Genomic DNA, 115343 nt, shown 5'->3' on the forward strand with positions numbered 1-115343 from the left:
CCCGGGTTGTACGGGTAGAGGTTGAGCACCGCGTACACGTGCTGACCGCGGGCGACGATGAGTCCGTCCTCGTCGGACTTCGACGGAGCCGTGCAGAACGGGCACTCCTCGGCGCGGTCGTCCTTCGGTTTGTCCTGACCGTCGATGTAGACCATCCGGTGCGGAGTCCACAGGCGCTGGAATCCGTCGGGTTCCCGGGGAACCCGACGGCAGCCTCGGGGTAGGGAATCCCCTCGCCGAGGCTGCCGTCCGAGTTCTCCGCTGCGGTTCGGCCGTCGTCGCCTCCGCTCATACCTGGGCCTTGGTCTCGATCGCGCCGAGGATCCGTCGCACCGCCTCGGCGACGGCGACGCCGTTCTCCTGGTCACCGTTGCGGAAGCGGAAGGACACGGCACCTGCGTCACGGTCCTCTCCACCGGCGATAAGGGTGAAGGGCACCTTCGACTTCGAGGCGTTGCGGATCTTCTTCGGGAACCGATCGTCGCTGTCGTCGATCTCGACGCGGACCCCGGACTTGCGCAGCTGGTCGGCCACCTCGGCGAGGTAGTCGTTGAATTCATCGGCCACGGGGATGCAGGTCACCTGCACGGGCGCCAGCCACACGGGGAAGGCACCGGCGTAGTGCTCGGTGAGCACGCCGAGGAAGCGTTCGATGGAACCGAACTTCGCCGAATGGATCATCACCGGCTGTTTGCGGGAGCCGTCGGCGGCGACGTATTCGAGTCCGAAGCGCTCGGGCTGGTTGAAGTCGAGCTGGACGGTCGACATCTGCCAGGTGCGGCCGATGGCGTCGCGGGCCTGGACGGAGATCTTCGGGCCGTAGAAGGCCGCGCCGCCCGGGTCGGGGACGAGTTCGAGTCCGGTCTCCTGAGCGACCTCTTCGAGCACGCTGGTGGCTTCGGCCCACTGTTCGTCGGAGCCGATGAACTTGTCGGCCTTCTTTCCGTCCTCGTCGCGGGTGGACAGTTCGAGGTAGAAGTCGTCGAGGCCGAAGTCGCGCAGCAGGCTGAGCACGAAGTTCAGCAGGTGGCGGATCTCTTTGCCCGCGTCTTCCTGAGCCACATAGGAGTGCGAATCGTCCTGGGTCAGGGCGCGGACGCGCGCGAGGCCGTGGATGACTCCGGAGGCCTCGTCACGATAGACGGTGCCGAACTCGAACAGCCGCAGCGGCAGGTCGCGGTAGGACCGGCCCCGGGACCGGTAGATGAGGTTGTGCATGGGGCAGTTCATGGCCTTGAGCCGGTACGGGGTGCCCTCCTTGACGATCTCGCCGGACTCGTCTCGGACCTCGTCGACGGACATCGCCGGGAACATGTTCTCCCCGTAGTAGGGCAGGTGTCCGGAGGTATAGTACAGCGTCTCTTTCGAGATGTGCGGGGTCCCGACGTATTCGAAGCCCTCGTCGATGTGACGGGCGCGGACGTAGTCCTCCATCTCCCGCTTGATGACACCGCCCTTGGGGTGGAAGACGGGCAGGCCGGAGCCGAGCTCTTCGGGGAACGAGAACAAGTCCATCTCGGCACCGAGCTTGCGGTGGTCGCGACGTTCGGCTTCGGCGATGCGATCCTGATAGGCCTTGAGGTCGTCTTTCGACGCCCAGGCGGTTCCGTAGACACGCTGCAGACTCGCATTCGCCTGGTCGCCGCGCCAGTAGGCCGCCGAGGATCGAGTGATGGCGAAGCCGTTGCCGATGAGCTTGGTGTTGGGCAGGTGGGGGCCGCGGCAGAGGTCCTGCCAGACGACCTCGCCCTTGCGGTCGACGTTCTCGTAGACGGTGAGTTCACCACCGCCGACCTCCACGGAGGTCTCCTCGTCGCCGCCCTTGCCCTTGTCGTTGATGAGTTCGAGCTTGTACGGCTCGTCGGCCATCCGCTCGCGGGCTTCTTCTTCGGAGACGACGACGCGGTTGAAGGTCTGGCCGGACTTGACGATCTGGGCGGCCTTCTTCTGAATCGCCTTGAGGTCCTCAGGAGTGAAGGGTTCGGCGGCGTCGAAATCGAAGTAGTAGCCGTCGGTGATGTAGGGCCCGATGCCGAGCTTGGTTCCGGGGAAGAGCTCCTGGACGGCCTGAGCGGTGACGTGACCGGTGGAGTGGCGCAGGATGTCGAGTCCGGCGTCGGAGTCGATGGTGATCGGAGCGATCCGATCTCCTGACTGCAGCTCGCGGCTGAGGTCGGCGGGTTCGCCGTTCAGCCACATGGCGACGACTGTGCGGTCGGTGGAGAAGATCTCCGTTCCGGTCAGACCCTCTTTCCAGGGAATGCTTTCGCCCGCGCAGTCGATGCTGTCTGCCACTGATTTCTCCGTTCGTCACGTGTTCATTCGACCAGCCCTTCCGGTGGGCTGGTCACCCTCAGATTCTAGTACCAATTCGCTTGTGACAAATCAGTTGGGTGGCAGTCGAATGACTGCCACCCACACTGAGTCTGCCGAAGCCCGTGCCCGAGGCCTTAGGGCCGAAAGTGCCTTGTCACCTCGGGATACAGGGTGTCACTGCTTGTAGAACTCGAAGTCCGTGCCCTTGCCGAGATCATCGACGAGATCGAGCTTGAGGTGCATTCCATCAATTTCAGCTTTGGGCACACCGAAGGCGAATTCATAGGTCGTCTCTCCGCCGGCGGGAACCGGATCGGTGAAGGCCAGAGAGCCCTTGTAGTTTCCGCCGTCGAAGACGTCGTCGTATTCCGTGCTGCCGCCGTTGTTGGCGGACAGATTCGTGAGAGTCATCTCGACATCGGAGCTCGAGTTGTTCTTCACAGTCATCGTCACAATGGCGACCTCACCGTTGGACGACTGGGCACCGGAAGCCGACGACGACACAGTGCCCGGGCGGACATTGATCTGGGCGGTGACGTCGGTGCCGATCTCGACCTCGCCGGCCTGAGCAGGTGCGGCCTGTCCGCCGTCGGAGCCGCCGGAGCCCTGGCTCGGGTCCTGGCCAGCACCCTGGCTCGGGTCGGCGGGGGCGGATGAGCTGGCAGCTTCGTCGATGGCTTTGCCGAGCATGCCGATGCCGAGGATGGTGAAGATGACGACGGCGATCGAGATGACGACCGACACAATGCCGAGGATGATGCCGGTGATGTTGAGGCCCTTGTTGCTGGCGAGGCCCTTCTTGACCGCGGAGAGTCCGACGAAGCCGAAGATCACCGCTGCGATGCCGAAGAGGGCGCCGCCGCCGAAGACAAAGGCACCGAGGACGCCGACGATGCCGCCGATGAGGGCGAGGATGCCCCAGATGTTCTTCGAGGTGTTGCCGCCCGACCCGGATGGGTACTGGCCGTAGCCGGAGTTCGGGTTGGCCGGAATGAACTGATCCGAGGATCCGTCGGCACCGGCGTAGGCCGGCTGCTGGCCGTACTGGTTGGCGTCGTATCCCTGCGCGTTGGCGTCGTAGGGGTTCTGTCCGTACTGGTTGTCCCCGTACTGATTCTGGTCAGGCTGGCCCTGACCGTACTGGTTCTGATTGTTCGGATCCTGGCCGTACTGGTTCTGGCCATACTGGTTCTGGCCATACTGGATCTGGTCGTTCGACGCACCGTAGTTCGGCTGCGAACCATTGGGCTGGTCGCCCGACGATCCGTACTGCTGACCGGGCTGCTCCGCTCCGTACTGACCGGGCTGCTGACCGGCGTTCTGATCGTTGCCGTAGCTGGGCGCATTCGGCGGCTGGTTGTTCGGGTTCTGCCCGTTGGGGTTGTTGGGCGAACCGTCACCCGAACCGTACGGGTTCTGAGGAGTAGACATAGGTGCTCCGAGTCATCGTCGTTTAGTACAACACCTAGCGTACTAGCAAACCCCTTTGATACCGCATGCTGACCGCGTTTCAGTCCTGGAACACGATGAACTAAACGTACACAATCCAGTTTCGCGGGTTCAGCCCAGCTTAGAGTGAACAGCCCAGTTTCAAACATGGGCTATTCACCCAAAAGTGAGCTGTTGCGAAAGAAGCTCAAGCGTGAATGCACGAAGCCCCGAGTGGATCACTCGGGGCTTCTTCTGTGCGCGATACTGGGATCGAACCAGTGACCTCTTCCGTGTGAAGGAAGCGCGCTACCGCTGCGCCAATCGCGCTGGTCAACCGACATTCCTGCCGGTCATCCGAGGTGGCGACGGGATTCGAACCCGTGTATACGGCTTTGCAGGCCGCTGCCTCGCCTCTCGGCCACGCCACCGCCAAGGCAGTGCCATGACGCCTCCGAGCGGATGACGGGACTCGAACCCGCGACCCTCACCTTGGCAAGGTGATGCTCTACCAACTGAGCCACATCCGCATTTCTCGCTGCCCGGTTTGCCTGGCAACGAGATATAACTCTATACGCAGGTGGCGGCTTACGCAAAATCAGAATCGGGTGATCGTGGTCACACGTATCGATCAAGCTTTCAGGGTCACCATCTTATAGTGGTTGGGTGAATGCAGAGAGCCCGCAGACCCGCCCGAAAGGCTGGTTGTCACGCCACCACCGGCAAGGTCCCCGACCGTGGCGGAAACTGCGTCTGGGGTTCCTCCGCTGGCGGCGCACAGTGTTGGCCAACCCGCACACGGCACGCCTCTATCGCACCGTCGTCGGCGGCCTCGGCACACTCGTCGTGCTCATCGGACTCGCTCTCGTTCCACTGCCCGGCCCCGGTTGGCTCATCGTCATCATCGGCCTGTTCATCATCTCCAGCGAGTTCCACTGGGCTCAGCGGCTTCTGCGCTTCGTTAGGGACAACGTCGAACGCTGGACGCATTGGATCATGGCGCAGCGGCTGTGGGTGCGGTGGACCATCGGGGCTGTGACGGCCGCCTTCGTGGCTGTGATCGTGTGGCTCACCCTGAAACTCACCGGCCTGCCCGATTGGGTCCCGGACCTGCGTCTCTTCGATGTGATCGGCCTGCGCTGAGAGACGACCGACGCCCGTCCCACCTTCATCAGAGGTGCGACGGGCGTCGATGGCCTCTCAGCTCAGGACGACAGAGCGGTCAGTCGCGAGAGGCAGCGCATGTACTTCTTCTTGTACCCGCCGGCCAGCGATTCTTCAGTGAAGACCTTGTCGAGAGCGGCACCGGAGTTGATGATGTGCACATTGCGATCGTAGAGCCGGTCGACGAGCGCCACGAAGCGCAGAGCCACACTCTCATTGTCGATCGTGCGCACGTTCTCCCACACAGCCGCGTCGATTCCGTCGACCATCCGCCCGTAGCGTGAGGGGTGAACGGTGGACAGGTGGCTGAGCAGCGCGGAGAAGTCATCGCGAGCCACAACTCCGTCAAGCTGGCTCGCGGCCGAATCGAGTTCGGATTCCGGCAGCGGGTCCGCTGGAGCGGTGAGCTCACGGGCACGGTAGTCCTTGCCGTCGATGCGATAGACCTCGAACTGATCGGCCAGCGCCTGAATCTCGCGCAGGAAGTCCTGGGCGGCGAAGCGCCCCTCCCCCAGGGACCCTGGCAGAGTGTTCGATGTCGCGATGATCTTCACTCCGGCGTCGGTGAGTTCGCGCATCAGCCGGGACATGAGCACGGTGTCGCCGGGATCGTCGAGTTCGAATTCGTCGACGCAGACGAGCTTCATCTTCGACAGGTCGTCGCGAGCCCGGGCGAAGCCCAGGGCTCCGACGAGGTTCGTATATTCGACGAAGGTGCCGAATGTCGCCGGCTTCTCGTTGGCATGCCAGGCCGAAGCCAGCAGGTGGGTCTTGCCGACACCGTAGCCGCCGTCGAGGTAGACGCCCTTGGCGCCGGATCTGCCCTTTTGGAACAGCTTGCCGAGGAATCCCTTGTCGGTCGAGCGCTGGGTGAATTCCCGCAGCTTGTTCCGTGCTTCTTCCTGCGAGGGCTCCGCGGGGTCGGTGCGGTAGCTGTCGAAGGACACGTCCTCGAACTGAGGCGGCGGCACGAGACCTGCGATGAGCTCTTCGGGGGCAACCTGTGGGGATCGGTCGCTCAGTGCGACCAGAGTCTGCTCGGCATTCACTCGGCCTAGTCTAAGGCAGGCTCGAGCGCGCGGTTCAACTCGAGCCCAGGAGGGTGATGCCCGTCACAGGCAGCGCATCCGCGGCGCTTCCGCCGTCCATCCACCGCCGCCCGGCCTCCGCCGACGTGCTGTTCGCATCACCAGCGGCGACCGACCCGGCAGATCAGTTGTTGAAGTCGAAGCCGAGGCGGCCGAGCTGTTTGGGATCGCGCTGCCAGTCCTTGGCCACCTTGACGTGCAGGTCGAGGTAGACCTTCGTGCCGAGGAGCCGCTCGATGCCCTGCCGGGATTCAGACCCGATGGTCTTGAGCCGACTTCCGCCCTTGCCGATGATGATGGCCTTCTGGCTCGGACGTTCGACGTAGAGGTTGACGTGGACGTTCCACAGCGGATTGTCCTCGCTGCGTCCTTCCCGCGGGTACATCTCCTCGACCTGCACGGCCAGGGAATGGGGCAGTTCGTCACGCACGCCTTCGAGGGCCGCTTCGCGCACGAGCTCGGCGATCATCTTCTCTTCCGGCTCGTCCGTGAGGTCACCGTCGGGATAGAGCGGAGGAGATTTCGGCAGATGCGCCGCGAGCACCGAATCGACGGTGTCGACCTGGAAGTCCTCGACCGCGGAGACGGGGACGACATCGGCGAAGTCGGCGAGCTCGCCGACGGCCAGCAGCGCCTCGGCGATTTTGTCCTTGGGCACCCGGTCGACCTTCGTCACCAGCGCCACGATCGGGGTCCGTCCGTCCAGCAGCGCCAGCTGGGAGGCGATATATCGGTCGCCGGGACCGATCGGCTCATCGGCGGGCAGGCAGAAGCCGATGACGTCGACCTCGCCCAGCGTGGAGGCCACGAGATCGTTGAGTCGGGACCCGAGCAGGGTACGCGGTTTGTGCAGTCCGGGGGTGTCGATGAGGATGAGCTGGTGGTCGTCCTTGTGGACGATTCCGCGGATCGTATGCCGGGTCGTCTGAGGTTTGGCCGAGGTGATCGCGACCTTCTCCCCCACCAGGGCGTTCGTCAGCGTCGACTTTCCCGTATTCGGGCGACCCACGAAGCAGGCGAAGCCGGCCCGATAGTCCTCGGGGTAGTCCGTGCGAAATTCCATCTCAGTCCTCTTCCTTCGTCCCCGAACCTTCGGCTGCGGCGGTCCGCTGTGCGTGTCTGCTGTTCTCGTGGGTGCGGGTGACCCGCACGTGGGTGATTCGGTGGCGTCGGCCCTGGCCCTCCATGGCTTCGATCTCGAGGCCCTCGATCGACGCATGCGAGCCGTCGATGGGCACTCGGTCGATGAGCTTCGAGAGCAGTCCTCCGACGCTGTTGACATCGTCTTCGTCGATGCGCACGTCGAAGTACTCGGCGAAGTCGGAGATCGACATGCGGGTGCTGATGATGAACGATCCGTCTTCGGCGGCGACGAGTTCGTCATCGCCGTTGTCGTATTCGTCTTCGATCTCGCCGACTATCTCTTCGACGATGTCCTCGATGGTCACCAGCCCTGCGGTGCCACCGTATTCGTCGATGAGGATCGACAGATGCGTCGAATCCAGCTGCATCTGCCGCAACAGGTCATCGGCCGGCTTCGTCTCCGGGACGAACAGGACGGAGCGGGCCAGGTTGCCCACGGGACGGTCGGCCTCCTCGGGGTGGAGGTGGAGGCGGCGGGCGACGTCCTTGAGGTAGGCGACTCCGCGGACGTCATCGAGGTCCTCCCCGCAGACGGGGATGCGGGAGAAGCCGGAGCGGAAGAACAGGTTCATCGCCTTCTGCAGGCTCACGTCCGCATCGACGGTGACGAGGTCGGTGCGCGGCACCATGACCTCGTTCGCCGAGGTGTCTGAGAGGTTGAACACCGACTGGATCATCTCGCGTTCGCCGTCTTCGATGATGTCGGATTCGCTCGCCCGCTCGACGAGATCGCGCAGCTGTTCGGAGGTCACGAACGGACCGTCCTTGTACACCTTGTCAGGTGTCAGCAGATTTCCGAGCACGACGAGGATGCGGGTGAGCGGTTTGAGCGCGACGAGGACGATCCGCACGACCCAGCTGAGGTTGAGACTGACGGCCAGCGATCGGCGCTTGCCGATCGTCCGCGGGGAGACTCCGGTGATGATGAAGACCGCCACCGAGGCGGTGATCACCGTGAGGAAGACCATGAGCGGTCCCACGGAGTAGTAGGAATCGTAGGCCAGGGCGATGAACACCGTAGCGAGTGCTTCGAGGAAGTTGCGGACGAAGATGATGACGTTGATGTTCGTCGGCAGGTCCGCGAGGATCCGCTCGACACGCACCGCTGAGCGTTTGCCGTCCTCCTTCGCCTCTTCGACCGCATGGTGGGAGACGTTGAGCAGCGCGGCATCCACGGCGGAGAGTGTGGCTGCGATGATGAGGCACAGTGCCGCCCCGAGGAAGAACATGAACACGATCAGACCTCGGTGGGGGTGGGAATGTCGGTGCGACCGTCGTAGCGGGCCGCGAAGAAGGTCAGCAGCAGGTGCCGCTGGAGGGCGAACATCTCTTCCCGCGCTTCGGGCTCACCGTGGTCGTAGCCGAGCAGGTGGAGGAATCCGTGGACGGTCAGCAGCAGGACCTCGTCCATCGTCGAATGACCTGCCGCCCGAGCCTGAGCCTCGGCGACCTCGGGGCAGATGATGATGTCGCCCATCTGACCTTCGGTCGGCTTCTCCGGCTCGCCCTGGTGGAGCTGATCCATGGGAAAGGACATCACGTCGGTTGGTCCTTCGAGGTCCATCCAGGTGACGTGGAGTTCGGACATGGCCGCTGAGTCGACCATGGTCACGGCCAGCTCCGCACCGGGGTGCATGTGCAGGGCTTCGCCCAAGTACTCGGTCAGGGCCACGACTTCGTCGAGGTCCACATCGGCGTCGGTCTCGTTGAGGATCTCGGTGTTCATTCGGCACTCCCCCACAGGTCGTAGGCTTCGACGATCTTCGTCACCAGCGAATGCCGGACGACGTCCTTGCTGCCCAGTTCGCAGAACTGCAGGTCCTCTATTCCATCAAGGATGTCGCGGACGACCTTGAGTCCGCTGCGGGTCTTGCCCGGCAGGTCGATCTGGGAGATGTCACCGGTGACGACCATGCGTGATCCGAAGCCGAGGCGGGTGAGGAACATCTTCATCTGCTCGGCCGTCGTGTTCTGCGCTTCGTCGAGGATGATGAACGCGTCGTTGAGGGTGCGCCCGCGCATATAGGCCAGGGGCGCGACCTCGATCGTTCCGGTCTCGATGAGCAGCGGGATCGATTCGGGGTCGACCATGTCGTGCAGGGCGTCATAGAGCGGACGCACATACGGGTCGATCTTGTCGTTGAGCGTGCCCGGCAGGTAGCCCAGGGACTCCCCGGCTTCGACGGCCGGACGGGTGAGGATGATCCGTGAGACCTCTTTGTGCTGGAGGGCGTTGACGGCCATGGCCATCGCCAGGTACGTCTTGCCGGTTCCGGCTGGACCGATGCCGAAGGTGATCGTGTGGTTGCGGATGGCCCTGACGTAGTCGTGCTGGCCCATCGTCTTCGGACGGATCGACTTTCCCCTGGTGGAGAGGATGTTCGTGCCCAGCACCGCCGAGGCGGCCGCTCCTTCGGAGGAGAACGTCGTGACTCTCTCGACCGTCTCTTCGTTGATGCGATGGCCGGCCGCGTGGAGTTTCTTGAGTTCCCCGATGACGCTGACGAAGGCTTCGACGCGTTTCGGGTCGCCGGTGACCTGGACCTGGTTGGCTCGGACGTGGATGTCGAGGTCGGCGAAGGTCTTCTCCAGGGCGCGCAGGTTCGATTCTCCGGGACCGAAGAAGGCGACGAGGTCGATGGAGTCGGGGATGACCAGTCGCACGGTGTCACGATCGGCACCGTGGCTGTCCGTCACGGCATCAACGCCGGCGGCACCGTCGCCGGTTGCGCCGGTGTCCGAGTCGGTGGGGTTCATGGAGTTCGGGTTCGGTGGGGTGATGTCCAGAATGTTCCTTTGCAAGTGAGCGCACCGTCACCGGCAGCGCCTGAGTGTGCTTCCATCCTAGTCCGATGCCTCACCAACGGCCCAATGAATTCTGGGCCAGGACGAGACCGGCGGGTCCCGCCGATGACGAGCGCAGGATCGTCGGTCCCAGCAGCACCGGGGTCGCTCCACGGCCGGTCAGGGCGGCGAGTTCGCCGTCGCTGATGCCGCCCTCGGGGCCGACGACGAAGACGATGCGCTCCGGCAGCTGCGCCGAGTCGTTCGCGATCAGGTCGTCCAACGCTTCGGAGAGCCTGCGCTGAGCGGTCTCATGGAGGACGAAGACCGCGTCGGCGTCGTCGAGGGTCTTGGCCAGGGCGGCTCCGCGGACGAGGTCGTGGAGGATGGGAAATCGTGCTCGTCTGGCCTGCAGGGAGGCCGCTCCGAGGAGGTTCTCCCATTTCGCGGCCATCTTCTCCCGCTTCTTGGCCGGCCAGTCGGCGATCGAGCGTTCGGCCGCCCAGGGAATGACGTCGTCGACGCCGATCTCCGTGGCCGTTTCGATGGCCTGCAGGTCCCGGTCGCCCTTGGCCAGGGCTTGGACGAGGACGAGGCGCGGACCCGCGCTGTCCTCGACCGTCACCTCGGTGACGTCGATCGTCAGCTGGTTCGCCGAGGCGGCCGTGACGGTTCCGCGCGCACGTGCGCCTTCTCCGTCGACGATGTCGATGTCCTCGCCGGGACCGATCCGACGCACCCGCACCGCATGCCCGGCCACGTCCTCACCGAGGGTGAGGGCGGACCCGACGACCGCCTCGGCGGCGGTAGCGGAGCGGAAGACGGGAAGACTCACCGACCGGCGAACCGCTCACGCATGCGGGAGAACATTCCGCGGTTCTCGGTCGAGATCTGGGCGCGCGGTGTCTCTTCGCCGCGCAGTTCGGCGAGTTTCTCGAGCAGTTCGCGCTGTTCGTCGTCGAGTTTGTCCGGGGTGAGGACGTCGACGGTGATGAGCAGGTCGCCGCGAGTCTCCGAACGCAGGCGGGACGCGCCCAGTCCGGGGAGTTTCACGATGGTGCCGGACTGGGTGCCGGCGGCGATGGTGAGGTCCTGAGTGCCGTCGAAGGTCTCGAACGGGATGGTGGCGCCCAGGGTCGCTGCGGTCATCGGCACGGAGATGGCGGCCCGGAGGTTGTCGCCGTCGCGCTGGAAGACCTCGTGGCGGGTGACCATGACCTCGACGAACAGGTCACCGGCGGGTCCGCCTCCGGGGCCGACCTCACCCTGACTGGAAAGCTGGATGCGGGTGCCGTCGGAGACACCGGCGGGGATGCGGATCTTCATGGTCCGCTGTTTGCGCACGCGTCCGTCGCCCTGGCAGTTGAGGCAGGGGTTCGGGATGACGGTGCCGAAGCCGTGGCAGGAGTTGCAGGTCTGGTTCGTGACCATCTGACCCAGCAGGGTCCGGGTCATGCGCTGGACGCTGCCGGCTCCGTGGCACAGCGAGCAGGTCTCGATCTTCGTGCCTTCCTGCGTGCCGGCGCCCAAACAGGTGTCGCAGACGACTGCAGTGGTGACGTCGAGGTCGACGGTGCCGCCGAAGGCCGCGGTCTTCAGGTCGATATTGACGCCGACGAGGGCATCCTTGCCGCGCTGGGTGCGCGGGATCGGGCCTCCGGCCTGACCGCCGCCACCGCCGAAGAAGGTCTCGAAGATGTCGCCGAATCCGCCGAATCCGCCGCCGGCCGGGAAGCCCTGGCCATTCTCGCCGCCGCCCATATCGTAGTTGCGGCGCTTCTCCGAGTCGGAGAGCACGTCGTAGGCCAGTGAGATGGCTTTGAATTCGTCTTCGTGACCGGGATTGACGTCCGGGTGGTACTTGCGTGCCAGTTTCCGGTACGACGACTTGATCTCAGCCGCGGAAGCATCTTTGGACACTCCGAGTGTTTCATAGTGATCGGCCACAGAAACTTCTCTCTCCCTGACGTAGTGGTCTTCTCTGTTCGTGGTGGTGGCTGCGCCCTTGCGCGGTGCTCACCGGTTCTGCGCTTCCCGTCTGCGGGTGCCCCTGATCGATGTCAAGGGACCTACCCTCGATCGAGGATCGAGGACACGTATTTGGCGACGGCACGGACTGCCGAGATCGTCGTCGGATAGTCCATTCGGGTCGGGCCGAGCACTGCCAGTCTGGCCGAGGAACCCGCGTCATGACCATATTCGGCGGCGACGACGGAAGTCGAGCTGAATGATTCGTGAGTATTCTCACGCCCGATGCGCACGCTGATCTCCTCGTGGTCTTCGGCCATCGAGGTGAGCAGCTTGAGCAGGACCACCTGTTCTTCGAAGGCTTCGAGGATCGGGGCCATCTTCTCTCCGAATTCGCTTCCGGAGCGGGCGAGGTTCGCGGTGCCGGCCATGATGATGCGCTCTTCACGCGTCGCGGCGACGAGGTCGACGACGGCGGCCCTGACCTGTGTGAGTCCGGAGTCGTCACGAGCGGCCGGGTCACTCGATTCGGTGGCGGGCGCCTCGGCGGCGGGGGCCGATCCGAAGACCTGCGCGAGTGTTCGTCCGGCGAATTCGGCGTTGATCTTGTCGCGTAGTTCGCGGACGGCGTCTTCGTCGAGCGGGCTCGGGGTGATCACGGACTTCTGCTCGACCTGGCCGGCGTCGGTGATGAGGACGACGAGGATCCGGCCGGGAACGAGTCCGACGATCTCGATGTGCTTGATGCGCGCCCGCGACACCGTCGGGTATTGGATGAGCGCGACCTGTCGAGTGAGGCCGGAGAGGACGCGGACGGTGCGGTCGAGCATCTCGTCGAGGTCGACGTCGCCGTCGATGAGCTGGAAGATCGCGCGCCGCTCGGCGGTGGTCAGCGGTTTGAACTCGTCGATCCGGTCGACGAACATCCGGTAGCCGAGGTCGGTGGGGATCCGTCCGGCAGAGGTGTGGGGCTGGGCGATATAGCCCTCTTGTTCGAGCGCGGCCATATCGTTGCGGATCGTGGCGGGAGAGACGCCGAGGGTGTGGCGCTGGACGATCGCCTTCGATCCCACGGGTTCGTTGGTGGCGACGAAGTCCTCGACGATGGCGCGCAGCACCTGTGCACGTCTGCTGTCGTTCATCGCGGATCTCCTCTCTGTCTCGCCGATCCATCGCGGTCCCGTGCCTGCTCTTGGCACTCTGTGAGTCTGAGTGCCAATTCTACGCCTCTCGTTCCCGGAATTCATTTCAGGGGTGGCCTGCGGGTCTGCACGCCTGCGGGACCGTCCTTGATTATGGTGGGTGCCCGTGAATGCTTTTGATCGATATGGTCCCGATGTGCTCTCCGGTTCCTCCCCGTCGTCGCACCGCCCGAAGAAGTCCCGTCAGGTCGAGCTCGGCCTGGGCATGGTTCTCGAGGATGCGATGAGCGGCTATGTCGGCGCTGTCGTCGGCGCGGAGAAGACCACGGCCGGTGTCGTCGTCAAGCTCGAAGATCGCGTCGGCAAGGTACGTGCCTTCCCCCTGGGACCGGGTTTCCTCCTCGAGGGACAGCCCGTCGATGTGCAGCTGCCGAAGAAGAAGGCGCAGCAGCCCGGACGGACGGCCTCGGGGTCTCGCGCCGTGGTCGGCGCGAAGGCTCGGGTGGCTCGTGGGTCGCGCATCTGGGTCGAGGGCAAGCACGACGCCGAACTCGTCGAGAAGATCTGGGGCGATGACCTGCGCATCGAGGGCGTCGTCGTCGAGCCCCTGGGCGGTCTCGATGATGTCGCCGACAAGCTCGAGGCTTTCGGTCCGGATCGGGAACATCGAGTCGGTGTCCTCGCCGACCATCTGGTGAACGGGACGAAGGAATCGAAGATCGCCGAGGCGGTCCGGTCCGATCCGCGGTACCGCGATGTCGTCCACATCATCGGTCACCCGTACGTCGATATCTGGCAGGCGGTGAAGCCCCATGTCGTCGGCATCCGCGAGTGGCCGGTCGTCCCCCGCGGTGAGGATTGGAAGACGGGAATACTGCGTCGCATCGGATGGCCTCACGCCGACCATCGGGACGTTGCCCGCGGGTGGGTGCGCATCCTCGGGAAGGTGAGCACCATTGCTGATGTCGAACCGACGCTGTCGGGGCGCGTCGAGGAGCTCATCGACTTCGTCACCGTCGGGTGAGAGTCGTCGGTGGTGCGGCGCGGTGGAGCGTCATGGTCACGCGGAGCTGTCGGCGTGTGCCGAATCTGTCACAGGAGTGAGGCTTTCCCGACATCCTCGGGACACGTCGCTCCGTTAGGGTGAGTGGCAAGCACTCTTCGAAAGGATCCCCATGTCGTATCACCCCGAGCAGCCGGGCAGCCGCCCGATGCCGCCGAACTACTCTCAGGCCTCCGGTTCGCAGCAGCCCTACGCTCCGCAGGGCCAGCAGTATTCGCAGACGCACAGCGGTCAGCCGGGTTCCGGTGGGCAGTCGGGGTATGGTTCGCAGCGGGCGTACGGCGCTCAGCCGAACTACGGGGGCCAGCCGAACTACGGGGACCAGCCGGGATATGGCGCGCGGCCGGGCTACGATATGCCGCAGATGCACAACCCGGCGATGTTCGACTCCCGCTCCCTGCCTGAGCAGGCCTACGGACCCGGCTCCGAGCAGTTCTGGATGGCCCACGAACCCGACCGCACCACGGCAATGTGGACTCACCTCGGCTCGATCATCTTCGGCTTCATGCCGCTCATCATGTTCCTCGTGAAGAAGGACGAATCGCCGTTCGTCCGCGAACACTCACGTCAGGGTCTCAACGCGATGATCACGAACACGATCGTCACCTTCGGTGCGCTCTTCGTCTTCGGCTTCGTCGGGTTCATCCTGGCACTGGTGACTTTCGGGATCGGCATCATCGTCATGTACGCGGCGCTGATCGTCCCACTCGTCTACTGCGTCTTCTATATCATCGCGGCCGTCGCCGCGAACAAGGGTGAGGGGTATAAGTTCCCGCTCACCATCAATTTCGTGAAGTGACCATTCCCGCTCTCCCGGACTCTCTGGGTCAGCCCGGACCCTCTGGGGCTGCCCGGACTCTCTGGGTTAGTGTGGAGTGATCGCACACTCTGAAGGGACTCTCATGTCGGACAACCCGCAGCAGCCGAACAACGGACATTCACAGCCGATGCCTCCGAACTATTCCCCGCAGTCGGGCTCGCAGCAGCCGTATACCCAGCAGCCACAACACGGTTCGCAGCCGCAGCAGAGCGGTGAGGCCCAGTACGGCTCTCAGCCGCAGAATCCTCAGCAGCAGTATGGTTCCCAGCCGGGCTACGGTTCGCAGCAGGCGGGCGGCGCCCAGCAGCCGTACGGATCTCAGCAGGCGCACAGCGCTCCGCAGGGTCACCCTCAGCCCGGTTACGGATTCCAGGGAGCATCCTCGGCGCAGTCGGCTGCCGCCGGAGTGCCCATGGGGGCCGAACTGCCGGATGCGGCCTACGGCCCGAATTCGCTCGGCTTCTGGAATGCAGATCAGAGTGAACGGACGACCGCGCTGTGGTCACACCTCGCTCACGCCGCCACCTATGTCGTCGGCGTCGGCTGGATCGTCACGCTCATCCTCTTCATCATCAACAAAGACAAGTCACCGTTCCTCCGCCACCATGGCGCACAGTCGCTCAATCTGCTGATCATCGGCGTCATTGCCGCGTTCGGCATCGGGCTGATCGGCGGAATCCTCACGATCGTCGGCATCGGCTTCCTCATCCTCCTGCTCCTGCCGGTTCTCTCGATCTATATGATCGTCATCGAGATCATCGCCGGTATGGCAGCAAACCGCGGTGAGGGATACCGCATTCCGGTGACGCCGAACTGGATCAAGTGATCTGACGCCCATTGAGCGTTGCTCCCCAGCAGATTCGCAGAAGTACTCGCCCCGCCACCCGAACTCGGGTGACGGGGCGAGGCTCATTCACACGTATTCGGTGAGGATGCGCACCATATAGTCGGCCATGAGACGTCCCTGCAGAGTCGGCTGGAACCAGCCGACCGCGGCGCCATCGGCGTCGAGCAGACCCTGCCGGACGAAAGTTCTGACCGCCTTTTCGCTGCCTGGAGCCAGAGAATCCAGACGCAGCTCGCGGTCGATCCTGGCCGCCAGCATGATCCGTTCGATCTCCCGAGTCTGAACGTCGAGGACCTCACGACCGATCGACGGGGACTCCCCCGCCAACAGCCGATCGGCCCAGGCACGGGGGTGCTTGGCATTCCAGAACCGCACGCCTCCGATGTGTGAATGGGCGCCGGGCCCGAAACCCCACCAGTCGGCATTGCGCCAATAGGCCATATTGTGCTCACAGCGAGTCTCGGGACCGGTCGACCAATTGCTCACTTCGTACCAGTGCAGACCGGCAGCGGAGATCGCGGCATCGGCGATCTCGTATTTGTCGGCCAAGTCGTCTTCATCGGGCATCGGCAGTTCGCCGCGACGGACCATCGCGCCCATCTTCGTTCCCGGTTCGACGATGAGGGAATATGCCGAGATGTGATCGACCTCGTTGGACAGGGCCACGTCGAGAGAGCGACGCCAATCGTCGATCGACTCCCCCGGAGTGCCGTAGATGAGGTCGAGGCTGAGCTCGAGACCGGCGTCCTTGACCCAACGGGCCACCTCGGGGATCTTCTCCGGATCGTGGGTGCGGTCCAAGGTCGCGAGCACGTGCGGCACGGCCGACTGCATGCCCATGGAGATGCGGTTGAAACCGGCTCCGGCTAGGGTCGCGATGTAGACGGGGTCCAAGGTGTCGGGGTTGGCTTCGGTGGTGACTTCGACATTCTCCGCCAGGCGGAAGCGGGCGCGGACATCGTCCATCACCCCGGCGAGCACATCCGCTGCGAGCAAGGTCGGGGTGCCTCCGCCGAAGAAGATCGTCGAGACCTCACGGTCGCCGGCCCCCGCCTCGTCGAGGGCGGACACGGACAGATCGAGCTCACGGGCGAGATTGCTGCGGTAGTCCTCGCGAGACGCGCCCGGGCCGAGGTCGTCGGCGGTATAGGTGTTGAAGTCGCAGTAGCCGCAGCGGACCCGGCAGTACGGGACATGGATGTAGAGGCTCAGCCCCCGCTCGGCAGCCCCGATCCCCACCGATGTCGGCAGCGAACCGTCGCGCGGAGGGACCTCACCGGTCGGTTGTGCGGGCACTTACTTCTTGCTGTCCTTCGTCTCCGGCTCGTCGGAGGACAGGGCCGCGATGAACGCCTCCTGCGGAACCTCGACGGTGCCGACCATCTTCATCCGCTTCTTGCCTTCCTTCTGCTTCTCGAGCAGCTTGCGCTTACGGCTGATGTCGCCGCCATAGCACTTCGAAAGCACGTCCTTGCGGATGGCGCGGATCGTCTCGCGGGCGATGATGCGTGAGCCGATGGCCGCCTGGATGGGCACCTCGAACTGCTGACGCGGGATGAGCTTGCGCAGCTTCCCTGCCATCGCCACACCGTAGGAATAGGCGTTGTCGCGGTGGACGATCGCGGAGAATGCGTCGACCTGGTCGCCGTGCAGCAGGATGTCGACCTTGACGAGGTCGGAAGCGTCCTGACCGTCGTCGGAGTAGTCGAGGGAGGCGTAGCCTTTGGTCCGGGACTTCAGCTGGTCGAAGAAATCGAAGACGATCTCCGCCAACGGCAGACGGTAGCGGATCTCCACGCGGTCCGAGGACAGGTAGTCCATGCCCTGGAGTTTGCCCCGGCGATCCTGGCACAGTTCCATGACCGCGCCGATGTAGTCGCTGGGGGTGAGGATGGTCGCCTGCACCATCGGTTCGCGGACTTCCTTGATCTTGCCCGTCGGGTATTCGCTCGGGTTCGTCACCACGGTCTCCGAACCGTCTTCCATGGTCACGTCATAGATCACGGACGGGGCGGTGGAGATGAGGTCGAGATCGAACTCCCGTTCCAAGCGGTCGCGCAGGACTTCGAGATGGAGGAGACCGAGGAATCCGCAGCGGAAGCCGAAGCCCAGAGCCGTCGAGGTCTCGGGTTCGTAGGCGAGAGAGGCGTCGTTGAGTTTGAGTTTGTCCAGCGCATCGCGCAGCACCGGGTAGTCGGACCCGTCGATCGGGAAGAGTCCGGAGAACACCATCGGTTTGGGCTCGCGGTAACCGCCGAGAGCCTCCGTCGCGGGCCCCGCAGCGGCGGTGACGGTGTCGCCGACCTTCGACAGGCGCACATCCTTGACACCGGTGATGAGGTAGCCGACCTCGCCGACGCCCAGGCCCTTCGTCGCCTTGGGCTCGGGCATGGAGGCACCGATCTCCAGCAGCTCATGGGTGGTGCCGGTCGACATCATCTCGATCTTCTCGCGCGGGGACAGAGAGCCGTCGATGACGCGGACATAGGTGACCACACCGCGGTAGGTGTCGTAGACGGAGTCGAAGATCATCGCGCGGGCCGGGGCATCGGCATCGCCGACAGGCGCGGGGATATCGGTGATGATGCGATCGAGGACCTCCTCGACGCCTTCGCCGGTCTTACCGGACACGAGTAGGCAGTCCTCGGGTTCGCAGCCGATGAGGTTGGCGAGCTCTTCCGCATATTTCTCCGGCTGTGCGGCCGGCAGGTCGATCTTGTTGAGCACGGGAATGATCGTCAGATCGTTCTCCATGGCCAGGTACAGGTTGGCAAGCGTCTGGGCTTCGATGCCCTGAGCGGAGTCGACGAGCAAAAGTGCACCTTCACAGGCGGCCAAGGACCGCGAGACCTCGTAGCTGAAGTCGACGTGCCCGGGAGTGTCGATCATGTTGAGCGCGTACGGGGTGTCCTCGTGTTCCCACGGCATGCGCACGGCCTGGGATTTGATGGTGATTCCGCGTTCGCGTTCGATGTCCATCCGGTCGAGGTACTGGGCACGCATATCGCGGTTCTCGACGACGCCGGTCATCTGGAGCATGCGGTCGGCTAGGGTCGACTTGCCGTGGTCGATATGAGCGATGATGCAGAAATTGCGAATCAGCTCGGGTGAGGTGGCAGACGGTGAGATCCGCTTTGCAGCTTCCTTATTCACCTGAGGTGACATGAACGCCCTTTCTTTGACAGACCAGGTCCCCAGACAGACCGGATCCCCCATTGTTTCATGACTTGCTCGCGGACCTGGAATCCACGGGCGTGCACGTCGTGATCGTCCGTGTCTTTCGCGATTCGCGACCCGCCGATCGGCGCCGATCGGAGAGGATGGAGTCATGAGCGAATTCCGGGTCATGAGCTTCAACCTCCGCTATCCCGCGATGGACGGTCATCCGGTGGCCGAGCGGCTGCCCATTGCCGCCGAACTCATCCGGCGTGCACGTCCGCACCTCATCGGCACCCAGGAGGGTGAACTCGACCAGCTCGAGACGCTCATCAGCCTGCTGCCCGAAGAGTACATCTGGCTCGGAGAGGGCCACTCCGGCGGCAACTCCGGCGAGTTCACCGCCGTGATCCTCGATTCGAAGCGCTTCGACGTGGAAGCCGTGGACATCAGCTGGTTGTCCGAACAGCCCGACACCGTGGCCTCGGAATCGTGGGGAGTCTCGCATGCGCGCACCCTGACGACAGTCGATGTCCGTGACCTCGGATCCGACCGGCGTCTGCGAGTGCTCAACACCCACCTCGATCACAAATCCGAGCGCGCCCGTCTAGAGTCCGGTCGGATCATGGCCGAGACCATCGCCGAGGTGGCCCATCCCTGCGTGGTCACCGGTGACTTCAATGTCGCCACCGGCTCCCCGGTCTACGACTTCTTCTGCACCGAGCTCGGCCTCACCGACACCGCCGCCGAGGTCCCCGGTGAGGACATCGGCACCTTCCACCGCTACAAGGGTCCGAAGGCAGGCGAGCCGCGCATCGACTGGATCCTCACAACCCCGGGCCTGCGCACACTGACCACGCGCATCGACACGTTCGAGGTCGACGGGAAGTACCCTTCCGACCATTTCCCCGTCGAGGCGGTCCTCGAATTCTCGTGACCGTGACGGCTCGTGCGGCCGATCATTACGGGTCGTTTGCCCGTCCGCGTCGGCTCGTTCGCCCGACCGGGTCGGCACACAGTTCTCTGCAGCCTGTGCCAGCCTGCTCGTTTAGGCTGGACATATGAATTGGAGATCACTGGTCAATCGGGCCGCGAGAATCGGTGTCCGCGAAGGGCTGCGCTATCTGCGCCAATCGCAGTCGAAGAAGAACTCCGGAGGCGCATCGCAGCCAACGGATGCCAGCCGGCCGAATTCGGCACGGTCCGGCGGTGGAGGTGCCGCCTCGGCGGGTTCTGCCAATCGTTCCGCCTCGGGCGGCCAGGGCGGATCCGGTGCGTATCCCGGCGATTACAGGGGCTCGATCACCGTCAGCTACTCCCCCGACCTCGACGGCGACGCCGATCCGGGCGAAGTCGTCTGGGGGTGGGTCCCCTTCGAGGAGGACTACTCGCAGGGCAAGGATCGACCGTCTCTCGTCGTCGGACGTGACGGCAGATGGGTGCTCGCGCTCATGCTCACCAGCAAGGATCACATCCCCGGCGGCGTCGGCGAGGTCCGAGAGGACCGGCACGCGAAGTGGATGAACATCGGCACCGGGGACTGGGATTCGCAGGGTCGGCCCTCGGAGCTCCGCCTCGATCGCATCATCCGTCTCGATCCCGATTCGATCCGCAGGGAAGGCGCGATCATGCCCCGCGACGTCTTCGACCGGGTGGCCGAGCACATCTCCGGTTGACACTCGGCAGACCGGGCGAGCGGAGCCTTCATCTTCCCTGCGTTGATGGGTGCGCGGGGATTTCCAGCCCGGGACTCGAGCCTGTACCATAGGTGATTGTGTCTTCATCAAGGCGTGTGTCTCGCCGAGGTCGGGTGAAGACGCCGTCGGATTCGATGTCGTCGATGTGTTTCCCCGCGGAGATGATCATGTCGGTTCGATGCGCCCTCACGACCATGTACCACTAACACGAAAGAGTGTTGAAATTGGCTAATATCAAGTCCCAGATCAAGCGGATCAAGACCAACGAGAAGGCTCGTCAGCGCAACAAGGCTGTCCGGTCCGAGGTTCGGTCCTACGTCCGCGTCGTTCGCGAGAACATTGCTGCCGGCAACAAGGAAGAGGCACAGCAGGCTTATGCTGTGGCTGCCCGCAAGCTCGACAAGGCTGTTTCGAAGGGTGTTCTGCACAAGAACAACGCTGCGAACCGCAAGTCGCGCCTGGCTACGCAGATCAACGCTCTCTGAGCACGACTGAGGCTATAGCTTCACGGGGTCCGAACCACACGGTTCGGACCCCGTTCTCTTCCCCTATTACTACCTGACGGCGGCCCAGCAACCTGGCGCGAGGTTGCTGGGCCGCCGTCAGGTAGTAATTAGCGGGTTTTGGCTAGGCGGGCGACTTCTGAGACGAACCATTCGACGGCGTAGACCGGATCGCGTCCCCCGCCCTTGACGGCCGCATCGGCCTCGGCCGCGGCGATGAGCGACTGGCCGAGCGCCACCTCGTTCCACCGCCTCACCTCCCGGCGGGCCCGGTCGACCTGCCACGGAGCCATCTTCAACTCGGAGGCCAGCTCCCCGCTGGTGCCGGAGAATCCCTGCACCTTCGCCATACCGCGCAGCTTCATCGCGACTGCCGCCACCAGCGGGACCGGATCGGACCCCGTCGACAGGGCATGCCTGAGCAGACTGAGCGCGCTCTTCGCGTCGCCTGCGACTGCCGCATCGGCGACCTTGAAGCCTGTGGCCTCGACCCGACCGCCGTAGTACTGGTCGACGACCTCGGCGGTGATCGTGCCCTCGGTGTCTTCGATGAGCTGGTCGACTCCGGCATTGAGTTCGGCGAGATCAGAGCCCAGCGCCGACATGAGCGCGGCCATCCCCGCTTCGTCGATGCGCCGCTTCGCGGTCTTGAACCGGGTCTGGGCGAACTTCGCCCGATCGCTTTCGTTCTTCAGCACCGCCGCGTCGATGCGGGGAAAACCGGCGGAGTCGAGTTTCTTGATGAGCTTCGCTCCCCGGTTGCCGCCGGCGTGCAGCAGCACCACGACGGCGTCATCGTTCGGAGCGTCCAGATAGGCCAAAGCGTCACTAAGGAAGTCCTCCGAGCACTTTTCGACCGCATCGACGACGATCAGCTTCGAGGAGGAGAACAGAGACGGTGAAGCCGCCATCGCCAACTCGCCGGCCTGGTATCCGGCAGCGTCGAATTCGATCTCTTCGGGATCCTGTTTCCGTGCGGCCGACACGATGCGGTCCTTGGCCATGCGCACGAGCACCGATTCGCCACCGGAGATCATGACGACAGGGGCCGGTTTCGCCGAGCTCCACGGGATCAGGGTCTTCTTCACTGCCATGGACCCCAGCCTATCGCGGCGGCCCGACATGACCGGCAAGACGGACCGACACCTGCCATCTCATCCCTTGTCCTCCGGACACCTGTGACCCGTGCTGAAACGACTCTGCGCGTAGAGCGCAACCGAACCGCAGTGATCGGTGCGCAGCACGGGCACGGGACCGAAGGAGCGCAGCGACTTCTCACTCGGATGCCCGTAGCTGTTCTCCCCCACCGAGACGATGCCGAGCCCGGGAGCCGCTGCTGCGAAGAACTCGGGTTCCAGATCGGAGGAACCGTGGTGGGGTGCGACGAGCACATCCACCGGTCGCACCTGTTGGGCGAGCACATACTGCTCCTCGGCTCCGACGTCGCCGGGCAGCAGAGTGCTCAGCCCTTCCTGTTCGACCCGCACCACCAGGGAGTCTTCGTTGCGCAGCTCCTCGTCCTCGGCCGCAGGGACCGAGCGCAGGGGCGGCCACAGCACTTCCAGACTCGCCGTCTCGAAGGTCAGCGTCCGGCCGCGGTGGGTGGGGACCGCCTCGGCGCCGGTGTCATCGATCACGCGCCGGGCCTCGGGCGAGGTCGCGACGTTCGCGGAGACGAACAGCCGGTCGACCTTGCGCCCCCATGTCGTGCCCGCATAGCCGGCGAAGTGGTCGGCGTCGAAGTGGGAGATGAGCAGATCGAATTCCTCGATCCCGGATTCGTCGAGGCAGGTGTCGATGGGTTTCGGCTCGCGCCCTGTGTCGACGACGAGGCCCCGACCATCGCCGAAGTTGATGATGGCCGCCGACCCCTGACCGACATCGCAGACGAGCACCAGCCAGTCCGCTGCAGGCGGCTTCGCCCTCACCGTGACGATGACGGCGGCAGTGAGCAGGCAGCACACGACGAGGACGGGCAGACCCCAGAGGCGACGACGGACGAGCATCCACGTCCCGGCCACGGCGAGGCCGAGCAGACCGAGCGCCAGCAGCGTTCCGACCGGCGGCACCGGCCAGTCCAGCGCCGCTCCCGGCAGCGCGGCGCAGACTCGGGCGACGAGGACGATCCACCAGGCCGGGAAGGACCCGATCCACGCCAGCAGGGCCGAGGCGAAGTCGGCTCCGGGCACACCTGCCATCGCGATGCCGGTGGCCACGAGGCTGAGGAAGCCCGCCACCGTCGCCGGCATGACCGCCGGTGCGGCCGCGGCGTTGGCGGCCACCGACCACAGACCGATGCGCGGGTCGATCGCCACGAGCACCGGGGTGCACGCAAGCTGGGCGACGAATGGCACGATGAGCGCGGTCACGAACACCGTGGGCAGCAGCGGCAGGTGCACGGCGAGACGGCACAGCAGGATCGGGACGACGAACATGATCGCGGCCGTGGAGACCACGGACAGGACGAACCCCACCGAGGTGGCCAACACCGGCACGAAGGCAAGCAGCAGGCTCGCGGTCGAGCACATGACCGCGACCGGGGAGATCCCGCCGCCGCGCAGGAAGACGAGTGCCGCCGCAATCGCCATTCCGGCGGCGCGGATGGCGCTGGGTTCGAAGCCGACGATGAAGACATAGGCGAGGCAGGTGAGAACACCGATGCTCACACGCAGCCGTGGGCCGGCTCGGCAGGCCCCGGCGAGCAGTCCGGCACCGAGGCTGACGATCGTGACGTTGCTGCCCGATACGGCCGAGACGTGGGTGAGGGAGACGACCCGCATATCGTCGGCCATTCGGTCGTCCTGAGGCGAGGTGTCACCGACCACGAGTCCGGGCAGCAGCCGTCCTCCGTCGTTGCCTACGGCGAGAGAATCGACGCGGAGTTCGGTGCGCAGCCTCTCACGCCACTGCCACAGTAGGTTCGGTTCTTCGAGCACCTGCGGATCTGCCTCGGTCGAGCGGATGTCGTCGAGGCGCTGAGTGCGCATCCGCACGGTCGCTCCGTCGGCGGCGGTCTCGGGGCTGAGCACGTGGGTGAATCCGGTGGGGGTGAGCAGGGTCAGTCGCGTCCAGCCGGACGCTCCGGGCTCACTGTGGCCGACGACGAGCCCAGTGGTCTCGGCCTCATCGTCCGGTCCGTGAGCGGCGGCCAGGGCGGTGATCTGGATCGTCAGCAGGCAGGTGAAGACGAGGACACCGACACCGAGGTGGTGGTGCCGTCGCAGGATCACGATACCGAGGAGTCCGAGCACGGGAACACCGAAGAGCACCCACGGCTCCGGTGACAGGAGAGCACTGGCCCAGAGGCCGGCGGCACAGCAGAGGAGACGGACGGAACCCGGCCACAGCGCCGCCCGCTCCCGCACCCAAGCAACCACGGACGCGTACCTATGTCGCAGGGCAATCAGTCTGCGCTCCCACGCCTGCTGCCGAGATCGCCTCGTTCGCAGCCGTGTGTGTACGGCTGCGGGGCCCGGGTCAGCCGACGGTGACAAGGTCTTTGAGGCTTTCGAAGGTCTTCGGCCCGATGCCTTTGACGAGCAGCAGATCCTCGACGCTCGCGAACGGCTGCTGGCTGCGGTGGCTGATGATCGCCTCGGCGGTGACGGGTCCGACCCCGGGCAGCGTCTCCAGGGTGGTGGCATCGGCGGTGTTGAGATCGACCTTTCCCGCCTGGCCGGGTGCCCCACCACTCGCCGCGGCTGATGAATCGACGGTTCCCGGCGAGCCGCCGTCTCCACCCGCGCCCGCTCTCCCACTTCCGGCCGAGCCCGTTCCGTCCTGACCGGTCCCGTTCGCCTCGGCACCATCGACGTCGGCTGCCGGTTCTTCTCCTTCAGCCGGGATGTGGATCTGCTCACCGTCGGCGACCACCCGCGCTAAGTTCACCGCTTCGCTGTCGGCTCCTGCGCTCAGCCCGCCGGCGGCTTCGACAGCGTCTTGGACCCTCGCACCCGCCTTCAGCGTGACCACGGAAGGGTCGTTGACCGCTCCGGTGATATGGACGATCACTTCCCCGTTCGCATTCGCCGACTTCGCCGAGGCGGCTCCCTCCTTTCCCGCGGCTGCTCCCGCCGTTCCCTCGGCCGATCCCGCACCGGTTTCGCCTGTTTCACCTCCCTTGCTGGTCGCGGCAGGCGACTGATCGGCTTCCGCGCCTTGGCTGGGATCGTCACCGTTGCCCACGGGCGAATGCTGTGGAGCGGGGCGGAAGAGGAAGAAGGCGAGGACGAGGATTCCGACCGTGGCGATGCCGAGAGCCGCCAGCACGGGCAGACGCACGCGACGGGGTTCGACGGGTTCTTCGTCACCGGCGGTGTCGGCGGTGTAGACGTCGCCCGGCACCCAACCGCCGCGCTCGGCACTGGCGCCCAGGAGGCCGGCGAAACGATCATCCGGAGACACAGCCATGGTCCGAGATTAGGAAGCGCCGGCACGCAGCGGCCAGGGCAGAATCGTCGCCTGTGGACAGAGCATCTGCGTCCACAGGGCAGAGGTGATCAAGTCACCCGAGCATCCCCAGGCAGGAATGTGTGAGTCAGGGTGTGGTCTGCACGGTCACACCGACCGTGCCGGGGCCGACGTGCGCGGTGATGATCGTCGACAGCGTCCTGAACGACGAGTCGAATCCGAGCTCGCGCAGCCGTGAACTCAGCAGTTCGGCATCCGCTGTGTCCATCTCCCCTTCGGCGTTCTGGACCTCGACGTGCACGATGTCTTCCGGATCGGCCACCTCCGCAGCGGCCTGCGCGGCCAACGCGACGATCTTCTCCAGGGCCTTGGTGCGAGTGCGCACCCGGGCCAGCGGAACGACGACTCCAGCGCTGAGACCGAGCACGGGGACGATCTGCAGGGCCCGGCCGAGCAAGGAGGACGCGGCGCCGATCCGGCCGCCTCGGCGCAGGTGTTCGAGGCTGCCGGGGGCGAACACGGAACGGGTCTCGGCCGCGCACCAGTCGGCGATGGTTCCGGCGATCGATTCGACGTCGAGTCCCTGCCGGATCCCGGCCACGGCCACAGACAGTGCCCCGGCCAGTCCCGCCGAGGTGGTCCTCGAGTCGACGACATCGACGAGGATGTCTTCGGCTTCGGCGGCCTTGACCGCGGAATCGCGGGTGCCGGAGAGCTCCGCGGACATGGTCACGACGATGATGGCTTCCGCGCCGTCCTCGTGCAGCCGTGCATAGGCGTCGGAGAACTGGGCCGGGGTGGCCATGGACGTGGTGACCTCGACTCCGTCGGTCATCTTCGCGCACAGATGCCCGGCATCGACCTCACCGTCGGCGAAGGCGACTCCGCCGATGAGCACGGTCAGCGGCACCACGGCGAAGAGACCGCCAGTGGTCTCGCTGAGCGCTTCGCGTTCGTCCGCGGAGAGCTGCGCCGTGGAGTCGGTGACCAGCCCGATTCTCATGGACGGCCCAGGGCTCGGTAGGTCCAGCCCGCTGCCCGCCACAGTTCGGGAGTGAGCACGTTGCGGCCGTCGACGAGCACTTTCCCACTCACGAGTTCGGCGGTCGCCGCCGGGTCGAGGTCGCGGTATTCGCGCCATTCCGTCAACAGCAGCACTGCTTGCGCCCCGGTGATCGCCTCGGCGGTGTCGGCGACGTAGTCGAGTTCGGGGAACGACTTCTGCGCATTCCCGATCGCCTGCGGATCGGTGACGGTGACCAGCCCGCCCTGGGTGGCGATGAGCCTGGCCACGGCCAGGGCCGGAGAGTCACGAACGTCATCGCTGTCGGGCTTGAACGCGGCGCCGAGGATGGTGATCTTCTTGCCGATGAACGACCCGCCCAGGGCATCGCGGGCGATGTCGACCATCCGCACACGACGGCGCATGTTGATCGAGTCGATCTCCTTGAGGAACGCCACCGCCTGGTCGGCGCCGAGCTCCCCGGCTCTGGCCATGAAGGCGCGGATGTCCTTGGGCAGGCATCCGCCGCCGAATCCGAGCCCGGCGTTGAGGAACTTGCGGCCGATCCGATCATCCATGCCGATCGCGTCGGCGAGCTGGGTGACATCGGCTCCCGATGCTTCGCAGAGTTCGGCCATGGCGTTGATGAATGAGATCTTCGTGGCCAGGAACGAGTTCGCCGCGGTCTTGACCAGCTCGGCGGTCGCGAAGTCAGTGATCATCCGGGGCGTGTCTTCGGCGAGGATCGAGGCGTAGACCTCGTCGAGGGTGGCGGCCGCGGCCTGCCCCGGCTCACCGTCGGCGACTCCGTACACGAGACGGTTCGGGTGGAGGGTGTCCTCGACAGCATGACCCTCGCGCAGGAATTCCGGGTTCCACATCATGGCGGCGCCGGTGTCGGCGATGATACCGGCCAGACGCTCGGCGGTGCCCACGGGAACGGTCGACTTTCCCACAACCACCGACGTCGCAGTCAGGTGCGGGTGCAGGGATTCCACGGCCGCATCGACATAGGTGACATCGGCGGCGAACTCACCGGGCTTCTGCGGAGTGCCTACACATACGAAGTGCACGGTGGCGTCGGCGGCGCGGGAGATCTCGGTGGTGAATTCGAGTTTTCCGCGCTCCTGAGCCTTCACGAGGAGTTCACTCAGTCCCGGTTCGTAGAAGGGCGGACGACCGGAGGTCAGGGCCTCGACCTTCTCCGTGTCGACATCGACTCCCGTGACCTCATGGCCCAGAGACGCCATGGCCGCCGCATGGACCGCGCCCAGATATCCGCAACCGATGACTGAAATCTTCAAACCGAGCTCTCCTGGGTATTGGCATGCGTTTTCGACCACACTATATGCCACCCGGTTGCACGATATGTGGAGGTTGAAACAGTAGGCTTGGAATTGTGAAGCGTTTCCTTGATTTCCTCACCAACTCACCGGCCGCCGTGACGTTTGCGGTGCTCACCGTGCTCGGCATCATCGCCTTCGCCATCCCCGGGCTGCACTCTGCAGCCTGGATCATCGGACTCGTGCTGTGCCTCGGCGTGATCGCCGCGTTGCTGATGTTCCACGGCGAATGGCGACGTGCTCAACAGCAGATCGACGCACTGCGCCAACAGCTCAGCGTCGAGCGCGGGCGGATGGACACTCTCGGACTGACCCCGGTGGAGGACAAGGTCGAGCTGCTTCCCGATGAGCGTCGCGCCCGTCGCATCCTCGAGCTCATCCCGGATTCGTCGGGCCTCGTCCAGTCCCTGCGACTCGACGCGACCTTCGCCACCGTCGCCGTCGACGAACTCGAGCCGCTCAACACCTTCTGTGCCGAGTTCAAGAAGGCCAGCTTCGACAACCCGCGTTCGCACACCGCGTTCATGAACCTCTATCGGGCAGCCGAGGGCCTGTCGATCTGGGTGAAGGAGGAGACCCAGGTCTCTCCCGATGATGCCGGCACCCGTGAGATCCGTCCCGGCGATGCCCGCAAGGACGGCTGGCGCGGTTACACCGAGGCTCAGAGCCGGGGTGAACGCCTCAGCGACGAATTCGTCTCCTCCCGTTGGGAGTTCAACCAGACAGCCCTCGAACTCGGACTCGTCTCAGGCACGCCGCCGTTCAACGACTGAGGCTCAGTGCCGGATCCACCAGGAATCGACCGGAGCCACAGGCGTGCGCCGTTTGTGCTCTGAGCGGCGGTACTTCTCGATGAGCGCCGAGGCGGCCGCAGGCTCGATCTCCTTCCCCTCGAGGAAGTCATCGATCTGGTCGTAGGTCAGACCCAGCGACGATTCGTCCGTCTGCCCGGGTTCGTCATCGAGCAGATCCGCGGTGGGGGCCTTGACGATGAGATGTTCGGGAGCGCCGAGGTGGCGCAGCAGTTCCCGCCCCTGCCGCTTGTTCAGACCTGCCAGGGGGATGACGTCGGCCGCGCCGTCACCGAACTTCGTGAAGAACCCGGTGACCGCCTCGGCGGCGTGATCCGTGCCGACGACGAGTGCCTTCTTCTCCCCTGCCAGCTCGAACTGAGCGATCATCCGCATCCGGGCCTTGACGTTGCCCTTGCCGAAATCGGTGATCGGCTCTCCGGTGGCCTTCTCGTACTCCTCGGCGGCCGCATCCGTGGCGGCTCCGATGTTGATTGCCAGCTCATGATCGGCGGCGATGAACGACAGAGCATCCTGGGCGTCGCCCTCATCGGTCTGCACATGGTGAGGCAGGCGCACGGCCCAGAACTCGGCGTCGGCCCCGCGGCGGCGCAGGTCCTCCACCGCCAGCTGGCAGAGCCTGCCGGCCAGTGTGGAGTCCTGTCCGCCGCTGATGCCGAGCACGAGTCCTCTGACCCCGGTGGTGAGCACATAGTCGACGAGGAACTCGACACGGCGGGCGATCTCCGTCGCCGGGTCGATCTGCGGTCGCACGCCGAGGGCGTGCCGGATCTCGTCTTGAACTCTGTCGTTCGTCATGCTCTCACCAGTCGTAGTCGGGGACGAAGCGCCGCGTTCCGGCGCCCGCACTCATGCAGTCTCCCAGATGCCGTGTTACGGCGAAGTATCGGCCGGGTCTCAGGCGTCGGGGACGATGTTGACGAGCTTGGGGGCTCGCACGATCACCTTGCGCACTCCGGCGCCGCCGAGGGCCTTGACGGCGTTCGGCGATTCGAGCGCCAGCTTCTCGAGCTCTTCTGCGGGGATGTCCGGGGCCACCTCGAGCCGTGCGCGCACCTTGCCCTTGACCTGGACCACGCAGGTCACGGTCTCGGCGACGAGGTGCTTCGGGTCCGCCTCGGGGAAGGCCGCATAGGTGACCGTCGACTCGTGTCCGAGACGTGACCACAGCTCTTCGGCCAGGTGCGGGGCGAAGGGCGCGAGCATGATCGTCAGCGGTTCGAGGACGTCCCGGGTCGCACCGCCCTGTTTGGTGGCATGGTTGGTGAGCACGATGAGCTTGGAGATCGCGGTGTTGAACCGCAGATGGTCCATGTCTTCGCGCACACCGTCGATGACCTGGTGGAGGACCTTGAGCGATTCGGCGTCGGCCTCACCGTCTGCGACCACGGACCCGCCGGTGGTCTCGTCGACGAAGAGTCGCCACACGCGCTGCAGGAACCGCTGTGCGCCGACGACGGCGCGGGTGTCCCAGGGACGGTCCTGCTCCAACGGGCCCATCGACATCTCGTAGACGCGGAAGGTGTCGGCACCGAAGGCGTCGTACATCTCGTCGGGCATGACGGAGTTCTTCAGCGATTTGCCGATCTTTCCGTACTCCCGGTTGACCTGTTCGCCGTCGTACCAGAACGTCAGCTCACCGTTCGATTCGGTCCTCTCCTCCACCTCGGCGGCGGGGACGTAGACGCCGCGGGAATCGGTGTACGCATAGGCCTGGATGTATCCCTGGTTGACCAGGCGGTGGAACGGCTCGGACGAGGAGATGTGCCCGAGGTCGAAGAGGATCTTGTGCCAGAAGCGGGCATAGAGCAGGTGGAGCACAGCGTGCTCCTGCCCGCCGACGTAGAGGTCGGCGCCGCCGCGCGGCTTCGAGGCCCGCGGTCCCAGCCAGTACTTCTCGTTGGCGGGGTCGACGAGACGGTCGTCGTTGTGCGGGTCCGCGTAGCGCAGCTGGTACCACGAGGATCCGGCCCAGTTGGGCATCGTGTTCGTCTCACGCTGGTAGGTCTTCGGACCGTCGCCGAGGTCGAGTTCGATGCTCGTCCATTCCTGGTTCCGGCTCAGCGCCGGTTCGGGACGGCTGTCGGCATCGTCGGGCGCGTAGGTCCGCGGTGCGAAATCGTCGACTTCGGGCAGCTGGACGGGCAGCATCTCGTCGGGCAGAGCGATCGGGGTGCCGTTCTCGTCGTAGACGATCGGGAACGGTTCGCCCCAGTAGCGCTGGCGCGAGAACAGCCAGTCGCGCAGGCGGTACTGGGTGGACTCGGTGGCCAGTCCCTTTCCGGCCAGCCATTCGGTGACCCGGGCCTTCGCCGCGTCGATCTCGAGGCCGTTGATGTCGATCTCGGCATTGGCCGAGTTGATCATCACTCCGGTGCCGGTGAACGGCGCGTCCTCGTCGTGGTCGGCGGGAGGCTGCACGGTGCGGATATAGGGCAGTCCGAAGGCCTTTGCGAAGTCCCAGTCACGAGCGTCTTCGGCCGGCACGGCCATGATCGCTCCGGTGCCGTAGCCCATGAGCACATAGTCGGCGATGAAGATCGGAACCTGTGCCCCGGTGGCCGGGTTGAGCGCATAGGAGCCGGTGAAGATGCCGGTCTTCTCCCGGCTCTGCTGCCGGTCGGCGTCGGTCTTGGCCGCAGCGGCGCGCTGGTAGGCGGCGATCGCCCCGGCGGGGGTGGCCTCTCCCCCGCGCCAGGATTCGGGGGTCGTCTCATCCCAGGACTCAGCGGTCAGGTCGGCGACCTGCGGGTGTTCGGGGCTGAGGACGAGGTAGGTGGCGCCGAACAGGGTGTCCGGGCGGGTGGTGTAGACCTCGATGTCGGAAGCATCGTCACCGGCGATGGGCAGGCGCAGCAGGGCGCCCTTCGACCGCCCGATCCAGTTGACCTGCATCGCATGGATCGCATGTGGCCAGTCCAGTACGTCGAGGTCGTCGATGAGGCGGTCGGCGTAGGCGGTGATGCGCATGTTCCACTGGCGCAGACGGCGGGTGAAGACCGGGTAGTTTCCGCGCTCGGACAGACCCTCGGCGGTGACCTCTTCATTGGCCAGCACGGTGCCCAGCCCGGGGCACCAGTTGACCGGGGATTCGGAGACGTAGGCGAGGCGGTAACCCTGCAGGACGTTCTCGCGCTCCGCCGGGCTCAGCTCCGACCAGGCGCGGCCGTCGGGTGTGGGGCGTGCACCGGAGGCGAACTGCTCGATGAGCGTGTCGATCGGACGAGCCGCGCCCTTGGCTTCACCATCGGGGGTGGTCGCCTCCGTGTCGTACCAGGAGTTGAAGATCTGCAGGAAGATCCACTGCGTCCATCTGACGAATTCGTCGTCTGTCGTGGCGAAGCGGCGGCGCACGTCGTGGGCCAACCCCAGGCGACGCAGCTGCTCGGTCATGTTCGCGATATTGGCATCGGTGGTGATGCGCGGGTGCTGACCGGTCTGCACCGCGTAGAGATCGGCGGGCAGTCCGAAGGCGTCGTAGGACAGGGCGTGCATGACATTGTGTCCGCGCATCCGCTGATAGCGGCCGTAGACGTCGGTGCCGAGGTAGCCCAGCGGGTGGCCGACGTGCAGTCCCACACCGGAGGGGTACGGGAACATGTCCATGATGTACAGGGACTCGCGCTCGCTCAGGTCGGCCGGCGGACCGTAGGGCGACGAAGCATCCTGGGAGTCAAGCTCGCCGAGGTCTCCGGTGGGGTTCGGGGTGTGGAACGTGCCCGATTCCTCCCAAGTGCGCTGCCACGACTTCTCGATCTTTTCGGCCAGCGCCGCGTCATAGCGGAAACCGGTCTCCTCAGGGTTCGTCGTCATTACCTTCCTTCGCTGAACAGACGTGAGCGGGTTCTGACCATCGTACTCTGAACACCCCTTGATTCGACTTGGTTAGACTGCTCACAGGTCAGCGGACGCCGGTTATCTCGGCAAACGTGATCGATTTCACTGAGACCCGGCCGAACTGTAAGATAACCGATCAGTAACTTACGTCCTCGAAGGAGACTCATGAGCTCAACGACCATGCCGCAGTCGTCAACACCCGTCGTCGGTTTCGAGGTCGATACCGCCTCGTCGACCACCGATATCTTCCTCAGCACAGTCGCTGAGAACCCCAGCCGCCCTCTGGTCGCCAAGCCCGACGGAGACGGTTGGAACGAACTGACCGCGGCCGAATTCCTCGCAGAGGTCAAGGCGGCCGCGAAGGGCCTCATCGCCTTGGGCGTGGAAGTCGGTGACCGGATCGCGATCTTCGGCCCCACCTCGTATGAGTGGACGCTCAGCGACTATGCCATCTGGTACGCCGGGGGAATCTCCGTGCCGTTCTACGACACCTCTTCGGAGAGCCAGCTCAGCTGGATGCTCACCGACGCCGATGTCACTCGTGGGCTCGTCGCATCACGCGAGCACGCCGATCGGGTGCGGGCGGCGGCCGAGACCGCCGGACGGGAACAACCGGCCCTGCGGGTCTGGGACGACGGCGCTTTCGCCGATCTCGCCGAAGCCGGCAAGGCCGTCACCGATGAAGAGCTCGAAGCCGCTCGCTCGCAGGTCGGCTCCGATTCCGTGGCGACGATCATCTACACCTCCGGCACCACCGGAAAGCCCAAGGGCTGTGTGCTCACCCACGCGAACTTCGTGCAGACCGCCCAAGCCGCTCGCCACCAGATCCCCAGTGTTCTCGACACGAATATGCGCTGCCTGCTGTTCCTGCCGCAGGCTCACGTCTTCGCCCGGTTCATCGAGGTCCTGGCCATCAGCAACGGTGCTCTGCTCGCTCATCAGTCGGATCTGACGAAGCTCACCGACGCCATGGGCAGCTTCCGCCCCTCGTTCATCCTCGGTGTGCCCCGTGTCTTCGAGAAGGTGTTCAATTCCGCACTGACAACTGCCCAGGCAGGCGGCAAGGAGAAGATCTTCCGCCGCGCCGAGCAGGTCGCCGTCGCCTACTCGAAGGCACTCGACACCGGCAAGGTGCCGACCGCCCTCAAGCTCCAGCATGCCTTGTTCGACAAGCTCGTCTATTCGAAGCTGCGCGCAGTTATGGGCGGCAACGTCACTCACGCGGTCTCCGGCGGCGGCGCACTCGGCTCTCATCTCGGACACTTCTTCCGCGGACTCGGCATCATCGTTCTCGAAGGCTACGGACTCACTGAGACCACGGCACCGATCACCGTCAATATTCCGGAGAAGTCGAAGATCGGAACTGTCGGCGTTCCGTTGCCGGGCGCCTCGGTGGCGATCGCTCCCGACGGTGAGATCCTGGCCAAGGGCGCGCCGGTCTTCCGCGAGTACTGGAACAATCCGGAGGCCACGGCCAAGGAGTTCCATGACGGCTGGTTCGGCACCGGTGACCTCGGCTCCCTCGATGACGACGGCTACCTCACGATCAACGGCCGCAAGAAGGAGATCATCGTGACCTCCAGCGGCAAGAACGTCGCCCCGGCCCCGCTCGAGGATGTGCTGCGTCGCCACCCGATCATCGGCCAGCCGGTGCTCGTCGGCGAGAACCGCAAATTCGTCTCGGCGCTGATCTTCCTCGATTCGGAGATGCTGCCGGGCTGGCTGAAGAACCATGATCTGCCCCAGATGGGTCTGCGCGAAGCCGCCGAGGACGATGCGATCCAGGCCGAAGTGGCCAAGGCCGTCGAACAGATGAACAAGACCGTCTCACGCGCCGAAGGGGTCAAGAAGTTCACAATCCTGCCGATCGAACTCAGCGAGGAGAATGGCTACCTCTCCGCCAAGCAGTCGGTCAAGCGCCACCTCATCAACAAGGACTTCGCCGCCGAGATCGACGCGCTCTACGCCGGCTGACGCACAGCCGCTGTCGACCGAGGCACAATCGCTGTCGACTGAGACACAGTCGCTGAACTCAGCCTGCGGGGTACGGCCCGGGCACGGACTCGAACGGTCCGTCCCGGGCCGTCGTCGTCCCGCCTCGGGGACGGTGACGGACTCCTCCCAATCGGGAGGACACGGCAACGGTGACGTCGTCCCGCCTCGGCGAGGGCTTGCCTCAGCGTCGTAAGCTTGAGCGCAGAAGTCGAACTCATCGATCTCACTGGAGGCAGCGCCATGTCCGAGACCACCGATCCCACTCCCAGCTACGTGACCGAAGGCGCGGAATTCAACCGCGATACGAACTACATCGACGATCGCATCCTCAATGATCCGAACGCTCAGTGGCCCGTCGAACCGGGTCGGTATCGCCTCGTCGCCGCCCGCGCCTGCCCCTGGGCGAACCGGACGATCATCGTCCGTCGCCTCCTCGGCCTCGAGGACGTCATCTCCCTCGGCATGCCCGGCCCCACCCATGATGCGCGATCGTGGACGTTCGACCTCGACCCGGGCGGGGTGGATCCGGTGCTCGGCATCGAACGGCTGCAGCAGGCGTTCTTCGCCCGCTACCCGGACTATCCGCGCGGAATCACCGTGCCGGCCGTCGTCGACGTGCCAACCGGCGTCGTCGTGACCAACGACTTCCCACAGATCACGGAGGACTTCTCCACTCAGTGGACCGACTATCACCGTGAGGGAGCACCGAATCTCTGGCCCGAAGAATCCCGGGAGGAGATGGAGAAGGTGATGCGGCTGATCTACACGGAGATCAACAACGGCGTCTACCGCTGCGGTTTCGCAGGGTCCCAGGACGCCTACGATGCCGCCTTCGATCGGCTGTTCACCGCTTTGGACACGATCGAGGATCGGCTCAGCCGGTCACGGTTCCTCATGGGTGAGACCATCACCGAGGCGGACGTGCGACTGTTCACGACACTCGTGCGCTTCGATCCCGTCTACTTCGGACATTTCAAGTGCAACCGGCAGCCGCTCACGGCGTTCGAGAATCTGTGGAGCTACGCCCGTGACCTGTACCAGACGCCAGGCTTCGGCGACACTGTCGACTTCGTGCAGATCAAACAGCACTACTACATCGTCCACCAGGATGTGAACCCGACGCAGATCGTGCCGAAGGGCCCCGACCTCTCGGGTTGGCTCAGCGATCACGGACGCGACCGGAAGTTCGGCGGATCCCCCTTCGGCGACGGCACCGCTCCCGGACCGGTCAAGCCCGGCGAAGAGGTCACACCCGCGCATACCGCGGCGGCTTGGGTGGGCTGATGCTTGTGTGAACTGCTCGCCCGAGGCCTGCTGGCTCCGGGCGAAGCTGGTCTTCGCGCGAGGCGGACGCACGGGCGAGGCGGTTCGATCTCAGAAGTCGAACTGGCTCATCAGGCGTCGAATTCGCCGGGCGCGATATGGTCGTTCTCCGTCGTATCGAGCCCTGCGGCCCTCTTCCGTCGCTGTTTGCGGACCTTGAGCACGATCCACGCGATGACGAAGACGACGACGGCGACGATGACGACGTTCTGGAAATAGCCTGCGTAGGTCTCGACAACCGACCAGTTCTCGCCCAGGGTGAAGCCTGCGACGATGAGGATCGTATTCCAGATCGCGCTGCCGGACGTGGTCAGCAGCAGGAACTTGAGCAGTCGCATGTCCCGCATTCCGGCGGGGATGGAGATGAGCGACCGGAAGATCGGGATCATCCGCCCGAAGAAGACGGCTTTGTCCCCGTGCTTGTCGAACCAGGCGACGGTCTTGTGCACATCGTCGACATCGACCAAAGGCATCTTCACCGCGATCCGGGCGATGCGTTCGATGCCGATCCACTTACCCAGCGCCCACAGCAGAACCGCACCGACGACCGAACCGATCGTGGCGAAGACGATCGCGGCCACGATGTTCATCTGCCCCTGGCTGGAGGTGAATCCGGCCAGAGGCAGAACGAGCTCACTGGGGATGGGCGGGAAGATGTTGTCGAGGAAGACCATGAACCCGACACCGGCCGGCCCCAGGGTCTCCATGATCGTCACGGTCCAGGCCGAGAACCCGCTGAGGTTGTCCGCAGCGCTGCCGCCGGCAGCGAGGACACGGGCAGGGACGCCGCCGGCGGGCAGGCCGGCGAGGCTGTCGGTGGCAACGGGTGCGAAATCGGCAATCGGAGCGTACGGATCGGTGATCGGCATGATCAAAAGTCTAGATAAGGGCGCGGCCTGCCGCTCACAGTACGCTCACAGCGGCTAGTGTGGAAACGAACACCTCAGACCGGAATACGAACGCACCTTGCGGATACGCATCGAAGGAGCACACACGTGGCACCTGCCAAAGTACTGGCCTCGCGCAACACCGTCGCTGAGGTCGGCCACAATGCCGTCAGTCGACCCGGACCTGCCCACCTCATGCGCGCAGTCCAGCGTTTCGGACAGCGTCTGGGCAATCAGTTCGGTGCCGCGATCACCTACTTCCTCGTTCTCGCGGTCATGCCCATCGCCATGGTCAGCCTCGCGAGCATCGGCTTCGTCCTCGACGTCGCCCGACCCGAGCTCCTTCCCGAGGTCACCAAGCAGATCGAGACGTTCACCGCCGGGAATGAGTCACTGACAGAGCAGCTCGAAAGCTACCTGTTGCAGTGGCAGGCAGTCGGAATCATCGGTATCCTCACCGGCCTCTACACAGGTCAGGGATTCATCGGCAACCTCGGTGCCGCAGTCCGAGCCCAGCTGCACGACGACTTCGACGATGCCGTGCCGGAGAAGTCGTTCGTCGCGAAGATCATCGGCAATGTCGTCACCCTCATCGGACTCATCATCGGCCTGCTCCTGGCCGTGGCGCTCACTGTCGTCGGCACCGGTCTGCGCTCGATGATCGCCGACTTCCTCGGGCTCAGCGGATTCGCCGGCAGTCTGCTGTTCATCGTTCCGGTCATCCTCACCTTCGGCGCCGCCTGGCTGATCTTCTGGTTCCTGTTCACGATGCTGCCGGAGAAGCCGGTCGACAAGCAGGCGAAGAACCGCGGTTCGCTCATCGGCGCGACCGCGTTCCTCATCCTCATCAACTTCTCCACGGTGCTCGTCAATCTCTTCTCCGGGAACAAGGCCGCCGGAGTGTTCGGATCGATCATCGCGATCATGCTCACGCTCAACGTCTTCGCCCGCATCATCCTGTTCATCGCCGCGTGGATCGGCACGGCGAAACCACCGCGGCCGCGCGAAGAGGAGCCGGAATACCGCTTCGTCGAACCGAAGGTGCAGGCACAGAGCCTCGGCGCGCTCATCACCGGCGCGGGAATCGTGGCGCTGACCCTGCTGGGCTTCAAACGCTTCGAGGAACGCCGGTCCGATCGCGAATAGGCGAGACGGTAGACTGTGGGCGCATCCGTTATAACTGACCGAGGGGACACGACCTTTGACTGACGCTACGACTGCTCGCCTGAACGATTGGGCGAAGAAGCAGACCGCCGCCGAAGAACTCATTCCGCTAGTCGGACGCCTGTACCGTGAGAACGACGTTCTGCTGACCCTGTTCGGGCGGTCGCTGCTGAACAAGTCGGTGACCGGCATGATCAAGGCGCACCGCTATGCTCGCCACTTCCTCGGCGAAGAGCTCGACATCCAGATCACCCACCGCATCGTCAAGGCGCTGTCGGGGCTCAACCTGGCACCGGCCCGCATCGATCTGGGACGCCTCATCGAGAAGCTCGATGATCCGAACGCCGATGTCGACGCCTTCCTCGCCGCCGAGCTCGCCGAAGTCGTTCAGTCGCAGTCCGGCAAGGGCGAGGTCCGCGACGTCGTCCTCTACGGCTTCGGTCGCATCGGCCGTCTGCTCGCACGCATCCTCATAGACCGCGCCGGCGGCACCGGCATGCGTCTGCGTGCGATCGTCGTGCGCCGCAATGGGGAGAACGACATCGTCAAGCGCGCCTCCCTGCTGCGCCGCGACTCGGTGCACGGCGCGTTCGACGGCAGCATCGTCGTCGACGAAGAGAACAGCACCATCCAGGCCAACGGCACCCTCATCCAGGTCATCTACTCGAATGACCCCTCGGAGGTCGACTACACCGCCTACGGAATCAACGACGCCATCATCGTCGACAACACCGGAAAGTGGCGCGACGAAGAGGGACTGTCCAAGCACCTCGCATGCCCCGGTGCGTCGAAGGTCCTGCTCACGGCTCCCGGCAAGGGCGATGTCAAGAACATCGTCTTCGGAGTCAATGACGACGCGATCCTCGACACGGACACCATCGTCTCGGCAGCTTCGTGCACGACGAACGCGATCACCCCGGTGCTCAAGGCCATCAACGACAAGTTCGGTGTCCGCAACGGCCACGTCGAGACGGTCCACTCGTTCACCAACGACCAGAACCTCATCGACAACTTCCACAAGGGCTCCCGCCGCGGCCGTGCAGCCGGCCTCAACATGGTCCTCACCGAGACCGGTGCCGCCAAGGCCGTCGCCAAGGCTCTGCCGGAGCTGGCCGGGAAGCTCTCGGGCAATGCGATCCGCGTACCCACCCCGAACGTGTCCATGGCGATCCTCAACCTCAACCTGGACAACGCCACCACCGTCGACGAGCTCAACACGTTCCTCCGCGAAGTGTCGATGCATTCGCCGCTGCGCAACCAAGTCGACTACGTCACCTCTCCCGAGCTCGTGTCCACCGACCTCGTCGGCTCCAAGCGGGCCGGTGTCGTCGACGGTCTGGCCACGATCGTCGATGAGGACCGCGTCGTCGTCTACGTCTGGTACGACAACGAATTCGGCTACTCCTGCCAGGTCGTGCGCTGCGTGGCCAAGATGGCGGACGTCGACGTCCCGGCATTTCCCTGATATCGCCGAGGCGGCCCACCGAAACGCTCGGATGAGCGTTCGGTGACCGGCTGAGACAGGTGCCCGGAGTCTTCCGACTCCGGGCACCTTCGTCATTCACCTCCGTCGCCATCCCGCACCCTTAGCCGCGCCCCCTACACCTCCCGCGGCCGCACCATCTCTCACCGGTACTGCCTCGCCCTACACCTCCTGCCGAAACCTCTCGGGAATGACAGAACCTCCCGTAGGAACGAGAGGTTCTGCCCGCAACGAGGTGTTCTGCCTACTTCGCGGCGTCGGACTCCATGGCCTCATGCAGCCAGATCGGGGTGAATGTGGCGAACCGCTCCGCCAGATCATCGTCGCTGTCGAGGATGACGGCGAGTCGGTCATCGGCATTTGCCAGCTCATTCGCCCAGATGGGACCCAGGCAGGCCAGCAGCAGGCAGGCGATGACGACTGCGCCGGCCAGGATAGGAGTCTCAGCCCACAGCAGCATGCCGAACAGGATCCCGACGATGGCGAAGCCGACCGCGACGGCGAGTCCGGCATTCCGCGTCCGCGGCGCCTTGGCACGAGCCGGTCGCGACGCAGCGATCGAGTCGAGCACGTCCCGGTTGATCCGCGTCCAGGCGATGATCGCGCCCAGCGCGCAGACGATGCCGATCATAATGAGGCTGAACGCCGAGAACAGCAGCACCGCATCGATGTGATCGCCTTGGGCTTGGAGGGCGGCCCCGAGTCCGGCGACGAGCATCGCCAGGGCGAGCACCAGCATGCTCAGCAGTCTGGCACGGCGCACGGCGATGAGTTCGGCGATCACCCTGGCCAGGAAGCCCCGCTGTGCCGCGGGGTCGTCGGCCTGGCTCACCGCACGTACCCGAGCCGCTTGTCCACGGTGTGCGGGAACTGCTCCCCGGCCAGATACTGTTCGAACAGGGCGTGGAACTGCTCGGCCAGTCGCATTCTCCACCCGTCGGTATCACCGCTCATATGTGGGGTGATGATGACATTGTCCAGCGACCACAGAGGATGGCCTGCGGGCAGCGGCTCTTCGTCGAAGACGTCGAGTCCGGCCCCGCCGATCTGTCCCTCGCGCAGCGCGGTGACGAGTGCGTCGGTGTCGACTGTGTCTCCGCGTCCGACATTGATGAACACGGCGGTGTCGTCCATGGCGGCGAACGCCTCGGCGCCGATGAGTCTCTCGGTCTTCTCCGTCAGCGGTGCGATGTCGATGACCCAGTCGAATCCGGCCACGTGTTCGGGCAGGGTGGCGGAGTCGATGACCTCACCGAAGTCGGCGTCGCCGCTGCGGGCGCGCGATCCGGCTCCGGTGACGTCGATGTCTACGGCCTTCAGCAGGCGTGCGATTCCTCGACCGATGGCTCCGGTACCGACGATGAGAGCCTTGGTTCCGGCGATGTCGCGGGTCGACCGGCGGTTCCACCTGCCCTCCGCTTGGTCGTCGAGCGAGCCGATCGAGCTCTTCGCGTGCATGAGGATGTAGCTGAGGACGAATTCGGCGATCGGGCGGTCGAAGATCCCGCGGGCGTTCGTCACGGTCACCGGTGATTCGACGAGCTCATCGAAGAGGAGCGAGTCCACGCCCGCTGCCGCGGCATGGACCCACTCGAGTCTGTCGGCGCTGCCATAGGCGTCCTTGAGTGCGGTGGAGAAGAAATCCCACATCAGCAGCACATCGGTGCCGGGCAGCGCCTGGGCCAGGGTCGACGCCTCGGCGATGCGCAGTTCGATCCCGTCCAGCTCCCCCAGATCAGTGATCAGTGCGGGGATCTCGGTCCCGGGTGAGTTGAGTATGGTCAGTACCGTCATTCCTCGGCTCCTTGGACAGTGGGCTTTCTGCCACACTAACCGATGAAGTCTCTGCCGGGGTGGAAACCGGCGCGGACACGACACCCGCGCGCTCTGCTTCGACATCGAGGCTCTCGCGCTTCGCCGGTTCGTTCTTCAGTGTCTGCGCCAGCGGAGTGTTCGGCAGGAAGCAGAGGAAGACGAAACCGAGGACGGCCAGCGGAGCCACCCACAGGAACAGGGGCACGAGGGCGTCGTTGTAGGAGGTGATGATGAGTGAGTGCATCGGCTCCGGCAGCTTCGACACGATCTCCGGGGTCAGCCCCGTCGAGGAGATCTTGGGCATGTGCCCGTGTGGGGCCGCCTTCGCGATCTCTGTGATTCCGGACTTGATGTTGTCCATGAGCCGCTGGGTGAATACGGATCCGATGAAGGCCATTCCGAGTGTGGCACCGACCTGACGGAAGTAGTTGTTCGACGCGGTCGCGGTGCCGACCATGGACACCGGGAAGGCGTTCTGGACGACGAGGACGAGTGTCTGCATGCTCAGGCCCAGTCCGAGTCCGAGCAGCGCCAGGCAGCCGATGGTCTCCCAGGCCGCGCTCTCGGCCTTCAGCTGGGAGAGCAGAACGAGCGAGGCGGCCATGATGAGGATGCCGGTCAGAGGATACTTCTTGTACTTGCCGGTGCGGGAGACGATGAAACCGACGAGCGTCGAGGACACGAGCATGGTGCCCATCATCGGCACCATCATCAGACCGGCGACGGTGGCATCGATTCCGTGGACCATCTGCAGGTAGGTCGGCATATAGGAGAGCACACCGAACATGCCGATGCCGACGAAGAGGCCGGCGATCGTGCACAGCAGGAAGTCGCGGTTGGTGAACAGGTGCATCGGGATGACCGGTTCGCTGACCTTGAGTTCGACGAAGACGAAGGCGACTGCGGCGATGATTCCGGTGACGATGAGCCCGTTGATCTGCCAGGATCCCCATTCATAGTCGTGTCCGCCCCAGGCGGAGGTGAGCACGATGCAGGAGGTGACGATCGAGATGAGCGCCATGCCGATGACATCGATCTTCGGGCGAGGGCCGGCACCCTTGGTGTGCTTGGGCACTTTGAGGAACACGGCGGCGGCGATGAGGGCGATGATGCCCAACGGGAAGTTGATGGCGAAAGCCCAACGCCAGCCGGGTCCTTCGGTCAGCCAGCCGCCGATCAGCGGTCCGGCCACGGACGACACGGCGAAGGCGGCGCCCATGATGCCCATGTATTTGCCGCGTTCGCGGGCGGGGACGACGGAGGCGATGATCGACTGCGAGAGGATCATCATTCCGCCGCCGCCGATGCCCTGGAGCACTCGACCGAAGATCAGCGTCGACATCTCATTCGCGATGAGGGCGAAGACCGAGCCGAGCAGGAAGCAGCAGATGGCGAACATGAACAGCGGCTTGCGTCCGAACAGGTCGCCGACCTTGCCGTAGACGGGCATCATGATCGTCGAAGCGAGCATGAATGCGGTGGAGACCCACAGCATCTGGTCAACGCCGTCGAGTTCGCCGACGATGGTCGGCAGCGCGGTCGCCAGCACCGTCTGGTTGAGTGAGAACATGAACATCGCGATCATCAGGCCCACGAAGAGCAGAATGATCGCCGAGGTGGCCATCGGCTCTGTCTGTGCGTCGGGTCCCGCCGGGGCGGAGTTCTTCGAGGTGGTTGCCGTCATCGTCTTCTCATCGGGTTCGTGGTTGCTTCTCATCACAGTTTTCGTCATGGCAGTCGGTCCAGGACCTTGCGGAACAGGTTCAGGGAGTCTTCGAAGATCGCTTGGGTGCCGCCTTTGTCCTCGACCGCCTCAGGATCGGCCTTGATCACCTGTCCCGCATGGTTGAGCGGGACCCGGCAGAGTTGGGTGAGCATGCGCGCGCTGCGCCAGGCGGAGTCCTCTGAGGAGAACTCCTGGCCGAGGTGTCGCAGTCGGTCGAGCACGTGACCGGTGACGATCTCTTCGAGTTCTTCTGCCCGGTCGAAGCTCTTGCTCACGAGTTCCGGATACAGCGCGAAGAGGCGGCGTCGCCGCGCCGGAAGTTTCGGATCGACGGAGCCGACGAGCAGCGCTTCGCGGACGAAGAGCGCCGTGTCCTCGGCCAGCGTGTCGAGCCCGGCGGGGCTGTGGACATAGTCGAAGGCGAGGCCCTCATCGACGCCGACCTCGGCTCCGAGGCCGACGATCGCGTCCTCCTTCGTCTCGAAGTAGTTGAAGAAGGTTCGTGTGGACACTCCTGCGTCGGCGGCGATCGTCGCCACGGTGGCGCAGGCCAAGCCGTCTTCGAGCACGCGAGTGATCGCCGCTTCATGGAGGGCGTTGCGAGTCAGGCGCGCCTTTTTCGAGCGCAGGGATTCTTCAGCGGGCATAGGTACATTTTGCACCACATGCAAACTTTCACCAACTGCAAACCTGCAATTGTGCACTATTTCACTGTGCGCAGTCTTTCACATGAGCATCTTCAGCCGTGCCCGGTGCTGCTCGAGGGTCTGCAGCTGACCGAGCAGTGCTGCCTGACCTGCTCCGTCGGCGGTGTCCTGGCGCTGCAGGCGGGAGTGGAGTTCCTTGGCGATGCGTTCGAGGTCGTAGTCGAAGAGGCGAGCGACGATCCCGCGGGCGAACCGATCGATCCCGTCTCCCTCGATGACAGGCAGCGGGGTCACGAGCAGCTGGGCCACATAGGGCTTGAGGTCCTCGGCTGCGGCGTCGAGCACGCGTTCGGCCCATTTCGACTGAGCCGTGCCGGCTGCGCCCAGTCCCCCGGCCTGTTTGATGGCGTCCTGGATCCGCCGGTAGCCGGGGTGCTCGAAGGCCTTCGCGGACAGCGAGTCGAAGAGCTTCGCATTGACCACCTCCGGATGTTGGAGGGCGACCATGAGAGCCCCCTTCTCCGTCTTCAGCCGGGCGGGGCTGATCGGGGCCGAGAGGTTCGAGACGTCAGGGCGTTCATCGTAGACGTATTCGATGCTGCGTTCATCGGAGACCTCCCCCGCCGAGGCGGGACCGGGCCCCCGTGCGCCTCCGGACGGGGCGATTTCCGGCTCGGTTCCGGGACCGGTCCCCCGTCCCGAACCTGACCCGTGCCCGGGTCCGGATGTGGCCGGCGACGAGGGTGCGGGTGCGCTCGGTGCCGGAGGTGGGCCGTCGCGGTAGGACGACTGGCGGGCGGGCGCCTCGGCGGGCTGGCGGTTCTGCTTCGGTTGGCGGGCGGCGGTGCGGACCGCGGCCTCCACCTCGTCGATATCGACGCCGATGCGACCGGCGACGAACCGGTAGTAGTGGGAGAGGCTGTTGCGGTCACGGATGTCGGTGAGCACCTCGGCGGCGGCGCGGACCGCGGAGATCCGTCCTTCGACGGTGTCGAGGTCGAAGCGGGAGATCGCGGTGGTGATGACGAACTCGAAGAGCGGCTTGCGGCCGTCGATGAGTTCGCGCAGGGCCGCGTCGCCCTTCTGCATGCGCAGGTCACAGGGATCGAGGCCATCGGGTTCGACAGCGACGAAGGTCTGGGCGGTGAACAGGTTCTCGAATTCGAAGGCCTTGAGCGCAGCCTTCTGACCGGCGGCGTCGCCATCGAAGGTGAAGATCACCTGTCCGGTCGGGTCGTCGCCGAGGAGACGACGGATGATCTTCACGTGTTCGGCGCCGAAGGCCGTGCCGCAGGTGGCCACGGCCTGGTCGACTCCGGCGAGGTGGGCGGCCATGACGTCGGTGTAGCCCTCGACGACGACGACGCGTTTGGTCTTCGCGATCGACTTCTTCGCCAGGTCGAGTCCGTAGAGAACCTGATTCTTGTGATAGAGAGCGGTCTCGGGAGTGTTGAGGTACTTCGGACCTTTGTCATCGTCATAGAGTCGACGGGCACCGAAGCCGATGGTCCGGGACGTCATGTCCTTGATCGGCCAGATCACCCGACCACGGAATCGGTCGTAGATTCCCCGACCGCCCTCGCTGGCCAAGCCGCCGGCGAGGATCTCCTCATCGGTGAAGCCGGCCTTGCGCAGATGGCTCGTCAGGGCATCCCAGGATTTCGGGGCGAACCCGATGCCGAACTCCCGGCTCGACTCGGCGGGAAAACCGCGGCCGGACAGGAACTCGCGGCCGATCTGCCCGGCCTCGGACTCGAGGGCCTGGGCGAAGAAGCGCCCCGCGACCTCGTGCATCTCCAGCAACCGCTGCCTGCGGCTGGCCTGTTCCCGGTCCGGGCCCTTCCCGTCCTCGTAGCGCAGGTGCATTCCGGCCTTGCCGGCCAGCGTCTCGACGGCTTCGACGAAGCTGAGCTGTTCGACCTTCTGCAGGAAGGTGAACACGTCTCCGGACTCACCGCAGCCGAAGCAGTGGTACATCCCGACCTGCGGACGCACCGTGAACGACGGAGTCTTCTCGTCGTGGAACGGGCACAGTCCCTTCAGCGATCCGATGCCCGCGGTCTTGAGGGTGACGAATTCCCCGATCACCTCGTCGATGCGGGTGCGGCTGCGCAGTTCGTCGATGTCCTCGCGTTTGATGAGTCCGGCCATGGTCTAGAGCCGATCCTCCGCTCCGGCGTTGAGGTGGTGGTACAGGGCCCAGGCGGAATGGTCGGTCAGGGAGGCGATCTGGTCGACGATGACGCGCAGTCGTGCGGAGTCGTCGGCGGCCTCGGCGTGGTCGGCGCGGAACATCGGATCGAGCTTGTCCGGTGACTGCGAGTACCATTCGGCGAGTTCGCTGATGACTGCCGCCTGGATGTCATGCAGCCGCAGTCGATCCTCGGCGACCATCACCGTCAGCGTGGCCATGCCTTTGAGCACGGCGATCTCGACGGTGGTCGTCTCGGGGACGACGAGCGAGGCCGAGTATCGGGCGAGGGGCTCCCAGCCGAATTCCTCACGGGTCGCGGATTCCGCGGCGCCGACGAAGCGCCCGATGAGCTGACTGGTCATGTGTTTGAGGCCAGCCTGAGCACGTCGGGATCCGTCGAAGGCCTCCTTGGGCCAGTAGGCGGCGGCCTGCAGTCGGCCGAGTGCCTTGTCCATCTCCGCATCGGTGGTCTCCGGCAGGTACCACTGACGGGTGATGCCGAAGAGCTCGGCCCGCCGCTCATCGGCGGCGAAGTCGGCAAGGTCCAGATGGCCTGCGACGATGGCGTCCTCGACATCGTGAACGGAATAGGAGATGTCGTCGGCCAAGTCCATGACCTGGGCTTCGATGCATTTCTGGCCGTTGTCGATGCCGTCGCGGTAGAAGTCGAAGACAGCCCGGTCGTCATCGTAGACACCGAATTTGCGCACCCCGGAGTCGCGGCGACCGGCCGTGGCTTCGGCTCGGGGCCATGGGTACTTCGTCAGTGCATCGAGGCTCGCGCGGGAGAGGTTGAGGCCGGCCGGGCGACCGTCATCGGCGATGACCTTCGGTTCGATCCGGGTGACCAGACGCAGGGTCTGGGCATTGCCCTCGAAGCCGCCGACGTCTGCGCACAGGGCATCGAGGATCGTCTCACCATGGTGGCCGAAGGGAGGGTGTCCGAGGTCGTGGGACAGGCAGGCGGTGTCGACGATATCGGGATCGCAGCCGAGGTAGCGGGCGAGTTCGCGGCCGACCTGGGCGACCTCGAGGGAGTGAGTGAGACGGGTGCGGACGAAATCGTCCGTGCCCGGGGACACGACCTGGGTCTTCGCGCCGAGGCGGCGCAGACCCGAGGAGTGGAGAACGCGGGCTCGGTCGCGCTGGAAAGCCGAGCGCCGCGGATTCTTCGCCGGTTCGCTCACCCACCGCTCCTCGTCCCACGGCGAGTAGACCGCCACGGTCCCCGTCCCCACCGAGGTGTGCGGGTGAGTGTCGAAGGGCATTCTCATCCTCCTGAGATGTCGAGTTCGGCCTCCGACAGCAGCGACTTCCCGCTGGGATCGAAGATGCGGGAGTTCAACCACCCCTCGGGCAGGTGCGGCTTCTTCGGTCGGGTGGTGCGGCCGCGCGACCCTTCGGCGGCTTCACCCGGGTAGGGCGCGGTCTTGTCGAGCTGGTCGAGCAGCCCGGCGAGTTCCTCGAGAGAGGAGACCATAGCCAGCTGGCTGCGCAGCTCTCCCCCGACGGGGTAGCCCTTGAAGTACCAGGCGATGTGCTTGCGCAGGTCACGGACGCCGAGGAATTCGTCCTCGAAGTGATCGACGAGGTATTCGCCGTGCTTGTACACGGCACGAGCCACCTCGGCGAGTCCGGGACGGTGGCGTTCGTCGCTGCCGTTCAGCGCGTTCGCGAGGTCGCCGAACAGCCACGGCCGGCCCTGACAGCCGCGCCCGATGACGACGCCGTCGCAGCCGGTCTTGGCCATCATGTCCAGGGCATCCTCGGCGGCGAAGATATCACCGTTGCCGAGCACCGGAACGGTGTCGCCGAGGTGGTCCTTGAGCCGGGCGATCGCGTCCCAGTCCGCGGTCCCCGAGTAGAGATCGGCCGCGGTGCGGCCGTGCAGTGCGACGGCGGCGACGCCGGCGTTGCGCGCGGTCTCGGCGGCGTCGAGGAAGGTCGTGTGGTCGGCGTCGATGCCCTTGCGCATCTTCACGGTCACGGGTACGTCCCGGCGGGCCGCCTCGGTGACGGCCGTGGTGACGATGGATTTGAACAGATCCTGCTTCCACGGCAGCGCGGAGCCGCCTCCCTTGCGGGTGACCTTGGGGACGGGGCAGCCGAAGTTGAGGTCGATGTGATCGGCGCGGTCCTCCTCGACGAGCATCCGCACGGCCTGGCCCATGGTCACCGGATCGACTCCGTAGAGCTGGACGGAGCGCGGAGTCTCATAGGGCTCGTGGTGGATGATGCGCATCGTCTTCGGATTGCGCTCGACCAAGGCCCGGGTGGTGACCATTTCGGTCACGTACAGGCCGGCTCCGTATTCGCGGCACAGGCGGCGGAAGGCGGTGTTCGTGATTCCGGCCATGGGCGCGAGCACGACGGGCGAGGACAGCTCGATGGGCCCGATGCGCAGGGCTGTTTCGGGCTTCGGGGATGCGGTTTCTGGGGCAGGGCTGATGACACTCACGCAACCATTATCCCAGTCAAGTCAAAATCGCACATTCGTCTGCCTCTCCTGCCTGCTTCGCCGCCTCGGCTCGTCCTATTCGTCTCAACTCAGTCAACGGCTTCGGTGCGCAGAAATTCCCGCACGTCCCATTCGGTGTCGACGGAGAGTTCGGCGGCGAGCCGGTCGTCGTGGGTGACGATCACCATGGCACCGCCGAATCCTTCGAGAGCGGTCACCAGCGCCTCGAGCGATGACAGGTCGAGATTGTTGCCCGGTTCGTCGAGGATGAGCAGCTGCGGAGCCGGGTCCTGGAGGAGGCCTGAGGCCAACGCGACGCGGAAGCGCTCCCCTCCGGACAGGGTCTGACAGATCTGGTCGGTGCGTCCGGCCCGCAGTCCCATGGCCGCGAGCACCTCGTGGACGCGGTGCGGGTCGAGCTGCGGGTTGCCCGCGCGCACTGCCTCCATCACCGTGAGCTCCCCCGGCAGTCGGTACTGCTGGTCGAGGTGAGCCGTCGGCGCGGAGACGGTGATGGCGAGGTCGCCGAAGAGTGCGGCGACCGGCGGACCGGTTTCGGCCCCGACGTGTCCCTCGACCGTGTCGCCCGTGCCCCTGCTCTGTCTGTCCTGGCAGTTGGCAGCCGCCAGGATCGCTGCCAGCAGGGTCGACTTTCCCGCCCCGTTCGGTCCGGTCAGTCGGATCCGCTCGGGACCGACGATCGTCTGGGGTCGTTCGGACCTCGCCGAGGCGGCCGTGGAGATCTCGAGGACCCGTTTGCTCGCGTGGACCTGGGTGTCCGGCAGGTCGAGGCGGACGCTCGAGGACCGGCGCAGCGCATCCTTGGCATTGGTGAGTTCGTCCCAGGCAGCCGCTTCGTCGGCGGCTTTGTCGCCGCGGCGTTTGGCCGCGGATTTCTCGGCGAAGTTCGTCAGCCCGTTCATCACGATCTTCGGTCGACGTTTGTTCTCTTTGTCCTTCTTGGCCTTCCGGTCGGCTCGAGCGAGTTTCGTCTCCAGCTCGATCCGCTGACGCTTCTCGACCTGGTGGGACTTCTTCGCATCCGTGACCTTCTGCTGCTTCGCCTCCTCTTCCGCGGCGACCATGGCTTCGTAGTCGTCGAAGTTTCCTCCGTAGACCCGCAGCCGGTCGTCATCTCGGTGATCGAGGTCATATGCGTCAGCAGCGTGCGGTCGTGGGAGATGACCAGGGTCGGTCCGCGTCGGTCGGTGAGCAGCGTCGTCAGCAGCGTCCGTCCGTCCTCGTCGAGGTTGTTGCTCGGTTCGTCGAGGATCAGCCAGGTGTCACCGACCAGTGCCGCTCGGGCCAGTCCGATGCGTGTGGCCTGTCCGCCGGAGAAGCTGCTCAGACTCCGGTCGAGATCGCTGACGCTCAGATGCAGACCGAGTTCGGACAGCGCCGCCAGGGCTCGCTCTTCGATATCCCAATCGTCGCCGATGAGGTCGAAGTCGGCCCCGGTCGCCTCTCCGGCCAGGGCGCGGCCCAGCGCTTGTCGGACGGGGGCGATGTCCAGCGCGGCATCGACCCGCTGCGTCGAATGCGGCAGCAGCTGGTCGATGTAGACGGCGCCATCGGCACCCGTGACGGTTCCTGACGAGGCGCGCAGCCGACCGGCGAGGATGCGGGCGAAGGTGGATTTGCCGATTCCGTTGTCGCCGACGAGTCCGACGAGGTCGGCAGGGATGGTGGCGGTGAGTCGGGAGAAGATCTCGGTATCGTCGCCGAGGCGGTAGTCCAGTTCGGACACAGTGATTGCTGTGGGCATGAGGGTCCTCATTTCGTGTACGCAGAAGCGCCGCGGGCCCGTGGCACCCGCAAGTCACGGTATGAGGATTCACTTCACAGCAGAGACGTCCTTGAACGGAAATGGAACATAACAATGATCGCCGAGGCAGCTCGCCCGGTCAACACCACCCCTTATTGCTACCTGACGGCGGCTGAGCAACCTGGCGCGAGGTTGCTGGGCCGCCGTCAGGTAGCAATAAGGGGTCAGGCAGGTTCAGATGATGATGAGCATGAGTTCGGCGGGCTCGTCGTGAGGGTTGGCCAATTGGTGTGGAACGTCGCCGGGAGCCTGGGCGCAGTCACCGGCGTGCAGGGTCGTGCGGCGGTCGATGGTGACGACCTCGATGCTGCCCTTGAGGACGAAGAAGCTCTCACGCGATCCGCTGCGGTGGGCGGCGAAGGCCGAGGTCTCGCTGCGCGGGTCGAGACGGTAGTGCACGACATCCATGTTCTCGATCGCCGATGGCAGATCCCGCCTCCAGACCCCCTTGCCGAAGGTCGAGGTCGTGGGGATCGCCTCGCTGCGGGTGATGGTGACTTGCGGGGCGGCCAGCAGTTCGCCGACGTCGACGCCGAGGGCGCGGGAGAGGCCCATGGCGTTCGATACCGATGTGTCCTGCTCACCCCGCTCGATCTTCGACAGAGCGGCGCGGGACAGTCCCGCCCTCACCGCGAGCTCGTTGAGGGTGAGGTTGTTGTACTTGCGCCGGGCTCTGATGCGGGCGCCGAAGACACGTGCGCCGAGATCCTCTTCTTTCGCCATTGGAGCATCATATTCTATTCTTGGATCATAGAATCACATCTCACAAAGGAAACTTCACCCCATGGCGGCAGTGCTGGCTCTCACCCCGATCCTCATTGCCATCGTCCTCCTCCTGCTCAAGCAGAGTTCCTGGGTCGCCGCTCTCGCGGGTGCCGTGCTCGCGGCCGGTCTCGTCGCCTTCGTCTTCCCCACTCCTGCCTCGGTGCTGGTGGAGTCGGGGATCGACTACTTTCCGCTCATCCTCGAGGTCGCGCTCATCCTGCTCTTCGGCATGCTGCTCGCCCGGCTGCTCGAGTCGGCAGGGTCGATGTCGCAGATCTCGTCCTGGGTCGAGTCGCTGTCACCGGGTCGCCCGCTCGGCGTCGCGCTCGTCGTGTTCGGCATCGTGCCCTTCGCGGAATCGGTCACCGGCTTCGGCATCGGAGTCACCGTCGGGGTTCCGATCCTGCGTCATCTCGGCTGCACCCTGCGGCAGTCCGCGATCCTCGGCCTCCTCGGTCTCATCGCCGTCCCGTGGGGCGCCCTGGGACCGGGCACCACCGTCGCAGCGGCGCTGGCGGGCCTGGACGTCGACGAACTCGGTCTGGCCACGGCATGGATCAATGCGATACCGGTCATCATCGTCGCGATCGCGGTGGTCGCGATCATGCGACCGTCCGCTGCCTCGGTGCTGGGGATCATCGGTTCCGGCGCACTCATGTGGGCGGGGATGCTCGCTTCCAGCTCTGTCATCGGCATGGCCCCGTCGGGGATCATCGGATCGCTGATCGTCATCCTGCTCGTCGGTGCGCTGTTCATGATCCGCAAGAGAGCCACGGGGCTGACGCGCCGCCTCGGCGTGGCCGTTCTTCCCTACGGGGTGCTCACGGTGGGCCTGCTGTTGGCACGGGCCCTGCACGCCGCGCTCCCGTCGACGGCCACGCAGATCATCGCCTCTCCCCCGTTCTGGCTGGCCGCCGCCTGCCTCATCGCCGCCACAACCGTCGCCGGCAGACGCGATGTCACGGTTGCGGCTGTGCATTCCTGGGTTCCCATCGGCGTCGGCACCGCCGCATTCATGCTCATGGGTTGGATCATGACGACGACGGGGATGAGCGAGGCGATCGGTTCCCTGCTGCCGGCCGGACTCATTCTGCTGACTCCGTGGCTGAATTCCATCGGAGCGGTGCTCACCGGCTCGAACACGGGAGCGAACTCAATGTTCACCGGCACCCTGACTGCGGCCGCCGCATCATCGCATGTCTCGGCTCTGCCGGTCGTCGCGGCCGGAAACGCGGCAGGATCACTGGCCGCTCTCGCCGCTCCCCCGCGGGTGGCGATGGCCGTGCAGATCGCCGATTCGTCGGTGGCCGCCTCGGCGCAGGACATCTCCTGGGTGCAGGGCCGGGCGCTCGCGGTGGCGGGGATCAACGCCCTTGCCCTCGGTCTGTGGACCCAGTTCTTCGCCTGATCGACGCCGGCGAGTTCGGCTCGGGTATGCGGGCGGAGATAGCCGACGCGGGCAGCCTGCGCACGAGGCGCTATCGCGGAACGCCTCAGACGCGGATGATCTCACGCGGGAAGTGGGTGAACGGTTCGCAGCCGGTGTCGGTGATGAGCACCGGTTCCGAGAGCTCGATTCCGTAGCCGTTCATCCACATTCCGCCGATGAGGTGGAAGGTCATTCCCGCCTCGAGGATCTGGTCGTCCTCGGTGCGGATCGAGATCGTCCGCTCGCCCCAGTCGGGAGGGTAGCCGATCCCGATCGAGTAGCCCAGGCGACTGGGTTTCTCCAGTCCCGACAGGGCGAGCACGCGATTCCAGGTGCGGGCGAGTTCCGCGGTGGGCACCTCGGGTGCGGCGACGTCGAGGACCGCGGACAGCGCCTCCGCGACAACGCCTTCGAGACGGACGAGCTCCTGCTTCGGTCGCCCGGTCACCGCGGTGCGGGCCAGCGGAACATGGTAGCGGCGGTGGACTCCGGCGAGTTCGATGCTCACCGATTCGTCGCGTTCGAACTTCCGATCGGTCCAGCTCAGATGCGGGGTGTCCGCGCTTTCTCCGGTGGGCATGAGCGGGACGATCGAGGGATAGTCGCCCCAGACTCCGTCGCCTCCTCGGGTCTGGGCTTCGGAGATCGCGGCCGCCACTTCGTTCTGGCCGACGCCGACGCCGATCGTGCCCAGTGCCGCGTCCATGGCGGCGGTGGTCACCTTTGCGGCCTTGCGCATGAGCGCGATCTCCGCCGGAGACTTGACCGCGCGGATCCAGTTGACGAGTTCGAAGGAGTCGACGAGGCGCCATTCGGGCACGCCGTTGACCAGGGCCCGGAAGGCTCGCGGGGAGAAGAAATGCGAATCCATCTCCACCCCGACCGGAGAAGTCGAGGCACGGGCGACCTCCCACCGCTGGCGCAGGGCGAAGGCGACCCAGTCGAAGGGGTGGATATGCGGACGCTGCACATAGCGTTCGGGATAGCCGACGATGTCCTCGGGTGGCAGCCAGGAGGTGTGCGAGGCACCGCGCGCGTCCATATCGCGCATGAACAGCGTCATCGGTCCCGACGAGGGCACGAAGAGCAGCTGCGGGGTGTAGAAGGACCACGCGTTGTAGCCGGTGAGGTAGTAGATGTTCGCCGGGTCGGTGACGACGAGCGCGGCCAGGCCCTGGTCGAGCATCCTGTTGCGCACCGAGGCGATCCGCCCGAGGTACTCCTCGGCGCTGAACGACAGTTCGTTCGCGCCGATCGTATCGACTTCGCCGGGAACAGGCTGCGGGCGCGCCTTGACCTCTTTGCCGGCCTGCCCCTGCTCGGCTCCGGGACGCATCCCGTACACATCCGGGCGATTGTCGTCGCCGCCGTAGAACAGCTCACCCTCATTCATGATCCCAGTGTGGTGATCTCGCTCACATACTGTCAATCACTGTCGATCCGCGTGTTGTCGACGGTCTGCCGATCCGCGCGCCTGCGGAGATCCGCGGGGTTTCACAACGGCGATTCACAGTGCTTCACAACAGGGATCCGGGCGACCGCTGAGCGGCCGCCCTAGTGATCCGCGAACGACGATTTCGGGCGGTCGGCGAACGACCGATTCGGGTGGTCGGCGAGTTGCAGTTTCAGACGGTCGGCAAACTGCGGTTTCACGTGGACGACGGCGGCGGATCCGGGCGCCGCGGCAACGGTGCTCGGCATGGATACCCGTCGGCCGCCTCGGCGATATTGACGAATCCAGAACCAAACATTTTCAGTTTCGACGGAATTCGCATACTCCACAGCGCAATTCAGCAGATTCGGTGGTAGATTGTTCTGAGACGCACATCACGGAGGTGAAGAATGGACCCGCTTCTGCCGAACGGCAGCGGTTCCCGGCTAGGGAATCTCGACGAGAAATCTAAGGCGATCATCGTCGAGCTGCAGCACGACGGACGGAAATCCTATTCGGCCATCGGCAAGTCCGTCGGCCTGTCCGAGGCCGCCGTGCGCCAGCGAGTGTCGCGGCTCATCGATTCGGGTGTCATGGAGATCGTCGCCGTGACTGACCCGCTGAGTCTGGGATTCGCGCGGCAGGCGATGGTGGGGCTGAAGGTCCGCGGGGACATCTCCGCGGTCGCCGAGAAGCTGCACGACTACGACGAGATCGACTATCTCGTCGTCACCGCCGGTTCGTTCGACCTCCTGGTCGAGATCGTGTGTGAATCGGATCGGCATCTGATCGAGTTCGTCAATGAGGAGCTCCGCTCGATCGATGCCGTCGTGGATACGGAGCTCTTCATGTACCTCTCACTCGAAAAGCAGAAATACAACTGGGGGACGCGATGACAGACAATGTCACCAGGGCCGGCACTCCTTATCAGGATGCCATCCGCAACAACGTGTGGATGCACATGTCACCACACCAAGCACTGTTCAACGGTGGTGAGGCACCGGTCATCGTACGCGGCGAGGGTCACCACATCTTCGACGACAAGGGCAAGAAGTACCTCGACGGTCTCGCCGGTCTGTTCACCGTTCAGGTGGGGCACGGCCGTGAGCAGATCGCGAAGGCGATGTACGACCAGACGCTGAAGCTGCCGTTCATGCCGCTGTGGTCGTACGCCCACCCGCAGGCGATCGAGGTCTCGGAACGTCTGGCCAGCTATGCGCCGGGCGATCTCAACCGGGTCTTCCTGACCTCCGGCGGCGGCGACTCGGTCGAGTCGGCGATGAAGCTGGCGAAGAACTACTTCAAGCTCGTCGGCAAGCCCGGCAAGCACAAGATCATCTCGCGGGCCACCGCCTACCACGGCACCCCGCACGGTGCGCTGTCGGTGACCTCGCTCCCGGGTCTGCGTGAGCAGTTCGCTCCGCTGGTCCCCGGTGCTCACAAGGTGCCGAACACGAACTTCTACCGGGCACCTGAGCACCTCGCCCACGATGAGAAGGCCTTCGGCCGCTGGGCCGCCGACCGCATCGGTGAGGCCATCGAATTCGAAGGTGCCGACTCCGTGGCCGCCGTCTTCCTCGAACCCGTGCAGAACTCCGGTGGCTGCTTCCCGCCTCCTCCCGGATACTTCGAGCGGGTCCGCGAGATCTGCGACGAGTACGATGTGCTGCTGGTCTCGGACGAGACGATCTGCGCCTATGGTCGCATCGGCGACATGTTCGCCTGCAACGACTTCGGCTATGTTCCCGACATCATCACATCGGCCAAGGGCATCACCTCCGGCTACGCACCGCTGGGTGCAATGATCGCCTCCGATCGGCTCTTCGAGCCCTTCGGCCCCGGCGGGGACGAGACCTTCTACCACGGCTACACCTTCGGCGGTCACCCCGTCGCCTGTGCCGCGGCCATGGCGAACTTCGACGTCTTCGAAGAGGAGAAGCTCAACGACCACGTGCACGAGAATGCTGCGGCGTTCAAGTTCACGCTCGAGAAGCTCAAGGACCTGCCGATCGTCGGTGACGTCCGCGGTGAGGGATTCTTCTACGGAATCGAACTCGTCAAGGACAAGGACACCAAGGAATCGTTCACCGAAGAGGAATCCGAGCGGATTCTCAAGAACTTCGTGTCGGCGAAGATGTACGACAGCGGTCTGTACTGCCGCGCCGACGACCGCGGCGACCCGGTCATCCAGCTCTCGCCTCCGCTGACCGTCGGTCAGAACGAGTTCGACGAGATGGAGCAGATCATCCGCGGCGTCCTGCAGGAAGCCTGGACAATGTTCTGACCCCAATTGCTACCTGACGGCGGCCCAGCAACTCGCGCGAGGTTGCTGGGCCGCCGTCAGGTAGTTCCGGGGCGAAGTTCAGCGGTTCTGGTCGCGTTCACGGGCATCGCGACGGGTCATCGGCGGCCGCTCCTCGGCGGGGTCCGCCGCCGTGATCGTGCCTGGGTCCGCAGCCGTGATCGTGCCGGACGCACTCGCGGACCCGGTGGGCCGCCTCGGCGGGCGAACTCCCGATTTCACCACGAGGACACCGACTCCGGTCGTCAGCGGAATCGCGATGACCAGACCGATCGAGCACACGAGGATGCTCACCACCTCGACCGACATGTCCCCGAGCGTGAACGTGTCGAACAGCGGCTGATCGTGCGCGGAGACGATGATGAGCGTCATCAGCGCCGAGCCCACATACGCGAACGTGATCGTATAGACCGTCGAGGCGATATGGTCACGCCCGATGCGCATCGCCCGAGAGAACAGCTGACCGGGCTTCATCTCCGGGGCAGCGGCTGCCAGCTCCCACACCGCCGAAGCCTGTGTGATCGTGACGTCGTTGAGCACTCCGAGCCCGGTGATGAGGATCGCGCACACGATGATTTCGGTCATCCCCAGATCGGTCGTATCGACCAGCAGATACCCGTCCTCCGAATAGGCGATGCCCAGATTCGCCCAGGACGTCATCCACGCGCCGAGGATGCCCGTGATGACGATGCCGAGCACCGTTCCGAACAGCGCCGTCGACGTCCGCGTCGAGATTCCGTGTGCCAGGTAGAGCGCGATGACCATGATCAGGCTCGCCGAGACCATCGCCACCAGCACCGGCGGTTTGCCGTCGAGCATCGCCGGGAGCATGAAGACGAACAGCACGGCACCGGCGAATCCGAGTCCGATGAGTGCGCGCAGTCCCCGCAGACCGGCAACGAGGAGGACGACGATCCCGTAGATGATCGCCAGGGCGAGCATCGGCACGTTGCGGTCGAAATCGATGAACACGTAGTCGGTGCCCATCTCCGCCCGGTCCGGTGACTTCGTGAAGTCGAGGACCTTGATCGTGTCTCCGACATCGACGCCGGCCTTGACCGCGTCGGGGGTGACGTAGAGGCTGCCTTCCTGCCCGTCCGCCTCCACGGTGTACGTCGTGCAGTCGGCGCGGACCATCGGGTCCGTCTCCCCCGAGTCGCAGTCCGAAGCGTCGACGGCGGTGACGGTGACCTTCGTATCGGTGATCCCCTCGGCCGTGTTCGTCGTCGGCCCGCCACCGGGCAGATCCTTGTCGGGTCCCGACGGCCACAGCACGAACAGTCCGACGATCGTGACGACGATGAGCGGGATGAGGCAGGCGAGCATGATCAGGCGAACCTTCGGCGAGGCCTTCGGCTCGTGCTGGGACGTCATATGCATGGCGGTCCTTCAGGGACGGCTGACCGGACAGTAGCGGGCGGTCGACCGGGGCGGAATGGAGGCTGATGCTCACCGAGGCAGCCAGCCATTATCAGAACTACCTGACGGCGGCCCAGCAACCTCGCGCCAGGTTGCTGGGCCGCCGTCAGGTAGTAATTGGGGTCAGGCTCCGGCGAGGTGGTCGGCCAGGTACTTCTCGACCTGATCGATGCTCACGCGCTCCTGGCTCATGTCATCACGCTTGCGGATCGTGACTGCCTGATCATCGAGGGTGTCGAAGTCGACGGTGATGCACAGCGGCGTTCCGATCTCGTCCTGGCGGCGGTAGCGGCGGCCGATGGCGCCGGCATCGTCGAAGTCGATGTTCCAGCGTCGACGCAGCGTCGCGGCGAGATCCTTCGCCGCCGGGGTGAGCTTCTCGTTGCGGCTCAGCGGCAGCACCGCAGCCTTGACCGGAGCCAGGCGCGGATCGAGTTTGAGGACGACGCGCTTGTCGACGCCGCCCTTCGTGTTCGGCGCCTCGTCCTCGCTGTAGGCCTCGACGAGGAAGGCCATCATCGACCGGGTCAGGCCGAAGGAGGGTTCGATGACATACGGGGTGTAGCGGTCTCCGCTGGCCTGGTCGAAGTACTGCAGCTTCGCCCCCGAGACCTCGGTGTGGGTACCGAGGTCGTAATCGGTGCGGTTGGCCACACCCATCAGCTCGCCCCATTCGGATCCCTGGAAGCCGAAGCGGTATTCGATGTCAATGGTGCCGGCCGAGTAGTGCGCACGATCCTCGGCGGGAACGTCGAGGCGGCGGACGTTGTCCTCGGAGATGCCGAGATCGAGGAACCAGGACCAGCAGTCTTCGACCCACTGCTTGTAGTAGTCGTCGGCCTCGTCCGGGTGGACGAAGTACTCGATCTCCATCTGTTCGAACTCGCGGGTGCGGAAGATGAAGTTACCGGGAGTGATCTCGTTGCGGAAGGCCTTGCCGATCTGGCCGATGCCGAACGGCGGCTTCTTCCGGGCAGCGGTGAGCACATTGTTGAAGTTGACGAAGATGCCCTGCGCGGTCTCCGGACGCAGGTAATGGAGTCCGGCTTCGGAGTCGACGGGTCCGAGGAAGGTCTTGACCAGACCGGAGAATTCCTGCGGCTCGGTCCACTGACCGCGGGTACCGCAGTCAGGGCAGACGATATCGGCCATTCCGTTCTCCGGAGCCTTCTTGTTCTTCGCCTCATACGCCTCGACGAGGTGGTCCTCGCGGTGGCGCTTGTGGCAGTTGAGGCACTCGACGAGGGGATCGACGAAGGTAGCGACGTGGCCGGAGGCTTCCCAGACGCGCTTGGGCAGGATGATCGAGGAGTCGAGGCCGACGACGTCTTCGCGACCGCGCACGAACTGCTGCCACCACTGGCCCTTGATGTTGTCCTTGAGCTCCACGCCCAACGGTCCGTAGTCCCATGCCGAGCGGGAACCGCCGTAGATCTCTCCTGCTTGGAAGACGAATCCTCTGCGCTTGGCCAGGGCGATGACGGCATCCAACTTGGACTGTGCCACTAGTTCTCTCCTTGTTTCAGTTCGCCGACGGCCGGCTGCCGTGGCTCGCAGGTACCAGCCTAACTGGTCACGCCGTCGCTTCCTCAACACCGGCGCGATACCGACCCGGCCCACCCCGACGCCCGCCCTCGACGACGGAAGGAGTCCACGGTAGGCGACTGATCTCACACTCGGAATCCCACTCCGGGACCGCCTCGGCGAGGGTGCGGCATGTAGACTTGGGGTACACCCAAACCTTTCTCCGTACCGACGTCTTCACGTCTGTCCAAGCGAGTTCTTGGATCTCTACGGTTTCGGCCCGGATTGCTCACGATGATTGCACAAGCGGCCGCAGGGTAGATCGCCACTACAGTCATCTGCGATCAAGTGTGTGCCGACATGAGAGAGATCACTCATGACCGATGTGTCCGCAAACGACGAAACCACTCCGAGATTCTCCGAACTGGGACTCCACCCGCTCGTGCTCAAGGCCGTAGAGGCGCAGGGCTACGAGATCCCCACCCCCATCCAGGCCGAGACGATCCCGACCCTCCTGTCGGGCCGAGACGTCATCGGTCTCGCCCAGACCGGAACCGGCAAGACCGCGGCTTTCGCCCTGCCGGCCCTGTCCGACCTCGCCGAGGCGGGGCGCGCCGACGACGGTCCGTTCGCTCTCGTACTCACCCCCACCCGCGAACTCGCGATCCAGGTCGCTGAGGCGTTCACCTCCTACGCCACGGAGCTGTCCGACTTCTCCGTGCTCCCGATCTACGGCGGTCAGGCCTATGGCCCGCAGCTGGCCGGTCTGCGCCGTGGTGCGCAGGTCGTCGTCGGCACCCCCGGTCGTGTCATCGATCACCTCAAGAAGGGATCGCTCAAGCTCGGCAGCCTCAAGCACCTCATCCTCGATGAGGCCGACGAGATGCTCAAGATGGGCTTCGCCGAAGACATCGAAGAGATCTTCAGCCAGGTCGGTCCCGACCGTCAGGTCGCACTGTTCTCGGCCACCATGCCGTCCTCGATCCACCGGATCACCGGCAAGTACCTGGACGACCCGAAGGAAGTCCGGATCGCTGCGAAGTCGCAGACCGGTGCGAACATCCGTCAGCGCTACTTCATGGTTCAGCACTCGCACAAGCTCGATGCGCTGACCCGGATCCTCGAGGTCGAGGAGTACGAGGGCATCATCATGTTCGTGCGCACCAAACAGGCCACCGAGGAGCTGGCCGAGAAGCTGCGCGCCCGCGGGTTCAAGACCGCCGCGATCAACGGCGACATCCCGCAGCAGGCACGTGAGCGCACGATCGACATGCTGCGCGAAGGCAAGATCGACATCCTCGTCGCCACTGATGTGGCCGCCCGCGGTCTCGACGTCGAGCGCATCACGCTCGTCGTCAACTACGACATCCCGCACGACACCGAGTCCTACGTCCACCGCATCGGCCGCACCGGTCGTGCCGGACGCTCCGGTGAAGCGATCCTCTTCGTCACTCCGCGCGAGCAGCGCATGCTCGGCTCGATCGAGCGCGCCACGAAGCAGAAGGTCGAACCGCTGACCCTGCCCAGCGTCGAAGAGCTGACGAACACTCGCGTCGAGAAGTTCACGAAGCGCATCGACGATGTGCTCGCGCAGACCGAACTCTCCGAACTCACCGACGTCATCGAGGCGTACTCTCTCTCCCGTGATGTGCCGGCGTCGAACATCGCCGCTGCACTGGCCTCCCTCGTCCTCGAGTCGAACACCCTCAAGGCCGAGCCGATGCCCGAACCGGCACGCCGTCAGGGCCGTGACCGTGACCGCGACGGTGGTCGTGACGGAGGCCGTCCGGGCCGTGGCGGACGTGCCCGTGACGAGAACATGACGACCTACCGTCTGGCTCTCGGCCGCAACGAGCGCCTGCAGCCGGGCGCCGTGGTCGGTGCGATCGCGAACGAAGGTGGAATCACCTCGAAGCAGATCGGCCATATCGACATCCGTTCGAACCACACGCTCGTCGACCTGCCCAAGGACCTCGACCCGTCGGTGCTGCGCAAGCTCTCCCACACCGAGATCCAGGGCCGTCCCATCGACATCCGTCCGGATTCCGGTCGCCCGGGACGCCCGTTCAAGAAGCGCAACTTCGACAAGCAGCCCGGTGACGGCCGCAACTTCCGGAACGATCGCCGAGGCGGCAAGAAGTTCGGCGGACGCGGCGACCGCTCCCGCGACCACTACTGAACCGATCGCGTCATGACCGTGACTCCCCCGGAGTCGCGAGAACGGTGACGCGCGGATCCGGCCGAAACCATGACGAGGGCCCCGCAGCAAGATGCTGCGGGGCCCTCGTCGTCAGCAGAGTGGAACGGGCCGGCCGAGCCTCAGAAGCCCGTGGAAGCTGCGACTCAGTCCTCAGCCTTCGCGTCAGGCAGAGGGCGTGTCCACGGCGCCGCCGAAGCGACGGTCACGGCGGGCGTACTCTTCGATCGCCGCCCACAGGGTGCGTCGGTCGACGTCGGGCCACAGCACATCCTGGAAGACCATCTCGGCGTAGGCGGACTGCCAGAGCAGGAAGTTCGAGGTCCGCTGCTCCCCCGACGATCGCATGAACAGATCGACGTCGGGCACGATGGGTGCGTAGAGGCGGGAGCGGACGGTCTTCTCCGAGACCTTGCCGGGCTTGAGCTTCCCTTCGGCCACCTCGGCGGTGATCTCATTGATCGCGTCGACGATCTCGGACCGTCCGCCGTAGTTGACGCAGAACTGGAGCACCAGGCCCGTGTTGCGCTTCGTCATCTCGGCGGCGGTCTCGAGCTCGTCGATGACCGAACGCCACAGGCGACCGCGCCGCCCGGACCACACGATGCGCACGCCGAGTGCGTTGAGCTCGTCGCGTCGGCGACGGATGACGTCGCGATTGAAGCCCATGAGGAATCGCACCTCTTCGGGTGAGCGCTTCCAGTTCTCGGTCGAGAACGCATACGCCGACAGATAGTCCACGCCGATCTCGATCGCGCCGTGGATGACGTCGAGCAGCGACGCCTCACCGGCCTTATGCCCTTCCGTGCGCGGCAGCCCCCGCTGGTTCGCCCACCGACCGTTGCCGTCCATGACGATCGCGACGTGCCTGGGCACGAACTTCGCGTCGATGCGCGGAGGTGTCACTCCGCTGGGGTGGGCCGGTGGTGCGGGGTAGCTCATGTGCTCTCCAGAACTCTCAGGGATCGGATATTGCGCTCGAGGTGCCACGAGACCCAGTCCGAGACCAGCTTCGACCCGTCGATCTGATCGTGCAGGTCTGAGGCCTCGGCCCGCTCCCAGTCACCGGACAGAAGCGCGGCCAGATGTTCGAGCGCATCGGTGTCGGGCAGCGCCGCCCCCGAGGGACGACAGTTCGTGCACACGGCCCCGCCCAGTGCTGCGGAGAACGCCCGGTGAGGTCCGGGGCTCCCGCACTGGGCGCAGTCGAGCAGGCTCGGTGCCCACCCGGCCACGGACATCGCGCGCAGCAGGTACGCATCCAGCGACAGCCTCGGCGGGTGTTCGCGATTGCACAGCGAGCGGATCGCGGACACGAGGAGGAGGAAATGCGTGCGCGACTGGGGCTCGGCTTCGGTGATGCTGCGTGCCGTCTCGGCCATCACCGAGGCGGCCGAATAGACATCGAAGTCTGTGGCGATTCCGCGGGCGAAGGGTTCGATGAGTTCGACCTGGGTGACGATGTCGAGGCTGCGGCCGACATGGCATTGCAGATCGACGAGCATAAAGGGTTCGAGGCGGGAGCCGAACCGCGATTTCGTCCGTCGCACCCCCTTCGCGACCGCGCGGATGAGACCATGGCTGCGAGTGAGCACGGTGACGATGCGGTCGGCTTCGCCGAGCTTGTGCCCGCCGAGCACGATGCCTTCATCACGATAGTTGTGCACTGGCCCATTATCGCTCAAGCGCGGCGGGGAATCATCCCGCCGCGCTTAGGCGACTGCTGTGAGTTCGACCGCGCAGCTTCAGTTCTGGCGGTCGCGAGCGGCTCGGTTGACGGCTGAGACGACGGCCTTGAGCGAGGCTTTCGTGATGTTCGGGTGCAGTCCGGCGCCCCACACGACGCGGTCCTCGACCGCGAGTTCGACATAGGCGGCAGCGTTGGTGTCAGCGCCGGAGCCGATGGCGTGCTCGGAGTAGTCCTGGAGTCGCACGTCGACGTCGAACTGGTCGATGAGGATCTTCACCAGCGCGTCGATCGGTCCGTTGCCGCGTCCTTCGTAGGTGCGTTCCTGACCGTCGACGATGAGGTCGACCTCGATTCGCTCTGCCGATGAGCCGCCACCGTCGACATTGCCCGATTCCGTGCGCAGGCCGACGATCTGGAAGCGGCCCCATGCTTTCTCTGGGTCTTCGGCGGGCAGGTATTCGTAGTTGAAGATGCGGCGGATCTCCTCGGCAGAGACCTCGCCGCCGGCTTCGGTGTGCTGCTGCACGGCGCGGGAGAATTCGACCTGCATCCGACGCGGCAGGTCGAGTCCGTACTCGCTCTTGAGCAGGTAGGTCACTCCGCCCTTGCCGGACTGCGAGTTCACACGGATGATGGCCTCGTAGCTGCGGCCGAGGTCCTTCGGGTCGACCGGCAGGTAGGGCATGTCCCATTCCATGAGGTCGACGGGGGTGCCCTGGGCGTTCGCCTTCTTCTCACGGTCGGCGAAGGCCTTGTTGATCGCGTCCTGGTGCGAGCCCGAGAACGAGGTGAAGACGAGGTCGCCTCCGTAGGGGTGACGTTCGTGCACACCAATCTGGTTGCATTCGGTGACGGTGTGGATGACCTCGTCGATATCGGAGAAGTCGAGCTCCGGGTCGATGCCCTGCGTGTACAGGTTGAGGGCGACCGTGACGAGATCGAGGTTGCCGGTGCGCTCACCGTTGCCGAACAGGCAGCCTTCGATGCGGTCGGCGCCGGCCATCATTCCCATCTCCGCAGCGGCCACGCCGGTGCCCCGGTCGTTGTGCGGGTGCAGGGACACGGCCACTTCGTCGCGGTAGGGCATATTGCGGCAGAACCATTCGATTTGGTCCGCGTAGGTGTTCGGTGTGCCGCGTTCGACCGTGGCAGGCAGGTTGACGACCGTCTCGCGGCCGGCTGCCGGCTGCCACATGTCGAGGACGCTCCCGACAATGTCGAGGGCGAACTCGGGTTCGGTGTCGACGAAGATCTCCGGCGAATACTGGTAGCCGAAGTCCGCGTCGGACAGCAGAGTCTCGGCGTGCTTCATCACAGCCTGAGTGCCCTGCAATGCGATATCGCGAGTCTGGTCGAAGCCGTCTCCGTCGAAGCCGAAGACGACCTTGCGGAAGACCGGTGCAGTTGCGTTGTAGAGGTGCACGGTGGGCATCTTCGCGCCGACGAGGGATTCGACAGTGCGTTCGATGAGGTCCTCACGAGCTTGCGTGAGCACGGAGATCCGGACGTCATCGGGAATCGCGTCCTGTTCGATGATCTCGCGGACGAAGTCGAAGTCGACCTGGCTGGCGGCCGGGAACCCGACCTCGATCTCCTTGAAGCCGAGACCCACGAGCAGATCGAACATCTTGCGTTTGCGGTCCGGGGTCATCGGATCGATGAGCGCCTGGTTGCCGTCGCGCAGATCGGTGCTCAGCCAGCGAGGTGCCTTGCTGATGATCTGGTCGGGCCAGGTGCGATCGCGCATATCCAACGCGATGCGGTCCTGGAACGACTTGTACTTGCCGAACGGCATGGGAGAAGGCTTCTGCAGTTTCATTGTTCCTCTAACTTAAGTTTCTCAGCGCTTGACCAGCATACGAGGACTCCGCGACGAGCGTGCTGTCCGTTCAGGACTCGTCGCGGCAAGGAAGGAGGAGGAACCTATGAGCCACACGATTACCGTAGTCCCCCTTCCGCGATCCGTCCGAATCCCGTCCACATCCTAAGATCGCCGAGGCGGCTCCCGGCTCCTACTTGAGGAAGTCGACCGAGGCGCGGCGGACGTTGAATCCGACTCCGGTGTCGTCGGATTTGCAGGTCATGCCCTCTTCGCTGGAGGTGCAGGTCATCCCCGCCGCGGAGATCGAATCCCCGTAGCCGAGGACGCGTGCCGGGCCGTTGCTCTCGGGGGCCTCGACGCAGGAGAAGCCTGAGCCTTCCTTGTTCGCCACGACGATGGAGCCCCAGTCGTCGAGCTTGCAGTCGTCGGGCTTCTCCGGTGGTGAGTACTCGTAGTCCTTGATCACGCAGCGCGCTCGTTCGGAGTCGATGGTGCAGGTGATATTCCCCGACGGGGATGTGAAGGTCTCTTCGGCGACGGGAGCCTTCGAGCTGCCCGAATCGGACGGCTCGGGATCATCGGTCTGACCGATCGACGGTTCGTCCGTGGGCCCGACGGTGGTGGTGTCATCACCCTGGGTGGAGTCCCAGACGATATAGCCGACGATGCCGAGGGCAAGGATGAGCGCGATGGCAGCGAGCACCCACAGCCACGCGGGGACCTTCTTCGTATCATTTCGCCGACCATAGGGGTCGTGCGGGCCGCCGGGACCGGCAGGACCGCCGGGACCGGCAGGACCGCCCGGCGCATAGCCGGCGGCATATCCGGCTGGTGCGGCAGCGTAAGCGGGAACGTGTCCGGCCTGTCCGTATCCGGGCCCGCGGGCGACCGGTGCCGGGCTGAGCGTGATCGGGTCCCGCCGGCGACTGCACCGGCCCGGCGGGCTGCGGCTGAGATGCTGCGGCCCGACCGGCGGCACCGAACTCTCCGCCCCACTGCCCCTGGTGCGGGTGAGGATCTCCCTGATGCGGGTGGGATTCGGGCTGCTGCGAATGCGGATCGGCTCGGTGTGCATCAGCAGGCGCCGGCTGCGAGCCGGGCAGCGGGTTCCACTGTTTCGGAGCCGAGGGAGCCTCGGCAGCGGCGATATCGTCGGAGTTCACCTTGCGCGGCGCGGCCGGCAGCCCTCCCGTCTGATACCCATCGGCGGCGGCCAGTCCGCGCAGCTCTTCGAGGCTGAGCACCTCGGTGGCATCGGTGCCGTCGGATTCGACCATCGACCGCAGCCTCTGCAGTTCTGCAGGAGTGAGTGCTTGGGTGGAGCCATCAGCGACCGCGGACTCATCCTCGCCGATGAACAACTGGGTTGTGATCGACTCCGGAGACTCCTCGGCCGGCTTCCGACGCCCGGGGCGCGGAGGATGGTTCGGCACAGGTGGAATGCTCATGGTGTCATTTTCGCATAGTCGCTACCGGCGAGTTCTCATGCTTCGTGAGATGATGGCCTCATGTCCGATGGAGTCCTCCGGCGCGCGGGAGTGCCCGCGCTTCTCGCCTGCGCTCTGCTGGTGCCCGCCTGCGGGGCCGATGTCGACGACGGCACGGACGATCCCTCGGCGGCCGAGTCCGCCGGCTTCGCCGCTCCGGCACAGCAGACGAGCTTCGGTGATTTCGCTGCCCCGACCCAGGACTCCCCCACCAGCACCGACTCCGATTCGACGGCAACCGATCAGGCCGGCGCCGAGGCGACCGGACCGGTCCACCCCGTCCCTGTCCCCGGTCTGGCGAAGGAGTTCACCGACCAGATCCCGGCAGAGACCTCGCAGGTCCTCGTCGCGACCTCGCCGACAGCCGCTTCGGAGAAGTCGAGCCTGAGCTTCTATGAGTTCACGGACAAGAAATGGAAGAAGCTCAAGACCTTCGACACCCACAACGGCTCCAAAGGATGGCTGAAGGATCGCCGCGAGGGCGATAAGACCACCCCGATCGGAGTGTTCACACTCAGCGACGCGGGCGGTTTCAAGGCGAACCCGGGCACCGACCTGCCGTACACCCAGGACAATCGTCTGCCCTCCTCGGCGACGGTGGCCTATGGGGCGGACTACGAATCGGTCTTCGACTACATCATCGCCATCGACTACAACCGCAGACCCGGCACTCCGCCGACGGACAAGACCCGACCGATGGGCTGGGACAAGGGCGGCGGAATCTGGCTGCACCTCGACCACGGTTCCGGCACGAACGGCTGCGTCACCCTCGACGAGGCGGACCTCAAGTGGATCATGCGCACGATCGATCCGGACGCTCACCCGCGCATCGCCATGGGGCCGGCACCCGAAGTCAAGAAATAGCAGAGCCGAAGAAGCAGAAGAGCAGGAACCCGTGCGCCGTCTCATCCTCTCCCTCGTCCAGTCGATCAACGGATCCTTCGCCGAGAACGGCTGGTCGACCGGGGTGTCCACGGACGCCGACTTCCGGCGCTTCCTCGCCCTGCGACGCAGCGCGAATGCGATCATCGTCGACCGCCGCACCGCGCTGAATCCGCAGCTGCCCGTCATCAACGCCGCAGGCAAAACGCTGGAGCACACCCCCGTACACGTGCTCACCGAGTCCGATCCGACGGCCCTGCAGAGCGAGCTCGACGCCCACGGCCTCGACTATCGTGCCCAGCACTTCACAGCAGACACGATCACCGAGGTGGCTGCCTCACTGCCGACGGCCCCCTCCCCCGAATCGCTGCGGTCCCGCTCCGAAAAGTCATCCACGGGAGGGGGTGAGGCCTGCCCCGGGAACGACTCGGCACCACCCGGCGAGGAGGTGCTGCTGTGCGAATCGGGTCCGAACCTCGCTTTCCGGCTGCTCGCGCACTATCCGGACGCCGAACTGCATCTGAGCGTGAGCCCGCTCTATATCCGCACCCCCGGCAGCCACTTCTCCGAGCTCGAGGCAAAGATCGATCTGCGCCTCATCGATGTGAGCACCGAGGACGACCAGGTCTTCCTCCGCTACACCCGCGCCTGAGCCGGAGCAGTCAGCCAGCAGAGGTCCCAGCGTTCGCGTGGATCTCGGTGCTCACCTCGAAGCGATCGGGTGAGTCAAGCATCGCGGTGAGGGCATCGGCCACCTCGGCGAGATGGACGGTTTCGACTCCCCCGGACAGGTCATTGCGATCATCGCCGCCGATCGGAGCCATGATCCGCAGCTCGCGGAAGGCCACGCTCGTCGATTCCGCTGCGGCGACTTCGATGAGCATCTTCTGCGCGGCGCCGAAGACGCTGATCGCCCCGGACCCGGCCAGCGCCTCGACGCTGGCGACACCGTTGAGGGCCAGATGGACGAACCGCGTGGAGTCCGGTCCTGCATCCGTTGACCGGCCAGACACCTGACCGGTTGAACGCTCAGTTGACGAACCGACTGCCTCCGACCGTTCAGTGGCCAGAGACTGCGAGAGCGCACAGGCCGTGAAGTGCCCGCGCAGATATGAGTCATAGTCCGCATCGAACTTCCCCAGCCCCCGGTCGAGCACCGCTTCGTCGATATACCACCCGCCGATGGCGGCGATGACGGCATCGACCGGAGGCCGGCCGGCGGAGGCGAGCGCCGAGGTGACCGCCTCCGGTTCGTCCACCCAGTCCGGCACGATCAGCGGTTCATACGCCGTCTCCGTTGTCGGGCGTTGGCGCACGATCCCGGTGACCGTGTGGTGCGGACTGAGCAGACGGGCGAGACCGGTGCCGACGTGGCCGGAGGCGCCGAGGAGGAGGATGTGCATGTGGGCAGTCTATGTCCCTTGCTCTTCAGGTTCCTCCCTCTTCGGTCCCCGGCCGCCTCCACGGAGGAGAGCGCTATTTGCGGGTGTGGACCTTGATGCCGGTCTTCTTCGTATAGGTCATATATCCGCGTTCGAAGTTCTGGCGTTTGACACCGTTCTTCACGGTCCGGTCAGCGGTCGGCAGACCGAGCTTACTGCGTTCATAGCCCAGCTTCTTCCACTTCGTGAGGAAGCCTCCGTAGATGACGTCGCTGCCTGTCTGCGGTGACCAGGTGATCATTCCGGAGTGGAATCTCTGGTATCGAGCGCTCTTCCGGTATTTGAAGGTCTGCTTATCGCTGCTGGGGAACCCGAGGGCGCCTTTCTCATACTTCACTCGCTTGTAGGCGACACGGATCTGGCCCTTGGTGAGGAAGTGCGCACCGGTCGATTTCGACCAATACACGGTGCCCTTGGCGAACGACTGGTAGGCACCATTCGGGTTCTTCAGCTTCTTCTCCGAGCCGACCGGTTTGCCGGTCTTTCCCGCGTTCTTCTGATAGTACGAACCGATTGCGCCCTTCGTCGGGTACGTCTTCGGCTTCGGTGCCGGTTTCGGTGCCGGACTCTTGGTGGGCGCCTTCGTCGGTGGTGGGGTCAGCTCAGCCACCAGTGCTTTGGCTCCCGTGCGGATGCTGCCGAGCTTGTTGTAGAACGCGAGTCCCGGGCATTCGGTGTAGCTCGTGTCCCGGTGTCCGGCGACGACGTTGAGGCTGACCTTCTTGCCGAGGGCGTACTTGCTCGTGCCGCCCCCACCGGAGGTCAAGGTCATCTTCCCGGTGGGGTTGAAGCCGTACTGCCCTGCTTTCCACGCGACGAGGCGCTTGACCGAGGTCTGTGCTGCCGAACTCGGAGCCGCCGACGAATAGGTGCCGAGCACGCTGATGCCGATGGTCCATGAATTGAACCCGGAGGCGTGAGCTCCGGTCACTGCCTTGTCCAGGCTGCCGGCACGGCCCTCGTACATGGTGCCGTATTTGTCGACGAGGAAGTTGTACCCGAGGTCGCACCACCCGCGGTTCTGCGTGTGGAAGGCGAGGTAACCGCGGATGATCGCCGGTGCCTGTGCTTTCGAGTACGAGTTCGAACCCGCTGTGTGGTGGATGAACACGCCCTTGGCCGACGACGTCTTGTCCGTGGCGCAGCGGACGAGCTTCTCATCGGCACCCCACTGTTTGCGGGTGACGATCTTAGCCCGCAGATCCTTGGCCGAGATCTGCGCGTCGACTGCCGGTCCCGTGGCCGAATGCGTGCTCACTCCCCCAGGGGACTTCGCGACCTGTGCGTCAGCCTTCGTGACTGCAGTGGAAACCTGGGTGATCTGCAGATCATCGGTATCAGCCTGCTTGTCTGCGGCGCGCACCTCGACAGCGTCCGAATCGAGCACCGGAAGGGCAACGGACTGCGACTGGTGTGAGGCAGCGGGAATCTGAGCGGCCTCTGCGGAAACGGCGTCGGGGCCTCCCTCGTCATCGGTCGGCAGGCTCTCCCACGCCGACCATCCGTTGCCGTCGCGAGTGCGGATTTCGAGTTCGGGATCTTCTCCTTCCCACGTGGCACCGATGATCGTAACGTCGGAGGAATCGACTGGCAGAGTCGTGACCTCATCAGTCTGGGCATCGACGGTCCTCTCGGAGGGAGTGCCGTCGGAGGGAGTGCCGTCGGCGGCAGAAGCGCCGGGCGTGTTCGTGGGAGTTCCCGGTGTGGCGGCGAGCGCCGGTCCCGATAGGGTTGCAGTGAGGAGAATTCCGGTGAGTGCCGAGGCGAGGAATGGCAACGGTTTCATCAGTTATGGTCCTTGAGGTCGTCCATGACCAAGTGAGCGTTCCTCTCACTGGATGGGGGCCGAATTACGGACACCCAGTGTGACCGCAGGATTATCGTAAGGTTGTTCTCAGATTTTCGGAAGTGGGTACTTCAGCAGATGGCTGATCGCCGCGAACTCACTCGACTCGAGGCAGTCCTCGACGCCTTCGCCGACAAGTCTCTCCCCCGCGTCCCCGCCGGGATCCGAGAGTTCCTCGCCTTCGGAATCAAACAGGCGTGGGCGTGTCTCTTCGGCGCTCTCATGCTCTTAGCGATCATCGCCACCGCTTGGCTCTACCCCGATGACGCGGCCATCGCCCGCAACGATTTCCTCGTCATCCTCGCCGTACTCATCCAGGTCGGCATGCTCGTCGCTCGACTCGAGACCGGTCGCGAGCTCCTCGTCATCATCGTCTTCCACATCGTCGGCACCGGAATGGAGATCTTCAAAACCGCCGTGGGTTCATGGAACTACGCCCCCGGCGGGGTCCTCCACATCGGCGCAGTACCGCTGTTCACCGGGTTCATGTACGCCGCCGTCGGTTCCTATATCGTCCGCGTGTACCGTCTCTTCGACTTGCGGTTCAGCCATTACCCGCCGAGGTGGCTGACCGTGATCATCGCCGCCGCCATCTACATCAACTTCTTCACCCACCACTTCATCGTCGACCTCCGCCTGCTCCTCGTCGTCGCCACCGTCATCGCCTTCTTCCGCTGCCGCATGTACTTCCATATCCATCGCAGGACGCTGACGATGCCCGTGCTGTTGGCCTTCCTCCTCGTCGCCTTCTTCATCTGGGTGGCCGAGAACATCGGGACCGCGGCCGGTGCCTGGCTGTATCCGAGTCAGGACGACGGCTGGCACCTGGTGCCGCTGACGAAGCTGGTGGCCTGGTTCCTGCTCATGATGATCTCCGTCGTCCTCGTGACCTTCGTCCACAGACCCAGGCCGCCTGAGGTCCACAGACCCGAGCCTCCTGACACCTATACTTGCTGAGAACCGAAACTTCCAGGACGGCCGAAGGAGACTCATGGCGGCACCCGATGCGCAGAATGAGAAGGAATCGAGCGCATTGCTCAAGGTGCTCCGCCCAACCAGCGGTTCCAACCTGTCGGTCAGTGCTCGTGTGCTGCTGCGCGTCATCGCCGGAGTCCTCGTCCTCGCTCTCGTCCTCGCCCTCGTCGGACTGTTCCTCGTCCGCCGCTCCTTCCCGACCACCGACGGCGAGATCTCACTGCCTGGCCTCGACGCGCCGGTCACCGTTCACCGTGACGATTCGGGTGTTCCCACCATCGAGGCCGAAACCGCCCACGACCTGTTCCTGGCTCAGGGATTCGTCCACGCTCAGGACCGGTTCTGGGAGATGGACTTCCGCCGACACGTCACCTCGGGACGACTCTCCGAACTCTTCGGCAAATCCCAGCTGGGCACCGACACCTTCATTCGCACGCTCGGCTGGCGGAAGGTCGCCGAGCAGGAGGTGAAGAAGCTCGACAAAACGAGTCTGGGCTACTACGAGGCCTACGCGGACGGCGTCAACGCCTACCTCAAGGACAAATCCCCCACCGAGCTGTCCCTCGAATACGCCGTCCTCGGCCTCGAGACCGGCAGCACCGAGGTCGAGAAATGGACCCCGGTCGACAGCGTCGCCTGGCTCAAGGCCATGGCATGGGATCTGCGATCGAACCTCGAAGACGAGATCGACCGGTCGATCCTCAGCTCGGAGCTCACCGACGAGCAGATGAGCGACCTCTATCCGGACTACCCGTATGCCACGCGTCCGACGATCCTCGGCGGCAGAGCCGGCGACAAAGCACCGAAGGACCGCAGCGGCGACGACGTCGAGCAGGCGCCGCGAGTCGACGACCGTGCACGGGATGATGATGAGGCACAGGCCGGAGGCACCGTCACCGAGGCACCCCGAACAGGGAACACCGACAACGAGGCGGCCGTCCCGACCGATGAGCTCCTCGAACTGCGGAATACGCTCACATCGCTGCCGCCGATGCTGGGACAGAACAGCGACGATATCGGGTCGAACTCGTGGGTGATCTCCGGGGAGCACACGAACACCGGTCGACCACTGCTGTCCAATGACCCGCACCTCGCCCCGGCGATGCCCTCGGTCTGGTACCAGGTGGGACTGCGATGCAAAAGGGTCACCGATGCCTGCCCCTTCGACGTCACCGGTTTCTCCTTCGCCGGACTGCCGGGAGTCGTCATCGGCCACAACCAGTCGATCGCCTGGGGACTGACGAACCTCGGCGCCGATGTCGCCGACCTCGTGGTGGAGAAGATCCGCGACGGGAAGGTCATCCACGACGACGGAGACGAACCGCTGCAGGTGCGCAAGGAGACGATCGAGGTCGCGGGCGAAGACCCGCGCGAGATCACCATCCGCTCCACCCGCAACGGCCCACTCGTGTCGAAGCTCGACGGCACGTATCGCAAAGCACTCGATGCGACGACCGGGGCGGATTCGCAGGACCCGAAATCGGGACCGGCCGAGGAACACTATGGTCTCGCCCTCGATTGGACGGCTCTGCGTCCGGGTACGACCGCCTCGGCGGTGTTCGCCATCAACAAGGCCACGAATTGGCAGGAGTTCCGGCACGCGGCGTCCCTGTTCGACGTGCCCTCTCAGAACCTCGTCTACGCCGATGTCGCCGGGAACATCGGATATCAGGCACCCGGGATGATCCCGCGCCGAGGCAAGGCCGACGGCACCATGCCCCGCCGCGGGTGGAAATCCGACGAGGATTGGCAGGGCTGGGTCGACTTCGAGGATCTCCCACACCTGTACAACCCCGAGCGCGGATGGATCGTCACCGCGAACAACCCGGTCGCCGCCCCCGGTGAGACAGTGCAGCTGGGTGAGGACTTCGACTACGGAGATCGTGCCCGCCGCATCACGAAACGCATCAAGGACGCGGTCGACGAGGGCCGGAAGCTGCGGCCGATGGACATGGCGGAGATCCAGAACGACGACCAGAATCCGTTCGCCGCGAAGCTCGTACCCGAAGCGGTGAAGATCCACTCCCATGGTGACGAGGACATCCTCGAGGCGAAGAAGCTGCTGAAGAGCTGGAACGGCTTCGATTCCGCGAACAGCGCGGGCGCCGCCTACTTCAATGTGCTCACGAAGACGCTGCTCGAACAGACCATCAGCTCCAAGCTTCCCGACGGGGTGTCCCCCGCCGGCGGTTCACGGTGGTACCTCGTGCTCTCCGAACTGCTCGAAGACCCGGATTCCCAGTGGTGGTCGGGCAAAGGCGTCGAAGGTCGGGACGAGGCTCTGCGCAAGGCCATGAAGACAGCATGGGCGGAGACGGAGGACCTGCTGGGACCGGAGCCCGTGACGTGGCGGTGGGGAATCCTGCACCGGCTGACGATCCGCAACGCCAGCCTCGGCGAATCCGGGATCACACCGGTGGAGAAGCTGTTCAACCGCGGCCCGTATGAGGTCTCCGGCGGTTCGGGCGTCGTCCATGCCACCGGGTGGGATGCCTCCGTCGGCTATGAGACGAACTGGGTGCCGTCGATGCGCCAGACGGTCGATCTGTCGAACTTCGACGCCTCGAACTGGATCAACCTCACGGGCGCGTCGGGGCATGCCTTCCACCCGCATTACGACGATCAGACGAACGATTGGGCCGCCAATGTCAATCGACCGTGGCCGTACTCGCAGGGGGCCGTGGCCGCGGCGGCAGAGGACACACTCACTCTCGAGCCGTGAGGTCGGGGCAGACGTGAGGCTACGGCAGAGGCGCGGGGTCCGCCCCGCGCCCCGTGATCAGTCCTTGGGCAGGATCTTCGCTTCGAGGAAGTTCGCGACATCGTCTTCCCAGCGCACCGGGTCGATGTTCCATTCCTTCGTGTGATGGGCCTTGCCGTATGTGGGCATCGTGACCAGATCCCGTCTGACACCTGCCAGCGCATGGGAGGGGCCGGAGGGAACGAATTCGTCGTCGTCGGAGTGGATGAGCAGAACCGGCACATCGAGTTCGGCGGCACGGGTCACCCAATCCATGCGATCGAGATCGAGCGGGGTCTCAAGTCCGGTGATCGGCCGTGCCCATGGCTGGGTGATCATCTCGAGCGTGAGTTTGGCGATCGGTGTCGGCAGCAGGTTCTTCTTCGCCTGACCGTCGAGCACGTTCACCCAGTCGACGACGGGTCCGTCGAGGACCAGCGCGGTGACGAATCTGCGGTTGCGTCCGCGGGAGGCCGCCTGCAGGGCGATGGCTCCGCCCATCGACCAGCCGAAGAGCACGACGTTCTTCGCTCCGTGTTCGACCGCGAAGTCGATTGCGGCGTCGACGTCGATCCATTCGGTGTCGCCGAGTCCGTAGCGCGATGTGGTCTCCACACGCACCTCGGCGTCGTTGCGGTAGGACATCGCGATCGAGGGCACCCCGAGGGTGTTGAGCACGGGAGCGGCACGCAGTCCCTCGGCGCGGGTGCTGGCTCGGCCGTGGATGAGGATCGCCCAGGTGTCGTGCGGCTCTGGATGGTCGGTCGGCAGCAGCCACGCGGGCAGGTCCCCGGCGTCGGAGCGGATCTCGATGTCGTCGAAGTTCACTCCGGCAGCGATCGGATCAGGATAGACGACTCCGGTCCAGCGTCCCCGCCAGGCCCGTCGGATATCGCCGCGGGTGACGGACAGGATCTCTCGGGAGACGGTGCGCGAGCGCGGATCGTATTCGACGATGTCGCCGACGACGGCATGTCCCGAACCCTGGTTGAAGTAGAGGCCATAGGTGCCGGGCACCGTGGTCTCCTCATCGGCGGGCAGCTGAATGCGCATATTCGGCGGGAAACCGTCGATGTGCAGGATGTCGAGTTCTTCCGGTGCGTTCTCCGGAACGATGATCTTGCGGGCGAAGTAGGCGGCCAGACCCGATGACGCCACAGAGATCAGGGCACCGAGTCCGGCGCCGACGCCGATACCGGCAGCGAGCAGGCGGGCGGGGAACTTCGTGTCGCGGACCATGAAAACCTCCTGTGTTCATTGTTGCCTACGGAATGATCAGGCACCAAACGCTGTTGTGCGGAATGAGTGAGTGTCACTCGCTGTTGCGCTCACCAGGGGCGGAGTTCATCTCCTCCTCGTCGCAATCACCGTCACTGACAGAGACCGGAGGTCACGATGACTCAGTCATCAGATATCAACGCTGGAACTTCGACGAACGAGGAGGCCGCGGCTGAGGAGATCCGTTGGCAGGACGTGCTCACTCCCGAGGAGTTCGCGGTGTTGCGCCAGGGCGCGACCGAACGTCCCTTCACCGGCGAGTACAACGATGAGACGGCAGCCGGGATGTACCAGTGTCGGGCCTGCGGAGCCGACCTGTTCCCCTCCGATACGAAGTTCGCCTCGCACTGCGGATGGCCGTCGTTCTATGCGCCTCTGGCCGAGGACCGGGTCCGCTACATCCGCGACACCTCGATGGGCATGGAACGCGTCGAGGTCCGCTGCGCGAACTGCGACTCGCATATGGGCCACGTCTTCTCGGGCGAAGGCTACGGCACTCCCACCGACCAGCGCTACTGCATCAACTCGATCTCGTTGAAGCTCAACACCGACGCTGCGGACAGCTGAGGTGGCGACGGACACTCAGAGCACCGAGGCGACCGAGCTCGTCGTGGAGACCTTCGACGAGCTCCGGCCCAGGGAGCTCTACGGAATTCTGCAGCTGCGCTCCCGAGTCTTCGTCGTCGAACAGGACTGCGTGTTCCTCGACCCCGACGGGGTGGACTCACTGCCGGAGACCCTGCACTTCGTCTACCCGCGACCGGCCACGGCGATGTCGGACACTCACGGCGCCGAGCACGGACGCGACCTCTCGCCATGGGCCTATGCCCGTCTGCTGCCGGCGGAGGTGCCCGACGGTCCGGCAGCCAGGCCGGGAGCACGCAGCATCAGTCGCGTCGCCACTCACCCCGATGCCCGCGGGCAGGGTTGGGGCCGCCGACTGCTCAGCGACATCGTTCAGGCCTGGTCAGCTGCCCCGCTGACGCTCAACGCACAGTCACACCTCGAGGGGCTGTACTCGTCCCTCGGCTTCGCCCCGAACGGTCCGCGCTTCGACGAGGACGGGATCGAGCACACCCCCATGGAGCGCCCGGCCGGCTGACCGATCAGCCCTCGGCGGCGGCGTCGACGGAGGCGATGATCTTCTGCATCACCGCGTGCAGTTCGCGGACTCCGTCGACGTCCATGCCGAGCTTGGCCATCATCGTTCCGGGAATCGCCTCGGCGGTCTTGCGCAGTTCACGGCCGGTGTCGGTGAGGGTGACCTCGACGATCCGCTCATCGCTGTCGCTGCGCGTCTTCGTCACATAGTCCAGCGCTTCGAGGCGTTTGACCAACGGGGACACAGTCGCGGGTTCGAGTCGCAGCAGTCGAGCGATCTCGCGCATCGGCAGCTTCTCGTGCTGCCACAGCGCAAGCATGACCAGATACTGCGGATGCGTCAGACTGATGGGTTCGAGCACGGAGCGATACGCGCCGATCACCCCGCGGGACGCCACCGCCAGAGCGAAGCAGATCTGACTTTCCAGCGCCAGCGGGTTGTCCAGCGGCTCCGTCGAAGCTTCGGGTTCCAGCATCGTGTGTCGTCGATCCTCCGTGTCGGCAATCAGGGCGTACATACCCTTCGAAGATTACTTAGTGCACTAATGGTTAGTGTACACTAAGGGAGAAACCTGCCCAATCCTCGCCCAAGCGGCACCTCGTCGATAGGATCCTCGCTATGTCGTCCGCCTCGCAGCCTTCCCCCGATGGTTCGAACCGGAAGCTCGACAAGCAGCAGAAGAATTCGGCACGGAAGACGAACCAGCACCCGGAGTCTCAGCGCGGAGTGGGCTGGCTCAACAACTTCTTCCGCAAGATCATCGGACCGGCGCAGGTAGACAACACGCGCCCGGGCGGATACTTCGAGGACGAGACGCTGCGACACCAGCAGCTCGATGCCATGGGGCTGGAGATGCGCACCGACGCAAACGGCCATTCCTATGTGGTGAAGAAGGGCAGCAGGTAGCCGCCGGTCACTCCCCGACCATGCGCAGGGCCGCCGCACCGAATCGGTGCGGTGGCCCTTTCTCGCTGTCTCCGTCCCGGCCGAGCGACCTGCTCTCTGCCGCAGTCCCGGCCGGGTCAATGACGTTCGGTCAGCGCCAGTCGGAGATGATGTCGACGAGTTCGCGCCGCGGTCCGGTGTAGAACGGTACCTCTTCGCGCACGTGCAGGCGCGCCTCGGTGTTGCGCAGATCGCGCATCAGGTCGACGATGCGATGGAGCTCGGCGGCTTCGAAGGCCAGCAGCCATTCGTAGTCGCCGAGGGCGAAGGAGGCGATCGTGTTCGCCTTGATGTCCTTGTACGGGGCGGCGGCCATACCGTGGTCGCGCAGCATCTTCGCCCGCTCGGCGGGGTCGAGGAGGTACCAGTCGTAGGACCGCACGAACGGGTACACGCAGATGTAGTCGCCGGGCTCGGGATCAGTCAGCAGAGCGGGCAGGTGGGCCTTGTTGAACTCCGCCGGGCGGTGGATTCCGACGACGGACCACACGGGTTCGAGCACTCCGCCGATCAGGCTGCGGCGGATCGCCGAGTACGCGGCCTGGACGACCTCGATTTCGGGGGCGTGGTACCAGAACAGGACGTCGGCATCGGCGCGCAGGGCGGAGACGTCGTAGATTCCGCGCACGATCAGACCGCGTTCCTTCAGGGGCTCGAGAGCCGCATGCAGCTCATCGGCGAGTTCCCTGCGGTCGGCATCGCCGAGTTCTCCAGCAGAGGCGAAGACGGAGTAGGCGATATACCGCGTCTGCTCGTTCGCTTCCTCGATCTGGGCGTCGGTGGGCTGAGTGTATTCGCTCATATCTGCTCCTTCTGTCTTCTCTTCATTCTGAAGTGCCACGGTGGTCGTCTGCAGGTCGGTTCAGTCTCCGGGCCGCAGCGTCCGCGCGGGCGATGCAGGCGGGAATGCCGACTCCCCCATAGGCGGATCCGGCGAGTTCGAGGCCGGGCAGCGACGCGATCTCTGCGTCGATGGCGGCGATGCGTCCGGCGTGGCCGGGCAGGTATTGCGGCAGCGCGGAGTTCCAGCGCTGCACTACCGAGCCCAGCAGCTGCGACTCCGGACGGGAGGTGATCGTCTGCCAATCGGCGAAGGCACGTTCGACGATCTCCTCATCGGAGAACCTGCTCCAGACCTCGGGTCCGTCGCCGAAGCGTCCGATGCTCATCCGCACCAGGGCCGTCCCGCGGGGATATGGTCGGCCGTCCACGGCCATTTGTTCGACACGAAAGTCGAGGCCTTGATGAACGTGCCCTCGGTCGCGGGGACGAGGAACCCCGAACCCTTCAGTTCGACTCCCCCGAGGTCGACGAGGGCGGCGACCAAGGCGGTGGAGGCATAGGGAATCTCGCCGAGGCGGCTCGCCGATTCCGGGGCCACCGACCTCAGCAGCCCGGCAGTCACATGCGCGGGCGTGGCGAGAACGAGCCCATCGGATTCGATGTCGTCCCCCTCACCGCGGACGATCCACCTTTCGCCGTCGCGGTCGATCCCGGTGACACCGGCGCCGAGGCGGACCGTCCCGCCGTCCAGCACGATCGCCTCGTGCAGGGCCGGGATGAGGCGGTTGATTCCGCCTTCGAAGCTCATGAACACCGGTTCCGGGTTCCCTGTCGACGCGGTCTGGGCATCGCGGGCGGCGAGGAGCCGTGCGACGAGGTCGAGCACCGAGGTGCCCTCGATCGCAGCGGGCAGCAGCGCGGGCACCGTTTCGGCCAGGGACAGGTCCCGGCAGCGACCGGCGTAGACGCCGCCGAGCAGCGGATCAACGAGTTCGTCGACGATGGCGCCGCCGAGGCGCTCGGACAGGAAGTCCCCCAGCGAGACGTCATCACCCTCGATCGGCGGGGTGATCCGTTCGGCCGCCAAGCGAGCGGCCGCCTCGGTGCCGATGAGGGATTCGACCTCGGCCGCTTCGGCGGGCACCCCCATGATCGTCCGTTTGGGAATCGCGTGCAGGCTTCCTCGACTGAGCACCTGCGAACTGTGCCGGGTCGAGGGGAACACCGAGGCGAGGCCGAGTTCGGCGGCCAGGATCTTGGTCTCCGGACGTCGGTTGAGGCTCGCTTCGGCTCCTGAGTCGATGCCCACGGGCACGCCGCCATCGAGCGTGGTCGCTTTCAGACAGCCGCCGAGGAGGTCGCCTGATTCCAGCACGGTCACTCGGTGGTCGGCGGAGAGACGATAGGCGGCGACGAGGCCGGAGATCCCTCCTCCGACGACGGTGATCTGAGACATTCGATCAGCCGCGGCTGCCGAGGATCTCGGCCGAGACGCGGTGCACGAGGTCGACGACGCGTCCGGGCACCTCGGGGTCGGTGTCGGGCAGGACGCCGTGGCCGAGGTTGAAGACGAATCCGCGGTCGAGTTCGAGTCCCTTGCGCACGATCGCCTCGACGCGGGCCGACAGCGCCTCCCACGGGGCGAAGAGCAGGGCCGGGTCCAGGTTGCCCTGGAGCGCCTGACCGGGATTGACGCGAGTGGCGGCATCGGCGAGGTCGACGCGGAAGTCGACGCCAACGGTCGTCGATCCGGCCTGTGCCATGGAGCCGAGCAGCTCACCGGTCTGCACGCCGAAGTGGATGCTGGGCACGTCGTGTCCGGACAATGCGTCGAAGACTGCGGTGGAGTGTTCGAGGACGTGGTCCTCGTAGTCGTCGCGAGCGAGGTAGCCGGCCCAGGAGTCGAAGAGCTGGAAGGCCTTGGCACCGGCGTTCAGCTGCACGTCGATGAAGGTCGCCGACATCGTCGCAAGCTTGCTCAGCAGGGCCGAGAACGCCTCGGGGTCGGAGACCATGAGCGACTTCGTCTTCTCGTGGTTCTTACTCGGCCCGCCTTCGATGAGGTAGCTGGCCAGGGTGAACGGAGCACCGGCGAAGCCGATGAGCGGGGTGGCCTCGCCGAGTTCGGCGGTCACCCGCTGGATCGATTCGGCGATGTCCGGGATGTCGGCGGCGTCGAGTTCGGGCAGGGCGTCGATATCGGCGCGGGAGCGCACCGGGGAGGCGATGACCGGGCCGACGCCGGGAACGATCTCCACCTCGACTCCGGCGGCCTGGAGCGGGACGACGATATCGGAGAAGAAGATGGCCGCGTCGACGCCGTGGCGGCGGACCGGCTGGAGGGTGATCTCGGAGACCATCTCGGGGTCGCGGCAGGCATCGAGCATCTGAGTGCCTTCGCGCAGCTTGCGGTACTCAGGCAGGGAGCGGCCGGCCTGCCGCATGAACCAGACGGGAGTGTGCGAAACCGGCTCCGAACGCAGGGCAGCCAACAGGGGTGATGTCATGGGGCCATCTTCCCATTCTTCGATCGCTCATGCCCACTCGTCGTCGGTTTCAAGACGGGCCGTCTTGCCGTCTCAGCATCCGGCCGAGGACACGATCCGACGGATTGTCCGGGGCCGCCTCGGCGTGGATGATTCCTCTGTCCGCACGGCTGATCTATCGTGGCAATTGTGGTCAACACCTCACCTCTCAATCGCATTCCGGCGGAGTTCTCCGCCGTGACGTCGGTGCTGCGTCAGGCGCGCAGCACGAACAACGTGTCGATTTCCGAGATTCCCGCCCCGGCCCGTCTGGCGCCCTACTCCTATGCGCTCGGGGCCGAGGTCAGCGCCGATGAGACGTTTCTGCGGGCCAGCGGCGAGGCCATCGACGAGCTCGCCACCGGCCGCATCGTCGTCCTCTTCGATCCCGCCGCCCCCGAGGAATGGGAGGGGTCGTTCCGGGTGGTCTCCTATATCCGGGCCGAACTCGAACACGAACTCGGCAATGAGACGATGCTCGGGCATGTGGCATGGAGCTGGCTCGAGGATGCCCTCGATGCCAACGACTGCCAGGTGCTCGCCGCCGGCGGGACGACCACACGGGTGCTGTCCGAGAGCTTCGGCACCTTGGCCGATCGCCCGGCCACGATAGACTTGGAGCTGCGCGCCTCGTGGACACCCGTGATTGACGAGCCGGATCTGATCGGCAATCACTTCGAGGCCTGGATCGATCTGCTCAGCACAGTCGCCGGACTGCCACCACTTCCTGAAGGAGTCACAGCCCTGCCCGGGCGCCGTCGATGACAACTGAACTACCGCTTTTGGAAACACCCGCGAACGGCATCCCCGACGTCGTCGACACACCAGAGGACCTCTCCACCTCGATCGCCAGTCTGGCCGCCGCCCAGGGTCCGATCGCCATCGACGCCGAACGTGCTTCCGGCATCAGATACGGGCAGCGCGCCTTCCTCGTCCAGCTGCGACGTGAAGGTGCGGGCACCTTCCTCCTCGATTCCGAGACGCTCGGTGACCTCAGCGACCTCAACCCGGCTCTCGGCTCCGACGAGTGGGTCATCCATTCGGTGACGCAGGACCTGCCGTGCCTGCAGGAGCGCGGAATGCGCCCGGCCGCTCTGTTCGACACCGAGCTGGCCGCCAGGCTGCTCGGGTGGGAGAAGTTCGGTCTGGCCGCAGTCGCCGAACGCACCCTGGGGGTGCGACTGGCTAAGGAGCATTCGGCCGCCGACTGGTCGACGCGTCCGCTGCCGAAGGAGTGGCTGAACTATGCCGCCCTCGACGTCGAGGTGCTCCTGCCGATCCGCGATATCCTCCACCAGCAGCTTCTCGACTTGGACCGGTGGGAATTTGCGCAGCAGGAGTTCGCGCACCTGCTCGACTTCACCCCGAAGCATTTCGATGAGCCGTGGCGACGCACGCATGGACTCTCGAAGATCAGGTCCCGCCGCGACATCGCCCGAGTCCGCGAGCTCTGGCAGGCGCGGGATTCCATGGCCCGTGAAGCCGATCTGGCTCCCACGAAGATCCTGCGCGATCGTGAGCTCGTCGCCCTCGCCCAGTCCGGTGTGAAGTCCAGCGATGACATCCTGGCGCAGTGGCGCCGGCTCTCTCGCGCCGAGGCGGCCCGGCTCTTCCGTGCCTACCGCAAGGCCTCCCGGTTGGGTGCCGAAGAGCTGCCGGGACGGTTCGAACGCGGACGGTCGAAGCGCAGCGCGTTCAACCCGGCGGAGCTCAAGGAGCGGGTGGCGGCGCTCAAGGCCGCAATGTCGGAGCTTTCCGACGAGCTGACGATCCCCCATGATGTGCTCCTCCAGCCGGCAATCGTGAAGTCCCTGGCTGCGGAGTCGAACGTCGATGTCGAGGATTACCTCGCCGAGGCGGGGGCACGGCCCTGGCAGGTCGAGCTCAGTGCTCCCGAGCTGCAGAAGGCCTTGGCCGGACTCCCCCAGGCCTGAACTCACGCTCAAGTCCCAAGGGTCGAACTTCTGTCCTCCGTCGCCCCTGTGAGCCCGAACTCACACCGCGCGGCGGGAACTCTGATCGGCTCGATCGGCCACCTCGGCGGGCAGGGCCTTGAGGATTTCGGACAGGATCGTGTCGACGTCGAGGCCCACCTCGGCGAGGATCTCTTCACGTGTCCCCTGCGGCAGGAACTCATCAGGCACGCCGAGTTCGAGCACCCCGATCCGCGAATCGGCTTCGCGCAGGTCGGAGCGGACCTGTGAACCCACACCGCCGATCTTCACTCCGTCTTCGATGACGGCAACCAGACTGTGGTCGGCGGCGAGGTCGATGACGGATTCGGGTACGGGCAGCACCCATCTGGGATCGATGATCGTCGCGTTCAGTCCGTGTTCGGCCAGGCGGTCGGCGACGTCACCGGCCAACCTGGCGAAGGGTCCCACGGAGACGATGAGCACATGGGATTCGGACCGGCCGGTCCCTCACGGAGGATGTCGACGCCGTCGTCGAGCCGCCTCAGCGCCGGGATGTCGGCACCGACGCCGCCGCGGGGAAATCTCACCACGGTCGGGGCGTCTTCGACGGTCACGGCTTCGCGGAGCTCTTCGGTCAGTCGGGCGGCATCGCGGGGTGCGGCCAGGCGCAGTCCGGGGACGACGCGCAGCATCGCGATGTCCCAGATTCCATGGTGGCTGGCTCCGTCGGGGCCGGTGATTCCGGCGCGGTCGAGCACGAAGGTCACGCCCTGGCGGTGGAGGGCGACGTCCATGAGCACTTGGTCGAAGGCGCGGGAGAGGAACGTGGAGTAGATGCACACGACGGGGTGGAGTCCGCCGTAGGACAGGCCCGCCGCCGAGGCGACCGCATGCTGTTCGGCGATGCCGACGTCGAAGACCCGGTCAGGGAATTCTTCGGCGAATTTCGCCAGTCCCACGGGCAGGAGCATGGCGGCGGTGATGGCGACGATGTCCTCGCGTTCCTCGGCGAGTGCGCAGATCTCGGTGCCGAACACGGAGGTCCATGACGTCGATTTCGACGGTGTCGATCTCCCGGTGACGGGGTCGATGACGCCGACGGAGTGGAACTGGTCGGCGTCGTCGTTGACGGCCGGGTCGAATCCGTGGCCCTTCTGTGTGATCATGTGGACGATGATGGGGCCGCCGTCGAACTGTTTGGCCAGTTGGAGGGCCTTGTCGACCGAGGGCAGGTCGTGTCCGTCGACGGGGCCCAAGTATTTGATGCCGAGTTCGTCGAACATTCCGGTCTCGGGTGGGCTGACCATGTCTTTGAGTCCGCGTTTGACGCCGTGGATGGCGCTGTAGGCGGCGCGGCCGGGTCGGCCGGATTGGCGGAGTGTCTCCTTGCCCCAGGTCAGGAGTTTCTCGTAGCTCGAGGTGGTGCGCAGTTCGTCGAGATGGACGGCGAATCCGCCGACGGTCGGGGCGTAGGAGCGACCGTTGTCGTTGACGACGATGACCAGCCGCCTCGGCGGGGTGGAGGTGTCGGCGGCGATGGTGTTGAGAGCTTCCCAGGCCATTCCCCCGGTCAGGGCTCCGTCGCCGATGACGGCGACGACGTGACGGTCTCGCTCACCGGTGAGCTGGCGAGCCTTGGCGATGCCGTCGGCCCAGGACAGGGAGGCCGAGGCGTGGGAGTTCTCGACGACGTCGTGCTCGCTCTCGCGCCGGCTCGGGTAGCCGGAGAGTCCGTCGCGCTGCCGCAGGGTGGGGAACTCCTCGCTGCGGCCGGTGAGCAGTTTGTGCACATATGTCTGGTGGCCGACGTCGAAGATGATCGTGTCGCGCGGCGAGTCGAAGGTGCGGTGGAGGCCAATGGTCAGTTCGACGACGCCGAGGTTGGGGCCCAGATGTCCGCCCGTGCCGGACACGGTCGTGATGAGGTAATCGCGGATCTCTTTGGCCAGCACTTCGCATTCCGATGCGTCGAGTCGACGCAGATCGGCAGGCGAGCCGAGGGATTCGAGAAAGGTCATGCGGCCTCAGTTCTGACGACATCGTTGGCGGACAGATTCCATCCGCCCCATCCTATCGCTCACAGATGCGTCCCTCACCCTTCGAGACGTATCTCCGCGCTGCAGTACCCCTCAGCCTTCCCGCTGCACCGCCTCGGCGCTGGCAATGCACACCATTGCCTATGCACTCCTCACCGTTCGTGGCACACCAACCCGTTGCAGCACGGTGTTGAGCGACTGCCGATGAGTGATGGTCGCATTTGCGCCCACCCCCACCCACGCCGAGGTGGCCGACCGCCAGCGCACGGATTCCCGCGGACACGCTCACGCTTCCCGACAATCCCGCGCGACAGCGACCGTCCCTCACCCTTCGCCGCACAGCGCACCGCTGCAACGAGGCGATTTGCCACGAACGGTGACGGATGCCGAACTGCGTGGAGGACGTGACGCGAACGGTGAGGGATGCTCGATCAACGGCACCGTCACACGCGCCCGGGCACGACGAAGGCCGGTGGGAACAAATCCCACCGGCCTTCGATCAGCTCCGGCTCAGCGCCTCAGCGCGAACCGACTGCCGCGAGTCGCAGACTCACAGCTCAGCCTGGTGCGGCGAAGTCGCCGCTCAGGCCTCGTCTTCTGCGATCAGGCTTCTGCGAGCTGACGCAGAACGTACTGAGACATGCTTCGATAGCCCCTGTCACCGCCAATTCAGCGGTCCGGCGTCGATGCTGCTTCCGTCGGTGTCCATCGCTGCGGCGTTGACGACCAGTCCCGAGCTGATGATCGCCTGGCGCGCCGTCCTCGGCGTGGGAGGAGCCATGATGCTCCCGTCCACGCTGGGACTGATCTTCGTGCTCTTCGCCGACCCGAAGGCGCGAGGCGTCGCGATCGGCGTGTGGGCCGGCGGGATCTCCGCCGGCGTCGCCCTCGGACCACTGCTGTCCGGACTGCTGCTGGAAGTCTTCGGCTGGCAGGCGACGTTCCTGGTCGCGGTGCCCGTGATGGCGTTGGTGGCCATCGGCGCGCCGCTGCTGCTGCCTGAGCACAAGGATCCGACCGCGAAGATCGATCTGCTCAGCGCACTGCTCCTGGTCGCCTCGCTGCTGGCCATCATCTACGGCGTCAAGCGCTTCGCCACCCAGGAGCCGGCCGGTCCGTCGATCGGCCTGCTGATCGCCGGAGCACTGGTCGGGTTGTGGTTCGTGATCCGGCAGCTGCGCGCGACCCAGCCCCTGCTTGACGTGCGGCTGTTCGCCAACCGCACCGTCAGCGGAGCACTTGCGGTGTTCCTCCTCTCGGCCGCGGCGCTGGGTGGGGTGTACTCGCTGTTCACCCAGTACCTGCAGCAGGTCCAGGGGCTCTCGCCCATGCAGGCCGGGCTGTCAATCCTGCCCGCCGCGGCAGTCCTCATCGTCGTCTCGACCCTCTCGCCGATGCTCGCCCGAAGGTTCCGGCCGGGCAACGTGATCGCCGTCGGACTACTCACCCAGGTCGTCGGCTACATCCTGTTCACCCAGCTCGACGCCGGCACCGGCCTCGCGCTGGTGATCGCGAGCTTCGTCGTCACCTACCCCGGGGTCGCGCCGTCCATGGCGCTGACCACGGACCTGGTCGTGAGCTCGGTCCCACCGGAGAAGGCCGGCGGTGCCTCCGGGCTCGCGACGACCGTCAATGACCTCGGGATCTCCCTCGGCGTCGCGGTCATCGGCAGCATCGGGATCGCCGCCTACCGCAGCCAGATCTCCGGCTCCCTGCCCGATGGGCTGCCACCGGAGGCCGCGGCCGCGGCTGAGACCGGAATCGACGGGGCCATCGACGCCGCCGGGCAGCTGCCGGGTGACATCGGAGAGGCACTGACGACCGCGGCCCAACAGGCCTTCACCAGCGGACTCAACGCCGCCGGGATCACCTCCGCCGTCATCGCTGCCGTCGCCGCGATCATCGCCGCCGTCGGCCTGCGCCATATCCGCCCCACCGGGCAGGCCCACGACGACGCCGAGAAGGAACCCGCTCAGGAGTCGTGACGCATCCTCGACCCTTCGTGTCCGGCGGACGGATGAGTCCGCCGGACACGAACGCCGACACCCGCCATAGGTACACCGAGAAGACGGCAGAACCGCCCCGCGACGAGGCCGCCGAACCACGCCGAAGGAGACACGATGACCACGCTCAGAACCACCATCGACACTGTCCGACACTTACCGACGGCGCGGCGCGTGCTGCACTGCCTGCTCCGATGCGCCGCGTCGGGGGCATTGGATCGTTTCTCCCGAACGACGCATACGTCTTGTCCGCGCAACTGAGTCGCAGGCCGCGCACCCGAAGAGGTTCGCGGCCCCGATGCTTCAGTTGACCTGGTAGGCGATCGTCGTCATCATCCCGGCTTCCCCGTGGTAGACATTGTGGCAGTGCGAGAGCCACCGTCCGAGATTGTCGGCATCGAACTCGACCCGCAACGTTGTGCCGGGAACAACGATCGAGGTGTCCTTGCGCGGCCCTCCCCCTGGATGCTGGTAGGTGTGCCCGTGCAGATGCATCGGATGCCACATCGTCGTCGAGTTCTTGAACTCGAGGGCGACCCGCTCCCCTTCGACGATGCCGAGGGCGTCGCGCATCGGCTTGTCCATGTTCATGCGCTTGCCATTGATCGCCCAGTCGTATTTCTCCATGCCACCGGTCAGCTCGAGTGAGAGAGTGCGGTCGACGGCGCGCTTCGGCAGAGCGACTGAACTGGTTGCTTTGAGGCTGTCCGCGGTGGCGGGGGTCTTCTGCTGGGGCAGCTTCACGTCCTTCGCGGGCGCGCTTCCCAACCCAGTGCGCAGAACAGCATGGGCCTGGTTCTGCTTCCCTAGGGCTTCGGCGATGACTGCGAATGCGCCGTCGCCGGCGGTGATGATCGCGTCGTAGCGCTCCCCCATTCCAAGAACGAGGCTCTCTGCCTTGAGGGGTTTGACGGGGAATCCGTCGGAGTGCGTGATCGTCATCTCGTGCTCGGTGACGCCAAAGCGGAAAGCGGTGTCGCCGCCAGCATTGATGATCCTCAGCCTGATCCGCTCTCCGGGCTTGGCGGCAAAGGTTTGCGGGTCATTGGCGGGCTTGCCGTTGATCAGGTAGAGGGGGTAGTAGACGTCGCCTGCGTCGCCGCCGAGCAGAGGCGAGGTCGCGCCCATGAGGGTGTTGCCCATTCGCATCGGGCCCATCTCCATGTCACCGTGTCCCCCACTATCGTGGTCCATCATTCCCTGGCCGAGCTGCTTCATCACCTCGTCCGGCGTCGCGGTGACGCCGTCGAGCCAGTCATCAAGGACGATGACCCATTCCTTGTCGTAGTCGCCCTTCTCGTTCGGGTCATCGATGATCAGCGGCGCATACAGGCCACGGTCTTGTTGCGTGCCGACGTGGGGATGGAACCAGAACGTGCCTGATGCGGGCAGTGTGAACTCGTAATCAAACGACCCGCCGGGCTTCACGGCATCCTGGGTGAGGCTCGGCACTCCGTCCATGTCGTTGCGCAGCGCCAGTCCGTGCCAGTGGACGCTGGTCGGGTCAGGGAGATCGTTGGTGAAGGCGACTTTCAGGGTGTCGCCGACGTTGCCGCGCAGCGGCTGGGCCGCCGAGGCTCCCCGGTAGGCCCAGGTCTTCGCGGTCTTCCCGCCGAGGTCGAGGGTGACCGGTTCGGCGGTCAGCGCGCGCTGCACGACGGTACCGGTGCTGCGTCGCTTCGCCTCCGCGGCGGTGACCGCAGCGCTGGTGGGCCTCACGAACGAGGTTGTCTTGGTGGTAGTGGTGCTGCATCCGGCGAGGCCGGCGGCGGTCAGCGTCAGTGCGCTGACGGACAGGAACTGCCTGCGGTTCAGGGTGGAGTGCATGGGTGATGTCCTTCTGTGTCGATGGTGAACGGGGCCACGAGATCGCGCCTGCGCGCTCGACGATCATGGGTGGTCGGAGGCGCAGGGCTGCTTGGCCTCGGAAGAAGGGCCAGCGTTTTTGGACACGGTGTCGTGGCAGGCACGGCAGGGTCGTGAACCCGCCGAGATTGCTGGCTGAGGAGCGCCGCATCGGCGCTCCTCAATGCTCACGTTCGGTAGATCGACAGCTCCAGATGCGTCAGCGCGAACCGGCGAGGCGTCTCGGACGGCGGAGCCGGCATGGGCGCAGAGACGGGTGTGGGCACAGCCGCGACGGACGGAACGGGGAGGGCCGGAATGCTCTCGGCCGTAGGCGCGGAGACACAGGTGGAGTCGCCGCTGTTCATGGCGTCTGCGCAGCCGCCGGAGCCGCGCACCAGGCCCTGTGCTCCGGACGCGCTCGACATGGAGGCGGTAGTCGTCATGCCCGTCATGCCGGGAGAAGACGAGGATGCGTGAGCAGGCGACGCCGTGGAGGTCGTCGCCGCTGCCGGCCCGCCGACCAGCGCGTGCATGCCGAGAAGACCCGTGATCAGCAGCGCCGCAAGAACGACCAGCTGAAGCCAGTGCCGGCTGCGGCGGGGTTCATCGGTCACGGTCTCCACACCCAAAGCATACCCCGGAGGCGTATCCCTTCGACGCGGCGGGACCATTCACCGGCGAGTCCGGCCCGCCTTGCAGGAATACCCTCAAGGGGTATACGGTTGCACTCACATAGGTACCCGCCGGGGGTACCCAGATTGAGGAGGCTATCCGATGGCTGCGAACGAATACCAGGTGACGGGCATGACCTGCGGGCACTGCGAGATGTCGGTCCGCGAGGAGGTCAGCGAGATTTCCGGTGTCACCGACATCCAGGTCAGCGCACAGACCGGCAAGCTCGTCGTCTCCGCCTCCGACGAGGTCGACGACGCGAAGGTCCTGGCCGCTGTCGAGGAAGCCGGCTACACGGCGGTCCGGGTCTGATGAAGGCACCAGTCAGGCTCGCGGCCTACGGCGCTGGGCTGGTGGTGGCGTTCGGCGCAGCCTTCGGGCTCGCCGGCGTCGCCGTCCCCGACAGCGTCGTGACCGCCTGGGCCAAGAGCAGCGACTCGAACGCCCACGGCGAGGGTCACAGCGACACGGAGGAGCAAAACAAGGAGCACGCGATGAACGGCGTCTCGGCCAGCGCTGCCGGCTACATCCTCTCCCCCGTCACGGCCCCCTCGGGCACCAATGATGCCGGCACGCTGAGCTTCCGGATCCTCGATGAGGACGGGCAGCCGGTGACGGAGTACACGACGACCCATGAGAAGGATCTGCACCTGATCGTGGTGCGCACCGACGGGACGCAGTTCCGCCACGTGCACCCGGACTTGGACGAGGCCACCGGCACCTGGTCGGAGTCATCGTGGAGCTGGGACGAGGCGGGAACCTACCGCGTCTACGCCGACTTCACAGCCGGGCAGGACGCCGAGGGGGTCACGCGCACCCGCGCTGTCGAGGTCGCCGGCGACTACGCCCCGGTCGAAGCGACTGTCTCGCGCACCGTCGAGGTCGACGGGTACACCGTCACCCTCGATGGTGACCTCGCCGCCGGAAGCACGAGCGAACTGACAGCCACCGTAGAGCGCAACGGCAAGCCGGTCACCGCACTCCAGCCCTACCTCGGCGCGTACGGCCACCTGGTCGCGCTGCGAGAGGGCGATCTGGCCTACCTGCACGTTCACCCCGCCGGCGAAGAGCCCCAGGCGGGATCGACCGGAGGACCAGACGTCGGCTTCGCCGCCGAGGTCCCCACCGCCGGCCGGTACCTGCTGTACCTGGACTTCCAGGTCGACGGGCAGGTCCGCACCGCCGAATTCGTGCTCGACGCCGGGCACGGCGACGGTAACCAGGCAGACGATGAATCGCATTCGGGCGGCCACTGACCCCCTAAAGGGCCAGTCCGTCGACGAAAGAAGCAACAGGAAAGGACTTGCAGTGAGCACCCAAGCTGCAACGAACACCGAAACGCCGCTGGTCGCGGACGCCGGCATCGAACTCGAGATCGGCGGGATGACCTGCGCCTCCTGCGCGAACCGGATCGAGAAGAAGCTCAACAAGCTCGACGGCGTCTCCGCCACGGTCAACTACGCCACCGAGAAGGCCAAGGTCACCGTGCCCGCCGGCTACGACCCCGCCCTGCTGGTCGCCGAGGTGGAGAAGACCGGGTACACCGCCGCCATGCCCAAGCCCAAGGACGCGACGTCATCGGGCCCGACCGGCAACGACGGCGAAGCTCCCGACTCCGAACTGACATCGCTCAAGCACCGCCTCATCGGCGCGATCGTGCTCACCGTCCCGGTGATCGCCATGGCCATGGTTCCCGCGCTCCAGTTCACCTACTGGCAGTGGGCCTCTCTGGCCCTGGCCGCACCGGTGATCGTGTGGGCGGCCTGGCCGTTCCACAAGGCGGCCTGGACCAACCTGCGCCACGGCACCGCGACCATGGACACCCTCATCTCCATGGGCACGACCGCGGCGTTCCTGTGGTCGCTCTACGCCCTGTTCCTCGGCACCGCCGGCACCCCGGGGATGACACATCCCTTCGAATTCACCATCGCTCCGTCCGACGGCGCGGGCAACATCTACCTCGAGGCCGCCGCCGGGGTGACGATCTTCATCCTGGCCGGCCGCTACTTCGAGAAGCGCTCCAAGCGCCAGGCCGGTGCCGCACTGCGCGCTCTCCTCGAGCTCGGCGCGAAGGAAGTCTCGGTCCTGCGCGGCGGGGCCGAGGTCAAGATCCCGACCTCCGAGCTGGCCGTCGGCGACGAATTCGTCGTCCGCCCCGGCGAGAAGATCGCCACCGACGGCACCGTCGTATCCGGGACATCGGCCGTGGACGCCTCTATGCTCACCGGAGAGTCCGTGCCGGTCGAGGTCGTCGCTGGCGACCCGGTCACGGGCGCGACCGTCAACGCCGGCGGCCGCCTGGTCATCCGCGCCACCCGCGTCGGATCGGACACCCAACTGGCGCAGATGGCCAAACTCGTCGAGGACGCCCAGACCGGCAAGGCCGCGGTCCAGCGCCTGGCCGACCGGATCTCCGGCGTGTTCGTCCCGATCGTCATCGCTATCGCCGTCATCGCCCTCGGCGCATGGCTCGGTGCCGGATTCCCCGTCTCCGCCGCCTTCACCGCAGCGGTCGCGGTCCTCGTCATCGCCTGCCCCTGCGCCCTCGGCCTGGCCACCCCCACCGCACTGCTAGTCGGCACCGGCCGCGGCGCGCAGATGGGCGTGCTCATCAAAGGCCCCGAGGTCCTCGAATCCACCCGCAAGGTCGACACTGTGGTGCTGGACAAGACCGGCACCGTCACCACCGGCAAAATGACCCTGGTCGAGGCGATCACCGAGCCCGGCGTCGACCGCACCGAGCTGCTGCGCCTGGCAGGCGCGTTGGAGGACGCCTCCGAGCACCCGATCGCCCAGGCCATCGCCAAGGGAGCAGTCCAGAAGGTCGGGCCGCTGCCCACGCCCGAGGACTTTGCGAACATCGAGGGCAAGGGCGTCCAGGGAGTCGTCGACGGCCGCGGCGTGCTCGTCGGCCGGGAGTCCCTGCTGGCCGACTGGTCTCAGCACCTTTCCCCCGATGTCGCCGCCGCCAAGGCCGCAGCCGAGGACGAGGGCAAGACTGTCGTCGCCGTTGGTTGGGACGGACAGGCCCGCGGGATCCTCGTCGTCGCCGACGCCGTCAAGCCCACCAGCGCCGAGGCCATCGCCGGCCTGAAGGGTCTCGGCCTCACCCCGGTCCTGCTCACTGGCGACAACGAGGCCGTCGCCCGGCGGATCGCCGCCGAGGTCGGCATCGAGAAGGTCATCGCCGAGGTTCTGCCCAAGGACAAGGTCGACGTCGTCACCCGCCTGCAGGGCGAGGGGAAGGTCGTCGCGATGGTCGGCGACGGCGTCAACGACGCCCCGGCGCTGGCCCAGGCCGACCTGGGCCTGGCGATGGGCACCGGCACCGACGTCGCCATTGAGGCCTCCGACATCACGCTCGTGCGCGGGGACCTGATGGCCGCGTTCGACGCGATCCGGCTCTCCCGCAGGACCCTGGGCACGATCAAGTCGAACCTGTTCTGGGCGTTTGCCTACAACGTCGCGGCCATCCCGGTCGCAGCGCTGGGCATGCTCAACCCCATGCTCGCAGGCGCGGCGATGGCGTTCTCCAGCGTCTTCGTCGTCGGAAACAGCCTCCGCCTGCGCGGGTTCCGCAGCGTCGCCAAGCAGTGACGCCGCAGAACCGATCATCATCCGAACACACGAAAGGCATTCACCGGGAATGAGCAACGAAGACCAGGCATCCACCAGCTGCTGCAGCACTTCCCCCGCAGCCAAGGCATCCGCCGCCGAGGAACCTGTCAGCGATGGTTCCAGCTGCGGCGGCATGATCGGCGCAGAGAACCCCGCCGCCGATTCCGGACATCGCGATAACCTTCTCGTCGAAGGAAGCGACGACGACATGACCACCTGCCCCGTCATGGTCGGCAATCCGGTCAACAAGCAGGACGCCGAAGAAAAGGGCCTATTCCGCGACTACTACGGGCAGCGCTTCTGGCTCTGCTGCCCAGGCTGCGGACCGACCTTCGACTCCGATCCAGCCAAGTACGCCGCCAACATGGCCTGATCCTTCGACGACCCGGGGCTGCAGCATCACTGCTGCCGCCCCGGGTCGACTGGATCGTAGCTGAGCGATTCCACGCCCGCCGATCGATATTTGACCGATACCCCAGAGGGGTATAATGTTGATCGGGCCAGAATGAATAGGAGACTTTATGCGCAAGCGCCTCATGACCACCGTCGCCGCAGGAGTGCTCGGCGGAGCACTCGTGCTCACCGGCTGCAGCAACGGAGGAGACCAGGACCAAGCGACCCCCTCATCGACCAGCCAGCACGAGGGCCACGGAAGCAGTGGCAGCAGTTCTGACAGCGGCGGGATGGAGCATCCGATGGACGGCGGCCCCGCCCCCGAGGGCATCGAGAAGGCTGCGTCGCCGAAGTACCCGGCCGGCACCGAGGTCACGCTCACCGCCGAACACATGGAGGGCATGGACGGCGCAAACGCCACGATCGCCGGCGCGTTCGACACCTACACCTACGCGGTGAACTTCACGCCCACCACCGGCGGGAATCCGGTCAAGGATCACAAGTGGGTCGTGCAGGAAGAGATCAAGGACGCCAAAGACCAGCGTCTGGCCGACGGCACCGAGGTCACTCTCGAGGCCGAACACATGGAGGGCATGAAGGGCGCGAAGGCCACCATCGCCTCCTCCACCGACCAGACCGTCTACATGGTCGACTACGAGTCCGACGGCATGACGATGACCAACCACAAATGGGTCGTCGAGAGCGAGATCAAGCCGGCCTCCTGAGCCGGTCGCCGCGGGCCCATTCAAGGTCCGCGGCGAGACACGACCCGATCGAAGGAAAGACCGGGGAAGAACGAGGGAAGCGAAGAGCAATGACGGACCCGACCACGCATCACCATCACCATGACCACGACGGTGTCGCGACCACCGAGTCCGGCCACGTTAACGACTCGCACGCCGAGCACGACGGCCACACCATGGAACACGGTGACCACGCCGGGCACGGCGATCACGGCAGTGGTCATGGTGGTCATGCGGGCCACGGCGACCACGTCGGCCAGTTCCGCAGGCTGTTCTGGATCAACCTCGTCATCGCCATCCCGGTGGTCGCGTTCTCCCCCATGTTCGCCATGCTCCTCGGGTACTCCGTGCCCGGCTGGGCAGGCTGGGTCGCCGCAGTCCTCGGCACCGTCATGTACGCCTGGGGCGGCACCCCGTTCCTCACCGGTGCCGTCAGCGAGCTGAAGAGCCGCCAGCCGGGGATGATGCTGCTCATCGCGCTCGGCATCACCGTCGCCTTCCTCGCCTCCTGGGCCGCCACTCTCGGCCTCGTCCACCACGAGCTCGAGTTCTGGTGGGAGCTGGCACTGCTGATCGTCATCATGCTGCTGGGCCACTGGATCGAGATGCGTTCCCTGGCCCAGACGACCTCGGCGCTGGACTCCCTGGCCGCGCTGCTGCCTGACGAGGCCGAGCGCGTCGAGGGCGACGACGTCGTCACGGTCGACCCCGCCGACCTCCGCGTCGGTGACATCGTCGTCGTCCGCCCCGGTGGCAGCGTCCCCGCCGACGGCACCATCGTCGACGGTCGCGCCGATATGGACGAGTCCATGATCACCGGCGAATCACGCCCCGTCGCCCGCGGCGAAGGCGAGAACGTCACTGCTGGCACCGTGGCCACTGACTCCGGCCTGCGCGTGGAGATCACCGCCACCGGCGACGACACGGCTCTGGCGGGCATCAACAGGCTCGTCGCCGAGGCGCAGGGCTCCTCCTCCCGCGCCCAGCGCATCGCCGACCGCGCCGCCGCCCTGCTGTTCTGGTTCGCCCTCGGTGCTGCCCTGATCACCGCAGTCGTTTGGACTCTCTTCGGGCTCCCCGACGATGCGGTCATTCGCACCATCACCGTCCTCGTCATCGCCTGCCCACACGCGCTGGGCCTGGCGATCCCGCTGGTGGTCTCCATCGCCACCGAGCGCGCCGCCCGCGGCGGCGTCCTGGTCAAGGACCGCCTCGCGCTGGAGTCCATGCGCCAGGTCGATGCGGTGCTCTTCGACAAGACCGGCACCCTGACCAAGGGCGAGCCCACCGTCACCGGCGTCGAATCGACCGGCGACCTGGACTCCGACGAGGTGCTCGCCCTGGCCGCCGCGGCCGAGGCCGACAGCGAGCACCCGCTCGCCCGGTCCATAGTCACCGCCGCCAAGGAGAAGAGCCTCGCCCTCGAGCCGGCCAGTGGGTTCTCCTCCTCCCCGGCAGTCGGCGTCACCGCGACCGTGGCCGACCAGGAGATTCGCGTCGGCGGTCCACGGCTGCTCGAGGAGACCGGGCAGGACGAGGTCGACACGGCCGACGCGTGGCGGGCCGAGGGTGCGATCATCCTGCACGTCCTCCGCGACGGCCAAGTGATCGGCGGCCTCAAGCTCGCCGACGAGGTCCGGCCCGAGTCCCGCGACGCCGTCGACGCCCTCCATGAGCTCGGCGTCGAGGTCGTTATGATCACCGGCGACGCCGAGGCCGTGGCGAACGAGGTTGGCCGGGAACTCAGCATCGACCGTGTCTTCGCCGGCGTCCGCCCCGAGGACAAGTCCGCAAAGGTCGCTGCGCTTCAGGACGAGGGCAAGAGGGTCGCGATGGTCGGCGACGGCGTCAACGATGCCCCTGCGCTGGCGCAGTCCGACGTCGGTATCGCCATCGGGGCAGGCACAGACGTCGCCATCGCCTCTGCCGGCGTCATCCTCGCCAGCTCCGACCCGCGCAGCGTCCTGTCGGTCATCCAGCTCTCCCGTGCCGCATACCGTAAAATGAAGCAGAACCTGTGGTGGGCTGCCGGATACAACCTGCTCTCTGTACCGCTCGCGGCGGGCGTGCTCGCACCTGTCGGGTTCGTCCTGCCGATGTCGGTCGGCGCGATCCTGATGTCGATCTCCACTGTCGTCGTCGCGCTCAATGCCCAGCTGCTGCGTCGCATCGACCTCACCCCAGATGCCAGCACTCGCTCCGTCCTGGAGCACCAGAAGTGAAGGACACACCCATGAACACCGACACTGCAACCGATGAGACCGGGGCGCACCAGCACGGTTACATCAGCGACAAGGACCGTTACCGCAACCGCATGAAGCGCATCGAAGGCCAGGCCCGCGGCATCACCAAGATGATCGACGACGAGAAGTACTGCATCGACATCCTCACCCAGGTCTCCGCCTTGACCCGCGCCCTGCAGGGAGTGGCGACCGGCCTGCTCGATGACCACCTCAAGCACTGCGTGCTCGACGCCGCCAAGCAAGGCGATGAGGACGCGGCCATCGCCAAGATCCAGGAAGCCAGCGACGCCATCAATCGCCTCGTACGCTCCTGACACCATCCGATTTCGTCAATACAGGATGCCTCGGACCGGTTGCGCCCCAGGTCAAGACAAGGCTCTCGATGTCTCCTGGCAGGCGTGCGCTGCGCTTCGTCTTGCCCTTGGCACCGGCGAAATCGGGCTGCTTTAGGTCTTACCTGACGACATGAACACCTTCACCTGAGAAAAGAGTTGGGCATGCCCCTTGCCATTGTTACTCCGATCCAGCCCTCCAGGAGCCGCCTGAGACTCTGCGCGACCATGACTGCGCTGGCGACCAGCGCCGTCCCCCTGCTCAGCGGCTGTGCTGATGCGGAACCGTCCGCTGACGCAGGATCCGATCACTCACTGGTGGTCGAGCATAATCTAGACGGACTGAATGCACGGGAAATCATCAAGCGCCTCGACACAACGAAGGTGGCAGATCGCTCGTCTGAACTCATCGCTTCGATTGAACCCGACCAACTCGTCCTGACCGACGATCAGAACAATCAAACCACTCTGCCGATGCCAGAAGACGAATTCTACGTCTCTATCGCCCCATATCGCGGCCAGACTCACGAATGTTACTTTCACAGCCTCACTACTTGCCGCGGCGAGCTCGCCAATACTGACGTCGACGTCACCGTGGTCGAGGCGACGTCCGGGAAGACCATCCTCGATGAAACACTCACGACTTACGACAACGGATTCGTCGGACTCTGGCTGCCCCGCGGCATTGACGCGACGCTCACGGTCAGCACCGGAGACCGCATCGCGAAGCAGGACATTTCGACCCGCATCGACGACCCCACCTGCTTGACTGGTCTTCAGCTGACTTGACGCCCGGACGCTGAAAATGGCGAGGAGCTGCAGATCACCGCGATGGGCGAGCCGCGGTTTCGGAGGGTGAGCACGACTGACTTGCTGATTGAATCGATATCCTTCAATATAGAGGCATGTCTAATCAAGCATCTCTCACTGCACCCCCTGTGACGCGACGGCTCTCGACCCTGGACAGGTGGCTGCCGCTGTGGATCGGGCTGGCGATGGTCGCAGGCCTCCTTCTGGGACGATTCATTCCTGGAATCTCGGAGTTGCTGTCGCACATGGAGATCGGCGGGATCTCCATGCCGATCGCGCTCGGCCTTCTCGTGATGATGTACCCGGTCCTGGCCAAGGTCCGCTACGACAAAGTCGCCGCCGTCACCGGCGACAAGAAGCTCCTCATCTCCTCTCTGGTACTCAATTGGCTCGCCGGGCCGGCGATCATGTTCGCCCTGGCCTGGCTGCTCCTGCCCGACATTCCCGAGTACCGCACCGGGCTCATCATCGTCGGTCTGGCCCGCTGCATCGCCATGGTCGTGATCTGGAACGACCTGGCCTGCGGCGACCGCGAGGCGACCGCGGTGCTAGTGGCGATCAACTCGGTCTTCCAGGTCGTCATGTTCTCCGTCCTCGGCTGGTTCTACCTCAGCGTCCTGCCGAGCTGGCTCGGCCTGGACACACAAGGGCTCGAGGTGTCGATGGGCCAGATTGCCCTCAACGTCCTCGTCTTCCTCGGAGTGCCCCTGGTCGCGGGATTCGCCTCGCGCTGGATCGGTGAGAAGCGCAAGGGCCGGGACTGGTACGAGGAAAAATTTGTTCCTAAGGTCGGACCATGGGCCTTGTACGGGCTGCTGTTCACTGTGGTACTGCTGTTCGCCCTCCAGGGTGAGCAGATCACGAGCCGGCCGCTGGACGTCGTCCGGATCGCTCTGCCGCTACTGGTGTACTTCGCCGTCATGTGGTTCGCCGGCCTGCTGCTGGGCAAAGGCATCGGCCTCGGTTATGCACGGTCGACGACACTGGCATTCACTGCGGCGGGCAACAACTTCGAGCTCGCCATCGCCGTCGCGATCGGCACCTTCGGCGCGACTTCCGGCCAGGCACTGGCCGGCGTCGTCGGACCGCTCATCGAGGTGCCCGTCCTCGTCGGCCTCGTCTACGTCTCCCTCTGGGCCGCCAAGGCGTGGTTCCGCACCGATCCCTATAACCAGGAGGTACGAACGTCATGACCGACATCGCCCTGACGCCAGCCGCCCCCGATGAAGACTGCCTGCCCCAAGTGACGCCGATCTCGACGGCCCTCGGCCAGGAGGTTGCCGCGACACTCGCGGGCACCCTCAAAGCCCTCGCCGACCCATTGCGTCTGCGGATGCTCTCGGCGATCGCAGCCGATCCTCGCGGCGAGTCGTGCGTATGCGATCTCGCCGACCTCGCCGACGTCTCACAGCCGACCGTCTCCCACCACCTCAAGGTCCTCCGGACAGTGGGGCTGCTCGATTCCGAGCGCCGTGGGACTTGGGTCTGGTACAGCATCGCGCCAGGGAAAAGTGACGCTGTCGCCGCCTTGCTCGAAGGATTCGCACCGGCGGCCGTCGCCCCCAGCATGGAACCGGAAACGACGGCCGCCGCAGAGCTGGAGAGCATGGACGAGCACATCGAGCGTCTGGCCGCCGACCTCGCCAACGCGACGTCGCAGCTGCCGCGGGATACCGTCACCAGCATCGTCCGGGAATCGTACACGGCGCTGGCCCGGTCGGCGAAGATCACACGCTACCTGGTGCCCCTGAGCGAACGCTTCGCTCGGCAGCGACTGGCTGACCTCACCCGCAACCGAGCAACCGCACCGCCTCAGGTGCTGTTTGTCTGCGTCGCCAACGCAGGTCGCTCCCAGCTGGCCGCGGCGCTGACCCGCAGCCTGTCCGAGGGCAGGGTCGTCGCCCGATCCGCCGGCTCGACCCCGGCGGCGGGCATCCACCCGCACGTGCGCGACCTCGTCGCCGAGATCGACCGCGAGGCCGCCGACGAGGCGTTCCCCAAGCCGCTCACCGACGACGCCATTCGCGCCGCCGATGTCGTGGTGACCATGGGCTGCGGCGACGCCTGCCCCGTCGTCCCCGGAGTCCGGTACGAAGACTGGGCTGTCGGCGACCCGGCCCTGGCATCGCCGGAGGGACTCGCCGCTATCCGCGACGACATCGCTACACGCGTCAGCCGACTCCTCCCCACCTTCACCACCGAATGAACGAGAGAAGCACAGATATGAACGATCGCACGCCCTCCGTCCTGTTCGTCTGCGTCCACAACGCCGGCCGTTCCCAGATGGCTGCCGGCTGGCTGCGCCACCTCGCCGGGGACCGCATCGAGGTCCGCTCGGCCGGGTCGATGCCCGTCGAGCAGATCAATCCGGTCGCTGTCGAGGCCATGCTCGAGGTGGGGATCGACATCACTGCCGAGCAGCCCAAGGTGCTCACAGCCGAGGCCGTGCAGGACTCCGACGTCGTCATCACGATGGGCTGCGGTGACGCCTGTCCGTACTTCCCCGGCAAGCGCTACGAGGACTGGGAGCTCGACGATCCCGCTGGTCAGGGCATCGAGGCGGTGCGCCCGATTCGCGACGAGATCAGGTCTCGGATCGAGACGCTCACCGCAGAGCTGCTCGGCCAGGACCCGGCGCGGGCGTGAGTGACGTCGTCGTCATCGGAGGAGGCCAGGCCGGTCTCGCCGCGGGATATTTCCTCCGCCGCGCCGGCTTGGACTTCGTCATCCTCGACGACCAGGAACAGCCGGGAGGAGCCTGGCAACACGGCTGGCAGTCGCTGCGAATGTTCTCCCCGGCCCAGTACAGCCCCCTGCCCGGTTGGTCGATGCCCGCCCAGGTCGGCGAGACGTTCCCCACCGCCGACCACGTCGTGGACTACCTCCAACGATACGAGGAACGCTACGAGTTGCCTATGCATCGGTCGGTCAGCGTCACCAGCGTCCGCCGGGAGAATGATCGTTGGATCGTGGACACGGACGCAGGCTCTCTCAATGCCTCTGTGGTGATCAGTGCCACTGGCACGTGGCAGAGTCCCTATCTGCCGTACTTCCCGGGTCAGGACACGTTCACCGGCAGGCAGCTGCACACCGTCGACTACGACTCCCCTGACATGTTCGCCGGCCGACGGGTCGTGGTCGTCGGAGGAGGGAACTCGGCCGCGCAGATCCTCGCCGAGGTCTCCACAGTCGCCGAGACCTTGTGGGTGACGCGTCGTCCGCCGCTGTTCATGCCCGACGAGGTGGACGGCAGAGTACTCTTCGACGTCGCTACTGCCCGCGAGGCAGCCCGTCGCTCTGGCCGGGACCACGACGGTGTGGCCGGACTTGGAGACATCGTCATGGTGCCTCCCGTGCAGGCGGCGCGCGATCACGGCGTCCTGGACCGCTCGCCCATGTTCGACCGCCTCAGCCCGACGGGAGTCTCCTGGAACGACGGCCGAGAGCACGAGTGCGATGCGATCATCTGGTGCACCGGCTTCCGCCCTCACCTCGGCCACCTGAGCGGGCTCGGACTGACACGCGAGAACGGCCATCCCGCCACCGACGGCACTCGGAGCATCGACCACCCCGGGCTGCAATTGCTCGGCTACGGCGACTGGACCGGATTCGCCTCCGCCACCATCATCGGCGCGGCTCGCACCGCCAAGCCCGCCGTCGCCGAGATCGGCGCTCGGATGGCTAGGACTTAACGCTGATGTCGGACGTATCGATGGCGCAGATGATATTGACGTCTATCGATGCGTCGCGTAGATTCTATATAGATCATCATCGAATCAAGGAGTGGCAGATGGACTGCTGGGAACACGAAACGGCCGGGCAGAGTTCTGTCCCCGCCGTCGCCTTCTGCCGGCACTGCGGCGCAGCGCTGTGCCGGGATCATGCGATAGTCTGTACGGACGAACGCGTGCGCCAGAACGCCGTGGGCTCGCCCACGCGCCTGCTGCCCGATGGCCGGAAGATCTGCTGCTCGACCTGCCGCGACGCTTTCGCCGAGTCCATCCCCGTGCACCGAGTTGAGCAACGTTGGCGTGAATTTGCAGCCACTGGGCCAGAGTCCGCAGCCGCGTCGTGCTGATCCGACTGGCGCGCCCCTGTTGATGAGTGGTGGACATGAACGCCGTCCACTGGACCCTCGACGTTGGCCAGCCGCCGGCATGCCGGGACTGCTCGGCCGCGATGACATCGCGGCAAGTGTCCACGAGCTCAACGTCGTTCTTACCAACTATTGAACAAAGGTAGATATCGTGATCGAGAAGAAGCCGTCCGTCCTGTTCGTCTGCGTCAAGAACGCAGGCAAGTCGCAGATGGCCGCCGCACTCATGCGCCAGGTCGCCGGCGACTCCGTCCGGGTGCACTCGGCCGGCACCTCCCCCGGGACAGCGCTCAATGCCTTGTCCGCTGCCTCTGTCGCCGAGGTCGGGGCTAGCATGGCCGACGAGCACCCGAAGCCGATCGATCCCACTATGCTGCAGACTGCGGACCGCGTCGTCGTCATCGGCGACGAGGCCGTCGTCGAGCCCGTGCCGGGGATGGCCGGGACCATCGAGACATGGACGATCGACGAGCCCTCGGCGCGAGGGATCGAGGGCGAGGAACGAATGCGCCTGGTCCGCGACGAGCTCGCCGAGAAGGTCCGTTGCCTGGCCGCGGGGCTTGTCAAGACGTCAGAGCCCTGAGCCGGCCACGCACCCCTCGCCGTCGTCGCCTTCGCCCGCCTGGACGTTCTCTGGCGCGCTGGCGATCCTGAACACCTCCTCAAGGTCAGCGAGGACGGCGAAGTCGCTGGCGACGGTGCCGGTCGCCTCGGCCGTCGGCTTCACCAGGAGAGACTCGTCACCAGCAGCACTCAAGTTACTGCACATATGGATGCCAAAGGCCGATTGCGTCCACGATCGCCTCCCACCCGCTCGACATTCACTCCATCATCAGCCGGTGCGCCGGCGCGCCCATCCGGCTACGGGTTATCCGCATGTCCCCGTTGAGCTCAATACCGAATTGAGCAACTAATGGCACTCACCGCTGGCCGTCAATCCAGTCTCGCGCGCAGCGCCGCTTCGATCTGCTCCTGACCAGGTGCGCCAGCGAACCCCTTCCCTGTGGCATAAACCCGGCACGCCAGCGAACGAACCGGTGTCGTTGGGAACAGGTCGACACCGTCGACGAGGATCGTGGGCGAGCCTGCGAACTGCGCGTTCGTTGCATCGACCTCGGTGTGAATCGTGACCAATTGGATGGGCACGGCCGTGAGTCCGAGAACATCCAGTGCTGCGCGTGCGTTGGCTTCGGCGCTGGCCGTGTTCGGGCAGTCGACGATGTGGAGCAGTTCGACCTTCACGAGATCTGCTCCTTCCGGGCCCGGGCGGCACGCAGGCCGTTGAGGATCACGACGACCTCTGCGATCTCATGCACGAGCACCACAGCGGCAAGCCCCAAGACACCGAACAAGGCAAGCGGAAGCAGGACGGTGATGATCAGCAGCGACAGAACGATGTTCTGGTTGATGATGTGCCGTCCCCGGCGGGCGTGGTCGAACGCGCGCGGGAGCAGACGCAGGTCGTGGCCGGTGAAGGCGACGTCGGCTGACTCGATCGCGGCATCGGAACCGGTGGCACCCATCGCGATGCCGATGTCCGCAGCCGCGAGGGCCGGGGCGTCGTTGATGCCGTCGCCGATCATCGCGACCGATCCGTTCTTCTCGCCGAGCTCGCGATCGCTGAGGCCTTGTCCTGGGGGCGCAGCTCGGCGCGCACGTCATCGATCCAGGCCTGCGCGGCCAGGGCGCGGGCGGTGCGGGCGTTGTCGCCGGTGAGCATCGTCACCTCGACGCCCTGTCCGGCGAGGGTGCGGACCACCTCGGGGACCTCGGGGCGCAGCTCGTCGCGGACGCCGATCGCAGCCGCGGCGGTGCCGTCACGGTGCACGATCACGACCGTCATGCCTTGCTCCTCCAGACCCGCGACCCGATCGCCGAGACTCCCGGCGTCGAGCCAGCGCGGGCTGCCGACCGTGATTCGCGCGCCGTCGAGGGTGCCTTCGATGCCGTGACCTGCCTGCTCGGTCACGGCATCGGCCACAGGCGTACCCGGTGCGGCGGCGGTGATCGCCGAAGCGAGCGGGTGGGTGCTGTGCTGCTCCAGTGCGGCCGCCCACGCCAGCGCCTGCGCCTCGGTCACTCCGTCGGCGGTGAGCACCGCGTTGACGGCGGGCTCGTTGCGGGTCAGGGTGCCAGTCTTGTCCACGGCGACGTGGCGGATCACGCCGAACCGCTCGAACACGGCACCCGACTTGATGATCACGCCGAACTTGCTCGCCGACCCGATCGCGGCCACCACCGTCAGCGGCACCGAGATCGCCAGTGCGCACGGCGAGGCCGCCACGAGCACCACGAGGGCGCGGGTGATCCACAGCTCCGGGTCGCCGAACAGCGACCCGATGACCGCCACCAGGACGGCGAGGATCAACACACCGGGCACGAGTGGTCGGGCGATGCGGTCGGCGAGGCGGGCGCGGTCACCCTTCTCCGCCTGCGCCTTCTCCACCAGGTCGACGATCGTGGTCAGCGAGTTGTCGGTGCCCGCAGCGGTCGTCTCGACTTCCAGCGCGCCGGCGGTGTTGATCGCCCCAGCCGACACCGTGTCGCCGGGCTCGACCTCGACCGGGATCGACTCGCCGGTGATCGCGGAGGTGTCCAGGCTGGATCGTCCCGTCCGGACGATGCCGTCGGTCGCGATCCGCTCGCCCGGCCGCACCAGCATGAACTGACGGACAGCGAGATCCTTGGCCGCGACCTCGACCGATGCGCCGCCTTGGCGGATCGTGGCGGTCTCCGGGACGAGCTTGAGCAGCGCCCGCAGCCCGCCGCGGGCGCGATCCATCGCCTTGTCCTCCAGTGCCTCGGCGATCGAGTACAAGAACGCCAGCGCAGCGGCCTCCTCGACGTAGCCGAGGATGACCGCGCCGATCGCGCTGATCGTCATCAGGAGGCTGATGCTGAGCTTGCCCTTGAACAGCTTCCGGATCGCGCCCGGGGTGAACGTCGACGCGCCCAACAGCAGACCGATCCAGAACAGCACCAACGCCGGGACCTCCAGCCCCGACCATTCCAGCACCAGGCCAGTTAAGAACGCGACGCCAGAGAAGACCGGGACCATGATCCCGGCATCACGCCACCAGGGACGCCCCTGCTCCTCCTCGGCTTCCTCCCCGGTCTGAGTCTCCGGCTCGTCGCAGCCGCACGCCGCGCTCACGCGCCCGACTCGCAGCAGCCCGGCACAGTGCACTCGGCGTCCACGCACGGCGCGTGCTCGTCGACCGCGAGGGTCACATCCATCAGGGCCGTCAGCGCCGCCGCGAGGTGCGGGTCGGCGATCTCGTAGCGCGTCTGCCGCCCCTCGGGCTCGGCCACGACGATCCCGCAGTCGCGCAGGCAGGTCAGATGGTTCGAGACGTTCGAACGGGTCAGCTCTAGCTCGCGCGAGAGCACGGCCGGGTAGCTCGGGCCGGCAAGCAGGGTCATCAGGATCCGAGAGCGGGTCGGGTCCGCCATGGCCCGGCCGAGTCGATTCATGACGTCGAGGCGTGAAGCAATAGTCAGCATGCACTGAACTATACAGTGGCCGCTGAACTATTGTCGATCCTTATGTTGGCTCGACGCTGATCCCACCACCCCGGGGATCCCCTCGATGACCTCACGATTGACGGCGGAACTCGCCGACCTGCATATCCAGCGGGCGCATCCGACCGGCGGTTGTCGCCCTGCCGTGTGTGCTGGCGACCGTGAGGACGGTCCCTACGGCGGCCACCGCGGCCAGGACCGCGAAACCGGTTGCGTAGCTGCCGGTGACCTCGGCAAGGACCGCACCGGCCCCGGGAGCCAAGGCGGTGGCCAGCAGGACCGGGAGGCCGAGGACGCCGGAGAGGCGGCCGTATCCGCGTGCGCCCCACCGATCAGTGACCGCGGTCGCCTGGAGCAGCGTCGCGATGCCGCGCCCGACCCCGGCGGTCATCGACGCCGCGACCAGCAGACCAACCGGCCCGGGGACCACAGCGAGCACCGAGGTGCTGACGGTGACGAGGCCGAACACGGTCACGGTGCGCACGGTCAGCGAGGCATGCCGGGCAAGAGCGGTGTAGACGAGCCGACCGGCGACCTGCCCGAGTCCGCCGAGGCCGAGCACCCAGGCGGCGGCCTGAGGACTCAGGCCGCGCTCGAGCATAAGCGGCACCAGAGCCAGCAACGCGGCGTACATCGCCAGGGCCACCAAGGTCAGTCCGGCGGCAAGCAACCGGAACCGTGAGTCCCGCACGACGCCGGCAGCGTATGCCTTCTCAGCCTCTGGCTCCTCCGCGTCGACATGCACCGGGCGGGGCCAGGGGCGTCGCAGCACGAGCCAGTGGACCGGGACCGTGAGGACCGCCAGTACGACCGCCGCCCAGAAGTACGTGCCTCGCCATCCCAGCTGGTCATACGCGGCTGCGGTCAACGGCGCGAAGACCGTGCTCGCCAGTCCTGCCACCAGCGTCAGCGTGGTCAGCGCGCCGAGTCGGCCCGCAACGAACCAGCCGGTGATCGCGGCGAAGGCCGGCGGGTAGAGCACTCCGGCCATGGCGACTCCGGCCAGCGCCCAACCGACGACGAACACCAACAGATTCGGCGACGCGGCAATCACCACCAGCGTCACGACGCCGAGACCCGAGCCAGCCGTCATGACGAGACGGGGTCCGTGCCGATCGATAAAGCGCCCGACCGGCACCCCGGCCAACGCCGACACAGCCAGGGCCACAGAGAACGCCGAGGTCACGGCCACCGACGACCAGCCAGTGTCCGAGCTGATCCGCGGAACCAGGACCGGGAAAGCATAGTAGAGCAAGCCCCACGAGACGATCTCGGTCACGCACAGCGCAGCCAGCACCCTTCCCCGCCCGGGCCGCACAACAGCCTCAGCCAACGACGACGCCCCTCGACTGCCTGGCCAGGGCATCGACGACGTAACCCGCGTCGCGGTGGACACCGCGCAGGGTGTTCGACGAGAACGAGCGCTGGAACTCCAGGCCCAGGAACGCCAGGCCAGGCAGCACGGTCGAGACGCCGCGATCGTGCCTCGGCGCGCCGGCCTCATCGAGGACGCCGAGAGATCGCAGGTACGGCATGTGCGGCCGATAGCCTGTCGCGAAGACTATTGAGTCGACGCGCTCCCGCGAGCCGTCGGGCCACGCGACACCGTCCGGGACGTAATTGGCGAACATCGGCCGCTCGTCTGGATGTGCCGCCTCGAGCGCAGCCCTGTACTGTCCGTCGTCGATGATCGGTGTGCCTGTGATGATCCTGGCGAGGACCGACGGCGGCAGGAGGTCAGCGCGGGTGAACCGCAACCACCAGTGCAGGTCGCGCCCGGCAATGACCTGCGGCGCATACCGGACACGGTCCCGCACCGCCAGCGACGTCTCCGCGTGGTCGGCCAGTTCGTGGGCGATCTGGACGGCAGAGTTGCCCGCACCGACGACCACGACCCGCTGACCGGCGAACTCCTCCGGCGACCGGTAGTCGGCCACGTGCAGGACCCGGCCCTGAAATTTCTCCCGGCCGGGGATCATCGGCACGTAGGGGTTGGCGAACGACCCCGAGGCAGCGATGAGTGCATCCCCGACCAGGCTGCTCCCATCGGCCAGCTCCACGGCAAAGCCCGGGCCGTCGGCGGCGACCTCGGTGACGCGAGCATTGGTCCGCACCTCGACGCCCAGCCACTCTGCGTAGCCGCGGAGGTAGTCGGCGACCTCGTCGCGGCCCGGGTACCCGTCGGGGTCGCCGGGGAACCGGTGACCCGGGAAGGCGCTGTACCGGCGCGGGGAGAACAGCCGCAGGCTGTCGTAGTAGCGCGGCCACGACCCAACCGGCTCGTCACCGGCCTCGAGCACCACCGGCTCCCAGCCGCGGTCACGCCCAGCACGGGCCGCGGCGAGGCCCGACTGCCCGCCGCCCACGATCAACAGGCGACCGCGGCTCATCCGTCGGTCCTCGTGCCGATCTGGACCAGCTGGGGCGCGGGTGTGCAGCACCCGCCCGACGTCGCCTGCTCCGGGGCGTCGAACAGGCCCGATCCGCCGCACACGCCGGTGTCGGGCAGCTCCAGCTCGACACGGTCAGCCGCCTCGTGATCGCCGGCGAGCTCGGCGACGACACTGCGGACCTGCTCGTATCCGGTCATCGCTAGAAACGTTGGAGCGCGGCCGTAGGACTTCGCGCCGACGATGTAGAAGCCCGGTTCCGGGTGGGCGAGATCGGTCGCCCCCGTGGCGCGCACTGAGCCGCAGGAATGAAGATTCGGATCAACCTCAGTGGCGACCTTCGTCGGAGCCTGCAGGCGCACGTCGAGGTCGAGTCGGACTTCGGAGAGGAACGACAGGTCGGGACGAAAGCCCGTCGCGACGACCACTCGGTCCGCGGGTTCGAGTCGGCGTCCGTCCTCGGCGACGAGCACCGCCCGACCGTCTTCGACGAGGACCCGCTCGGTACGGAATCCGGTGACGAGGTCGATGAAGCCATCCTCGACTACCTTCTTCGCTCGCTGGCCCAGGGCACCGCGCTCGGGCAGTTCGTCGGCGGAACCGCCGCCGAAGGCGTTGCCGACGGTACCGCGGCGCAGCGCCCAGGTCACCCGGGTGCCCGGCTCGCGGCGGACCACTGTCGCGAGGTCGCCGATCGCGGTCGCGGCCGAGTGGCCGCTGCCGACCACGACGATGTGCTTGCCTGCCAGTTCGGCGGCCTCCTCGCGGCTCGGCGTGCGGTGATCAAGTAGGCCGGCTTCGACGGCGGCCTGTTCGCCGAGGGCGGGCAGTCCCTCCGCGCCCGCCGGGCTCGGTGCCCGCCAGGTGCCCGAGGCGTCGACCACAGCCTTGGCCTCAAGCCGTTCTTCAGTGTCGTCGGCGCGGCGGACGTGGACGACGAACGGCTGCTCCGCGCGGCCGGCGTCGACCGAGAGGTCGCGGCCCTTGCGGCCCACGCCTATGACGCGGGAGCTGTAGCGAACACGGTCGCTCAGCGTCTCGGCCAGCGGGGCCAGGTATTCCTCGACCCACTGAGCGCCGGTCGGGTAGCCGGTCTCGGGCGCGCTCCAACCGGTCGGCTCGAGCAGCCGGCGCGACGCTGGGTCGATGAGCTCGGACCACGGCGAGAACAGGCGGACGTGGCCCCACTCGGATACCGCAGATGCCGGACCGTCGCCCGACTCCAGGACCACGGGCTCCAGGCCTCGCTCGAGCAGATGAGCAGCAGCGGCCAGGCCCTGCGGACCGGCCCCGATAACGACGACGGGATTCACTTCAACCTCCATGTATTGATGTTCTTCGATGGGTCGAGCTTGTCCCACATATCGACAGATGTCAATGCATGAGGCAGAATGGACCCATGACCACTCCCCCAGCCATCGAGTCCGCATCCGACGTCGCGCCCTGCTGCGTCCTCGGCGAGACGATCGACGACGCGGTCGCCCAGGACCTCGCCAGGGTGTTCAAGGCTCTCGGCGATCCCACCCGGGTCAAGCTCATGTCCATCATCGCCGGAAGCAGCGCGGGCGAGATGTGCGTCTGCGACCTCACAGAACCGGTAGGCCTGTCGCAGCCGACGGTCTCCCACCACATGAAGCTGCTCGTCGAGGCCGGCCTGGTCGAGCGCGAGCAGCGCGGCCGCTGGGCGTACTACCGGCCGACCATCGACACCCTGGCGTCCGCAGCCAAGGCGCTCATCGCCTGATGGAAGGCGTGCGCGTCTGTCGACGGAGTGCCTGATTGCCGGACGACCCTCGCTCAGCAGCACTGGCGTCACCAAGACCGATTCTTCCTGCTGCGACAGCCTGCGGAAACCTGCGACGCAGCGGACACGTCGACCAAGACGAGCCAGTGCTAACTTGAAAGCACTACATCCCTCACGCCTCTCCACGATGCGCACTTGGGGGATTTTCTCTGCCCACGTCGTCAAGCTCAGACCGGTCGGTGCTGAGCCTTATCGAGCTCCGCCAGCACCTCGCCAGGATTCTTGACCAGGTCGAACAGGCTGCTTGTCCGGCGGGCCCACCGCGCTGGGTCGTCACCCTCAGCAAACGCGGCAGCCGAGGCGAACTGGTCGTGGAGATTGACCGGCAATAGGTCAGCCAGCTCCGCACCGAACTCGCCAGCGCGGCCGGCTCGAGGAGACGAAGGCCGCAAGAATCTGCCCGGCTTCCCGGTCGCCGGGATCAGTTCGTCTGATGCACCTTCAAGGGCTGCGACAGCGTCGCTCACCCAATCGGTGTCCCAGGCATCAGACAGAGGTACCGCGATCTGCTGAACGCCTTGGATCGCATCTCGTCCCAGCTCCAGTGAGAGCCCGCCTGGATCCTCGTGGTAGTTGAGGTAGCGTGCGACGTCGATTCCTGGAGGGCAGACCTCGGCGAGGACGACGTCACCAAGCCAGTTGCTGGGATCGACGATCCAACCCTCCCGTTCTGTGACAGATGGTTTCAGATGGACCCGGTAGAGGTAAAACTGATTGCCTCGGTCAGCCTGGTCGCGCATTCGCCTGAGCATGTTGTGCACCGCGGCCTCGTACGTGCCGACGTGGAGCGCTTTCGCCCGCTGCCGCGCGGCCCACGCTGTGACCCTCTCGTCGCCGCCCATCATCCTTCGGATCCCGGGCGTCAAGTCCGCCGCGGGGTCGAAGTCCCTCGACGGCCAGTCCGGCTGCGTGCTCGTGTGATACCAGAAAAACTGTGCTACCAGGTCGTCGTTCAGGGCAGGGTCGCCAGCATCGACCGTCACTCTGGGTGCGTCCTCGTGCTCGCACGTCAGGCCGCAGCCGGGACATGTCTCCTTCGCCTGCTCCCAGCGGTCGATCCAGTCCAGGTCGACGACGAAACAATGGCCGCAGCCGCCGCACAGCATGCGCCGATCGCGCCAGAAGTCAAGGGGTCGTTCCATGGCTCCATTCTCCAGGAACGTCTTGCAGAGAAGGACCAACAATCTGGTCCGGGTCGACGGGATGGTCTGTGGTCGTCGGTGCACGAACTCTAGAACGAATCTCAGAAAGGCTGATTGACCGAAGCCAATCGTGGCCGCCCTGAACGCACGACTCCAGACCTGCGAGCTCATCGCACATTTCGATTACACCAAAGGAGAACTCCTCCTCATAGGCGGAGACGTTCCGATCGTTGACGACAATGGCCGGCTGATAGATGCACTTGGCCTCCCGGGTGGCACCCCCGAGCAAGACGCGGAAGTCGCCCGCGATGCAACGGGCTACGAGCTCATCCTGCTCGGCGCGACGAAGCTGCTCATCGCACCGGCCTCCTCGACTGCCGCTGTGAAGTCCCGCTCGGATACTGAGTGCAGCAGGTCGGCCGGCGATCGATCCGAGCCGTCCGGACCCTTCGGTAATCCAGAGTGCGATGTCTGCCACCAGTCCAACAGCGCAGACGCGAGCAGTGTTGGGTCTGTGTCTGCGTATGTGGTGGCGAACATTCTGTTAATTTCCGCGAGGGCGTCGATGATCTTGCCGTCACGGAACTGGAAAGCGGGATAGTGCCTGGTCTTCCCGAGTTCGACCTCGATTACGACTTGGTATTTCCGATAGGCCCGCAACAGGCTGCGTTGAGCCGCCTTCATCGCTCGCGCGGCCTGCTCTGGCGTCCGATCGTACTCGGCGTCGATGACCTCTGCGCCAGTCAACGACGCTCGCGTCTCGGCGGCCGTCCGACACTCAGCACGGTCAAGCAGACTCGCCGCCAGCATGGGCGAAGTGTCGAGTGCGAAGCCCCGGTCCCATACAGGGCTGCTCCGCCAATCGTCGGGAAACCCGAGCTGCAACATTGAGAATCCAATCTCCTGCGACCTGGCTTCAATGAAGTCCGCGAAGTCGACGACATCCGACCGCTCCGGCGCGATGCTCAACATGAGGTGACGCAAGATGAGCAGCACGCCATAGAGCTTGTTATCCACGCCCTTGTCCGCGAGCGAAGCCAGAAGGTGGCTCGGGTCCGCGCGTGTCTGTCCCGGTGCGTCGATGACCACGTCGAACGTACGGTTCCACAAGCGGCCGTAATGCGCACAGATGTTCCGGACGTTGCGGATGTTGTTAAGCCAATTGCTCAGTGCACCGCGGTCGCCGCTACCGTCGGCGGTGCAGATTTGGAAGCGCGCGGCGAGGATCTCCTGATCGCCCTGGGGCATCAGGTCGTAAAGGCCGCTCAGGACGCCGAACGACATCACCTCCGTGGCGACCCAGATCGGCAGATGTGGACCGTATGTCTCGCGGAAGTGCACGACGAAGTCTCCGCGTGCGCGCTTCTCGTGGCGGTCGTACTCCTCGAGCCATTCGCGGTAGGCAGTGGTCGGCTCGGGAGACTCACTCGGGTCCGCCGACCGGAGCGCGCCAAGGTCGTCCGGCCGCCGATGGGCGAATCGGTCCGCCCTGCCGAGCCGGTGACCGATGTGGAACCGGAACGACGTTTCGACCATGCTGATGAAGTCACTTAGACGGGTCCGCAGCTCGTGGTCGAACTCGTACAGGGCGACCACGTGGGCCAGGCTCGTCTCGAGCATGAACGAGTCCAGGCGGATCTCGCGGCCGTCCTTGTCGAAACGGTCTGCAGGAGGCTCGGGTCGAGCTCGGTAGAGGTGCCAGTACCCCGACAGCCGGTAGTACCCGTAGCGTTCGAGGACGCCGGCAGCGAAGGTCTCTGTTCCGCAGTCCATGCCCCGCGTGCGCAGCCGCTGGATCTGCTCGGGGATCGTCAGGAATGGCTTGGCGTAGGTGCTGTCCGGCGTGCTCATCTGCTTATCGTCCTCGTGTCCCCGGCGCGGGGCAGAAAGAGAACAGGCCCGCGTCTCATCTAGAGAAGCGGACCTGTCGTGTTGGTACTAGCTTACGGCATCGGTTCACACGGACCAAACGGGCCGACGGAGCAGGACGAGGCCTTCATGAATCGCCAGCCTCACTAAGTCAATGCGTTGGCCGGGCTCTGGATTCACTCTGAAGACTGGCCATGCAACTGCGCGCTAGAGACATCGGCGACTGGGCAGACGACCCGTTCTGGCGTCGCCACCTCGACTGAACCATAGCCACACACATGGCCCCGTCAGGCCAGAGCCTGACGGGGCGCATGTGTGAGACGCTAGAGCTACACATAAGCGGGCATGTCAGCTGTCAGATCGCCTTCTATCTGAGCGGTTCAGCTCAACTACCGGCAAGTTGGCGAAGCACGTACTGCAGGATGCCGCCGTTGCGGTAGTAGTCGGCTTCACCCGGTGTGTCGATGCGGACGACGGCGTCGAATTCGACCTTCGTGCCGTCTTCCTTCTCGGCGGTGACCTTGACGGTCGCCGGGGTCTTGCCCTCGTTGAGCTCCGTGACGCCTTCGATGGAGAAGGTCTCGGTGCCGTCGAGTCCGAGCGAATCAGCGGATTCGCCGGCGGGGAACTGCAGCGGCAGAACGCCCATGCCGATGAGGTTCGAGCGGTGGATGCGCTCGAAGCTCTCGGTGATGACGGCCTCGACGCCGAGCAGCTTCGTGCCCTTGGCGGCCCAGTCACGCGAGGATCCCGAGCCGTACTCCTTGCCACCGAGGACGACCAGCGGGGTGCCGGCGGCCTGGTAGTTCACGGAGGCGTCGTAGATCGTCGTCTGCGGTCCGCCCTCCTGCGAGAAGTCGCGGGTGAAGCCACCCTGGACTCCGTCGAGGAGCTGGTTCTGCAGACGGATGTTCGCGAAGGTGCCGCGGATCATGACTTCGTGGTTGCCGCGACGCGAGCCGTAGGAGTTGAAGTCCTTGCGCTCGACGCCGTGCTCGACGAGGTACTTGCCGGCCGGGGTGTCGGCCTTGAAGGAACCTGCGGGCGAGATGTGGTCGGTGGTCACCGAGTCGCCGAGCTTCGCGAGCACGCGGGCGCCCTTGATGTCCTTGACGGCTTCGGGCTTGAGACCCATGCCGTCGAAGAAGGTGGGCTTGCGCACGTAGGTCGACTCGTCGTCCCATTCGAAGACCTTGCCTTCGGGGGTGTCAAGCTGCTGCCAGCGCTCGTCACCGTCGAAGATGCGACCGTATTCGTTGTCGAACATATCGGTCGAGATCGACGAGGCGATGACGGACTCGACCTCTTCAGGCGAGGGCCACAGGTCGGCCAGGTAGACGTCGACGCCGTCCGAGTCCTTGCCCAGGGGCTGGTTCTCGAAGTCGAAGTCCATGGTGCCGGCCAGTGCGTAGGCGATGACCAGCGGAGGCGAAGCGAGGTAGTTCATCTTCACGTCGGGGCTGATGCGGCCCTCGAAGTTGCGGTTGCCCGACAGGACTGCGGTGACCGAGAGGTCGTTGTCCTGGATGCTGTTCGAGATCTCCGCATCCAGCGGACCGGAGTTGCCGATGCAGGTGGTGCAGCCGTAGCCGACGATGTAGAAGTTCAGGGCTTCGAGGTCCTCGATGAGGCCGGCCTTGTTGTAGTACTCGGTGACGACCTTCGAGCCCGGTGCGATCGAGGTCTTGACCCACGGCTTCGAGTTGAGTCCGCGCTTGCGGGCATTGCGTGCCAGCAGGCCGGCGGCCATCATCACCGAGGGGTTCGAGGTGTTGGTGCAGGAGGTGATCGAAGCGATCGCGACGGCACCGTTGGCCAGCTCGAAGTTGCGTCCGTCGGCGGTGCTGACGTCCACGGACTTCGACTCCTCGCCGGGAGCGGCGTAGTTGTGGATGTCCTTGGCGAACTGGCTCTTGGCGTCGGAGAGCTCGATGCGGTCCTGCGGGCGCTTCGGTCCGGAGATCGAGGGCACCACGGTGGACAGGTCGAGTTCGAGGTACTCGGAGTACTCGACTTCGTTCTCCGGATCGTGCCAGAGTCCCTGCGTCTTGGCGTAGTCCTCGACGAGCTGGATCTGCTCTTCCGAGCGGCCGGTGAGCTTGAGGTAGTCGATGGTGACTTCGTCGATCGGGAAGATCGCGGCGGTCGAACCGAACTCGGGGCTCATGTTGCCGATTGTGGCGCGGTTGGCCAGCGGCACCTCGGCGACGCCCTTGCCGTAGAACTCGACGAACTTGCCGACCGCGCCGTGCTGACGGAGCATATCGGTGATCGTGAGCACAACGTCGGTCGCGGTGACACCCGAGGGGATCTCACCGGTGAGCTTGAAGCCGACGACGCGCGGGATGAGCATCGAAACGGGCTGGCCGAGCATGGCGGCCTCTGCCTCGATGCCGCCGACGCCCCAACCGAGCACACCGAGGCCGTTGACCATCGTGGTGTGCGAGTCGGTGCCGACCAGTGTGTCCGGGTAGGCCCGGAGGACTCCGTCGACCTCGCGCGGCATGACCACGCGAGCCAGGTGCTCGATGTTGACCTGGTGGACGATGCCCATGCCCGGGGGCACGACCTTGAAGTCTTCGAATGCGGTCTGTCCCCAGCGCAGGAACTGGTAGCGCTCACCGTTGCGCTGGTATTCGATGTCCATGTTGAGTTCGACGGCGTCAGCGGTGCCGAAGCGGTCGATCTGCACCGAGTGGTCGATGACCAGCTCGGCCGGAGCCAGCGGGTTCACCTGATCCGGGTTGCCGCCGAGTTCGACGACCTTCTCGCGCATGGTGGCGAGGTCGACGATGCAGGGCACACCGGTGAAGTCCTGCATCACCACGCGGGCGGGGGTGAACTGGATCTCCGTATCGGGTTCGGCATTGGGGTCCCAGCTGCCGAGGGCTTCAATATGTTCCGAAGTGATGTTTGCGCCGTCTTCCGTGCGCAGCAGGTTCTCCAACAGCACCTTGAGGCTGAAGGGAAGCTTCTCCGACCCTTTGACCTGGTCCAGGCGATAGATCTCATAATCCTTATCGCCTACGGTCAGGGTGCTCTTCGATTTGAACGTATCGACGTTGCTCATCGTGATTCTCCTGTTTCATCCGACACTCATCCAAGAAACCGGGTCCGTCCGACTCGGCGGTCGGACCCTTGCATCACGCACCGATTTACGCGACACATATGTTTCCAAAAGTATCTTGACGTCAAGATAAATTCTATCGCATTTGAGGGCCTTTGACCACCGTGGCACACGGAGGTGCGAAACCCTGCGATCGGGTTTTCCGCAGGCCCT

General features: G+C 65.5%; 98 protein-coding genes, 3 tRNA genes and 2 pseudogenes (1 of these 103 cut by a window edge). 40 read left to right on the forward strand and 63 right to left on the reverse strand.

The features are described from left to right. The 6 genes from LJ362_RS09265 to LJ362_RS09290 all read right to left on the reverse strand — a co-directional run. On the reverse strand, positions 1–155 hold the 5' portion of the coding sequence (locus LJ362_RS09265; protein ID WP_320109109.1) for an HIT domain-containing protein. 313 nt of this gene lie to the left of the window's left edge; 155 of the gene's 468 nt are visible here — the first part of the coding sequence; it begins with the start codon at positions 153–155; its stop codon lies off the left edge, out of view. Positions 156–288: 133 nt separating this feature from the next. Beyond that, positions 289–2295 (reverse strand): threonine--tRNA ligase, encoded by a 2007-nt coding sequence (gene thrS / locus LJ362_RS09270; protein ID WP_264798768.1) that lies wholly within the window; start codon positions 2293–2295, stop codon positions 289–291. 195 nt (positions 2296–2490) lie between these two features. Further along, positions 2491–3747, reverse strand: coding sequence for a DUF4190 domain-containing protein (locus LJ362_RS09275; RefSeq protein WP_264798770.1), 1257 nt, complete (start codon positions 3745–3747; stop codon positions 2491–2493). Between the two features lie 255 nt (positions 3748–4002). Beyond that, positions 4003–4074, reverse strand: a tRNA-Val gene (locus LJ362_RS09280). Between the two features lie 30 nt (positions 4075–4104). Next, positions 4105–4175: transfer RNA gene (locus tag LJ362_RS09285), tRNA-Cys, on the reverse strand. A gap of 26 nt (positions 4176–4201) precedes the next feature. Continuing rightward, positions 4202–4274 (reverse strand) — tRNA-Gly (locus LJ362_RS09290). 136 nt (positions 4275–4410) lie between these two features. On the opposite strand from LJ362_RS09290, the gene LJ362_RS09295 reads away from it, so the two are divergent. Next, positions 4411–4887 carry a TIGR02611 family protein gene (locus tag LJ362_RS09295; RefSeq protein ID WP_264798772.1) on the forward strand — a complete coding sequence of 159 codons (477 nt, stop codon included), beginning with the start codon at positions 4411–4413 and terminating at the stop codon, positions 4885–4887. Positions 4888–4949: 62 nt separating this feature from the next. On the opposite strand, the gene zapE is transcribed toward LJ362_RS09295, so the two are convergent. The 8 genes from zapE to hrcA form a co-directional block, all read right to left on the reverse strand. After that, positions 4950–5957 carry a cell division protein ZapE gene (gene zapE / locus LJ362_RS09300; protein ID WP_264798773.1) on the reverse strand — a complete coding sequence of 336 codons (1008 nt, stop codon included), beginning with the start codon at positions 5955–5957 and terminating at the stop codon, positions 4950–4952. 163 nt (positions 5958–6120) lie between these two features. Further along, a complete protein-coding gene (gene era / locus LJ362_RS09305; RefSeq protein WP_264798774.1) occupies positions 6121–7059 on the reverse strand; it encodes a GTPase Era in 939 nt (312 codons plus the stop codon). A gap of 1 nt (position 7060) precedes the next feature. Then, positions 7061–8368: a hemolysin family protein gene (locus LJ362_RS09310; protein WP_264801814.1), complete on the reverse strand. Its 1308-nt coding sequence runs from the start codon at positions 8366–8368 to the stop codon at positions 7061–7063. Positions 8369–8376: 8 nt separating this feature from the next. After that, positions 8377–8865 carry an rRNA maturation RNase YbeY gene (gene ybeY, locus LJ362_RS09315; RefSeq protein WP_264798775.1) on the reverse strand — a complete coding sequence of 163 codons (489 nt, stop codon included), beginning with the start codon at positions 8863–8865 and terminating at the stop codon, positions 8377–8379. Beyond that, positions 8862–9896 (reverse strand): PhoH family protein, encoded by a 1035-nt coding sequence (locus LJ362_RS09320; protein ID WP_264798776.1) that lies wholly within the window; start codon positions 9894–9896, stop codon positions 8862–8864. The genes ybeY and LJ362_RS09320 overlap by 4 nt, the downstream gene beginning before the upstream one ends. 100 nt (positions 9897–9996) lie before the next feature. Further along, positions 9997–10758 carry a 16S rRNA (uracil(1498)-N(3))-methyltransferase gene (locus LJ362_RS09325; protein ID WP_264798777.1) on the reverse strand — a complete coding sequence of 254 codons (762 nt, stop codon included), beginning with the start codon at positions 10756–10758 and terminating at the stop codon, positions 9997–9999. Next, positions 10755–11870 carry a molecular chaperone DnaJ gene (gene dnaJ / locus LJ362_RS09330; RefSeq protein WP_264798779.1) on the reverse strand — a complete coding sequence of 372 codons (1116 nt, stop codon included), beginning with the start codon at positions 11868–11870 and terminating at the stop codon, positions 10755–10757. Before dnaJ ends, LJ362_RS09325 begins: the two co-directional genes overlap by 4 nt. Positions 11871–11992: 122 nt before the next feature. Then, entirely contained in the window at positions 11993–13033 is a 1041-nt protein-coding gene (gene hrcA / locus LJ362_RS09335; protein WP_264798780.1) for a heat-inducible transcriptional repressor HrcA, read from the reverse strand. Between the two features lie 160 nt (positions 13034–13193). Between hrcA and LJ362_RS09340 the strand changes: the two genes are divergently transcribed. The 3 genes from LJ362_RS09340 to LJ362_RS09350 all read left to right on the forward strand — a co-directional run bounded on the left by LJ362_RS09340 (position 13194) and on the right by LJ362_RS09350 (position 15742). Beyond that, positions 13194–14057 carry a DUF3097 domain-containing protein gene (locus tag LJ362_RS09340; RefSeq protein WP_264798781.1) on the forward strand — a complete coding sequence of 288 codons (864 nt, stop codon included), beginning with the start codon at positions 13194–13196 and terminating at the stop codon, positions 14055–14057. Between the two features lie 151 nt (positions 14058–14208). Further along, entirely contained in the window at positions 14209–14895 is a 687-nt protein-coding gene (locus LJ362_RS09345) for a DUF4870 domain-containing protein (RefSeq protein WP_264798783.1), read from the forward strand. Positions 14896–14998: 103 nt separating this feature from the next. Beyond that, entirely contained in the window at positions 14999–15742 is a 744-nt protein-coding gene (locus LJ362_RS09350; RefSeq protein WP_264798785.1) for a DUF4870 domain-containing protein, read from the forward strand. 87 nt (positions 15743–15829) lie between these two features. Here LJ362_RS09350 and hemW read toward each other — a convergent pair whose 3' ends face one another. Both hemW and lepA read right to left on the reverse strand, forming a co-directional pair. Beyond that, a complete protein-coding gene (hemW, locus tag LJ362_RS09355; protein WP_264798786.1) occupies positions 15830–17059 on the reverse strand; it encodes a radical SAM family heme chaperone HemW in 1230 nt (409 codons plus the stop codon). Further along, positions 17060–18928: a translation elongation factor 4 gene (gene lepA, locus LJ362_RS09360; RefSeq protein WP_101547210.1), complete on the reverse strand. Its 1869-nt coding sequence runs from the start codon at positions 18926–18928 to the stop codon at positions 17060–17062. A gap of 163 nt (positions 18929–19091) precedes the next feature. On the opposite strand from lepA, the gene LJ362_RS09365 reads away from it, so the two are divergent. The 3 genes from LJ362_RS09365 (at position 19092) to rpsT (ending at position 21101) form a co-directional block, all read left to right on the forward strand. Continuing rightward, on the forward strand, positions 19092–19856 hold the full coding sequence (locus LJ362_RS09365) for an endonuclease/exonuclease/phosphatase family protein (protein ID WP_264798789.1): 765 nt from the start codon (positions 19092–19094) through the stop codon (positions 19854–19856). 124 nt (positions 19857–19980) lie between these two features. Next, a complete protein-coding gene (locus LJ362_RS09370) occupies positions 19981–20595 on the forward strand; it encodes a type II toxin-antitoxin system PemK/MazF family toxin (protein WP_264798790.1) in 615 nt (204 codons plus the stop codon). 245 nt (positions 20596–20840) lie between these two features. Beyond that, on the forward strand, positions 20841–21101 hold the full coding sequence (gene rpsT / locus LJ362_RS09375; RefSeq protein ID WP_139467376.1) for a 30S ribosomal protein S20: 261 nt from the start codon (positions 20841–20843) through the stop codon (positions 21099–21101). 128 nt (positions 21102–21229) lie between these two features. Here the strand turns inward: rpsT and holA are convergent, their stop codons facing one another. The 5 genes from holA to LJ362_RS09400 form a co-directional block, all read right to left on the reverse strand. Next, positions 21230–22213 carry a DNA polymerase III subunit delta gene (gene holA, locus LJ362_RS09380; RefSeq protein WP_264798792.1) on the reverse strand — a complete coding sequence of 328 codons (984 nt, stop codon included), beginning with the start codon at positions 22211–22213 and terminating at the stop codon, positions 21230–21232. Between the two features lie 60 nt (positions 22214–22273). Next, the gene (locus LJ362_RS09385) at positions 22274–24496 is read right to left on the reverse strand and encodes a ComEC/Rec2 family competence protein (RefSeq protein ID WP_264798794.1); all 2223 of its coding nucleotides are present in this window, start codon (positions 24494–24496) and stop codon (positions 22274–22276) included. Between the two features lie 100 nt (positions 24497–24596). Further along, complete coding sequence (locus tag LJ362_RS09390; protein WP_264798795.1) at positions 24597–25529, reverse strand: ComEA family DNA-binding protein; 933 nt, start codon at positions 25527–25529, stop codon at positions 24597–24599. A 127-nt stretch (positions 25530–25656) separates the two neighbouring features. Next, positions 25657–26532, reverse strand: a complete 876-nt coding sequence (locus tag LJ362_RS09395; RefSeq protein ID WP_264798797.1) for a DegV family protein — start codon at positions 26530–26532, stop codon at positions 25657–25659. After that, complete coding sequence (locus LJ362_RS09400) at positions 26529–27836, reverse strand: UDP-glucose dehydrogenase family protein (protein ID WP_139467380.1); 1308 nt, start codon at positions 27834–27836, stop codon at positions 26529–26531. Before LJ362_RS09400 ends, LJ362_RS09395 begins: the two co-directional genes overlap by 4 nt. Before the next feature lie 95 nt (positions 27837–27931). On the opposite strand from LJ362_RS09400, the gene LJ362_RS09405 reads away from it, so the two are divergent. Beyond that, entirely contained in the window at positions 27932–28648 is a 717-nt protein-coding gene (locus LJ362_RS09405; RefSeq protein WP_264798799.1) for a hypothetical protein, read from the forward strand. A gap of 3 nt (positions 28649–28651) precedes the next feature. Here LJ362_RS09405 and nadE read toward each other — a convergent pair whose 3' ends face one another. Both nadE and leuS read right to left on the reverse strand, forming a co-directional pair. Further along, positions 28652–29485 carry an ammonia-dependent NAD(+) synthetase gene (gene nadE, locus LJ362_RS09410; RefSeq protein WP_264798800.1) on the reverse strand — a complete coding sequence of 278 codons (834 nt, stop codon included), beginning with the start codon at positions 29483–29485 and terminating at the stop codon, positions 28652–28654. Positions 29486–29584: 99 nt separating this feature from the next. After that, complete coding sequence (gene leuS, locus LJ362_RS09415) at positions 29585–32500, reverse strand: leucine--tRNA ligase (protein ID WP_264798801.1); 2916 nt, start codon at positions 32498–32500, stop codon at positions 29585–29587. A gap of 189 nt (positions 32501–32689) precedes the next feature. Between leuS and LJ362_RS09420 the strand changes: the two genes are divergently transcribed. Beyond that, positions 32690–34498: an AMP-dependent synthetase/ligase gene (locus LJ362_RS09420; protein WP_264798802.1), complete on the forward strand. Its 1809-nt coding sequence runs from the start codon at positions 32690–32692 to the stop codon at positions 34496–34498. A gap of 261 nt (positions 34499–34759) precedes the next feature. Continuing rightward, positions 34760–35803, forward strand: a complete 1044-nt coding sequence (locus LJ362_RS09425) for a glutathione S-transferase C-terminal domain-containing protein (RefSeq protein WP_264801815.1) — start codon at positions 34760–34762, stop codon at positions 35801–35803. A gap of 110 nt (positions 35804–35913) precedes the next feature. Here the strand turns inward: LJ362_RS09425 and LJ362_RS09430 are convergent, their stop codons facing one another. Further along, the gene (locus tag LJ362_RS09430) at positions 35914–36549 is read right to left on the reverse strand and encodes a DedA family protein (RefSeq protein WP_264801816.1); all 636 of its coding nucleotides are present in this window, start codon (positions 36547–36549) and stop codon (positions 35914–35916) included. 288 nt (positions 36550–36837) lie between these two features. On the opposite strand from LJ362_RS09430, the gene LJ362_RS09435 reads away from it, so the two are divergent. Both LJ362_RS09435 and LJ362_RS09440 read left to right on the forward strand, forming a co-directional pair. Then, positions 36838–37875, forward strand: coding sequence for a YhjD/YihY/BrkB family envelope integrity protein (locus LJ362_RS09435; RefSeq protein WP_264798803.1), 1038 nt, complete (start codon positions 36838–36840; stop codon positions 37873–37875). A gap of 55 nt (positions 37876–37930) precedes the next feature. Further along, on the forward strand, positions 37931–39358 hold the full coding sequence (locus tag LJ362_RS09440; RefSeq protein ID WP_264798804.1) for a glyceraldehyde-3-phosphate dehydrogenase: 1428 nt from the start codon (positions 37931–37933) through the stop codon (positions 39356–39358). A 262-nt stretch (positions 39359–39620) separates the two neighbouring features. On the opposite strand, the gene LJ362_RS09445 is transcribed toward LJ362_RS09440, so the two are convergent. The 10 genes from LJ362_RS09445 to LJ362_RS09490 all read right to left on the reverse strand — a co-directional run bounded on the left by LJ362_RS09445 (position 39621) and on the right by LJ362_RS09490 (position 50764). Continuing rightward, positions 39621–40208 (reverse strand): hypothetical protein, encoded by a 588-nt coding sequence (locus LJ362_RS09445; protein ID WP_264798805.1) that lies wholly within the window; start codon positions 40206–40208, stop codon positions 39621–39623. Then, a complete protein-coding gene (locus tag LJ362_RS09450) occupies positions 40205–41170 on the reverse strand; it encodes a D-2-hydroxyacid dehydrogenase (RefSeq protein ID WP_264798806.1) in 966 nt (321 codons plus the stop codon). The genes LJ362_RS09445 and LJ362_RS09450 overlap by 4 nt, the downstream gene beginning before the upstream one ends. Continuing rightward, the gene (locus LJ362_RS09455) at positions 41112–42908 is read right to left on the reverse strand and encodes an MDR family MFS transporter (protein WP_264798807.1); all 1797 of its coding nucleotides are present in this window, start codon (positions 42906–42908) and stop codon (positions 41112–41114) included. The genes LJ362_RS09450 and LJ362_RS09455 overlap by 59 nt, the downstream gene beginning before the upstream one ends. 11 nt (positions 42909–42919) lie before the next feature. After that, positions 42920–43564 (reverse strand): TetR/AcrR family transcriptional regulator, encoded by a 645-nt coding sequence (locus tag LJ362_RS09460; RefSeq protein WP_264798809.1) that lies wholly within the window; start codon positions 43562–43564, stop codon positions 42920–42922. Between the two features lie 78 nt (positions 43565–43642). Then, entirely contained in the window at positions 43643–45715 is a 2073-nt protein-coding gene (gene dnaG / locus LJ362_RS09465; protein WP_264798811.1) for a DNA primase, read from the reverse strand. A 3-nt stretch (positions 45716–45718) separates the two neighbouring features. Then, positions 45719–47026 (reverse strand): deoxyguanosinetriphosphate triphosphohydrolase, encoded by a 1308-nt coding sequence (locus tag LJ362_RS09470; RefSeq protein ID WP_264798813.1) that lies wholly within the window; start codon positions 47024–47026, stop codon positions 45719–45721. A 2-nt stretch (positions 47027–47028) separates the two neighbouring features. Continuing rightward, entirely contained in the window at positions 47029–48216 is a 1188-nt protein-coding gene (dusB, locus tag LJ362_RS09475) for a tRNA dihydrouridine synthase DusB (RefSeq protein WP_264798815.1), read from the reverse strand. Between the two features lie 89 nt (positions 48217–48305). Next, a complete protein-coding gene (locus LJ362_RS09480; protein WP_264801817.1) occupies positions 48306–49139 on the reverse strand; it encodes an ATP-binding cassette domain-containing protein in 834 nt (277 codons plus the stop codon). Continuing rightward, the gene (locus LJ362_RS09485; RefSeq protein WP_264798816.1) at positions 49139–49981 is read right to left on the reverse strand and encodes an ATP-binding cassette domain-containing protein; all 843 of its coding nucleotides are present in this window, start codon (positions 49979–49981) and stop codon (positions 49139–49141) included. The genes LJ362_RS09480 and LJ362_RS09485 overlap by 1 nt, the downstream gene beginning before the upstream one ends. Before the next feature lie 234 nt (positions 49982–50215). Next, positions 50216–50764, reverse strand: coding sequence for a helix-turn-helix domain-containing protein (locus LJ362_RS09490; RefSeq protein ID WP_264798817.1), 549 nt, complete (start codon positions 50762–50764; stop codon positions 50216–50218). 61 nt (positions 50765–50825) lie between these two features. Here LJ362_RS09490 and LJ362_RS09495 point away from each other — a divergent pair, with 61 nt between their 5' ends. After that, entirely contained in the window at positions 50826–52214 is a 1389-nt protein-coding gene (locus LJ362_RS09495) for an L-lactate permease (protein WP_264798818.1), read from the forward strand. Positions 52215–52299: 85 nt separating this feature from the next. On the opposite strand, the gene LJ362_RS09500 is transcribed toward LJ362_RS09495, so the two are convergent. Further along, positions 52300–53628, reverse strand: a complete 1329-nt coding sequence (locus LJ362_RS09500) for a M24 family metallopeptidase (RefSeq protein WP_264798819.1) — start codon at positions 53626–53628, stop codon at positions 52300–52302. 449 nt (positions 53629–54077) lie between these two features. On the opposite strand from LJ362_RS09500, the gene LJ362_RS09505 reads away from it, so the two are divergent. Beyond that, the gene (locus LJ362_RS09505; protein WP_101547408.1) at positions 54078–54563 is read left to right on the forward strand and encodes an Lrp/AsnC family transcriptional regulator; all 486 of its coding nucleotides are present in this window, start codon (positions 54078–54080) and stop codon (positions 54561–54563) included. Further along, a complete protein-coding gene (locus tag LJ362_RS09510) occupies positions 54560–55951 on the forward strand; it encodes an aspartate aminotransferase family protein (RefSeq protein ID WP_169252425.1) in 1392 nt (463 codons plus the stop codon). Before LJ362_RS09505 ends, LJ362_RS09510 begins: the two co-directional genes overlap by 4 nt. Positions 55952–56029: 78 nt before the next feature. On the opposite strand, the gene LJ362_RS09515 is transcribed toward LJ362_RS09510, so the two are convergent. Together LJ362_RS09515 and LJ362_RS09520 are read right to left on the reverse strand one after the other, a co-directional pair. After that, on the reverse strand, positions 56030–57343 hold the full coding sequence (locus tag LJ362_RS09515; RefSeq protein ID WP_264798820.1) for a YibE/F family protein: 1314 nt from the start codon (positions 57341–57343) through the stop codon (positions 56030–56032). 168 nt (positions 57344–57511) lie between these two features. After that, complete coding sequence (locus tag LJ362_RS09520; RefSeq protein WP_264798821.1) at positions 57512–58894, reverse strand: glycine--tRNA ligase; 1383 nt, start codon at positions 58892–58894, stop codon at positions 57512–57514. 394 nt (positions 58895–59288) lie between these two features. Here LJ362_RS09520 and LJ362_RS09525 point away from each other — a divergent pair, with 394 nt between their 5' ends. Then, on the forward strand, positions 59289–61091 hold the full coding sequence (locus LJ362_RS09525; protein WP_264798822.1) for a DEAD/DEAH box helicase: 1803 nt from the start codon (positions 59289–59291) through the stop codon (positions 61089–61091). A 183-nt stretch (positions 61092–61274) separates the two neighbouring features. Here LJ362_RS09525 and LJ362_RS09530 read toward each other — a convergent pair whose 3' ends face one another. The 4 genes from LJ362_RS09530 to LJ362_RS09545 form a co-directional block, all read right to left on the reverse strand. Then, the gene (locus LJ362_RS09530; protein ID WP_264798824.1) at positions 61275–62051 is read right to left on the reverse strand and encodes an isoprenyl transferase; all 777 of its coding nucleotides are present in this window, start codon (positions 62049–62051) and stop codon (positions 61275–61277) included. Then, positions 62048–62776 (reverse strand): DNA repair protein RecO, encoded by a 729-nt coding sequence (recO, locus tag LJ362_RS09535; RefSeq protein ID WP_264798825.1) that lies wholly within the window; start codon positions 62774–62776, stop codon positions 62048–62050. Before recO ends, LJ362_RS09530 begins: the two co-directional genes overlap by 4 nt. A 78-nt stretch (positions 62777–62854) precedes the next feature. Then, a complete protein-coding gene (leuA, locus tag LJ362_RS09540) occupies positions 62855–64618 on the reverse strand; it encodes a 2-isopropylmalate synthase (RefSeq protein WP_264798826.1) in 1764 nt (587 codons plus the stop codon). Between the two features lie 193 nt (positions 64619–64811). Then, complete coding sequence (locus LJ362_RS09545) at positions 64812–65696, reverse strand: DUF6636 domain-containing protein (RefSeq protein ID WP_264798827.1); 885 nt, start codon at positions 65694–65696, stop codon at positions 64812–64814. A gap of 433 nt (positions 65697–66129) precedes the next feature. Between LJ362_RS09545 and LJ362_RS09550 the strand changes: the two genes are divergently transcribed. Both LJ362_RS09550 and LJ362_RS09555 read left to right on the forward strand, forming a co-directional pair. Next, the gene (locus LJ362_RS09550; protein WP_264798828.1) at positions 66130–66972 is read left to right on the forward strand and encodes a L,D-transpeptidase family protein; all 843 of its coding nucleotides are present in this window, start codon (positions 66130–66132) and stop codon (positions 66970–66972) included. A 31-nt stretch (positions 66973–67003) separates the two neighbouring features. Beyond that, a complete protein-coding gene (locus LJ362_RS09555) occupies positions 67004–67642 on the forward strand; it encodes a hypothetical protein (protein WP_264798829.1) in 639 nt (212 codons plus the stop codon). A gap of 10 nt (positions 67643–67652) precedes the next feature. On the opposite strand, the gene LJ362_RS09560 is transcribed toward LJ362_RS09555, so the two are convergent. Further along, entirely contained in the window at positions 67653–68393 is a 741-nt protein-coding gene (locus LJ362_RS09560) for an NAD(P)-dependent oxidoreductase (RefSeq protein ID WP_264798830.1), read from the reverse strand. A 73-nt stretch (positions 68394–68466) separates the two neighbouring features. Next, entirely contained in the window at positions 68467–70218 is a 1752-nt protein-coding gene (locus LJ362_RS09565; protein WP_264798831.1) for an N-acetylmuramoyl-L-alanine amidase, read from the reverse strand. A 138-nt stretch (positions 70219–70356) separates the two neighbouring features. Between LJ362_RS09565 and LJ362_RS09570 the strand changes: the two genes are divergently transcribed. After that, on the forward strand, positions 70357–71235 hold the full coding sequence (locus LJ362_RS09570) for a DUF817 domain-containing protein (protein WP_264798832.1): 879 nt from the start codon (positions 70357–70359) through the stop codon (positions 71233–71235). 34 nt (positions 71236–71269) lie between these two features. Further along, the gene (locus LJ362_RS09575; RefSeq protein ID WP_264798833.1) at positions 71270–73975 is read left to right on the forward strand and encodes a penicillin acylase family protein; all 2706 of its coding nucleotides are present in this window, start codon (positions 71270–71272) and stop codon (positions 73973–73975) included. 57 nt (positions 73976–74032) lie between these two features. Here the strand turns inward: LJ362_RS09575 and LJ362_RS09580 are convergent, their stop codons facing one another. Then, positions 74033–75232 (reverse strand): alpha/beta hydrolase family protein, encoded by a 1200-nt coding sequence (locus tag LJ362_RS09580; protein ID WP_264798834.1) that lies wholly within the window; start codon positions 75230–75232, stop codon positions 74033–74035. A 156-nt stretch (positions 75233–75388) separates the two neighbouring features. On the opposite strand from LJ362_RS09580, the gene msrB reads away from it, so the two are divergent. After that, a complete protein-coding gene (msrB, locus tag LJ362_RS09585) occupies positions 75389–75838 on the forward strand; it encodes a peptide-methionine (R)-S-oxide reductase MsrB (protein ID WP_264798835.1) in 450 nt (149 codons plus the stop codon). 1 nt (position 75839) lies between these two features. Then, positions 75840–76373 carry a GNAT family N-acetyltransferase gene (locus LJ362_RS09590; RefSeq protein WP_264798836.1) on the forward strand — a complete coding sequence of 178 codons (534 nt, stop codon included), beginning with the start codon at positions 75840–75842 and terminating at the stop codon, positions 76371–76373. 4 nt (positions 76374–76377) lie between these two features. Here the strand turns inward: LJ362_RS09590 and LJ362_RS09595 are convergent, their stop codons facing one another. Continuing rightward, positions 76378–76848: a MarR family winged helix-turn-helix transcriptional regulator gene (locus LJ362_RS09595; protein WP_264798837.1), complete on the reverse strand. Its 471-nt coding sequence runs from the start codon at positions 76846–76848 to the stop codon at positions 76378–76380. A 143-nt stretch (positions 76849–76991) separates the two neighbouring features. On the opposite strand from LJ362_RS09595, the gene LJ362_RS09600 reads away from it, so the two are divergent. Continuing rightward, positions 76992–77279, forward strand: a complete 288-nt coding sequence (locus LJ362_RS09600) for a hypothetical protein (protein ID WP_264798839.1) — start codon at positions 76992–76994, stop codon at positions 77277–77279. A gap of 130 nt (positions 77280–77409) precedes the next feature. Here the strand turns inward: LJ362_RS09600 and hemQ are convergent, their stop codons facing one another. From hemQ to hemE, 4 genes are read right to left on the reverse strand one after another with little or no spacing between them, the layout of a single operon-like run. Further along, a complete protein-coding gene (gene hemQ, locus LJ362_RS09605) occupies positions 77410–78120 on the reverse strand; it encodes a hydrogen peroxide-dependent heme synthase (protein WP_264798841.1) in 711 nt (236 codons plus the stop codon). Between the two features lie 22 nt (positions 78121–78142). Further along, positions 78143–78487, reverse strand: coding sequence for a hypothetical protein (locus LJ362_RS09610; RefSeq protein ID WP_264798842.1), 345 nt, complete (start codon positions 78485–78487; stop codon positions 78143–78145). Next, complete coding sequence (gene hemG / locus LJ362_RS09615; RefSeq protein WP_264798844.1) at positions 78484–79557, reverse strand: protoporphyrinogen oxidase; 1074 nt, start codon at positions 79555–79557, stop codon at positions 78484–78486. The genes LJ362_RS09610 and hemG overlap by 4 nt, the downstream gene beginning before the upstream one ends. A 4-nt stretch (positions 79558–79561) precedes the next feature. After that, positions 79562–80608: a uroporphyrinogen decarboxylase gene (hemE, locus tag LJ362_RS09620; RefSeq protein WP_264798845.1), complete on the reverse strand. Its 1047-nt coding sequence runs from the start codon at positions 80606–80608 to the stop codon at positions 79562–79564. Positions 80609–80776: 168 nt separating this feature from the next. Here hemE and LJ362_RS09625 point away from each other — a divergent pair, with 168 nt between their 5' ends. Continuing rightward, the gene (locus LJ362_RS09625; RefSeq protein ID WP_173152837.1) at positions 80777–81391 is read left to right on the forward strand and encodes a DUF3000 domain-containing protein; all 615 of its coding nucleotides are present in this window, start codon (positions 80777–80779) and stop codon (positions 81389–81391) included. A gap of 17 nt (positions 81392–81408) precedes the next feature. Continuing rightward, the gene (locus LJ362_RS09630; RefSeq protein ID WP_245395766.1) at positions 81409–82560 is read left to right on the forward strand and encodes an HRDC domain-containing protein; all 1152 of its coding nucleotides are present in this window, start codon (positions 81409–81411) and stop codon (positions 82558–82560) included. 60 nt (positions 82561–82620) lie between these two features. Here the strand turns inward: LJ362_RS09630 and dxs are convergent. Both dxs and LJ362_RS09640 read right to left on the reverse strand, forming a co-directional pair. After that, positions 82621–84560: pseudogene (dxs, locus tag LJ362_RS09635) on the reverse strand (1-deoxy-D-xylulose-5-phosphate synthase). 676 nt (positions 84561–85236) lie between these two features. Then, a complete protein-coding gene (locus LJ362_RS09640) occupies positions 85237–85359 on the reverse strand; it encodes a hypothetical protein (protein ID WP_264801886.1) in 123 nt (40 codons plus the stop codon). On the opposite strand from LJ362_RS09640, the gene LJ362_RS09645 reads away from it, so the two are divergent. Further along, entirely contained in the window at positions 85319–86563 is a 1245-nt protein-coding gene (locus tag LJ362_RS09645; RefSeq protein WP_264801818.1) for an MFS transporter, read from the forward strand. The two genes, LJ362_RS09640 and LJ362_RS09645, sit on opposite strands and share 41 nt — an antisense overlap. Positions 86564–86884: 321 nt before the next feature. Here LJ362_RS09645 and LJ362_RS09650 read toward each other — a convergent pair whose 3' ends face one another. After that, positions 86885–88408, reverse strand: coding sequence for a multicopper oxidase family protein (locus LJ362_RS09650; protein WP_264798847.1), 1524 nt, complete (start codon positions 88406–88408; stop codon positions 86885–86887). A gap of 206 nt (positions 88409–88614) precedes the next feature. Further along, a complete protein-coding gene (locus LJ362_RS09655; protein ID WP_173152866.1) occupies positions 88615–89052 on the reverse strand; it encodes a DUF6153 family protein in 438 nt (145 codons plus the stop codon). Between the two features lie 151 nt (positions 89053–89203). Between LJ362_RS09655 and LJ362_RS09660 the strand changes: the two genes are divergently transcribed. The 13 genes from LJ362_RS09660 to LJ362_RS09720 all read left to right on the forward strand — a co-directional run bounded on the left by LJ362_RS09660 (position 89204) and on the right by LJ362_RS09720 (position 101919). Beyond that, on the forward strand, positions 89204–89413 hold the full coding sequence (locus tag LJ362_RS09660; protein WP_173152869.1) for a heavy-metal-associated domain-containing protein: 210 nt from the start codon (positions 89204–89206) through the stop codon (positions 89411–89413). Next, positions 89413–90357: a hypothetical protein gene (locus LJ362_RS09665; RefSeq protein WP_264798850.1), complete on the forward strand. Its 945-nt coding sequence runs from the start codon at positions 89413–89415 to the stop codon at positions 90355–90357. Before LJ362_RS09660 ends, LJ362_RS09665 begins: the two co-directional genes overlap by 1 nt. Positions 90358–90484: 127 nt before the next feature. Next, entirely contained in the window at positions 90485–92698 is a 2214-nt protein-coding gene (locus LJ362_RS09670) for a heavy metal translocating P-type ATPase (protein ID WP_264801819.1), read from the forward strand. Between the two features lie 49 nt (positions 92699–92747). Beyond that, positions 92748–93092, forward strand: coding sequence for a hypothetical protein (locus LJ362_RS09675; protein ID WP_173152878.1), 345 nt, complete (start codon positions 92748–92750; stop codon positions 93090–93092). Between the two features lie 148 nt (positions 93093–93240). Then, entirely contained in the window at positions 93241–93837 is a 597-nt protein-coding gene (locus tag LJ362_RS09680) for a YdhK family protein (protein WP_264798852.1), read from the forward strand. 89 nt (positions 93838–93926) lie between these two features. Further along, positions 93927–96077 (forward strand): heavy metal translocating P-type ATPase, encoded by a 2151-nt coding sequence (locus LJ362_RS09685; protein ID WP_173152884.1) that lies wholly within the window; start codon positions 93927–93929, stop codon positions 96075–96077. Positions 96078–96088: 11 nt separating this feature from the next. Continuing rightward, entirely contained in the window at positions 96089–96412 is a 324-nt protein-coding gene (locus LJ362_RS09690) for a metal-sensitive transcriptional regulator (protein ID WP_173152888.1), read from the forward strand. A 246-nt stretch (positions 96413–96658) separates the two neighbouring features. After that, on the forward strand, positions 96659–97219 hold the full coding sequence (locus tag LJ362_RS09695) for a CueP family metal-binding protein (RefSeq protein ID WP_264798854.1): 561 nt from the start codon (positions 96659–96661) through the stop codon (positions 97217–97219). Positions 97220–97335: 116 nt separating this feature from the next. Then, complete coding sequence (gene arsB, locus LJ362_RS09700) at positions 97336–98433, forward strand: ACR3 family arsenite efflux transporter (protein ID WP_166971860.1); 1098 nt, start codon at positions 97336–97338, stop codon at positions 98431–98433. Further along, the gene (locus LJ362_RS09705; protein WP_166971862.1) at positions 98430–99446 is read left to right on the forward strand and encodes a metalloregulator ArsR/SmtB family transcription factor; all 1017 of its coding nucleotides are present in this window, start codon (positions 98430–98432) and stop codon (positions 99444–99446) included. The genes arsB and LJ362_RS09705 overlap by 4 nt, the downstream gene beginning before the upstream one ends. A gap of 17 nt (positions 99447–99463) precedes the next feature. Further along, the gene (locus LJ362_RS09710; protein ID WP_166971866.1) at positions 99464–99886 is read left to right on the forward strand and encodes an arsenate reductase ArsC; all 423 of its coding nucleotides are present in this window, start codon (positions 99464–99466) and stop codon (positions 99884–99886) included. Continuing rightward, positions 99883–100932 (forward strand): ArsO family NAD(P)H-dependent flavin-containing monooxygenase, encoded by a 1050-nt coding sequence (locus tag LJ362_RS09715; RefSeq protein ID WP_173152894.1) that lies wholly within the window; start codon positions 99883–99885, stop codon positions 100930–100932. The genes LJ362_RS09710 and LJ362_RS09715 overlap by 4 nt, the downstream gene beginning before the upstream one ends. A 555-nt stretch (positions 100933–101487) precedes the next feature. After that, positions 101488–101919: a low molecular weight phosphatase family protein gene (locus LJ362_RS09720; protein ID WP_157689076.1), complete on the forward strand. Its 432-nt coding sequence runs from the start codon at positions 101488–101490 to the stop codon at positions 101917–101919. Here the strand turns inward: LJ362_RS09720 and LJ362_RS09725 are convergent. The 7 genes and pseudogenes from LJ362_RS09725 to LJ362_RS09755 form a co-directional block, all read right to left on the reverse strand. Then, entirely contained in the window at positions 101908–102063 is a 156-nt protein-coding gene (locus LJ362_RS09725; RefSeq protein WP_157689074.1) for a hypothetical protein, read from the reverse strand. The genes LJ362_RS09720 and LJ362_RS09725 overlap by 12 nt on opposite strands. A 206-nt stretch (positions 102064–102269) precedes the next feature. Further along, positions 102270–102578 (reverse strand): hypothetical protein, encoded by a 309-nt coding sequence (locus tag LJ362_RS09730; protein ID WP_039209028.1) that lies wholly within the window; start codon positions 102576–102578, stop codon positions 102270–102272. After that, positions 102575–104490 (reverse strand): annotated as a pseudogene (locus LJ362_RS09735) (heavy metal translocating P-type ATPase). The gene LJ362_RS09730 and the pseudogene LJ362_RS09735 overlap by 4 nt, the downstream one beginning before the upstream one ends. Next, complete coding sequence (gene cmtR, locus LJ362_RS09740) at positions 104487–104840, reverse strand: Cd(II)/Pb(II)-sensing metalloregulatory transcriptional regulator CmtR (protein WP_039209032.1); 354 nt, start codon at positions 104838–104840, stop codon at positions 104487–104489. Before cmtR ends, LJ362_RS09735 begins: the two are co-directional and overlap by 4 nt. 91 nt (positions 104841–104931) lie before the next feature. Then, on the reverse strand, positions 104932–106137 hold the full coding sequence (locus tag LJ362_RS09745; RefSeq protein WP_200885294.1) for an MFS transporter: 1206 nt from the start codon (positions 106135–106137) through the stop codon (positions 104932–104934). 46 nt (positions 106138–106183) lie between these two features. Beyond that, the gene (locus tag LJ362_RS09750; RefSeq protein WP_092013160.1) at positions 106184–107248 is read right to left on the reverse strand and encodes a flavin-containing monooxygenase; all 1065 of its coding nucleotides are present in this window, start codon (positions 107246–107248) and stop codon (positions 106184–106186) included. Then, a complete protein-coding gene (locus LJ362_RS09755; protein ID WP_092013157.1) occupies positions 107245–108573 on the reverse strand; it encodes an FAD-dependent oxidoreductase in 1329 nt (442 codons plus the stop codon). The genes LJ362_RS09750 and LJ362_RS09755 overlap by 4 nt, the downstream gene beginning before the upstream one ends. Before the next feature lie 74 nt (positions 108574–108647). Between LJ362_RS09755 and LJ362_RS09760 the strand changes: the two genes are divergently transcribed. Then, on the forward strand, positions 108648–108992 hold the full coding sequence (locus LJ362_RS09760; RefSeq protein WP_092013154.1) for an ArsR/SmtB family transcription factor: 345 nt from the start codon (positions 108648–108650) through the stop codon (positions 108990–108992). 227 nt (positions 108993–109219) lie between these two features. On the opposite strand, the gene LJ362_RS09765 is transcribed toward LJ362_RS09760, so the two are convergent. From LJ362_RS09765 to acnA, 3 genes are all read right to left on the reverse strand, one after another. Next, entirely contained in the window at positions 109220–110194 is a 975-nt protein-coding gene (locus LJ362_RS09765; protein WP_264798855.1) for a hypothetical protein, read from the reverse strand. Positions 110195–110512: 318 nt separating this feature from the next. Next, entirely contained in the window at positions 110513–112045 is a 1533-nt protein-coding gene (locus tag LJ362_RS09775) for an Abi family protein (RefSeq protein WP_264798856.1), read from the reverse strand. Between the two features lie 403 nt (positions 112046–112448). Further along, entirely contained in the window at positions 112449–115133 is a 2685-nt protein-coding gene (gene acnA / locus LJ362_RS09780; RefSeq protein ID WP_264798857.1) for an aconitate hydratase AcnA, read from the reverse strand. Positions 115134–115343: the final 210 nt, after the last annotated feature.

The organism is Brevibacterium sp. JSBI002, assembly GCF_026013965.1.
Classification (GTDB): domain Bacteria; phylum Actinomycetota; class Actinomycetes; order Actinomycetales; family Brevibacteriaceae; genus Brevibacterium.

Coding starts and splice junctions, on each gene's coding strand:
- LJ362_RS09370 (WP_264798790.1), top strand. CDS start 19,981: ATGAATTGGAGATCACTGGTCAATCGGGCCGCGAGAATCGGTGTCCGC.
- arsB (WP_166971860.1), top strand. CDS start 97,336: ATGTCTAATCAAGCATCTCTCACTGCACCCCCTGTGACGCGACGGCTC.
- LJ362_RS09670 (WP_264801819.1), top strand. CDS start 90,485: ATGACCTGCGCCTCCTGCGCGAACCGGATCGAGAAGAAGCTCAACAAG.
- LJ362_RS09320 (WP_264798776.1), bottom strand. CDS start 9,896: ATGAACCCCACCGACTCGGACACCGGCGCAACCGGCGACGGTGCCGCC.
- LJ362_RS09490 (WP_264798817.1), bottom strand. CDS start 50,764: ATGGCGAAAGAAGAGGATCTCGGCGCACGTGTCTTCGGCGCCCGCATC.
- LJ362_RS09750 (WP_092013160.1), bottom strand. CDS start 107,248: ATGAGCCGCGGTCGCCTGTTGATCGTGGGCGGCGGGCAGTCGGGCCTC.
- LJ362_RS09460 (WP_264798809.1), bottom strand. CDS start 43,564: ATGCCCGCTGAAGAATCCCTGCGCTCGAAAAAGGCGCGCCTGACTCGC.
- LJ362_RS09480 (WP_264801817.1), bottom strand. CDS start 49,139: ATGAACGGGCTGACGAACTTCGCCGAGAAATCCGCGGCCAAACGCCGC.
- LJ362_RS09610 (WP_264798842.1), bottom strand. CDS start 78,487: ATGAGCATCGGACGCTTCGGCGACGGACCCGAGGTCTGGAGCAGGTTC.
- LJ362_RS09515 (WP_264798820.1), bottom strand. CDS start 57,343: ATGACGTCCCAGCACGAGCCGAAGGCCTCGCCGAAGGTTCGCCTGATC.
- LJ362_RS09525 (WP_264798822.1), top strand. CDS start 59,289: ATGACCGATGTGTCCGCAAACGACGAAACCACTCCGAGATTCTCCGAA.
- LJ362_RS09640 (WP_264801886.1), bottom strand. CDS start 85,359: ATGGCTCCTCCCACGCCGAGGACGGCGCGCCAGGCGATCATCAGCTCG.
- LJ362_RS09470 (WP_264798813.1), bottom strand. CDS start 47,026: ATGCCCTTCGACACTCACCCGCACACCTCGGTGGGGACGGGGACCGTG.
- leuA (WP_264798826.1), bottom strand. CDS start 64,618: ATGAAACTGCAGAAGCCTTCTCCCATGCCGTTCGGCAAGTACAAGTCG.
- LJ362_RS09545 (WP_264798827.1), bottom strand. CDS start 65,696: ATGCACACCGAGCCGATCCGCATTCGCAGCAGCCCGAATCCCACCCGC.
- LJ362_RS09455 (WP_264798807.1), bottom strand. CDS start 42,908: ATGAGAAGCAACCACGAACCCGATGAGAAGACGATGACGGCAACCACC.
- dnaG (WP_264798811.1), bottom strand. CDS start 45,715: ATGGCCGGACTCATCAAACGCGAGGACATCGACGAACTGCGCAGCCGC.
- LJ362_RS09390 (WP_264798795.1), bottom strand. CDS start 25,529: ATGGCTGTGTCTCCGGATGATCGTTTCGCCGGCCTCCTGGGCGCCAGT.
- LJ362_RS09680 (WP_264798852.1), top strand. CDS start 93,241: ATGCGCAAGCGCCTCATGACCACCGTCGCCGCAGGAGTGCTCGGCGGA.
- LJ362_RS09775 (WP_264798856.1), bottom strand. CDS start 112,045: ATGAGCACGCCGGACAGCACCTACGCCAAGCCATTCCTGACGATCCCC.
- nadE (WP_264798800.1), bottom strand. CDS start 29,485: ATGACGAACGACAGAGTTCAAGACGAGATCCGGCACGCCCTCGGCGTG.
- LJ362_RS09645 (WP_264801818.1), top strand. CDS start 85,319: ATGATCGCCTGGCGCGCCGTCCTCGGCGTGGGAGGAGCCATGATGCTC.
- msrB (WP_264798835.1), top strand. CDS start 75,389: ATGACTCAGTCATCAGATATCAACGCTGGAACTTCGACGAACGAGGAG.
- LJ362_RS09665 (WP_264798850.1), top strand. CDS start 89,413: ATGAAGGCACCAGTCAGGCTCGCGGCCTACGGCGCTGGGCTGGTGGTG.
- LJ362_RS09500 (WP_264798819.1), bottom strand. CDS start 53,628: ATGAATGAGGGTGAGCTGTTCTACGGCGGCGACGACAATCGCCCGGAT.
- acnA (WP_264798857.1), bottom strand. CDS start 115,133: ATGAGCAACGTCGATACGTTCAAATCGAAGAGCACCCTGACCGTAGGC.
- LJ362_RS09660 (WP_173152869.1), top strand. CDS start 89,204: ATGGCTGCGAACGAATACCAGGTGACGGGCATGACCTGCGGGCACTGC.
- LJ362_RS09685 (WP_173152884.1), top strand. CDS start 93,927: ATGACGGACCCGACCACGCATCACCATCACCATGACCACGACGGTGTC.
- LJ362_RS09755 (WP_092013157.1), bottom strand. CDS start 108,573: ATGGAGGTTGAAGTGAATCCCGTCGTCGTTATCGGGGCCGGTCCGCAG.
- LJ362_RS09425 (WP_264801815.1), top strand. CDS start 34,760: ATGTCCGAGACCACCGATCCCACTCCCAGCTACGTGACCGAAGGCGCG.
- LJ362_RS09600 (WP_264798839.1), top strand. CDS start 76,992: ATGTCGTCCGCCTCGCAGCCTTCCCCCGATGGTTCGAACCGGAAGCTC.
- LJ362_RS09345 (WP_264798783.1), top strand. CDS start 14,209: ATGTCGTATCACCCCGAGCAGCCGGGCAGCCGCCCGATGCCGCCGAAC.
- holA (WP_264798792.1), bottom strand. CDS start 22,213: ATGGCAGTGAAGAAGACCCTGATCCCGTGGAGCTCGGCGAAACCGGCC.
- LJ362_RS09275 (WP_264798770.1), bottom strand. CDS start 3,747: ATGTCTACTCCTCAGAACCCGTACGGTTCGGGTGACGGTTCGCCCAAC.
- LJ362_RS09505 (WP_101547408.1), top strand. CDS start 54,078: ATGGACCCGCTTCTGCCGAACGGCAGCGGTTCCCGGCTAGGGAATCTC.
- LJ362_RS09695 (WP_264798854.1), top strand. CDS start 96,659: ATGACTGCGCTGGCGACCAGCGCCGTCCCCCTGCTCAGCGGCTGTGCT.
- LJ362_RS09705 (WP_166971862.1), top strand. CDS start 98,430: ATGACCGACATCGCCCTGACGCCAGCCGCCCCCGATGAAGACTGCCTG.
- LJ362_RS09450 (WP_264798806.1), bottom strand. CDS start 41,170: ATGACGGTACTGACCATACTCAACTCACCCGGGACCGAGATCCCCGCA.
- LJ362_RS09580 (WP_264798834.1), bottom strand. CDS start 75,232: ATGGTCCGCGACACGAAGTTCCCCGCCCGCCTGCTCGCTGCCGGTATC.
- LJ362_RS09395 (WP_264798797.1), bottom strand. CDS start 26,532: ATGAGAATCGGGCTGGTCACCGACTCCACGGCGCAGCTCTCCGCGGAC.
- cmtR (WP_039209032.1), bottom strand. CDS start 104,840: ATGCTGACTATTGCTTCACGCCTCGACGTCATGAATCGACTCGGCCGG.
- LJ362_RS09650 (WP_264798847.1), bottom strand. CDS start 88,408: ATGCACTCCACCCTGAACCGCAGGCAGTTCCTGTCCGTCAGCGCACTG.
- LJ362_RS09310 (WP_264801814.1), bottom strand. CDS start 8,368: ATGTTCTTCCTCGGGGCGGCACTGTGCCTCATCATCGCAGCCACACTC.
- LJ362_RS09710 (WP_166971866.1), top strand. CDS start 99,464: ATGAACGATCGCACGCCCTCCGTCCTGTTCGTCTGCGTCCACAACGCC.
- hrcA (WP_264798780.1), bottom strand. CDS start 13,033: ATGAACGACAGCAGACGTGCACAGGTGCTGCGCGCCATCGTCGAGGAC.
- hemG (WP_264798844.1), bottom strand. CDS start 79,557: ATGTCTCAGATCACCGTCGTCGGAGGAGGGATCTCCGGCCTCGTCGCC.
- LJ362_RS09595 (WP_264798837.1), bottom strand. CDS start 76,848: ATGCTGGAACCCGAAGCTTCGACGGAGCCGCTGGACAACCCGCTGGCG.
- LJ362_RS09365 (WP_264798789.1), top strand. CDS start 19,092: ATGAGCGAATTCCGGGTCATGAGCTTCAACCTCCGCTATCCCGCGATG.
- LJ362_RS09690 (WP_173152888.1), top strand. CDS start 96,089: ATGAACACCGACACTGCAACCGATGAGACCGGGGCGCACCAGCACGGT.
- LJ362_RS09550 (WP_264798828.1), top strand. CDS start 66,130: ATGTCCGATGGAGTCCTCCGGCGCGCGGGAGTGCCCGCGCTTCTCGCC.
- ybeY (WP_264798775.1), bottom strand. CDS start 8,865: ATGAACACCGAGATCCTCAACGAGACCGACGCCGATGTGGACCTCGAC.
- LJ362_RS09350 (WP_264798785.1), top strand. CDS start 14,999: ATGTCGGACAACCCGCAGCAGCCGAACAACGGACATTCACAGCCGATG.
- LJ362_RS09575 (WP_264798833.1), top strand. CDS start 71,270: ATGGCGGCACCCGATGCGCAGAATGAGAAGGAATCGAGCGCATTGCTC.
- LJ362_RS09510 (WP_169252425.1), top strand. CDS start 54,560: ATGACAGACAATGTCACCAGGGCCGGCACTCCTTATCAGGATGCCATC.
- LJ362_RS09570 (WP_264798832.1), top strand. CDS start 70,357: ATGGCTGATCGCCGCGAACTCACTCGACTCGAGGCAGTCCTCGACGCC.
- leuS (WP_264798801.1), bottom strand. CDS start 32,500: ATGACGACGAACCCTGAGGAGACCGGTTTCCGCTATGACGCGGCGCTG.
- LJ362_RS09495 (WP_264798818.1), top strand. CDS start 50,826: ATGGCGGCAGTGCTGGCTCTCACCCCGATCCTCATTGCCATCGTCCTC.
- LJ362_RS09430 (WP_264801816.1), bottom strand. CDS start 36,549: ATGGAGACCCTGGGGCCGGCCGGTGTCGGGTTCATGGTCTTCCTCGAC.
- LJ362_RS09765 (WP_264798855.1), bottom strand. CDS start 110,194: ATGGAACGACCCCTTGACTTCTGGCGCGATCGGCGCATGCTGTGCGGC.
- LJ362_RS09760 (WP_092013154.1), top strand. CDS start 108,648: ATGACCACTCCCCCAGCCATCGAGTCCGCATCCGACGTCGCGCCCTGC.
- LJ362_RS09560 (WP_264798830.1), bottom strand. CDS start 68,393: ATGCACATCCTCCTCCTCGGCGCCTCCGGCCACGTCGGCACCGGTCTC.
- lepA (WP_101547210.1), bottom strand. CDS start 18,928: ATGTCACCTCAGGTGAATAAGGAAGCTGCAAAGCGGATCTCACCGTCT.
- hemQ (WP_264798841.1), bottom strand. CDS start 78,120: ATGAGCGAATACACTCAGCCCACCGACGCCCAGATCGAGGAAGCGAAC.
- LJ362_RS09675 (WP_173152878.1), top strand. CDS start 92,748: ATGAGCAACGAAGACCAGGCATCCACCAGCTGCTGCAGCACTTCCCCC.
- LJ362_RS09485 (WP_264798816.1), bottom strand. CDS start 49,981: ATGCCCACAGCAATCACTGTGTCCGAACTGGACTACCGCCTCGGCGAC.
- LJ362_RS09420 (WP_264798802.1), top strand. CDS start 32,690: ATGAGCTCAACGACCATGCCGCAGTCGTCAACACCCGTCGTCGGTTTC.
- hemE (WP_264798845.1), bottom strand. CDS start 80,608: ATGACATCACCCCTGTTGGCTGCCCTGCGTTCGGAGCCGGTTTCGCAC.
- LJ362_RS09530 (WP_264798824.1), bottom strand. CDS start 62,051: ATGAGCTACCCCGCACCACCGGCCCACCCCAGCGGAGTGACACCTCCG.
- LJ362_RS09565 (WP_264798831.1), bottom strand. CDS start 70,218: ATGAAACCGTTGCCATTCCTCGCCTCGGCACTCACCGGAATTCTCCTC.
- era (WP_264798774.1), bottom strand. CDS start 7,059: ATGGAATTTCGCACGGACTACCCCGAGGACTATCGGGCCGGCTTCGCC.